We start from the raw sequence: 115343 nt of genomic DNA, 5'->3' as shown, positions 1-115343 counted from the left end.
CCGTTCTGAATGATATTCGGTAAATAGGTTTCCATATATTGTCCCGCAGCGTCAAACTGCTTCGCTTCCATAGCATGCCGAATCGCTTCCATATAAAAGCCTTGTTCACCAAACCAAACATAAGCACGACGATGCAGCTCATCCTGATGCTTCATACCCAACAGCTGACGCGACCGGTTTCGTAGCATCTCGGCGAACAGATGATGATAGCGATACCACGTCCTCGTGTCGTCTTGCGGGATAATAAAGAGATTCGCTCTCTCCACATAAGCAAGCAGTTGCGCCGATTCTTCTGAGGTCGTTACAGCTTCGCACAATGAAGTCGATAGTTGCTCTAGAATACTCGTTTCCAGCAAAAACGTTTGTACTTCCTGCGGCTGGCGAAGCATCACTTCATCGATAAGATAATCCAGAACATGTCGGTGATTACCCGAGAACGCTTGAATATAATGCGCCTGGTCATCCCGTCCTATAAGGGAATGGAAGGCCATAATCAACCCTACAGCCCAGCCTTCCGTTCTCTCCTCCAGCAAGACAGCCTCATCGTGGGATAGCTTGATGTTCGCAGTCTTAAGCTGTAGCTCTTGCGTTTCCTCCAAAGAAAACCGCAAATCTTGATTTCCTAGTTCTGTAATTTGACTTCTGGCTCTTAACCGAGATAACGGTAGCTGAGGAGCCGTTCGGCTGATTAAGATGAGATGTACAAACGTGGGCATATAATTGAGCAAATAAGCAACACTCTCGTGAATGTCGGAGCTCTCGATCAGATGATAATCGTCTAGCACAAGAGTAATCGGCCTCGGAATCCGGTTCAGTTCATTCAGAAAAAAGGATAATGACGATTCTATTGAAAGACTACCGAAGGAATGGAAAATCGGTAATGCCTCTTCGGCAAAGCCAGGGTGTGATTGCCCAATAGCAACTGTCACATAGGTCCAAAAGCGTACGAACGCGTTATCGCCACGCTCCAAGCTCACCCATGCAACATCGCGGGTGCTGTGATGGGTCCAGTCGCTAACTAGCGTCGTTTTACCGAATCCGGCTGAAGCAGACACAAGCGTTAGCTTCTGATGCGTCGATTGATCTAGCATCTGAATTAATCGTAAGCGCTTTACATAATTCGTAGTTAATGGAGGGATGTACAGCTTAGAGCTTAGGATCTGATTTTCCGCGAGAAAGCGATTTTTACGATATTTGGAAATGGAAGATAGTTTATCATTCATTGGATCAACCTTTTCCTCTAGGATACGACAAATTTCTTATTAATTGTAACTTTATTACAGTCGAAGTTCAATCAAAGTCTTCTATTATACTTATTTGGAGCTTCGAGATTTGAACACAAAAGGAGCAAGCACCAGCGATAACAGCAAGAGTACACCGCCAGCTATCGTAGCCACCCCGTAAGTCTGTATCCATAAAGGACCTGTCGATATTTCATCGTACAGCCATCCACCTGCAATCGGACCAATGAAGCCTGCAATCCCTGTAAGTGCAGAGAACACCGCTACATACATCGGTCTTTCCGATTTTGGAGAGTCTCCAATTAGAAAGTTGAACACAAGCAGGTTATAGCCAGCCACGCCGAAGCCTAGCAGAATATGAACAACAATTAGCACAAGCATGACAGGGACAATTGCAATCCCCGCCCACATCACGCAGGAAGCCGCTATCAGCGGGAATGTCCATAATAACAACGTACTCGTTGAATATCTGCTATTCAGCACACCCCAATAATAATAGCTAAGCATCATAATCAAATTTTGCAGCATAATGATTAAGGTTACTCTGCTGGCACTTAGATCAATGATCTCAAGCATAACGTAAGAGAAGAGCGGAATAACCGTATTCTGCACAAGGATAAACAGGGATATGAACAATGTCGCCGATAGGAACCGCCGATCCGCGAACGGTCGAATAAACATCCGCATGGACCTTCCACTCTCCGAAGGCTGGAACGGTGGATTCGGGTAGCGTGATAGTGCCCAACCATTCCAGAAAACGCAAGCAGCGCTTATCGAGAAAAGGATAGTAAACCCATGTACCCCTGGAAACCACTCCATGATCTGGCCGCCCACGAACAACGTGATACAGACGACTGCCCAGTGAATTGTATTACGTATCCCAAAGTATTTTCCTCTAACAGCAGGTGGTACAACATCGGCCATCAAGGAAGTCCAGATTACTCCACCTGCTTGCCCGGAGATCATACAGCTTAACCAGACCGCGATATATACGGGAATCCAAGCATCCTCCGTAAACGTTAGCGGAATGAGTCCTGTGCTTACCCATAGCGTTCGATGGACAATACCAAACAAGGCAACAAAAAACCGACGATTCTGCCACGTTTGCATGGCGAACGCAATAAAAATCTGCACGAGTAGGGCAAAGGGAGGAATAGCCAATACTAACCCGATGTGGAATGCTGTAAAACCCAAGTACGATAAATAGACGGTCTGCAAAGGACCGCCTATCAAATTCGCTAATATATTCGCGGGTATACCCTCTATTAACGAAATTCGTAAGCCTCTCCGATTATCCGACTCCATTTGTCGGGTTGTTAGCGTTTGCTTAACTCCTCGGATCAAGTTGCTCATATGATGTTCCCCCAAGTTGTATTGGTTCCCTTTATATCATTTATTACTTTTTGGTTACTTAACCCAGATTCTACTCTTTCAAGTCCACAAAAGGCAAATAAATCATAAATTCTGTTCCTTCATTTAATTGGCTCTCCACATGAATCGTCCCACCATGATTACAAATAATACGATAGCTTACGGACAGCCCTAAGCCTGTCCCTTCTATCTTCGTCGTAAAAAAGGGATCAAACAACCGATTTAACGTCGTCCGCTGCATCCCTTTGCCATTGTCCTTAATTGAGATTAACGCATATTTGCCCTCTTGTTTTGCAGAAATATCGATTCGACCTTTTCGTTCATCGTTTAATTCAAATATGGCATCCAATGCATTATTAATAATATTAAGTAGCACTTGTTTAATCTGCTTCACATCAACAGCAACGGTCAAAAAAGGATCAAAAATTTCATGCTGAATTTCGCACCCTTTCATATGTGCATCACTTTCCGATAGCAGAATCGTCTCCTTTAGCAAAAGTCCTACGAGAACCTTCTGTTTCATAGGAGCGGAGGGTTTGGAGGAATTCAGAAACTCATAAATAATATCGTTGGCTCGATCAATCTCGGAGAGGATAATCCGACCATATTCTTGCTTCCCAATCTCATTAAGATACGGGGCAATTAATTGAATAAAACCTCTAATTGAAGTGAGCGGATTCCGAATTTCATGTGCAATGGCTGCGGCAATTTTACCAAGCATAGCGAGCTTATCATTCTGGAATGCAGCTTGTTCGATTTGCTTGTACTCGGACACATCTTTAACGCTGATCAAGTAATCCCCATTCAGTTCCTCAATCTGCGATATCGTAACAAGCAGAAATCGACCATTCTCACTTTGAAATTCAGCATTATACCGACGATTTCGTACCATATCCTTGTATATCCGCACAAAGCTTTTTCGATAAGATCGATTGAGATTCCCGTGAAAAAACAACTGATATAGGGTACTCCCAATTAATGATCTACGGGGAGCTTGGAGCATTCTCGACATCTGAACGTTCAGGAATCGAAGGTTGCCCGCGCTATCGAATAAGGCCACGCCACTATCCAGATGCTGGAGAACGGTTTCAAATTTATTCGGATACTCCTCTTCCATCTGTGCCAAGTGAATCGCGCTCGTACTCAGACGTAGGTGATCGACTTCGGATTCTTCCCTTGCTGCAGCACCTTCAGGAAGACGTAATGAAATAAGCAGCTCAGTTATAAACATGAGAGAACGGTGCACTAATGATATCCGTTCTTCGGGTTCAGCACAGGAAAGAAGAAATTTCACACTCTCTTCATGATGCTCAAGAATGTCATCCGTAGGCAACTCCCTGAGTTCAAGCCATAACTCCTTAGCATCTAGACGAACAATATGTCCCTTGCTTCGAACAAATTCAGCAAGAATCGGAAAATATCGTGTTCTCCAGCTGTCCATTCGAGCACTCTCCCATCACTAGAACAGCAACGAAATCAAAGTTCAAATCAATCAAATCATAGCCATTAATTAGCAGCACTGTCAACGGGAGAAGTTGTCGAGCAATGACGAATTGTGGGACACCTCCTAGTCAGCAAAAAAAGGACCCCCTCTTGAGCAGAATTGATCTACTTAAGGGCAGTCCCCGATAGAATTCTATAGGATACCAGAAGGTGTTTACATGGCTCCCCCTGGAGTTCGTTTTAACTTTAACTTATGGCGCCTTTGACTTAAAGTAATGAGTCGTTTCTTCAATTGCTGCTCCCACTCACTATCGCCTATTTCCTTGGCAAACGTAAGCAGATCAAGTGACATGTCGATTTGATTTTGTACAATTTGTATCGGCTCTTCCTCTTCATTGTTTACACAATTCTCATGAAGTGCTTTATCCGATTCATCTACGTAATCGTGGAAGTCGACTTCTGATGCTCCGTCCCCATGGGCATACTCAGCTAATATTTCGTATTCATTTTCCACTAAGTAATGTACTTCAATACGATGACATACTGGACAAAATAAGATCGGCACGTTATGAATCCGAGTCCGAACATGCTTTAATGTTCCCTTTGTTCCAATCATGCTGGCTCCACAGCAAAAGCTCATCGCCTTCCCTCCTTCAAATCAGCATCACCCTTATTCTTCTCACTATATTCTCTATCCATCTACGCAATTCCTGCTGCATTTATTTCCATTTGGGCAAAAAGCTCCTCGGAACCATGTTCCGAGGAGCTTTCATATATAGGGTTAATTGTGATTACACAACTAGGTTTTTGTCGCCAGCTTTCCAGTTCATCGGGCACAATCCGCCGGATTGCAATGCTTGAAGTACGCGAAGTGTTTCTTCAACACTGCGGCCTACATCATTATGGTTAACAACTTGATATTTCAATTCGCCTTCTGGATCGATGATGAACAAACCGCGCAATGCAATTCCTTCTTCTTCGATAAGAACGCCATAGTCACGAGCAACTTGCTTCGTAATATCAGCAGCAAGTGGGAAGTTCAATTGGCCAAGACCGTTGTCGTTCTTAGGTGTATTGATCCAAGCGCGGTGGCTATGCTTGCTATCGATACTAACGCCAAGAACTTCAGTGTTCAAGCCAGAGAACACGCTAGTTGCTTCGGAAAGTGCTGTGATTTCTGTAGGACATACGAAAGTGAAGTCTAGAGGATAGAAGAAAAATACCAACCATTTGCCTCTGTAATCGGAAAGAGATACTGTACCAAAATCTTTACCATCGCCAGTCGCTGTATCCATTGTGAAATCTGGTGCCGGACGACCTACTAAACGCTCTGCCATCTTTAAATTACCTCCTGCAAGCCCAGCCTTATTGCTAGTGCTTTCTGTGTATTGCTCACTTTAAAATCCTAACATTCGAGGACAAGCTAGTCAAGATGATAACAATTCCTTTTTTAGAATTATTATAAACAATTTTCGAATTAGCGAGTCATTGCTGCTACGATTAAGTCACCCATAGCCGTTGTGCCAATTGCTTTGCTCTTATCTACCGCGATATCGCCTGTGCGATGTCCAGCATCTAGTACGTTCTTAACAGCCGTTTCAATCGCAGTAGCCGCTTCCTCGTAACCAAATGTCAGACGGAACATAAGGGCAACTGAAAGGATTGTAGCAATCGGATTCGAGATGCCTTGGCCGGCGATATCAGGTGCGGAACCGTGTACCGGCTCGTATAATCCAAAGCTACCCTCGCCCAAGGAAGCAGAGGACAGCATACCGATTGAACCTGTCAACATAGCTGCTTCATCACTTAGAATATCTCCGAACATATTTTCCGTAACGATTACGTCGAAGCTCGAAGGACGACGTAGCAATTGCATAGCGCAGTTATCCACGAGTACGTGCTCCACTTCAACATCCGCATATTCAGGAGCGATCCGGTTAACGGTTTCTCTCCACAGACGTGAAGTTTCAAGTACGTTCGCTTTATCAACGGACGCAAGACGTTTGCTGCGCTTCTGAGCAACCTCGAAAGCTTGGCGAACGATACGTTCGATTTCGGTTACGTTATATACACAAGTATCAACTGCTTCTTCTCCTTGCGGCCCTTCACGACGGAACTTCTCTCCGAAGTAGATACCGCCAGTAAGCTCACGAACAACAATAAGATCAGTGCCTTCAAGTACTTCAGGCTTCAATGTCGAAGCATCCTTAAGGCAATCAAATACGACTGCAGGACGAATGTTAGAGAATAGACCTAAAGCTTTACGAATTCCGAGCAAGCCAGTTTCCGGGCGAAGCTCCTTCGAATTGTTATCCCATTTCGGTCCACCTACAGCACCAAGAAGAACAGCATCTGCTTTACGACACATTTCAAGCGTATCTTCCGGCAAAGGCGTGCCTCTCTCGTCGATAGCAATACCGCCGAACAAGCCGTGCTCAAGCTCGAATTTATAGCCGAACAATTCCTCCGAACGTTTTAGTACCTTTTCAGCTTCTGCAACAACTTCAGGACCAATTCCGTCACCAGCGATAACGGCGATTTTTTTAACTTCTGACATAGTTATCATTCACTCCAATTTTGGGTATAAGTTTGTCCATTGAGACTATCTCTCAATTGTAGTACATTTGACCCCATTGGCAAAATAGATAAAAACTATCGTTTCTATAGATATCACCTATCGGTATTTACTCGCATAGAAAAAGCGCATACCTCTCGGTACGCGCTCATTCAGCTAAGCTTGTTCCTAACCTTTTACCAAGACGCTTTGCATCGCTTGATTCAACCGCTTCATTCCTTCTACGGTACCAGCAAAATCGTTATGCGTAAAATTAAGGCGCAGCGTATTTTTCTTCGCACTATCATCCGTGAAGAATGAAATTCCTGGGACGAATGCAACACCAAGATCAACAGCTGTCTTGAGTAGCTCCGCAGTATCTATCGACTCCGGAAGCTCCAACCAGAAGAACATACCGCCTTTGGGTTCATTCCATGTCACACCTGGCCACTGCTGCTCATGGAGTAATTCTGCCATCTGGCGCATACGTGCCTCGTATTCCTTGCGGACGAATTCGATATGACCATCAAGATCGAAGTGTTCCATCAATTGGTATAGTGTCTGCTGGTCAAGGGAGCTGGAATGTAAATCAGCCGCTTGCTTAGCGCGTGCCATGTTACGGATAATTTCTGAATCAGCCATGACCCAGCCCGTGCGCAACGCTGGTGCTACGGTCTTGGAGAAGGTGCTCGTGTATACGACACAAGATCCTCCAGGATGCTGATCTAAAGAAAACAGCGACGGATAAGTTACCGAAGCATCTCCAAATTTCAGCTCGCCATACGGATCATCTTCAAGGATAAGACTTTCGCTCTCCCTACAGAGCTTAAGCACTCCCTTACGACGCTCCATACTCCATGCCTTACCCGTTGGATTGGAGAACGTGGGAATCACATACACCATTTTCGGACGATATTTCTTCAGCTTGGCGGCTAAGTCATCCAGATTCATCCCATTCTCATCTGCATCTACAGAAACCAATGTAGCGCCATAGGAACGGAATACTTGTAAAGCCGACAAATATGTCGGTCTCTCTACGAGGATCACGTCACCTGCATCGATATAAATCCGAGTCAGCAGATCAATGGCTTGCTGCGAACCGGTAGTCAATAGCATATCGTCAGGCGTGACCGTTACACCTTTATTCACCATCCACTTACAGATGCTCTCACGTAAAGGTAAGTACCCTTCCGTCAAACCATATTGGAGTGCTTTATTACCCGCAGCCAGTACTCGTTCGAATGCTTCTCCAATTGCTGCAACTGGAAAATGCTCCTCAGCGGGTAGCCCCCCTGCGAACGAAATAATTGATTTTTTCTGAGTTAGCTTTAGAATTTCACGTACGGCTGAGGAGGAGAAAGTGTCCAGTCTCTTCGAAAAATGATAGTTCATCCGATGTTCCTCATTTCTGAGCTATTAGATCAACGTGACGTTGTCGCGACGATTGCGAGTTGGAGCATTGCGCTTGTCGATAAGGCGATTTAATGCGTCTACATAAGCTCGGGCACTAGCTTCTAGAATATCTGTACTGACCCCACGGCCTTGTGCAGATGAATCTCCTTGCTTAAGCACAACATGGACCTCACCTAGTGCATCAGTGCCATCCGTTACGGATTTGATCGTATAATCATCAAGCTCGACGACCTCACCGGTAAGCGCATCAATGGCCTGATAGATCGCATCTACCGATCCATTCCCTTCAGACTCATGCTTCACGATGCCTTTAACTGTTTTGAGCGTAACTACAGCAGTAGGAGTGGCATGGCTATCGAAGGCTACGACTAATTGCTCTAATGCGAATACTTCCGGTGTTTCCACAATTTTCTCTTCGAGGAGCGCCCTAATATCCTCATCACTTACGTTTTTCTTGCGATCTGCCAAGTCCTTGAACTTGCCAAATGCGGCGTTCACTTGCTCTTCTGTCAGCTTCTCGTAACCAAGATCAATTAGCTTCTCACGGAATGCATGACGTCCAGAGTGCTTGCCTAGAACTAGCTTGCTGTCCCGTAGGCCGATCGTATCTGGAGAAATGATCTCGTATGTCGTTTTTTCCTTCAGCATGCCATCTTGATGAATACCGGATTCATGAGCAAACGCATTCGCACCAACAATCGCTTTGTTTCCTGGTACAACCATCCCAGTTAGTTTGCTGACCAATCGACTTGTACGCGCAATTTCCTTCAGGTTCAACGTTGTTGTCGCTTGGAAATATTCAGCACGCGTTGCAAGCGTAAGTGCAACTTCCTCTAGGGAAGTATTACCCGCACGTTCACCGATTCCGTTAATTGTACCTTCAATCTGATCCGCGCCATTAAGGATCGCAGCCAATGCATTAGCTGTCGCCATGCCAAGGTCATCATGACAATGCGCAGACAATTGAATACGTTCAATGCCTGGTACGGTTTCCTTCAACACTTTAAAGATGTTACCGAACTCATGTGGCGTTAAATAGCCCACTGTGTCGGGAATATTAACAACTGTCGCTCCAGCATTAATCGCCATCTCAGTGACTTGGCAAAGAAAATCGATTTCAGTACGTCCAGCATCTTCTGGGGAAAATTCAACTTTATCAAAATATTGCTTAGCATAACGAATCGCTCGATCCGCCGCTTCAAGAACTTGCTCCTTCTCCATACGCAGCTTGTGCTTACGATGGATCGGTGAAGTCGCCAAGAACAGGTGAATACCTGGGTCCTGCGCACCTTTAAGAGCTTCCTTAACCGCATCGATATCTGGCTCGCGCGAGCGCGCCAAACCAATAATCGTAGCGTTCTTAACGGCTTTAGCAACTGCGTTAACCGCTGCCAAATCTCCAGGTGACGCTGCCGGAAAACCTGCCTCAATTCGATCTACGCCCAACTTTTCAAGCTGCAGGGCAATTTCTACCTTTTCCTGAGTGTTCAGGTTAACTCCAGGAGACTGCTCTCCGTCACGGAGTGTTGTATCGAAAATATAAATTTTACGCATAAAGGGACACCCCACCTCCTAAATCATTGTTGAATATTTCATATGATTATATCACAGTGCGCCTTTAACGCTCCAGCTGTTTTAAGTGTAATACGACGAGTCTCTGAGCAATAATGAACAAATTTTACAAAGAAACCTCGGCCCGAGGGTCGAGGTTTCTTCATACTCATGCTTTTGTATTATTTTTTGATCCAGTGCATCATACCACGTAGTTGAGCGCCGACAACTTCGATCGGGTGCTCAGCTTCGTTACGGCGAGTAGCTGTAAGGAATGCGCGTCCGGATTGGTTCTCAAGGATAAAGTCGCGAGCGAATTTACCTTGTTGGATATCTTCAAGCACGCGTTTCATTTCTTTCTTCGTCTCGTCAGTTACAACACGAGGTCCGGTAACATAGTCACCGTACTCAGCTGTATTGGAGATGGAGCTACGCATGGAGGACAAGCCACCTTCGTACATCATATCAACGATCAGCTTCAGCTCGTGCAAGCACTCGAAGTAAGCCATTTCTGGAGCATAGCCTGCTTCAACAAGCGTTTCGAAACCTGCTTTAACAAGTGCAGTAGCACCGCCACAAAGAACAGCTTGCTCACCGAACAAGTCCGTTTCAGTTTCTTCACGGAAGGAAGTTTCGATAACTCCCGCGCGAGTACAACCGATACCTTTAGCATAAGCCATACCGATTTCGAATGCTTTGCCTGTACCATTCTGGTGGATAGCGATAAGTCCCGGTACGCCGAAACCTTCAACATAAGTACGACGAACCATGTGACCTGGGGATTTAGGAGCCACTAGAAGAACGTCAGCATCCTCAGGAGCTACGATTTGACCAAAATGTACGTTAAAGCCGTGGGAGAACATAAGAGCTGCGCCTTTTTTCAGGTTCGGCTCGATTTCGTTCTTGTAAACGCTAGCTTGCGTCTCATCCGGCATAAGGATTTGAACAACGTCTGCTTTACGAGTAGCATCAGCAACGGAAAGTACCTCGAAGCCATCATTACGAGCGCTGTCCGCAGATTTACCATTGCGAAGACCGATAATAACATTCAAACCACTGTCGCGAAGGTTTTGCGCTTGCGCATGACCTTGGCTACCGTAACCGATTACCGCGATTGTTTTGCCTTTAAGAACGCCTAGATCAGCGTCTTTCTCATGAAATAAATTAACTGCCATTAGATTGTTCCTCCTTAAAATAATTAAATATGATATTTTGTCGACCCTCGAAGCGGGCGTTCCAAAGGAGAATGGAGGATGGATATTCTCCCCTCGAACACCCGCTCCGAGCGGGTAAGTGCAATGACTAACTCTTAACTATCTAACGCCTCTGTTCAGCGCTGTTATTCCTGTCCGCGAAAGCTCGCGAATACCATAAGGCTTCAATAGCTCTATCATAGCATCAATCTTCTCTGAATCGCCGACAACCTGAACAATCAAAGTTGAAGGACCAATGTCAACTACCGCAGCGCGGAACGTTTCTACGATACCCAGAATTTCTGGTCTCGAGGAAGGCTCTGCTCCGATTTTGATCAGGCCAAGCTCTCGGCCAACCATCGGATTTCCACTCACATCAATGACCTTTATCACGTCGATGAGCTTGTACAATTGCTTCTGAATTTGCTCCAGCGTATGATCATCGCCAGTCGTGACGATGACCATACGGGACAAACCTGGTTCTTCGGAGGAACCTACTGTAATGCTATCAATGTTGAAGCCACGGCGGCCGAACAGGCCTGAAACCCGTTGCAGCACGCCCGGCTGGTCGTTAACAAGTATCGCTATCGTATGTTTACGGTTCATTCGGAATCCCCCATAATCATCTGATCGATCGTGCTTCCTTGAGTAACCATAGGATACACGTTCTCGTATTTGCGAACAACGAATTCAACGACTGCTGGGCCAGGATGCGCCAACGCTTCATTCCAAACCCGGAGAGCATCCTCCTTGTTTGTCGCGCGATAGCCTTTAACGCCATAGGCTTCTGCAAGCTTCACGAAGTCAGGGCTTCCAGCAAGATCAATGTGGCTGTAGCGATTGTCGTAAATCAGCTCCTGCCATTGACGAACCATTCCGAGCACCTGATTGTTGATGATGACGACTTTAACCGGAATGTTGTTGATCGCGCAAATCGCAAGCTCCTGGGCACACATCTGCATGCCGCCATCCCCATTAATGGAAACAACCGTTCTTCCGGGATTACCCATTTGAGCCCCGATAGCCGATGGAAAACCAAAGCCCATCGTTCCTAGACCACCTGAAGTTACCCATGAACGTGGTTTATTAAACGGATAATATTGAGCAGCCCACATTTGATGTTGGCCTACATCAGTTGTAACGATAGCGTCGCCGTTTGTTGTTTCGTGAATCATCGAGATGACCCATTGCGGCTTTAACTCCGTATCCGAATCAATATATTTGAAAGGCTTCGCTGCCTTCCACTCCTGAATTTGCTTGCGCCATGCATCCGCTTTACTGGAATACTTCGCAATCGCATTCGCTTGCTCAAGAGCCGCTTTCACATCGCCCACAATTGGAATGTCCGTAGGCACGTTCTTCCCAATTTCCGCTGGATCGATATCAATATGGACAATCTTTGCATGCGGTGCAAAGCCAGCCAGCTTACCCGTTACACGATCATCAAACCGTGCACCAATGTTAATAAGCAGATCGGCTTGTTGGATAGACGTATTCGCTGTCCATGTTCCATGCATACCTGGCATACCCATATGCAATTCATGTCCGCTTGGGAAACCACCCAACCCTAGCAATGTAGTTGTTGTCGGAATGCCCGTCTTCGTAATGAATTCGAGTAGCTCCTCGTGAGCCCCTGAGTAAACAACTCCTCCACCAGCAAGAATAACCGGCTTCTCCGCTTGCTCGATCGCACGAATCATTTTTTCCACTTGATTCTTATTCGGATGAACAGTTGGGTTATACCCACGCAAGTTCACCTCATTAACCGGCTGGAATAATGTCTTCTCAGCAGATACATCTTTCGGTATATCGATAAGAACTGGACCCTTACGCCCACTATTAGCAATATGGAAAGCTTCGTGGATGATGCGAGGCAGATCCTCTGCCTTGCGCACGAGATAGCTATGTTTAGTAATTGGAAGCGTAATGCCTACGATATCTGCTTCTTGGAAAGCATCCGTACCGATCAAAGTTGTAGCTACGTTACCCGTAATGACAACTAGTGGCACCGAATCCATATAAGCAGTTGCGATTCCCGTGACAAGGTTCGTTGCCCCCGGTCCCGATGTCGCTATACAAACGCCTACCTTACCGGTAGAACGTGCATAACCGTCTGCTGCATGAATAGCTCCTTGCTCATGGCGTGTCAGAAGATGCTGGAAGTCTGAAAAGCCGTGCATCGCATCGTAGATAAACAATACTGCGCCACCTGGATAACCAAAGACGCACTCTGCTCCCTCCAGTAACAAACTGCGTAGCAGTATTTCAGATCCTGAGAGTACTTCCGGCTTACTCCACTTCTCAATCAATTCTTGTTTCGATTTCATTGTAACTCCTTGTGCACTCATCCTTTTTCCTCCTTTACACGTAATACGGCTGCGCCGACACTTAGTCGGCGGTACTTACATCATTTAATTGTACAAAAAAAGCCTTCCATCCCAACGCCAATAATGGCTGTCTTGGGACGAAAGGCTGTTGCTTCCGCGGTACCACCCGAGTTTGCCGAACACCTCACGGTGACGGCCTTATAAAGTATGCGCCTTCGATTAGAATGCTTCATACCTTAAGCGCAATAACGTGCGCCATTCCGATTCTCCCTAGTGTGCCTTATTGGCGGTTCAGGGGAATAGCTCCGAGGAGACTTCGCTAACAGGGATTAAGGTATCGGTTGCAGCTAATCCGACACTCTCTGAGCATAAGAGCCCTATTGCTTTTTCCTCATCATAGCAATTTATTGTTCAGTCGATTTAGCATTTATTATATTCTTCGCCAAGCCATTCGTCAATACACATCTTAGCCGTTACCGTTCAAATGACTTGTTCATACGTTGTAATATCAGAATTCTTCCAAGCACTAGGCCGTGCTTAATGACTTGAACCGGGGAGGCGCCCCACTTGATTCGATGGAGACAACCACGGGACGACAACGGTATTGTTGAGCTTATTCGCACACAATTGGTCCCAATTTCACCCTGGCAGCATCCTGGAGATAGTAAGCTACGTAATGAAATCACCCAACGTCTTCGCAGAGGGGCAACTTTGGTCGTCGCTGACTCTCGGAGAAGATCACCAATCGCCTTCTTGCATATGGAGTTTCACAATAAGACAGTACTCATTGATTTATTAGCAGTCCATTCTCGTTATCAGAATAAGCATTGGGGATCCGAGCTCATGCAGCGGGCAGAAAAATATGCTCGCAAGAAGGGCTATACGATGTCTCATGTATTTGTAGACGAGGATAATATCCGCGCACTCAAGTTTTATCTGCGTCTCGGTTATAATATCCTACAATCGATTCCTCCATTAAAAGTAATCGAGTTAACTAAATCTTTAGCGCCTTACTCCCCTTATGAAGGTGAAGCTTGAAAAAAGCGGACCGATCTACACAGATCGGTCCGCTTTTCACTTACCCGCAGATTCAATCGTTCAGATTACCACCAGCCTCCGAACCCACCACCAAAGCCATCAAAGCCGCCAAATCCACCGAAGCCGAATGGTTCGGTATCGACTGCAAGTAAGTCAAATAGGACAAGAGGTATAAATGCTTTTGTTTGTACCTTTTTGCCTTTAGGCTGCTCTACTACCAGTTGATTGCCTTGAATACGAACTAGCTTGCCAGATACAACAGATCCATCTTTACGAACCGCATAAATTTGTTTACCCACGAGTTTTCTCACTTGTGAGCTTGTCACACGCGACATATTTGACACTCCTTCCTCAACCACCATCAGATACGAACGGCGGAATAACAATCCATCACTTGTTCAGATTGTCATCTCCGTTGTCCTGTAGCTTATGTGCCAGGAGCGTGTCGTGCTTGTACCTCTGTCCGTTAGCGAGAAAATGGGACAGCTATTCTGCTTCGAACAACACAAGATCAAATGCCGCCTGTCCTTCCTGTTGAATCGACTGCAATATCTCTTCCAAGCTCTTCTGCCCGTCCAAGGCGGCCGCGACTTCGCGATTAATGATCGGGTTCAGAGTTTGCGAGAGAAAGAATGGCGGGATCAAGGAAGGGGTTTCCAGTGCAGCCATGGAGGGTGGCACAACCTTCGTTTCATAGAACGGCTGCAGGCTACGACCATACCTCTCTGTTCCAACATCCGTGTGGCTTGAGAGCTGAGGCACCGATTTGGACAAAAGCTTTAACGTAGGGGTTTCGTTCATGTAATGCACATATCTCCATGCCGCATCGGTGTTCCGAGCATCGCGATAAATGGCATAAATCGGACTTGGATAATAAGGCCAGCTTTTTCTGTGGTCGAGAGAAACCGTCTGTGATACAACGCCCCATTCGAATGGAGCATTATTCTGATCCAATTTCTCCATAAGCGCAGCTGGAGCAGAGAACATGGCAACCCGCCCTTCCAAGAAGGGTGTTTCCCCATTTGCTTCTGTATCTCCCATACGTACTTCTCCGTCATTCGCCGCAAAAGACATTGATTGGGTAGAGAAAGCTTGAATAAGTCTTTCCAGCAATGGACGCCACTCCGCCTTGTCTAACGTCAGCCGATTTCCCTCGAACAAGGAAAGTCCCTCAATGGAGGAAAAATAATCTAAATAATAGCCAGGGGTTGAAAATTCCCGATGATGATAGCCGTAGATTTGTCGACCATCGTCTGCTTTATTCGGAAACCGCGAAGCCAACTGCAGCATATCTCCCCAGGTCATCCCATCCTTCGGTAGTGGGATCCCATACTTGTCGAACATTGATTTGTTATAATACAACGCTGAAGGATCAAAGAAAGGTGATAAGCCATATAGTTCGTTTGGCTCCCCAGGATACTTCAGCAAGGACAAGACTGACGGTTGAATAGCGTTCAGATCAAGCTTCTCTTTTCGAGTCAATGAATTCATATCTAATAGCAACCCAGAGGACACCAACTTGTAATAATCGAACAGGCTACTTATTGCTATGACATCAGGCTTCTCCGAGTCGAGTAACTTAAGATAACCTTCCCAATCCGCGGGAGCAACAAGCTCGGAAGAATTCACGTAGGTAACTTCATCATCCGCGTGTGACTGCTCGTACAGCCCGCCCCCGTAAAACATGTCGAAGGAAGCTTTATCGAAGCTGCTAAGCAGCTTAAAATTGCCCGACTCAATTGTCTCGTCACCGCCTGAGCATCCGACAAGCAGAGTAGCGAGCAGAAGCATGACCGCAAATATCCTAAGCTTCTTCATTGCTCTGCTCCTCATTTCCAGTAGATATTAGAGGAAGGTATCGAGAGCTATCGACCTTATGTACATAAATAAAATTTTGGGTGACTAAGCGAGTGCGCAAAGCCTTATCACAGCCTGCTGCTAACGGTGGTTTCCGCACATTGGTCAATTCCTCGTAAGCACACATAATTTTCACCACCTTTCTCATGAAAACGTTTTACAACCTTTTTGATTATATCATTTTGTTGAGTATTTTTTTACATTTATTAGATAATTTACCTCTGATGGCTAATTAAAATAAAAGAACATCAACATAAAAAAACCACACCTTCAGCCACTCAATAAAGAGTGGAATGAAGATGTGGCTCTATCATTAACAATTAAGCGTTAATTTTAGCTTTTGCAGCGCCAGCTAGCGAGTTGAACGCATTGATATCGTTAACTGCTAAGTCAGCAAGGATTTTGCGGTTTACTTCAATGCCAGCCAATTTCAGGCCGTGCATCATTTTGCTGTAAGTCAAGCCATTTTGGCGAGCTGCAGCGTTAATACGCACGATCCACAATTTGCGGAAGTTCCGTTTCGTCTGACGACGGTCACGGTATGCGTACATAAGGGATTTCATTACTTGCTCTTTAGCTTTCTTAAACAGGCGATGTTTCGCGCCCCAGTAACCTTTTGCTAACTTCAACATTCTATTGCGACGACGGCGCGTTACGAATCCGCCCTTGACTCTTGCCATGATTCATTACCTCCCGGAAGTGTTCATATGACGATTTATTTCAAGTTTGCAAGCTGTTGCTGCATACGGCGAACATCGCCTTGAGCTACCAGCGGTTGAGTACCTAATACACGTTTTGCACGTCCCGATTTGTGGGAGAGCAAGTGGTTTTTGTAAGCTTTGAAGCGCTTGACTTTACCAGTTCCAGTAATTTTGAAACGATCTTTCAAGCTGCTATGTGTTTTCATTTTAGGCATGAATTGTATCCTCCTGTCAGTGGGCTTTCGGAGCCAAAATCATAATCATGCTGCGGCCTTCCAGCTTAGGCATGCGCTCTACTACACAAATTTCTGCTACTTCATTTGCCACTCGTTCCAAGATCTTCTGTCCGAGCTTGGCATGCGTAATTTCGCGACCGCGGAACCGCACGGAGCATTTCACTTTATCGCCGTCATTCAAAAATTTCACAACATTGCGAAACTTCGTTTGGTAGTCATTCTCTTCAATGTTTGCACGAAACCAAACTTCTTTGAGGTCGACAATTTTTTGATTCTTCCGAGCTTCCTTATCCTTCTTCTGCTGCTCATAACGGAATTTGCCATAGTCCATGATGCGACATACAGGCGGTTTAGCCTGCGGCGCTACGTTAACTAGATCAAGATTCGCGTCAATGGCCATCTGCATAGCTTCACGAAAAGGTTTGATGCCGATTTGTTCGCCTTCAGGGCCGACCAGTCGGACTTCCTTCGCCCGGATTTCCTCGTTGAGTTGATGATCCTTGCTAATAATGTTCCACCTCCGAAATAGAATGCCGAGTGTTTGTTGAAAACAAAAAAATACGAGTCGCATTGACCCGCATCCTAGTCCTAACGTTATCGGTCATATCTGGAAACCGAAGCTTCCTGTATCCCCGTATCGTCGGCTACGCATACCCATCAGCCAAAGCCGATCAGGTGAGAAGCGGGTGCTTCTGCTTGTGCGTGCTGAATAATTTTCATGAATCAGTCACGACGACCAATATATCATGTTCCTTCTATAATGTCAAATTCATTTTACAAAAAGATCTGAAAGATCTCCTAGGCATCGACACTTGTACACAAGCCGGACCGACCTCATGTCCTAAGACTTGAGTCCGGTCCGGCTTGTGAACTGCGAATAGGGACTTACATTTGTTTACCTTGTACTTCTTCTAACCGTATGACTCGTGTATGCTCAGTGTGACTCCAAGTTTTGTTGTTCTGTGTGAAGAAGGCATAGAACGCAATTGGCCACCAGGACAAGAAGAACACAGGGAATAACAGTAGCTTCAAGTACATTTTCCAATGTACTCTCTCCATAAGCATAGCAATTGGACATTGCAGATAACCGTAGAGCACGATCGACAGCGACAAGCCTAACGGCATCTTCGCATAGATCGATGTCAGATGGGGATCTCCCGGTAGCATCACATCAAACCAGAGCGCCATCGTTATCAGGAACCCTAGAAGATAAATAAACGCGTTAAAAATATACAGCGCTGCATCAATCTTCACCAGACTACGTTCCCTAATTCCTTGCCATAATAGAGGAAGCATGTAACGACGCGACACGTCGAAATGTCCCTGCATCCAACGAAGACGTTGACGAGCTGAAGCTCTGAAAGTAATTGGCTTCTCATCATATACTCGTGCATCATAATTAAATTTAGGGTAGATTCCTCTTTGAATACAACGAACTGTAAATTCCAAATCTTCAACTAAGCTCGTTGCACCCCAGCCCATATCCTTTAGCAGCTTTGTTTCGAAGCACATTCCTGTGCCTCCAAGAAAGTTAGATAGCTTCAGGTTATAGCGAGGTAATTGCCATAGACGATTACAGAACCAATAAGTAATCCCGTTCGCCGCACTGATCCAAGAATCGTGTGGATTTTTCGTATCCAGGTACCCCTGAATAACACGATGTCCGTTGCAAAGATCCTCATTCATATATTGAAGGAAGTTCGTTGCCACAAGATTGTCGGCATCGAACATAACGATTGAATCGTATTGTCTCGGATGCTTCCACAATTCCTTAAGCATCCATTCGATCGCAAACCCTTTGCCACGTTCGTTCGGGTTAGTTCTCTCGAAAGCATGTACACCCTCATACTTGCGCGTAATTGCTGCTGTGTTATCCGTGCAGTTATCACAAATAACGAAAATGTCGAACAGCTCGCGAGGATAATCCATTTTCAACAAATTTTCAATGAGCGCCCCAACGACGGCTTCCTCATTGTGAGCGGCCACGAGCAACGCAAATGACTTGGTCGGCTTGTGTGTTAACCGTTCTTTCCTGCGATACCAGCCGAAAAACGACAGAATGATTTGATACACTCCGATTGCGGCAGCAAGCCCTTGAACAACTAGAAGCAGATTGTTAAACATATTCAGTTGTACCCCCTAGATCCCTTTTTCTTTTTCTCTGTTTTTTCTCTCTGTTTTCTCTGTCTGTTTTTTCTCTCTGTTTTCTCTGTCTGTTTTTCTAATTCATTCTTCTTATTTTAGTAAGTCCCCCTCCGAAAATGACCTTCTTGATTCTCTTCTGTTTAAACCTATTTGTCAAAAGGGTATTGTACCCAAATTGGCCGCTTTACAGCCAAGAGGAGCGATCTTAGTAACAAGGCTACATATGTAGCAGGAATTACTACGTCTGAACGCTGATTTCCATCGATTTCCGCTCGTTTTCTATCTAGAGGCCTATACGCTGATCACAACAAGTTCATATTCGACACGGATATTCTTATGCTCGGCTCATATAGCCAATGCAAATATCTCCATAAAAGCTTGCCCAATCCTTGTAGTTTGTAACACAGTAATTCACACACACAATTAATACTGGCGTGACAATACTATTGTATTCTAGATCTAGGAAGAGAAAAATCAGTCCATGAGAGGCTGGTAGCCTACTCAAAAAAAAAGGGGTGGAAGTATGAGCCGAATATTCCGTATGCTACAGGAAGTCGAACGCCCATTATTCCTACATGTCAACATTCGTTGGAACCGCTCCGCCTTGAACTGGCTCTTTCACACCTTATCGCTTATAGCTGGAGCAACATTCAGTCTATGTATTTCTCTTGCTGCGGGTATACTCGCTCCAGAGCCTTGGAGTCACACAGGCTGGCTTGCTTTCACCGCAATCATAGTCAGTCATCTCCCTGTCGCCATCGCGAAAAAGAGTGCACCCCGGCTTCGGCCCTACCAGGTCTTCCCTAAGATCAACACGAATCGTCGCCCCCTTAAGGATCCTTCATTTCCTTCTGGTCATACAACTGCTGCCTTCGCGATGCTGACACCTTGGATGCTCGTTGAACCTATTCTCATCCCGGTTCTTCTGCCCATCGGAATCGGAGTTGCCTTATCGCGTATTTACTTCGGACTTCACTTCCCTAGCGATACCCTTGCAGGGGCTATGTTAGGAACATCTACGGTCCTTCTGCTCTCCATCTGGTTCTAATGCACTAGAAACATAAAAAACGGTCGTACCCGGCTCTCACTCGGGTACGACCGTTTGCTTTATTCGTCGTCAGAATCTAACTCAGAGTCCTCGCCAGATTCATAATCCTTAGTTGTCCCTCTACGGAACTGTTCCTCAAGGTCCTCTGCCACAAGACGTCTATGCTCCTGTTGGACCTTTTCTCCAATAACAGCTTCGAGCCTGTAAATGGGCATTCCCTTGCCAACAAACTTCGTCTCATATTCCGTCAGTACGAGATCCTCACGAATACCATGCCGATGTAAATCTAAGGAGATGTTACGCATTTGGTACTCAATATCGGAAAAGCTGTTCAGAGAAAATTCGAACAAGCTTAGGGAGTCCGTCTTGAAATGAATTTCACCGATATCACTTAACGCCTGCTTGTACTTCATTAAGAATCGAGGGTGCGTGAGTCTCCGTTTGCCATGCTTCGACTTCGGCCACGGGTCACTAAAGTTCAAATAAATGCGCTCCAGCTCACCAGGATCAAACATTTTATCCAGAAACTCTACATTGCCACGAACAAGTGCCAAATTGGGCACTTCATCTACACCTTTTTCACTTTTCCATAAAGTGCGCGCCTTTTCACAGCCTCTTCGCAACAATTCATCGTAAATATCCATCCCGATGTAATTCGTTTCTGGGTTATTGCCACTCATCCGACTAATGAATTGACCTTTGCCCATGCCGCATTCGATGTGGATCGGGTTATTGTTACCAAAAAACTCGTGCCAACGACCTTTCCATTGCTCGGGCTCCAGTACGACCAGGTCTGGCTGCTGCTCCAAGCTTTCTCGAATATTTTTTCTACCACGAAGTCTCATACTCATCCCTATATATCCTCCCGCAACACATCGTTGCCTATCATCAATAAATCCTATTTTGCCCCAATGTGTTGCAAGTTGTAAAGGGAGTCTTCCCGATTTTCACTGTTCCAGATAGATTTATGCAGTTTGGGGAACGATACCAGCCGGATCACTTTTCTTAGGAGCAGGGATCTTCGACGAAGGAATGAAATCACCCGCTTTAATTTCTGTATCCGATAACTGCCTAATTTCAGTTTGATAAAACTGTGGTGCTTTATCCCATTCCGCTTTGTCCATTATCAGAACGAACGAACCATCCTCCTTTGGCATAGAGATGCTATAAGGAACAGATGGATCAACAGATACGCCGATCGCTCGAGACCAATACAAAGCACCTTTAGCTGCACTACTTACCAATGTAGGTGGATGATCAATAATGATATTCCCTGTCGCGGGCAGAATAATATCTGTATTTACACTGGTTTCATCCGGAAAGCGATAAACTCTACCTTCTGGCAGTTGATAGCCGACTTCTCCAATATGAACCTGCAAGTACAAGTCTTCATCATCCTCAGGAGAATAATACAGCATATACTCCCCTTGATCATTCGTTGGCTCGGACTTGGACCAGCCTTCTCCATTGTCCCGAGTGAAGCTGACGATAGCCCCTTTTACTGGAGCCTCACTAGCATCTTTAACTGTTCCTTTGATCATATATTTATCAAGTGTGGTTTGAGGAAAGGAGTCCTCCACTTCCAATAATGCGCGCGCATGCACTTCCACCTGATTAGGATTATCTGCATCCGTTTTTACTTCTGTCACTTGAATCGGATAGAAGATGTCAACACGGCTAACGGAAGATTCCAAAGCATCATTGGATACTTTCCCTAAAGCTTTCCCTTCAATAGTTGCCTTCTCTACATTATTAATTTGAATCGGCAAGCTTTGTGGCAGGCTCCGATCCACCAGAATTTCAAATGCACCATTCTCATCTGTGGTCAATATCCGCTTACCTGTTATTCCGACTTCAGCCCCAACAACCGGCTTACCATCAAACAACACCTTCCCTTTGACAGGTACAACATGGGAATTGTCCATTTTCCATGTCACTACGGACAACGAGGATTGATCCATCTCTATAGCTAGCTTTGAAGCTGTAGCATCCGAAGCCGCGGTTGCGCTTTGCTCTATGTTGTTATTGTTGTTGCTCGAGCACCCAGCCACGATCATACTTGCTCCAAGCACACCTGTTAGCAACATTAGTGTCAGTCGTTTACGCATAACTTGATCCCCTTTTTGTTAAAACAAGACAGACCGCTGGCCTGTCTTGTTTTTGTTTATCATTACGTGCTCTTAGTTCGATCTTCTTGATTCAGCTCTACAGCTCTACACTTAATCGTGAGCTCCTTTTTCTACTTCATCAACCGGTGCTGTTCCTTGTGTTTTGTCTCCACCTAATGCAAAGACCATAACCTTCGGTTTGCTTCCGCCTGTTGTCAAAGCGATATACTCTTTACCATCTTGGGTAAAGATAGATGGAGCAGAACCAATGTTGTCTCCAATGGTTTGGAATTCCCAGATGATTTTACCTGCTTGGATATCGAGCGCACGGAATTTACCATTTAGCTCACCGTAGAAAGCAAGGCCTGTCGCTGTGCTTGTGAAGCCACCACGCATTTGTGCATCTGTATCGTATTGATAAGCAATTTTACCTGTATTCATGTCAATCGCTGTAACTGTACCATATGGTTTAATATCTGCAGGCGCTGCCGCAATTGTTGTACCGAACGGAGAAACCTTTTCTTGACCCTCTTTTTGAGCAACGGCAACGCTAGGAGCTTCAATGCCTGGAATCAAGACATAGTTGGACTGTGGATCATAAGTTTCTGGAGCATAGTTTTGTCCACCATAGATACCAGGGTAAACCAATACGCCTTCAGGAGTTGGATCTGGATGGGAAATCTTCTTAGCAAATTGAACGCCATCATAGATTCTTTCACCAGTAGCGGCATCAAGAGCCCACCATTGACCTGATTTACCGCCATGTACAACGACTTTACGTTCAGTTCCGTTGATTTTGGCTTTGATAAGCATAGGAGTCGATGCTGCATCATAATCCCACAGGTCATGGCTAATTTCTTGTTCAGCCCAAATCAATTTACCAGTTGCACCGTCAAGAGCAACAACGGAATCCGTGTAAGGGTTGGAGCCTGGACGATCTTCTCCATAGAAGTCAGGAGCTGGGTTCCCTGTACCGAAATAGATAATACCTGTCTCTTCATCTACCGTAATTGGACACCAGACAGCGCCACCGCCATTATAAATCGCATTTTTCAGCCAATCTTGACCTTTTGGTGGAACGACCCAGAACGGTTGGTCCCAAGCGGGAGTTAAATCACTTTTGTATGCCATAACGAATCCGCGTACGCCATTATCACCGCCGCTGCTTCCGATGTATAGATTGCCATTGTAATAAACAGGAGCAGTTGTCTCGTAATAGCCATTCTCAACAGTTACACCATCTACAGCATCAGAAATACTGACGATTTTGTTTGTTTTACCCGTTTTGGCATCAATGGAAATTAATCGGTTATCCAAAGTAAGCATGAATACTTGGCCCTCAGCTACTGCAACTCCGCGGTTTGCAACGATAACCAGGTTTTTAGAGTTTTCTTCTAGAATCGCATCTGGAGCCCAGTGCCACAATTCCTTACCACTTACAGCTTCAAAAGCGAATACGTGGTTTTTGGATGTTGATACATAGAGCACTCCATCAAGTACGACTGTAAAAGCTTGGTTACCATTGGCGATTTTCGGATCCAATTTCTTGAAGTCTGCCGACCAAATAACGCCAAGATCGTTAACATTTTCTTTCGTAATTTCCGTAAAAGGAACGTGACGCGTGCTCCCAAGGTCATAATGAACATTCGGAAAGTCTTCTGTATTTTTCACTTGTGGGGCATTGGAAGCGGATGGAGATGCCGAAGACGATGCTTCATTGTTATTGGAGTTGCTACATGCAGACAGAGCTAAGGTTGCCGCCAGCACTGCACTTGCAACTGCTAAAGGTTTTTTCACTAAAAATATTCCTCCCAAATGTAAACACTAGTTGTTGTACGATGAATCATTAAATATCCTTATCCGATTAATTTCCTTCTCTACTTGAGAATGAGAATGATACGAATAAGGGCATATTAGTTATGAAGAATTACCTACGCTGGACACGCATTAACTTACTACTAAGATAATTAACATTAAGGAATATACTCCTCAAATTTGATTAAGTCAATCTATTGTTAGCATTAACAACTTTGACAAAACAAACATTGAGGAGTAACATGTTTCATCGGACAGCTTAGCATCTTACTACTAAGACAAAGAGAAAACAGGAGGGTTTTACTTTTATGAAAAAAACAGGATTATATTTTGGTGTTGTTGCTCTGGCGGCCGTGCTTACTCTAAGCGCATGCGGAAATAACAATAACGGTAACAATAGTGCTTCTCCATCTGCTAGTGCTTCTCCATCTGCTAGCGCTCCAGCAAGCTCCCCATCAGCTAGCGCTCCTGCTGCAGGCGGCGGTGCAGTACAAGATGTAACAATCAATGCAAGCAACTGGAAATTTGATGTAACTGAAATCAAAGCTAAAGTGGGCGACACGATCAAGCTGACTTTGAAAAATACGGATGGCGTTCACGGAATTGCAGTCGAAGATCTAGGTGTTAAAGTTAAAAACGGAGAAACGGTAGAAATCAAATTAGATAAAGCCGGAACTTTCGAATATCACTGCTCCATCCAATGTGGTCAAGGCCATGACAATATGACTGGCTTGATCGTTGTCGAATAGATCAAACACAACACACAAAAAAGGATTGCAGGGTGTCTGTCTGGACACTCCCGCAATCCTTTTTGATGTGTAACCTCTATTCCACAGCTTCAACACCCTGACGAGTGTTAACTAATTTTCCGTAGATCTGATCTAAGTAAGCGATTTCTGCATCTGTAAGACAAGAAAACATAGAATCAAAAGCTTCATAACGGATCACATCCAGCTCAGTAAAAACAGCACGGCCTTCTTCACTGATTTCCAAGTAAACGGATCTACGATCCTTCTGCTCGTCGCGAGTTCTACGAATTAACCCTAGAGAAATTAGTTTATCGGCGATCGCTGTTATTCCACCGGAAGTAATAGAGAAATATTTAACTAAATCCTTAGATTGCTTCGGTCCCTCACGATACAAGCTGCTCAAAATCAAAAATTGTGGATATGATAAACCCGTTGTATTCCTATAATTCCATTCCGTTTCCCACATGCGCCGATGAATCGTGAATTTTTTAGAATAAGACACGAGAAGCTCGGTTCTATTCACTGTTCGGTATCACCTCTCGGAAAATCACTTCTATATGACCCCATTATATCGTGATATCCGGAGCATTCAAGCTATTTATTCGACAAAGTTCGCACTAGCCTCTGATAAATGCCTATGATAAGCCCCAACCATATCCCACTAGCCAAATATCCACCTAACACATCACTAGGATAATGGACGCCTAGGTAAATTCTACTTAATCCAATGCTAACAATGAATAATGATCCGGCTGCGATGAGAATAACACGCCCCCATTTGCTTCCCGTATGTCTCCACAGTAAATAAATGAGAACCACATAGAGTGCAAAAGCGACCATCGAATGTCCACTTGGGAAGCTATATCCCGTTTCCTCCGCTAATCTGTAAATATTTGGCCTATCCCTCTGGAAAATAGATTTAAGCACAGCGTTGAGCAGTGCTGCTCCTCCAATGGCGGTAATGAACAAAATTAATTCTTTACGATGACCTAGAACAAAAGTTAGGAATAAGAGGATCACAACGGCGAGCACGGTAACACCCATTGTTGAACCAAGCCAGCTAAAGGCTTCCATCACACGTGTAAAATTAGGATTCTCCCAGCCCTGAACTATAGAAATGACAGTTGCGTCCAAATCGGTAACACGCTCATACATGACGAGCAAGCTGACAACTAGGAATAAAATTAAAGCTAGTAATGAACAGATGTATGCTCCTCTTAGATGAAACTTCCCACTCACACGTTCAACCCCTTAACTTATTCAGACACATTAAGCTCAATTTTATCATATATAATCTCCAAATATATAGAAAGGCAATCCACAAGTTGAGTTTCAACTAGAGATTGCCATTGCCTTTGATTACACTGTAGCCCTACGAAGCAGCAAATACGATACACCTACATAGATCAGTGTACATATAAACAATCCACTTGAAAGCTCTATAACGGATATATCCCCAAACCAATCGAATATCGCATTCCATTTATGATAACTCGTAATCAAGTAAACACTAATGGTAAAAGCAATAGCCAATACAATAAAGAAGAAAAATAATCCATTACGTCCAAATCTACGATGAATACATGATATCGTAAAGCCTAAGAAGAACAAATGAATCATGAGCACAAACAATATCCACAACCGTTCCAACACGGGCCCATCCGTTAAATACTCGATATTAAAAAAGTGTAATTTCACTCCCCAATAATCCGTCTTCCTTTCGATATACCCTAACAAACATATCACTATAGCTGATAACGCACTGATGACCGTAATTGTCGTGGTTGTTCCGAGAAAATAATCCCTTCTCCTTACGCTGAAGCCGATGATAAAAGGAAACGTTTGAGCTACGCTTAATATTCCAATCACCATCATATAAATATAAATGGAAGCTAATCCCCCCGAGTAAATACTGTCTCCAATCAATTTGACGATAATCAAGTTAGTCACGAAACTAATAGAGAGGATCAACCACGGAAAGATGATCCATGACCACCTGTCAGCTAGATGCGTTCTTACTATGCCTAACACTCTATTCATCGTGTAGATCCTGCCTCTCTGTCGATTTTTCCGTTCGTTAGATGGACGACCATCTGTTGCAAGGATACAGGAGAAAGTTCCAATCCTAGTTTAGATGCTTGATCGCGATCTTTGACAGTAAGTTGACCCATGACAGTCGCAGAAACGAGTCCACCAAATTGTTCACGATGGATAACTTCCTTACCCGCGAGATATCCTTCCACCTTAGAAGACTCACCAGCAACGGTTGTTGCTCTACCACGTAAATCTTCTGCTTCTTCATTCAGAATCAACTTACCTTTATCGACAAGCAGGACATGCTCAAGTAATTGGCTCACTTCATCAATCAAATGCGTAGATAGGATAATCGTTCGCGGATGCTCTGCGTAATCCTCAAGTAATTTGTCATAGAATAAGCTTCTGGCAACAGCATCTAGACCCAAATATGGCTCATCAAAGATCGTTAATGGAGCTCGGCTTGCTATGCCTACAACAATTCCAACGGAAGAAAGCATCCCTCTGGATAGCTTCTTCACCCTGCGTTTCAGCGGGAGCTGGAATTGTGTGATGAGCGAATACGCCAGCTCCTGATCCCAATTCGGAAAGATCAATTGAGATACCTTCAAGACGTCCGAGACCCGAAAGTTATCTGGGTATCTCTGCCCCTCTTTAATGAAGCAAATCTGACTGAGCACCCGATTGTTCTCGTATGGCTCTTCCCCGAACACCTTAAGCTGGCCACTTGTTTTAAATAATTGCGCTGTGATCATATGCATAAGTGTCGTTTTACCCGCACCATTCCTACCTAATAAGCCATAGATCTTGCCTTCTTGTATCTTAAAGCTAACGTTATCCACGGCAGTTACTTTACCGTAAGTTTTTGTAAGTCCATTGATTTCAATGACGTTACTCATTAGGTTTTGTCCCCTCTCCGTATCATTTCAGATAGCTGATCCACTGTAATCCCCAGCTTCTCGGCTTCCCTAACCATTGTTACGATGTATTGCTCGTAAAAATGCTCCTTACGCTTCTCCATAATTTTCTCTCGAACACCAGAAGCTACGAACATGCCGATCCCTCGCTTTTTGTACAAAATTTCTTGATCTACGAGAAGATTCACACCCTTCATCACGGTTGCCGGATTAATCTGATAGAAGGCTGCGAATTGATTCGTTGAAGGGACTTGGGATTCCTCCGGTAAGCTTCCTTCAATAATGTCGTTCTCGATCCGTTCAGCGATTTGCACGAAAATAGGGCGGCTGTCGTCCATTGATATTGTCATGTTCTTACAACCCCCGGTTTTGTCAGTTAGTTGGTTAGTTAGTTGGTTAGTTACTCATGTAACTAACCATATAACCAAAGGTTAAATTTGTCAACACAAAATAGGACGTAATCCCAAAAATAGGGTTACGTCCTTACGTTATGAGTATTTATTACACTACTTAAGTTAGTTAACGGGTCTATTGTCCTCAATGTAATGGTCTGAAATGATGTTGTTAAGCTTCTTCCGAGCGGATACCTCGATGCTATGGTTATTAGGGAACTTTGCCCCTGCAAGTGCCATCGCTTCTTTAACCGTCAACTCCACTTTAACTGTATCGTCCCCTTGAGGAATTCGTACGCTTGTATTCAATGCAACTCACCTCTCCAATCGGATTAATTTAACTGTACTTCTAGACTACCCTAGATATGGATATGGTATGAACGAGGCTGCAGAAAAATGATATGATGTCATATATTTTTATTGATTTGGCGCTATTTTAATATAACACACCATGTTAGGTATAGCAAGGTTCAGCACACTAAAAACAACTCGAAATTCAATGTTAATTTTTCATCTAAAGGTGACTGATTCATCGTAATAATCGATGAGATTTACGATCCTCGCAATTTGCCCCGATTTTCGCTACAATATATAGCGACCTCTATAAAGGACGGATGCATCGATGGCAACAATTGAACCAAACACACACACACCCCTATTATGGGCAGACAAAAGATTTCATACATGGAATTATGAAATGCGTGAAACGTTCGGCACAAAAACCTTCAAGGTCATGCTGGATGCAGGCTTTACCTGTCCGAATCGTGACGGAAGTATCGCCGCGGGCGGCTGCACTTTCTGTAGCACAAGAGGCTCCGGGGATTTTGCCGGTAGCCGACGTAGCGACCTAGTATCGCAATTCAATGAAATCAGAGATCGTCAGCATCTGAAATGGCCAGAAGCCAAATATATTGGATACTTTCAGGCATACACGAACACGTATGCGCCGGTAGAAACTCTTCGTGAATACTACGAGGTCATTGTGGAACAACCAGGAGTTGTTGGATTATCTATTGCTACCCGGCCCGATTGCTTACCTGATGATGTTGTCGATTATTTAGCAGAGCTTAACGAACGAACTTATCTTTGGGTGGAAATGGGCTTACAAACGGTACATGAATCCACATCACAGCTCATTAATCGTGCCCACGACACCGATTGCTTTATCGATGCAGTTAATCGACTAAGAGCTAGAGGCATTCGTGTATGTGCCCATATTATTCACGGCTTACCTGGTGAAACGCGGGAGATGATGCTTGAAACTGTGCAAGCCGTTGCTCGAATGGATGTGCAGGGAATCAAGATTCACCTCCTTCATCTGATGCGCAAAACTCCGATGGTACGCCAATGGAAAGAAGGCTTGCTTCGTTTTCTTGATCAAGAGGAGTATGTTTCTCTTGTTGTCGACTCGCTTGAAATGCTTCCTCCAGATATGATCGTCCATCGATTAACGGGAGATGCACCAAGAGATTTGCTAATCGGACCGATGTGGAGCTTGCGTAAATGGGAAGTGCTCAATGCGATTGACGCTGAGCTGGTAAGGCGCAACAGCTGGCAAGGCAAAGTTTGGAAGGGCATATAAGATGGGCTTTCTCTCTGTATTGAGCCAAGCCCAGCGATGGGTTAAAGAGCGAGTTAAGCCTGGTGATATTGTCATTGACGCAACGGCAGGCAATGGCTCGGATACGCTTTTCCTAGCACGATCCGTTGGTCCAACGGGTTTCGTCTATGCATTCGATATTCAAGCCGAAGCTCTTGACAATACGCGAGGAAGACTACTCGCTGAAGCGGATTCCATTTCCCTCGCTTCCACCCAGTACATCCATGCTGGACACGAGACTATGGAGGATGCTGTCACCCCCGATGCGCACGGTAAGGTCGCAGCCATCATGTTTAATCTAGGCTACTTGCCTGGCGCATCTTCTTCCGTTATTACGCAGCCAACAACAACTTTGGTTGCCCTAGATTCGGCAGTACGATTGCTGCGCAAAGATGGCGTGCTTACCGTCGTTGTTTATCCCGGTCACGAGGGTGGCGAGACAGAAGCCGCAGCGGTAGAAGCCTGGTCAACAGGGCTTTCTCCTCAACTTGCGCAGTCCGTCATCTATAGATTTCCACAAAAGACAGCTTCACCTTATTTAATTGCCTTGAACAAAAGATAAGATCGACCAATCAATAATGAATTTAAAGACTGAATATACTTTAGGAGGATTTTACAAAATGAATTTACAACCCTATCCCTTGCATTTCAAGCCTGAATTTAAAGAAAGAGTATGGGGCGGCCGTGCGTTAGAGAAATTCGGATTTGACGTTCCCGCTGGTGTCATCGGAGAAGGCTGGATGATCGCAGATCATCCAAATGGCGTATCGCATGTAACGAATGGAACATTGGCTGGCAAAGGCCTTGATGAAATCCGTGAGCTAGTTGGAGAAAGCTGGTTCGGAACGAAAGGCTACAACTCAAGTAACGGACGTTTCCCGTTATTGATCAAGCTACTCGATTGCAATGATGACCTATCCATCCAAGTACATCCTAATGATCATTACGCAGGGCTTCCGAAAGGCGAAATCGGCAAAACAGAAATGTGGTACGTTCTCGACGCCAAACCAGATGCTAAAATTATTTACGGCCTAAAGCCGGGTGTAGATCGGACCGAAATGGCCAAAGCCATTGAAGAGGGTCGGATCATGGATAGCCTTCAAGAGGTATCCGTCAAAGCTGGCGATACGTTCTATATACCAGCGGGCACCGTGCATGCATTATGCGCTGGTGTTGTCGTTGCAGAAATCCAACAAAACTCAGATACAACTTACCGACTATACGATTACAATCGCCCAGGATTAGATGGTAAGCCTCGCGAATTGCATATCGAAGATTCCTTAAACGTTACTGCTTATGAGAATTCCGGAGCTGCCCGTATGGATACAGCTGGAGCGAAGCCTGGTGAGTGGCTTACTCTTGCTTCCTCCCCATACTTTAAGACAGACAAAGGTGTCGTTAACGGACAATGGACATTATCCACTTCTGCTGACAGCTTCATCATCGTCATCGTGTGCGATGGTTCTGGTAGCATTAGTTGGGAGAGCGGACTAGTGGATGCCAAAGCGGGTGACTGCTTCCTACTCCCTGCTAACTTAGGCAGCTATACGTTAGACGGCTCAATGACGGTACTTCGTAGCATGATTCCTTAAGAGGAATTCGACTGGAATTGTCGAATTAATGAGCATATAGTCAGATTAAAAGTTGTCGAAAGGACGGATTCATATGCGTAAAGGGCTAATTTTAGCAGGTTTAGGAGTCGGAGTATGGGCTGTGCCTACCCTCTTCTTTATTCTTTTCGGAGATTGGGTCGTACTCGAGGTTGGAGATGCTTATTTCGGTTCCTCTCTGTTTCTGCTTGAAATGCTTTCGTTCCTTCTGTTAATTGGTATTGCACTGGTTGTCAGACTTAGACTGCTGCCGGAGCGCGGATCGGCAACACATTTCGGATTCGTGGCTACTGCTATCGGGCTGTTCATCAATACGTTCTCGATTTGGTATCGGGATTCCGTTTTCCCTTCCTTTAGCGAAGGTCAACATCATGCTTACACGGTCTGGATGACATTGGCCTATGCTTTGACCTTGGTCGTACCCGCAGTCATCGACCGTCTAATTAGAGAACCCGTGAAAACTATTGTAGAAGATTCGGTACACCACACGAACGTGGATGATACCGATTCACCGGCTGTGGAAGAAAAGGGTTCTCCGCAATCTTCCGGACCTATCTCTTCATCTAATGAATAATAAAGATTATTAAACGCCCCATGTGGATCGCAAGCTCCTATGGGGCATTCTTTTATCAAATACAGACCTTCCCCATAGGAGGAAAAGATGGATGTCAGCATCAACCGAGCAGCATCGACGTGAGGCGCCGAAGAGCGTCTCATGCGCCATCATTACCGTGTCCGACACCCGTACTCCTGAGACGGATAAGAGCGGACAGCTCATTCGCCAACTGCTTGAGGAATGCAATCATTCGGTTGCGGAGTACGCGATTGTAGAAGATGATTACGAATGCATCGGCAAGCTGTTACGCGAAGCTGCGGAAAATCCGCGCGTCGAAGTCGTGCTGCTTAATGGTGGGACAGGCATCGCAGGCAGAGATACAACCTTCGAGGCGGTTCGCGATCAGTTGCACAAGGAAATGCCCGGCTTTGGTGAAATTTTCCGCTACTTAAGCTTCACCGAGGATATCGGCTCGGCCGCTATCTTGTCACGCGCAATCGCTGGCACGATTGGTACGACCGCCATCTTCTCTATGCCAGGCTCTACAGGAGCCGTTAAACTTGCAATGACCCGTTTAATCGTACCTGAGATTGGGCATGTGATGCGAGAGCTTTATAAGGATATCCCTCATGAGTGATCAGGAGTCAGTGACTGTATTTCCGCAAAGTCCGAAAATGAGAATACCCTTTCTCCATTTCCTTAGAAATTCGTACATGAACAAGGCTCCCCACATACGCTTTAGACATTCGTCCAAAGCGTATGCAGGGAGCCTTCTAATATTCGGAGTTACTTAAGAAGCTTCGACGTAATGAATTCCATCGCTTTACGGTTCTGATCGCCAGTGACCGCATGACCCGTGAACGGATACGGGACGATCGTCTTCTCCGACCGGACCCGATTATATGCCGCGTAGATCGTCTCCGGCATCGTCACAGGATCTTTAAGCCCCACCGTCACGAAGATCGGGATACGAATGCGGTGTGCCAGGTTCATAATATCGTAATAACTAAGCGTAGTGAGCACCGTTTCTAGATGCTCTGGAAATCTCTCGATGAACGATGCCGCTTCCGTTAACGAGCTGCTGGAGTTCAATATTCCGAAGTCCATGTAGCACATGTTCGGAATATGAGGGACCGCTATCGCCGGTTTATCGGACAAAGCCGCAGCGATCATCGCCAGCCCCCCACCCTGACTCCCACCCGAAGCGCAAATTCGGCTAGAGTCTATCTCAGGTTGCTCGCTGACCCAGTCCAATGCTTTGAGAGCGTCGATTGTAATCGCCTTATAATAACAAGTATCCCTATGTAAAATACCTTGAGTCACCCAGCCCCTCGTCGTTCCGAAATCTTGGTGAAGTAAATTCCCTGTTTCCCCCGCTTGACCCCGAATGTCGATTGCAAATACGGCCATTCCCATCAATAGATAAGAGGCGTAATCCTCTGGATACCCCTTGCTTCCCGTATAACCATGATACAGAACAACACAAGGAAGCTTCTCCTTCTTATCACGTGGGAAACTAGGGAGCAAGAACCACCCGTGTATCGGGGTCGCATCGAAGCCTTCATATACAACCTTATAAACTTCCATGTAAGTAAACGGTGTCTCTACGAAAATTCTCTTTGAATTCAATGGTTTAGTGGCGAATTGCGCTAGTGTACTATCCCAGTATTCGTCGATGTCTGTTTGAGCCGTTAAAGGTGGAGACAACTGCTCAAGCTCTTCAATCCTTCTAGAAATAGCATGGTTCATTTCATTAATCGACTCCTTGAATAATCAAATTTCGCAACCTATGTCTTCCTTTATTAGGATGCAAGCTTCCGGATACTCTCTACAATACCACGAGTCTTATGCATAGAGAGCCCTTAGGAAAAATATCCCTAAGGGCTCTTCTTTTGGCCTAGCTTATTTTAAAATAAGTTCAATACGCGCCAGTTCATCCGCTGAGAAATCCAAACGCTTCAGCATCTCAACGTTATCATCCAATTGGCTAACCTTACTTGCACCGACCAAGACGCTGGTTACACGTTCGCCGCGAAGCACCCAAGCGAGAGCCATTTGAGCAAGAGATTGCCCACGTTCCACTGCAATATCATTTAAGCTGCGTACTTTGTCCAGTCTTTCGGGAGTAATATTACCTTCACTCAAGAACACAGAGGCTCCTGCAGCACGTGAATCTTTCGGAATTCCACCCAAATACTTATTCGTAAGCAGACCTTGCTCCAAAGGTGAGAACACAATAGAACCGACTCCACCTTCTTCTAGTACATCCTGCAAGCCGTCCTCAATCCAACGATCAAACATACTATAACGAGGTTGGTGAATAAGGAGAGGCGTACCCAGCTGCTTCAGGATCTTAATCGCCTCTTTGGCCTCAGGAGCACGATAGTTGGAAATCCCAACATAAAGAGCTTTACCCGAACGAACAATTTGATCCAATGCCATCATTGTTTCTTCAAGAGGGGTTTCCGGATCTGGGCGATGGTGGTAGAAAATATCCACATAATCGAGTCCCATCCGTGTCAAACTCTGATCAAGGCTAGAAATCAAATATTTACGTGAACCAAAGTCACCATATGGACCATCCCACATGCCATAACCCGCTTTGGTTGAGATCACCATTTCATCACGATAAGGCTTCATATCCGTCGCAAGCAGCCTGCCGAACATTTCTTCAGCTGAGCCAGGAGGCGGTCCGTAGTTGTTCGCTAAATCGAAATGAGTAATTCCCAAATCAAAAGCATGACGGACTAGCGCACGGCCATTCTCGAAAGTATCAATACCTCCGAAATTATGCCACAACCCCAATGATACCGCAGGTATTTTTAATCCAGAACGCCCAACACGATTGTATTTCATCGTTGCATAACGATCAGAGCTAGCTTGATATACCATGGCTCGGTCACCTCTTGTCTCTTATTTAACTGCCACTCGCCCGTCAGGCTGCGGCAGTGCCACCAATTGCGGTCCAGCTTCTTCTCCTGAATAGAGGAACACAAGTACTGACGGATTCGAACGATCCACTCGCCCTTCCTCTACCCACACTCCGTAATCGAAAGGAAGGCGATCCAGCGTCCCCTTCTTCTGTAGCTCTCGATCATCCATACCTAGCTTCTCAGCTGCATATTTCAGACCCGCAGTCCAATCCTTCTTCTCCAGTCGATCTTCCCACCAGAGCTTACGCGGTTTGTATTTATGCTGCAAATAATAGTCGATCTTCAATAATCCGAAAGCCACGTCTTTATCCAGCTCCGGTCTGGCATCCTCTTCAAGAAACGCCCATAACCGAGAGAACAAATCTTCAAGCTGATGACCAATTCGGCTCCAGCCTCTCGCTTCCCAGAAGTCTCCAAAGGCTTGGAAAAAATCAAATGGGGACGGGTAAGCTTTCTCGATTAAATACTCCATGGTCCGATCCATCCGATGAGCGTTCCAGAACTTCTCCAGCACATCCTCGACTCTCTTAATGCGCACGATTTCGGCGAAAGGCATCAAATCGTTGCCGAGCATCTCGTATGGAGCACGTTCGGAATACACATATCCATATTTCTCAGCATCAATACGTAAACCCGTTCCCCGCAGCATTTTCAAGAAGCCAAGCTGCAATTCTTCTGGTCTCAGCGCGAACACATCGTTAAATGTTTTGCGGAACGTATCATAGTCTTCATGCGGTAAGCCGGCAATTAAATCGAGATGCTGGTCGATCTTACCGCTTTCCTTCACCTTCACGACCGTACGGCTTAGCTTCGTGAAATTTTGGCGGCGTTGCACAGCGAGATTCGTTGGATCATTCGTCGATTGTACGCCAATCTCAAACCGGAATACCCCTGGCGGCGCATTCTCCGCTAGGAAATCGAGCACCTCAGGTCTCATGATATCCGCAGTAATCTCGAATTGAAACACACAGCCCCGATGATTGTCGATCAAGAACTGGAACACTTCCATTGCGTAATCCCGTTTAATGTTAAAGGTTCGATCTACGAATTTGATCAGCTTAGCCCCGTTGTCAATCAAGTACGTAATTTCAGCTTTGACCCACTCTATATCAAAGTACCGTACTCCAACCTCAATACTAGATAAACAAAATTGACAGCTAAACGGACAGCCACGGCTTGTCTCGAAATAGACAACCCGGTTGCGCATCGAGGGGATGTCCAGATCGAATCGATAGGGTGAAGGAATTACATTCAAATCCAGCTTCGGACGTGGTGGAGTGATGACAACTTCTCCATCCTTGCGGTAGGCCATCCCGAACACAAAATGGTACTTCTGTTCGCCTGCAATTTGCCGTAGCAGATCTCGGAAGGTTTCCTCCCCTTCGCCCATGACGATGAAGTCAACGGATGACAAGCGCTTCATCCAATAATCAGTATCATAAGATACTTCTGGGCCTCCGAGCATAATCTTCACATTCGGTAGCACCTTACGGAGCATATCTACGATGACTATCGTTTCTTCAATGTTCCAAATGTAACAAGAGAAGCCAATGACGTCTGGCTTCTTAGAGAATAGGTCAGCAGCTATTCCCATCGCGGGATCTTTTATCGTATATTCGGCAATATCTACTTCAAACTCGTCCTGAGCGAATGACTTCAAATATCTCAGGGCGAGCGAGGTATGAATGAACTTGGCATTCAACGTCGCAAGAACGACTTTCATGGCGTATTCCTCTTTCGGTGTAAGGCATCTCCTTTATTGTAACGGAAAATGTCCTCGGAGGAAACCTCTAGTAAACACGCGTTTATTGAAGACAATGAAAAAACCGGAATACGAGTGCACTCCGGTCATTTCTCTTTATTTTACACTTCAAATCCGTCATTCTTGATCACGTCTTGTATGAAATAATAGCTGTCCTTCGGATGGCGTTCTAGCGTCTCATAATTCGTATAAACGATACCGAAGCGCTTGCGGTAGCCTTCTGCCCACTCGAAATTATCAAGCAACGACCACGCGAAGTAACCTTTAAGCGGCACTCCTGACTCAATAAGACGGTGACATTGGATAAAATGCTTCCGGAAATACTCTGTACGAAGAACATCCTGTACTCGGTTGTCCTCCGTCAATGAATCCTCGTAGCAAGCTCCATTTTCGGTAATGTAAATCGGTGTGTCGCCGTATTCTTCATGTGCCCACTTCAGTACCTTATACAACCCGTCTGCATAGACATTCCAGTCCATATAGGTCTTGTCAAAGCCAATTTGAACCTCTTCGCAGTCGAATAATCCCTCATCCTTCTTGTAACGTCCGAACCCACCGCTGTAGAAGTTAACACCAATGAAATCGATTTTCTGTGAAATTGACTCCATGTCTCCGGGCAGAATCGGAATCGTCGCTCCTTTGCTCTTAAACCAGTCCACCATAAATTGCGGGTAAGTCCCTTTGAAAGTGGGCTCCATAAACCATTCGTTATTGTATGCCCGATTCCGATGAGCTGCGGCTACATCTTCTGGGGAATTAGAATAGGGCTCAAACCAGTACAGATTGTGCGTCGTACCGATCTCTCCTTGGATACCTAGCTCACGGAATTTCTTAACCGCTTCGCCATGGGCAACCATGCAGTTGTGAGCTACGTTAATGGCCAATTGAAGATCTGTGTTTCCTGGTGCATGGGCACCAATGTAGTTGGACAGGAACGAGACACACCACGTTTCGTTGAAGGTGATCCATTGCTTGATTTTACCGTCAAAGGCTTTGAATATCACCTCGGAATACTTCACGAAAGCATCGATCGTATCGCGATCGTCCCAGCCGCCCTTATCCTGTAGCGCTTGCGGTAAATCCCAATGGTATAAAGTGACGCAAGGCTCTATGCCTGCTGCGATGAGCGCATCGACGACTTTACGGTAATAATCTAGGCCCTTCTCGTTGACTTCCCCCGTACCTTGTGGGAAAATGCGTGGCCATGCGATAGAGAAACGGTAAGCCTTTACGCCCAGCTTCTTCAACAGAGCTACATCTTCTTCATAACGATGGTAGCTATCACAAGCGACGTCGCCATTGTCATTATTGAACACTTTACCAGGGGTCTTGGAAAAGGTATCCCATATTGAAGGTCCACGTCCATCCTCTTCATAAGCTCCTTCAATCTGATACGAGGCCGTAGCCGTCCCCCAAACAAAATCCTTAGGAAAATCTATTCTAGCCAATGCTAATCCCTCCAAAAAGTGAAATGACAGAAAACGGTTTCTAAGCTTAAGAATTCGCTAGAAACCGTTTAACTCCTGCTATGCGATTTTGGCATTTCTATATCTATTTCTTACTGGAGGGAAGCTTTGAATGGGCGGATGACTTGAGTTGTTCGCGGAATTGTTTCATAGCTGGTATGTCCGTTTGTGTTCCCTTTACGTCTTTGATGAACACTGCGTCCTTGGAGTCCTTCAGCAGTCCAAGAAATTGCTCCGTCAATTGTCCCGTAATCGTCTTTGTATGGGATTCGACCATTTGCTCGTATTGTTTTTTGACATCTGGCAGAAGGGTGAAGGTTTCATAATCAAAGATTGGCGTATTGTCGAGCCCGATCAAATACATGCTCAAGTAGTTCATGAACTGATTCTCAACCTTAATTCTTTCTGGAGAATCAGGGAATGTGACCACATAGCTTTCTGCCGCGAGCGTTCGAGATGCCAACTCGTCCCATGTAATGACAAGCCCTCCATCGCTAGCCGTTGCTTGGTCTGATTCCGTTGCCATAAGATTAAGATAAGCTCCCATCTCCGTTGTTACTTTATCGCTATAGGATAGCATCTTATCGTAATCTACAATTGGGAAAATAAAGCCTTCCGCAGTAACCAGCTTGTATCCTCCTGCTAATGTTTGTTCGGCAAGCTCACGTATCGTCTCCTCTTTGATCTCTGAGATTTGCGCTGACGTAATCGGCCAATCTAATGCAGCCAGCTTCTCTTGTATATTAGAGGATTCGAACTTCTTCCCCATTTCGGGCAAGTTCTTCTCGTAATAGGATTCTAAAGTACGGACCAACTCATCTGCTTGAGCAGGCTGCACCGCTTCAATGTGCTGTTTAAAAGAAGCCATCAATTCATCCGCAGATGGACTAGCAAGTGCTTGAGCCTGGAATTGCTTCAATATCAATTCATTAGACTCCACGCCAGGTGTCGCTGACGAAGTTTCGGTCGGTTCAGGAGCAATCGTAGCGGATGGAGAAGATGAGGCAGAAGGATTCTCGGAGTCGGTAATTTTGGCACCACAGCCGCTTAAAACAATAGAAAAAACAAGAATAGAACCAATAAGAGTCATACGATAATTCATTACAAGTACCCTCCCAGTAGGCGACCGGCCTGTTTACAGGCTTATATGTAACGGTCGGATAATACATCCTATCTCTAACAACGACTTACAATCGCTTTAGGTTGCATAATAAATACCAAGCTTATCCATTGAAACAGCTCATAAATAGCTGCCTCTCGACAACATAGCAAAGAGACCCGAGAGAGGCCACTTTTGTCAAAGTGAACCTCTATCGAGTCGCATCTCACGTTATGAACAAATCCCATTCTATTGTGATTCTAAAATGTTGTGAAGCTTCAAGAGCACGATAGCCGCTTCTGCCCGGGTCATGACGTCGTTAGGACGAAGATGATTGTGATCTCCCTTCAGCAGTCCCGCTCCGACACTCTGCGATAAACTATCGATATACATGGGGGAAACATCGGATTTATCAACAAAATGATTCAATGAACCCTCACCAACAGGAACCGTTGCCGATAGTCGCTTCAACGCCCGCATGAGGATGACCGCTACTTCTGAGCGGGTAACCGCTGCTTGCGGTGCAAATGTGGTTGTTGTTTTGCCTGCAACGATACCTGCTTGTAGAGCCGATGCAACATCTGCCGAATACCAGCTCTTCTCACTCACATCTGTAAAGCTTTGTTTCGCGTCGGGGTTCTGCAAGCCGAATGCCCTAACGATCAAGGATGTTAATTCAGCGCGTGTCATGGATAAATCCTTACCAAATACCTGATCGGTTACTCCATTAACGATATGTTTGGCCGCCAGCTCGGTAATGGATGCATATGCCCAATGTGAAGCTGGCACATCTTGAAATGTTTTTTCGTATTCCAGTACGCCATATTTGCTGAAATGACTCACGCTTGCTTGTATAAAGCCAGCCTTGACCTTTCCTCCGACATACTCCAACCTTCTTCCGTTATTGTCTATGAAATAGACCCCAGATAAGGAGGAATTGACTTCTGTCCCAATCTTCAAAGAAATCAAGATAGGCGTTGCAAAAGTTTGAATGTCCAAGGAAGGGTGATCAGATTGTACGATTGTTAACTTTAACTCGTAAAGGTTACTTCCCTGTCGCAGCTTCGCCTTGACTTGTGGCGCGAGGTTTTGAATTAGATCTGTCGCAGCCTTTTCCTCTACCTTTATAAACGCAAGGGAGAGCGTCCAATTGTTCAATCCTGCGGTTGTTGCTTGCTCGAATAGTTCGGCCAGAATGTCAGGCGTAAGCGTAATAGAGATTTCTTGACCTACTAATTCGATCGTGTGGGACATCGCATCCTTCAGTATTCCTTGTGCTATCCGAATGGTGTTTATCCCTACGGGTATCGTGATTCGGATGGCTCCAGCTCCATCCGATTGAGATTGAAGAAGCTCCTTCTTCACCTCAAATACTCCTGGTACATCCGGTGCTGTTACACCAACACTGGATCCTCCATAACCTCCAGTTGACCCAGATGTCCCACTATCTGCTTTCGCAACCGTTACACTACTCGTCGCTTCTCCAAACGTTGAGTTTGCCCTCAAACGGTATTGTCCAGGAGTCCATGTGGATGGAATCCCTAGCAATGCGGCAAAGCTTCCTGTAGAGTCGGTCAATGCGACTACCGATCGACCAGCAACCAGAACGGTTACCTTCTCGTTAGGAACTGGTGTGCCATCCAACCCTTTCACAGTTCCATTGGCATTCAAGCTAGAGCCCGCCTTCACAACGTTGTTCGGAATATCCAACGAAATGATATGCCTACTGTCCACTTGCTCCGAAGTTCCGACTGTTAGAGATCCAGTCACACTATCACGGAGCACCTCCACAGATCCGCCATTCAGCAAAGCATATGTTGCGTACGATGTCTGCGGATAAAGAATTAGAGCGTCAATATCTGCCGGTACGAGCAGGTCCGGATTTTCTAGCTTTAAGCTTACAGTTCCTTGCGGCAATTCCACCGTATTAATTCGTTTGATTTGAACATCATCGATAACTGAACCTTTCAAGGAAACCGTCTGCGGTTCAAGATTATCAAATCCGATCTTTACCTTCGCATTCGGATTTGGGACGTAGCTTAGCATCACATCATACTTTCCAGCTTTCGGCACCTCGATGTCGAAGGATTTCTGTTGTCCCGCAGGCATCTGCACATAACTAGATCCGGAAAGATCCGTGTTAGAGTACCGAATTTCCGGTACGCTCATTTTGTAGAGCTTCGCTTCCGTCACCATGGCATACCCTTCTTGTGGGGGTACTTTTGTGGAAACAACATCAAATCCGATTTCCAGCTTCACTGCTCCCTCTGGGATCTTGGCGACTGGCGTCGTTTTCACCGAGCTTGCTCCCGCATACCAGGTTCGAGGGTGATAGTTCATATCATTGGCATCGGCAACCTTTACTTTATCCCCATTAGCTAACACTGCGTAAACCTCGGCTGTCAAGGACGTATCGAATTCAACTCTCGCCGAGAACTCTAGCTTCACCGCATCTCCGACATGGAAGCTCCCGTCTGCCTCGCCCACCGGAAGCTCAGTCTTGATAAATCCACCGTTAAACAGCCGAATATTGTTGTAGCCCGTCGCAGCCACAAATATCGATTTAGCCCCTGTCCAACCCGGATAAAGTTCCTGCACACCAGCTAACGCTAGAGCATCCTCATAAATTTTAGCTTCATCTGCACCTGAGTCAGCATCCTGCTTGACGAGAGCGAGATTTGGATCATTTAGATCACTGTTCGGGAATGACATTCTCTCATCAGGATCGGCAGCACTTTTGTATAGCTCCTCCAATTCCACCGTCTTAGCTTGCAGTGCCCCTGTCTTCCGAGCGTACAAGTAGGACTTGGCGATCGGATTATCCAGTACCCTTACAAGGGCGCGAATCGCTTCATCCAGAGATTCGGCACCGCTGTTGATATTCACCTCTGTATCTGACATTCCATCATAAGCATAACCTTCTGCTTCGTTGAACATCGGAACATTGCGTACATTGTTTCCCGTCCACCAGGATGCAGCAAGTCCAGCAAGCGCCGCATATTTCTCCTTGCCTGTCACCTCATACAGTGCAAGATAATTATCAACATAGCTAGCCGTTCCATAATTGATAAGCGGATACGACTTCTTATTCGGATGCATCGTCTCTGCGCGACCTGAGATCAGCAGGTCTCCTAAGAAGCTGTCCGACGCATGCTCCGCCATTTCGATCCAAGCAGGTTGATTGGCAATCTGTCCAGCGAATGCCATCGCTCGCACCTGGATGCTGTTCCATTCGTCCCAATTGTACATCCCGGGAACGCCTTCATAATGATGCATGAATCCCCCATATGGGAAGTCCCGGAAATCACCGAACTTGGCCAGCGCCAGTCCTTCTCCCAGCTTGCGGACAGATTCCTGAATGACGGCTCTGACTGACTCGTTCTCCGCTACTTTATTGTGTTCTGCCAGTGCATTAATCGCGGTAGAGGTGAGCCAAGTATCTCCGAGTAACAGCCACTTAGCCGTTCGTACACCGTCGACTTCGGTATATTGACCATAGGAAGGGTCCGTCATCTCCTTCAGTCGTTTCAGACAAAGAGCAAGACGCTCCTTCACCCGATGGGTCAAATCAGAGTCTTCCGTCTTCAGCTTCGGAAGTGCTGTCGCGAAAGCTTCATAGGAGCGAACTGCCCACCAGCTGAAGCTCTTCTGCGAGGATGCACTGTCCTTGTGCCTGATCGTACCATCGAGATCCTTCACAACGAAATTATCAAAATCCCCATCGCTGTACTGCATCCACATTAGGAATTCGAGACCACGCTTCACCTTATCGTAACTGAGTTCATCACCGTACTTTTCATAATGCTCTGCATAAGCAATAACCGCTCGCGACACGTCATCTACTGCCGCAAATCCTTCTTGCGGATCTCCCACCCATGCGTAGCCTTTGGACAAGTCATTCCGATCTATCGGTTCTGAATACAGATGGGTAACCATCATCGGAATGCCATCGATCGTAACGTTCTCGTTCATGAAGGTGAAGTGCTTCATATTAAGATAAAACTCATCGTTATGATGAAGAGCAAATTTGTTAAAGTACGACAGATCTTTCGCGGTCAGCTGCTCATCCTTATCGAAATCCGCAGCAGCGTCAAACAGACCGCTTGCAATCCGACCACCTAACCATGTCGCATCCGCTTCATCAACCGCACCGTCACCATTTAAGTCGTATATAGATGCCGCAGCTCTCTCCGCTGTTATCGTTAATCCTTTCAGCCGAACGGGAACATTCGTCTCATTATGCAGTTCGATCCATAGCTCTGTTGCTCCGTTTCTTATGACCCCTTCATTGTTGATTGCATGACCATTTGCAACGAACCATTTGCCACGTGCAGTACCGGCAATATCGTTCATATCCTGTAACGTGTATTGACCATCATTTAAGCGAACGAACACGCCATCCGTTCGGTTAACGGTAGAGGGAACGTAAAGGCCTGCGTTAACGTTAACCTTATCACCGGATTGAGGTGCGGTATGTGTATTGCCAATCGAGATGTTGCGCCAAGCCGCCGCACCTGGTTCGAGGTATGCCCCTGTTCCGAGACTCACCTTCCCGTTACTTTCCCAATCGCTGCCGAATGGTTTCGAGAAATCTCCGTTCGGTACCGAATAGGGCTTCGTATGATTGTCGGCGTCAACGCCCCAAACCTCTACCTTTGTTACCTCTATGATTCCAGCCGTATCATTATGTAGTTCAATCCAAAGCTGCTCCTGATTGGATGGAATCCTTCCATTCAAATTTTTGAACTGGGATGTCAACTCAACCGGCGTCTCACGCGAAATTCCGGTCAGATTGCCGATCTCAGCTAATTGATCACCAGCCACCAAACGAATAAGCACATTGTCATCTGTCGTGACATCACTGCTTAGCGTAGCGTACACTTTGGCATAGACGGCGTCATTCACGCTTGGCCCGCTAGCATCGTTAGTGATGGCAAGCGGCTGCCAGATAGCCGCACCCGGCTTCAATTCAATATAATGCTCCGAGCGAATTTTATCGGTTGTTCCGGTCGTGTTGTTGTTGTCCCAGCTTGCCAATCCTTGACTGAAATCACCATTGTCAATGGCATAAGTAACCTGAATCGTATCCCCCGATGCAGCACTAGCGGGAAGCGTAAACACTGGGATTAACAACAAAATAGATAATAGAAGAGCGACTAACCGTTTCACAATCATCCCCCCTTAATCCAACCATTCAAACCTAATCCATCTCAAAGGCTTTCATATTCCAAGAACGGATCTGCAATCTCAATCCGGTAAGCTTCCGCATCACTCGCCCCAACGTATAGCTCTGCTAGACCGCCAGGCTTGCGCAGAATGCCACCACTGAAGATGACATCCTGCAAATCTGGCCTTTTGGCTGCACCAGCCGGGAAGCTACTGCGTATTGCGATGATTTTCATAGGTGAAGCTTCTGAAGTCTCAGGATTAATAGCAAACGTCATGGCATGATACCTTCGATCGATTCCGTCAAACTCGGCAATATGACCTAGCACACCCACGTAACCATTAGCCAATAAGTGTAACTCGTTCCCCCCACCCCACTCTAGCGGAGAGAACTGGTTATCGAACCTTGGTGCATTCGTAATTATGTCCGCGGTTACCTCTTCGAGCGTTGAAACTTTAGTGAAGCCAATAACGCTACCCGGTCCTCCACCCAGCAAGCCACCTGGTCTGGACAACACGCCGATTTCACCACTCGCAAGCATAACCAGCCTGACATCCTTCATTCTAGCTGGACCCGTTAGGAAGGGCTTCAAGCTTAGAACATCCTGTCCTCGGTAGAAGCTAGTCACCCAAGAAATGATTTTCTCAGGATGGAGAGGATCTTTAATGACGGTTACGCCACCGAAAATAAGCTCTCCCTTAATCCGCGTTAAGAAAGGATCCTGAAGCTCATAAATCGGATAATCAGGATGTGGCGTCCAAACGTCCCCTTGCTGCCGGAAGAAAAGAACGTTCGACAATTCCGTCATCCGTCCTTCCACCCGGCCCGCAATGATCAAGCTCCCCCGGTCCATAAACGCTGCCGTGATATTGTATACGTCTTTACCCGCAACGCCGTCAAAGCATATTTGTTGTCCATCATTCATTATAGCTGAACGATTGAATTCCTCTACCAATTCCGCACAAGTTTGATAACCGATTTGTTGTTGTTGCATACCTAGTCCTCGTTCCTTATTGACCCTCATACGGATTTGTTTTCAGAAACTCGTTAAATTGCTTCTCTAGCTCTTCACGTACTTTCGCATACCCAGCTTTGTCGAAATCCTTCTGCACCTTAGACAACGTACCTTCAATGTCGTCGGATACCCCGTCACCAATCGATCTTAAGAGAGATTTCACGTCGTTCAGCTTCGCAGTTTCATTTTTCACGTTGTCCGTTACAAAGTTGAAGCCGGCCGTGAGCTTCTTGAAGAAGAAATTCGTATCTCCGAGATTGTTTAATGTCGTGACAACATCGTCTGGAGTAGAAGCATCGTAGCGTACCATTGTCGGGTTCCAAGAAAGTGTGAAGCCAGGGAAATTATAGTTACTAGCCGCATCTACACCAGCAGGAATCGAATATTTGGTCTCCCCTTCAGCTGTCCAGTGCTTGCCTTCGATGCCGAATTCGAACAAGTCATGATTTTTCTGATTCGTAAATAACCAGTCAAAGAACTGCATCGTACGTTCAATGTTCTTAGAATTGGATGGAAGAGCAGCAAAATTCCAAGCTTTGAAGTCACTACCTACCGCTTTAGCTGTTCCATTAAGATAGCCTGGGTTAATGATGAAGTAGCCCAATTTAGATCCAGGTATTGCTGTTTCGAGCTGTTGCTTCTCGGAAGCATAGATATCAAGGGTACGAACGACCGAAGCGGCTTTACCCGACATGAATTGACCATCCGGATCCTTCTGAGCCAAAATATCCTTTTCCAAATAACCTTTCTTGTACCAATCCCTAGCCATCTTATAACCTTGCAACGGATCTACCGATTTCAGAGCATCAGGAAGTAGTCCGATAAACTCTGGATCATTCCATGGATTAACCGTCTTAGCAACATAAACCGTACCATCCGGTTTAATGGCGATACTGCTGTTTGTACCCGCTACATTTGTTTCAAAATTATGCTTCTCGGTAAGCGGTTGGACCATGGTGAGTAAGGTATCGGAAATTAAATCCTGATTCCCGTTCCAAGATAGCGGGATCATCCCTTTATCGTTGGCCAATACTCCATCATAAAATTTCGTTAAATCTGCAACAGACTTAATCTCTGGAACTCCGTATTTCTCTGCAAGGTCTTTGCGGTAGTAAATCACTCCGCCACCATCGAATCCGTGTGTGAAGGGTATACCGTAAATATGTGACTCGCCTTTGGCGTCTATAAAGCTATTATTTTTAAGATATTCAGGTGTAAACGCTTTCTTAAGTCCGGGAAATTTATCATTATTAAAGTAAGAGTCCAAGTTAGCCAATTGATCTTTTGCAATCATCTGATTGATATTCGGTGCGGTCCATTGGGCCGTAAATGCACTGTCCACTTGCTCTCCGCCTGCAATTTTCAAGCTCACCTGTTGACCAATGTTATCGAAGGTCGTGAAGTTAAATTTGATTTTCGTGTTCAGGGTGTCTTTGGTTTCCGTATAAAATTGGTCAAGCACGGCTTGCAGATCATTCACGTCCGCTGTTCCCGATGGCATGAAAAATTCTAACGTAACTTCCTCTGGAGGTGCCTTAGCAGACTCACTAGGCTCACTTGATTCGGATGGAGCTGGAGATACCGAAGCTGACTCTGACGCTGGAGGCGACGATGCGCTTGGTGAATTGGAGCTCTCTTTCTCATTTTTAGAGCATGCCGCCAAGATGGATAGCAGCAGAATAAGCGAAATGGCCAACGCAGTGCTTTTGATCGTTTTTTTATACATCCTTAAACCTCCCGAATTTAATTTCAATTCTATGCTAACCGGCTAAGCCGGTAATAGCCTTAATTAGCCTTTCACGGCACCAATCGTTAAGCCTTTAATGAAATACTTCTGAAGAAACGGATATAACAGAATGATAGGACCGATCGATACCATCGCCGTCGCTACGCGGATCCCGATGGTCGGCACCATCTGGCCTCCTAGTGCAGCTCTAGCTGAGGCGCTTAGCGAGGAATTTAGGAATTCTGCCTGTTGCTGTAGCCTCATGATTAGAAACTGCAAAGTAAACAATTTCTGTTCGCTAATGAAGAGAAGCACGCGGAACCATTCATTCCAATACCCAATTGCCGCAAACAAACCAATCGTCGCCAGAATCGGCATCGATAGAGGCAGGATAATTTTAAAGTAAATGTACACCTCACTTGCCCCATCAATCTTTGCGGATTCTGCTAAAGCATCGGGAAGCGTAGCGAAGTAGTTCTTCATAAGGAAAACGTTAAATCCGTTAAGAGCTGCCGGTATGATGAGCACCCAGATGCTGTTCTGCATGTGTAGGAAACGGGTTGTCAATATATAAGTAGGCACCAGCCCACCATTGAACACCATCGTGACGTAACAGAAGAAAGTCAGCTTATTTCGATATTTCAACGATTTAACCGAAAGTGGGTAAGCAAATGAGCTAGTTAGGAATACCGTGAGAATAACGCCTGCTATTGTGGTCAGTACGGTAACCCCATAAGCACGATAGACGCTAGTCGTTCCTGTGAATATCAATTGATAGGCTGTAAGATCGAAGCTTCTAACCCACAGGCTGTATCCATTACGAATGAGCTCAAGCTCGTTCGTGAAGGATGCCATCAAGGCAATCCACATCGGAATTACACACATTGCAGCGAATAGACCAATCGCCAGATAGAACACGAATAGCATCGTTCGATCCCCGAAGGATTTGTAATTCATCTTAGTACCTCCTCTCTTCCTAATTAGAACAGTGCAGAATCCTTCGACATTTTACGAGTAATCGCATTAACGGAGACAACAAGTATGAATCCAACAAAGGCTTGGAACAAACCCACGGCAGAGGACATTCCAATGTCATTGTTCATTCGAAGCGCCCGGTATACATAGGTGTCGATTACATCTGTTGTTGGTCTAAGCAGTGGGTTATCCCCGATCAGAGCAAAGATCATTCCGAAGTCACCGTAAAATATGCCTCCAACCGAGAGGATCAGTAGCATAATCGTTGTTGTCTTGAGCATCGGAAGCGTCAAGTAAATAATAGATTGGAGCCTTGTAGCTCCATCGATTTTGGCGGCTTCGAACATCTCTTGGTCCATGCTTGAAATGGTTGCAAGATAGATAACTGTCCCAAACCCGACTCCTTTCCATAGCTTCAGCATCACTAGAATGAAAGGCCAAGTTGAAGCATCCTGATAGAAGTTAATCGATTCCAGTCCCATAGCGTTCAATATCCCGTTAATAACACCTGTATCCGTAGAAAATATTGCAATGGAGAAGATAGATACAACAGTCCATGACAGGAAGTTAGGTAAAAACATAAACGATTGTGCTAGTTTCTTAAATTTGTTCCCAGCAATCTCGTTTAAGCCAACAGCCATGAAGATTTGAACAGCAAGGCCCGTTATAATGAACAAGCTATTTAAGTAAAGGGTGTTGAATGTAATCCCTAACCAATCTCCGGAGCTGAAGAAGAACTCGAAATTATCCAGTCCCACGAATTCGCTCTTCATCCCATAAAGACCTTTCATCGGATTATAGTCGACGAAAGCCATATACAATCCAACCATCGGTAAATAATTAAACACGATAAGGAACACAATTCCCGGCAAAGTCAGAAGATATAGGTACCGGTTCTTCAGGATTTCTTGTAAAAATGTTTCTTTATTTTTAGGTGGTGCCGATGTTTGCTTCTGAGCTGATGTTTGCATTTGAGCCCTTTGCATTTGAGCCCCTCCTTAGCGCATCGTAGGACGACTTATCGATTGTAGATGCAGATTAGCTTTAATGTGATCAAGCGAAGTTTCTGCATAACCGACACAGGTATCGCTAGCACCATAATAGATTTTCACGATATTGTCCTCGACTAAGACTCCGCATGGAAAAATCACATTCCCGAAAAATCCCTCTACTTCAAAATCATCCTCTGGCTGCATAAACGGAATCTCGCTTCTTGCGATCACTTTCCATGGCTCGTTCTTATCCAATAAAAGCGCCCCTAGACAATAGCGGTTATTCTTATTTGCTCCATGATAAATTTCGAGCCAACCTTCTTCAATCTCGAAGGGGATCGCGCTAGCTCCGATCCGTCCGTCATCCCAGAATCCTTCGCGCACACTTGCAAGGTGCCGATGATTCCCCCACTGTCGCAAATCGCTTGACTCCGCAATCCACATCTCCGGCTTGCCGTAATGAGAACAAGAGGGGCGATGAAGCGCATAGTATTTACCGCCAATTGGCTTCGGAAATATGACGACGTCTTTGTTATCCGGATGGAAGACGTTACCTTCGCGATGGAAGCTTACAAAATCCTTCGTTGTCATCAATCCGGTGCAAATGCCATACTCTGAGATGGCTGAGTAAGTGATGTAATAAGTATCTTCAATTTGCGTTATACGAGGATCCTCGATGCCATAGCTTTCGTAGATTGATCCTGGTAGAACAGTTGGCTTGTCATCGATCTTGAAATGAATACCGTCGTTGCTGCGTGCTACCCGTAGATGCGAGATCGATGTTAAGTAACTTTTGTCCGGCGTCTTGATCACCCTAACGTCTGAGAAATCACAATCGGAGGTTTTGGCAATTGTTTGTATGATCATTCGATCGGATGTGGAATCATATAGCGGAGTCATATAGACAGCTGAGTTATCGTTTATCGGTCTCTCCGCAACACGAAGCATCAATATCACTTCATCCTTGTACTTAGCTACTCCGGCATTAAATACGCCGATGACTTCCCAACCTTTATTGGAAGCGCTAACATCCCGTGGCGCAATGATCGGGTTTTTATTCGATCGGATGACTGTCATGTCGTTTCTCCCCATTCCTGCATATTCCGGACGTCCTGCGTTAATGGCATTAACTTTTTACCTTAATTTACCTTATGTTAGCGATTATAGGTTAAAGTAATTTAGTTTGTCAACGTAAATTAGTAAAGTAATTTTTAATTAACTATTTTATATGATTAAGCATTATTAACTCGCATAATAATCCCAATTTTTTGACTCTGATAAATCAGAATAACCCCTCCCCCTATATAAAATGATGCTTTAACCTACTATCACACCTATTTTCATTCGCCTGTTTTTGTAAAGTTACTTTTATTTATTTCATACTTACAATTGACTTGTAAAGTTACTTTAGTTTATATTCTATGAAGAGAGAACATTTTTATTCTTAGGAGACTGCTACCATGCAATCGGGGAAGGTAACATTAGATACCATTGCAAACAAACTAGGCATAACGAAGGTTAGTGTCTCTAAAGCACTTAACAATCAACCAGGCGTAAGTGAGGGCCTACGGAAAAGGATTGTTCAAACGTCTAATGAGCTCGGATACTTGCACAAAAATGCAGCCAAGCTTGTCAAATCTGCCTCCAAGCTGGGGATTATTGTTCCCAAACGCTTTTTTCTTGATACAGATAACTTTTATACGAAAATTTACTACTACATGAACCAAGAATGCTCGCAAAGAGACATTAGCCTATCCATTTACTTGCTTGATCCCGAGCAAGAACAGAACTGCACTGTTCCGCTTTCCCTTGCTCAGGACCTAGACGATCTTAATGGATTGTTCATTGCCGGAGAAGTAAATGAAGCTTATGTCAGAATGCTAGCCGATTATCCATTTCCAGTCATCGCAATAGACTTCTACAAATCGGACCTTGCGTTGGACTGCATCATTCCCGACAATTTCCAATCCGGTTACTCTGTTACCAAATACCTGATAGACAGGGGACACGTTAATATCGGGTTCGTCGGTAATCCGCGCTACACTTCTAGTGTTATGGATCGCTATTGCGGATATCTGAAAGCGCTCAACTATTATCATCTGGAATTAAACAAAGAGTGGCTGCTCGTCAATAATGATGATAACGGATCTTATATGATTGATTTTGCACTACCGAGCAAGCTTCCCACCGCATTCGTTTGCCATTGCGACATGGCTGCATACAAGCTATTGCTCAAGCTACAAACAGCAGGTATCTCCGTACCCGACGAGGTGTCCCTCATCAGCTTCGACAATACGGATTTAAGCCAGACACTCGTGCCTCCCCTCACTTCTGTGAACATTAGCAAGCACGAATTTGCTACCGAAGCCGTAGCTCGAATGTTATGGAGTATTAAACACCCTGAGGCACAGCCCAAAAATATTTATTTGCCAAGTAAAATCATTGAACGGGACTCTGTTAGGAAGTTGTAAATATTCGGCACGCACGATTGGGCTTGGGCGACACGTAAAAGAGAGATAGTCGATTGTCTCGACTATCTCTCTTTCTAATGGGTACCTCTTATTCATCCTAGAGCAACCCGCTGGCGGCTACGAGCAGACTCCAAGCAAGCATCAATCAATTTCATACTCCCTACCGCATCTTGTGAGGCGTAGAGTGGCGCTTCCTCGCCCCATACCACACGTGCGAATTGATCGGATTGAGCAACGTAAGCATCTACACCATATGGGCCTTCTCGGCGAACCTTATCCCCGACTTGAATCGTAATATCGTCGGATTCTTTGGAGGGCAAGAATGATGGCTTAAGAACAATCGTCCCCTCCGTCCCCACGATCTCAAGCTCATTACGAAATGATGCCCACATCCCACAGTCAAACGTTAAGGCTACGTTGCCAGGAAATTCAACCAATCCAGAAGCCATCATATCTACATCATCATGCTCTGGAGAAAATAAAGCATGTACGGTAACCGCTTCAGGCTCAACACCCATGATGAGACGGGCTGCGCTCAATGGATAAACGCCAACGTCATACAGAGCTCCACCGCCCCATTCCTTGACCTGCCGAATATCCCCTTTGCTTGAAGCCGCATTATAGGTAAACACGCCGCGAATGCCTCTCAGTTCTCCGATTTCACCACTAGCAATAATTTCCTTCACCTTCGCAATTCGCGGATGATGCCGGTACATGAACGCTTCTGCGAGATGAACTCCCGCTTCCTTACAGTAATCGACCATCTCCTGCGCTTCTACCGCATTTAACGCGAGAGGCTTTTCACACAAAATATGCTTACCAGCCTTAGCCGCTGCTATCGTCCATTGTTTATGTAAGTGATTCGGCAACGGAATATAGACTGCGTCAATATCCGGATCAGCTAATAACGCCTCATAGCTTCCATATGATCTTGGAATACCGAACTGCTCTGCCTTATCCCTAGCCTTCTTCTCATCTCTGCTAGCTATTCCCAACAATTCTCCTGTCTCCGACGCTTGAATAGCTGGAATTACGGCACGATCTGCAATCGCCGCACAGCCAAGTATGCCCCAACGTAATCGTTTCATCGTTCGATCAGCTCCTCCCTGGAATTCCCCACTATTATAGCATGAGCTTACGCCTTTTCGACAAAGTCAATTTGGGTTACAATGGAACGACAATCTTTTTATCACTTACATTTTGCTATAGACAGAGAGGGAGAAACCAATGACTTACCGCCTTATCGCAGTAGATCTTGATGATACATTATTACAAGATGACTTAACCGTGTCTGATGCAACCCGTGAAGCCATGACCGAAGCCATCGCGCAAGGCGCACATATTACGATCGCAACAGGTAGAATGTTCGATTCCGCACAGAAAATCGCCCGCCAGGTTGGACTGAATGTACCCATCATTACTTATCAAGGCTCTCTTATTAAAAACCTGTTGGACGAAGAAGTATTATACGAACGTTCAGTTCCTACGGATGTAGCCAAGCAGTTATTCGAGTATTGTCAGGCTCATAACATGCATTTACAAAGCTATATCGCGGATAAGCTCTACGTTTCCGAGGATAATGATAAAATTAAGGGCTACGCTAAACAATCCAACATCCCTTATACCATCGAACCCGATTTCAGCAAAATCGTTAATAACGATAAACAAACGAAGTTGCTAATCATCGACGAACCTGCTGTGTTAGACGCGTTACTTCCTGAACTGCAGGCGTTATTCGGCTCCCAAGCTCATATCACAAAGTCAAAGCCCAACTACCTAGAGTTCATGCATCCTGAAGGTACCAAAGGTCACGCACTTCGTTTCCTCGCTGCTCATTACGGCATTCCGATGGAAGAAACGATTGCCATGGGAGATGCGATGAACGATCATCAGATGGTTGAGGCAGCTGGCCTTGGTGTTGCGATGGAAAATGCCGTTCCAGCATTGAAGGAAATCGCAGACTTCATTACACTTAGCAACAACAACGATGGTGTGAAACACGTCCTAGAAAAGTTTGTGTTAAACGCTCAGTAAAGACAATGCCGCCCATGTTGGCGCACGCAAAAAGAAGCGCTCCTCACTGTTTGGTGAGAAGCGCTTCTTTATCATTTTATTGATCGGTACAAGCATCACAAGATCCGAGTTCACTGTTCGCAACAAAAAACATATCCGTATAATAATAATGCGGCCCTGGCTTAGAGGTCACGTTAGTGGCTACTGGAAGAACATAAACCTGAAGCTTCTCGAACCTTTTATAAGCTGTAATCTCTAAATCATGACGTCCCATCGGCAACACGAATTCGGAGAATTGCCCTTCGTGTGTTCGATGATAAGCCGGCATGAATTCATCTCCGTCTTTGCTATCTATAATAACCTCTCCATTTAAGGCTACCTTGATAGGTACATTAGAGGCAACATTAAATCTTACCTTCCGTTCAGCCGAATTATAGAGATAAGTATGCGCACGATATGTGCCTTCCTTCCCTACACTGGAACCCGTTCCCCATTCAATAAGATTCCCTCGCGAATTCACCACTGTTCCTGACTCGCTGTTCGGCTCCCGAATCATCCACTGGTTCATAGGAACCAAGTATATGGATTCTTTCAACTGTGCCCAGGTGGAGTTGTCATGCATTCGTTCAATAACCGCAATCATCTCGTAGCTCGCTTCTAATTTCTCTGCGGATTGAATCATGAATGTAAAATCAACGGATTGTGACGGTGCAAGCGTAAAGGCTTGTCCCGACGTCCCTTCCCAGCTCACCGGTAATTGCAGCGATAATACCCCATCCCATTGCTCTTGTGAATGGTTATAAAGTGTAAGAGCAATTTTCTTGGTCTGCTTGTGCCCAATCGAAGGACCCTTATCCCCATAATCAATAATCAACTCAAGTGCACTCTGTTCTGTGGTATTCCTCGGAAGTAACCGTCGATCAAGAGTAACATCCTGATCCCATAGTGTGCGTATCGCTCCGTCAGATTGAAGATCCTCATGACTCAGCTGAGTTTCCAACTCAGGATGCACTATAATATTCGTATCCCAAGCAGCTAGCACCTGTTTCCCCATACGAATCGTTCTTCGTGTCAGCTCATCTAGGTTACGAGGAGCAGGGAAGCCTTTAATCGGAGGGCTGACCACCACTGTATCCCCTACTGGCTTCACCCATTTCTCTGGCAAACCCTCGGGTCCGTCAATCATCCCTAGTATGGCGCCTAGCGTCGCTGCTGTGCAGTCCGTATCATAACCACAGTTAACTGCTTTCAACAAAGCATCCTCGAAATCAGTGCCGTATAACCAACCCAGTATCGTAAATGCAATATTCTGAGGAGTATCCGTGAAATTATCGCTACCATGATGCTGCAAGATCAAGCTACGTGCCTCAAGCCAATCTTTGCCCTCCTTATGCCATACCAACAAATCTCTTAATGCCTTTGCGGTTCGACAACCTTCAGGGATATAGGTCATTCCAATTTGTATGAGCTTATCTCTATCCTTCTCCACGAATATAGCACTCTGGATAGCGGCAAAGAACATCTCTCCATAGACTCCTTCGCCTCCCGCATGATCAACGATCGCATCCTCATATGCATACCGGGCTGCAATGTGTGGGGCTCCCGGGGCGACCATCGCCCAAATCTCCGAACGAATCGGTGCTCCCATGCAATCCGTGAACGGATTGTTGAACGCTCCAGCCACAGGTGCGATGAGACCTTTCCTTAAGTTCGTTAAAGCGTACCCGTACTCGTCGAAGGGAAAGAAGATGTGCTCTACCCACTCTTGTCCAAGCTCCCGGCTTGTCAGCTTAGGTCCGTATTGCTCTAGAGCATGCAGCCACACCAATTGCAAATCCAAGTCATCATTTTCCAGCGGACCATCCGGTAATAACGGATAGAACTCTAATTGCAGCCGTTCCTTTCTCCCCTCTACCGGAGCCCCAAGCGTTCCCCCGATATTTTTGCCTAACCATCCTCCATAGATGATTCGATAGTAATCCTGCTCGTTGATAATAGAGATGCTCATGCGATGACTCCTTTTCCATTATGAATTTATGAGTATTAACAAGAAGGAGGCATGACCTTCGCCAGCCTCCCCGATTAACATGATCTACTTATTTGGTTTTAGCCCATTCGTCCAGTTGCTTTTGCTTCTCCGCAATTACCTTATCTAAGCCAGCAGCCTTAAGGGCTTCTCTGTACTTCGGAATGTACACTTCAGGATCAACTGAGCCTGAGATAATCGCATCTTCGAATTGCTTCGATACGTTAATTAACGCTGCCACTTCGTTCTTCACCGGCTCTGAATCCCATGCAAAGCCTAGTGCAATCGACTTTTCAGCTTCTTCGTTGAATTGTTTGAACGCATTCCATTTGTTAGGATCCTCATTCGGGAACAGGTAGGTGTTCATCTGGTTTCCGAACATCCAAGCCTCGTTGCGATATCCGACGGATTTCGCATCGATGCCTTCAGGATAATCAATCATCGTATCGGACTTTTTGACGAAATGCTTATTCTCGATTCCGAAATCCAGCATATTAATTAATGTTTTATCGCTGTACAACAGGTTCAAGAACATCATCGCTCTTTCCGGATTCTGAGATGTCTTGGATAGAGCCAGCATGATTCCCCCAACGGTTACCGTTGTCGTATAAGGAATGTCCAATTGCTTCTGAACGACCGGGAAGCCCCATGCCATCGACATCTCTGCATCCTTGCCCGGCTTAAGCTCCTGCTGCACTGCGAAGGCTTTACCCGCTTGCATCAAGCCCCAATCCTTAACGGATGCCGCATCTTTATTGACGAGGCCATCTTTATACCATTTGTGCGCAATCTTGGCCACTTCCATATATTCCGGTACTTCTGTTTTATCAATAACGGTTAGTGAATCGCTATTCCTATTCAGCACTCCGTATCCGTCTCCCAACCCGTCGTATTGACCATTCAAGACGAGAGAGCCTACAAAACGTAGGTTTCCTTCGAACAGTGGAGTGATTCCAGGTTCCTTTTCCTTGATCATACGTAGAACGGGGTCAAGATCTTCCAATTTGTTGATTTGGTTAAGATCAATGTTGTATTTATCGACCAATGCCTTGTTAAAGAGGAATCCGTTAGCTCCGGCAAATTCCTTGTTCGTAGGCGTTCCGTAGATTTGGCCTTTCACTTTAAGACCGGAAAGAATTTCGTCACCTAACACGCCAGTAATGTCTTTGCCATGCTGGGAAAGTAAGTCATCCAGTGGGAGATAGGCACCTTTGGCGACATTGCTGTAATAACCAAGCGTCGATGCGGTTATTACGACATCGAATTTTTCCTGAGAAGCGAACATTAGATTGGTCTTCTCCATCCAAGATCCCCAATCGATCGGCTTCAGCTCGATTGTAGCATTGATTTTCTCCGTTAAATACTCACTCATCGCAGTCTGTACTTCCAGCAGATCCTTAGGCGCATCCCCCGGATACACAAGTGTGATTTTGTAAGGATCAAGCTTCGAAGGCTCGTCCTTACCGGCGCTCTCCACGGTTGTGGCTGGCTGGCTTGCCTTAGCGCTACTCTCTGCTGTTGATGCCGCGTTGTTATTTCCACACCCTGCAACTACGATGCTAGTACTCAAAGCAAAAGCCATAATACTAACGATTCTCTTTTTTGCTGCTGACATGTTGACCCCTCCAAATAAGTGTTTTGATTTTAGCCCTTCACTGCCCCGACAGTCAATCCTTTAACCAAATATTTCTGAAAAAACGGGTAAGCCATAACGATAGGACCTATGCCTATAATCGCCATTGCCATACGAACCGTTTCTGTCGGCATCTCCGAAAGAAGCTTCCCTGTGTTCGAATTCTGCGTATTGCTCTGCAGAAACTGAATGCTAAGCAACGTCTTGGTCATTAAATATTGCAAGGAAATTAATCGATTGTCATAGATGAACACCAGGCTATTGAACCAATCATTCCAGTAGCCCAAGGTTGTAAAGAGACCGATAGTCGCTAGAACTGGGAGCGATAAAGGCAACACTAGCCGGAAAAATGTTCTCCACTCGCCTGCTCCGTCGATTTGTGCGGATTCGATGATAGAGCCTGGAATCGAGTTCGAGAAGAAGGTTCTCATAATGAGAATGTAAAAGCCGCTCATGAGCAGATTTGGGACTAATAACGCCAATATCGTATCTTTGATATGGAACAGATTCGTATATACCAGATACCAGGGAACCAAGCCTCCATTAAAGAGGATGGTGAAAAAGACGAAGAACGCGAGTAGATTTCGTTGCGGAAAATCTTTACGTGAAAGCGGGTAGGCAAGCAATGAAGTGATCAGGAGGCTCGTCAAGGTACCGACCACGGTTACAAGAATACTGATTCCGTAGGCATGAATTAGCCTCTGAGAATCGCCCAACAAATACCGGTAAGCATCCAAGCTGAACTTATCAGGGAAAAAGGAATAACCATTTGCCAGGATGGATTGTTCATCCGAAAAAGATACGATAGCGACTAGGATTAGCGGGATAAGGCATGCCGCGCAGGCTAGCACGAAGAAGCAATGGATCAGAATTTGCGCAACCAATGAATTTTCTCGGATACGTGTATGACTCGCTGGTGGCAATGGCGTCACCGCATTTAATTTTGCATTCATTGGACTCTCTCCTTACAGAATTTCTAGAATAAGGCGTTCTCTTTATCGAACTTCCGAACCAGCTGGTTTACGGACAATACGAGAATAAAACCTACGACCGATTGGAATAATCCCGCGGCAGACGACATCCCTACATCTCCCGTTTGAATCAATGCTCTATACACGTATGTGTCAATGACATTCGTAGTCGGAAGAAGAATACCCGTGTTCATTGTCACTTGGTAGAACAAACCGAAGTCTGCGTAGAAGATCCGACCGACTAGTAGAAGCGTCATGACGATGATAACCGGTCTGATTAACGGTAATGTAATCTTGGTCATCTGTTTCAAGCGATTGGCACCGTCGATCCGCGCTGCCTCATAGTATTCATTATTAATTCCGGCAATGGCCGCCAAATAGATGATGCTGGAGTACCCAATGTACTTCCACGCGTTCACTAACACGAGAATATACGGCCAGTACTTCGCTTCCATATACCAAGAGATGGGTGGTAGCCCCAACTTTTGTAGAACGACCGTATTAATAAAGCCATATTCCATGCTCAGAAAGCTATAAACCAGATAACCTACAATGCTGAAAGAGATTAAGTAGGGCAGTAAAATAATGCTTTGATAGATGCTTTGCAGGTACCTTTTTCTGATTTCGTTAAGCAATAAAGCGACCATAAGGGCAAGTACAAGGTTAAACACAATGAATACCACATTATAAAGCAGTGTGTTTCTCGTAATGACATAAGCATCCCGAGTCTCAAATAGAAACTCAAAGTTCTTAAAGCCTACCCAAGAGCTTTGCCACAGCCCTTTGGAATAGTTGAAATCTTTGAAAGCAATAATCGTTCCAAACATCGGCAGGTAGTTATTGACTAGTAGATATAACAGTCCCGGTAAAACCATAATCCATAGGGACCTGTGTTTGACGAACGTTCTGGGCATCCAAGGCTCACACTCCCGTTTTCTCTGTGAACCCATCATAATTCAGAGGAGGTAGAACAATTGTCACCTCCGCTACCACTTTTGTTACAACATCAAAAAGAGGCCCCGATAAGGGAGCCTCTCCTAATAAATCGCTATTCGATTTGAAGCGGAAGACGCAATATGACTTTCGCTCCCCCCTCGAGAGCATTTGCGAACCTCAGACTTGCCCGCTCTCCATAATTCAGCCGCAAGCGCTCATAAACATTGCCGATGCCCAAATGCTCATGATCATGAGCTTGACGGGAATGACCGAGTTTGAGCAATAAGCTCAACTGCTCTTCACTGAAGCCTGTCCCGTTATCCGATATTGTAATGAGAATACTGCGCGAAGGATCATCCGGATCTTTCTCCACGGCTATTCGGATAAGAAACGTTTGATTTCGAATAAGGAATCCATGAATGATCGCATTTTCGACGAAAGGCTGAAACAATACTGGCGGTAGCAGCACCGATTTAAGAGCATCCTCCACTTCCACTTGGTATTCCAGAAACTTCGGAAATCTCATCTTCTGGATTTGCAAATAGGTGACGATATGCTCGATCTCTTCCTCCATTCTGACAAGAGGAACCGCCGTTCGGGTCACGAACCGGAAATAATTCATAATGTATCTGACCATTTGCTGAGCTAGCTTAATTTCGCGGGATTCCATAAGGTTAAATACGACATTCAGCGAATTAAGCAGAAAGTGAGGGTGAATTTGTAACTGCAGCTGTTTGATCTCCGATTTGTTCAATCTGAGCTGTTCCTCGTACACGTTAATTTTCAAATCGCTGATCTCGGAAGCCATTTCATTAAAATTGTTCGTAATATGCTCGAATTCCTGAGAAGTGAAGTGTTCAAGGCGATACGTCAAATCCCCATCTTTAATCCGTTTCATCCCTCTAATCAACTGGTGAATCGGCTTCAAAATAATTCCCCTCAGAAAAAACAGGAAAATCAGCAATAAAAGTATCGCAGCGAACGGCGTCATATTGATGATCCGCTGATAGTAAACCAGACGCTGAAGCAACTGCTTCTCCGAGATCATAACAATCAGATTGGTGTCAGACTGCTGTGAAGCATTCGTGACGACGAGCATCTTATTCTGATCAATCGTTAATGTCTCATATTGCTTATCCGTATTGCCCATGAGGCGAATACGTTCTGCAATGGAGTGAGGGAAACTTGCGCCCTGGCTCAACAGTTCTCCCGAATTGGACATTAACAACGCTTGTCCGGCTCCCGCTAAGTTTACGTTCTGAATCGGATCCATTAATGTTTTCACACTGATCAGAGCCCCGGTGTACACATTAAAGTCGTTTTTTTCTAGCCTTAGCAGCCAAGCCTCCCCGTTAATCCGCACTGTGCTCCATTCTTTAAGTACCGCAGCATTAGGCTTGATCGATGTCATCCTTACTGCGAGCTCATCTTTGATTTGTTTAGATAAGGCTCGATTATGCTCGGAAGACATTAAATCCCCATTCCGAGATGAATAAACAAACAGCATACTTACCCATTTATAGTTAACCAGGTCCGCGTTTAGCTGATTCAACACTTGGATCCTCGTCATGGTGTATTCGTCACTCTCGGGATCATTGAGCGTCAACGAAGTAATGCCGGCATGCTGAAAAGCCGAGCTAAGCAAGTAGTTATCTACTTGGGTGAGAATGCCATCCATTTCATTCGTATACATTTTCAGGAGGCTTTGCTGGGATTCGGCGACTTGGGTACGGACGACATTCATTGCATACCAGTTGCTATACACGAGAAATAGGATCAGCGGAACGGTCACGGAGACGAAGCCTATAATCAGCTTAAATCTGAGCGAACGATACTTGCTCATAGCCCAGACCTCTCTGTTTCATTCCCATTTCTGCGGTAATCCTGTGGACTCAACTGATAAATCCTCTTAAACATTTTACCGAAATAAGAAAGGCTGTTATACCCTAACGACCGAGCCACCTTGCTGATCGGCTCATCTGAATAGGCCAACGCACTCTTAGCTAATACCATCCGTTCCCGCAAAATGTAATCCGACAACGACTCCCCTGTTTCTTTCTTGAAAAGCCTTGATAGGTATCCCGGATTTAGAAAAACATGATCGGCAATCTGCTCCCTACTCACATCTTCCCTCAGATGCTCGCTTATATATTGTTTGGCTTTATCTATTAAGGAATAATCTTCTTGCCCGGAATGGAGCGCCTCTGCAAATTGTTCCAAAGCTTGTTCTGCCCATGCTTGTAGCCCTCTAACCGAGCGCGTGGCCATTTCCTTCTCTAACAACATCTCTCCTTGCTGCAGAGGGGCGAACATTCCTTTCTTGTGTAAGAGATAGTGCATCATTTGCAGCATCCCGTGGAAAAAAGCATGCAAGGTAGCCATTCTTAGGCTCTTCTCATCTTCCATACGTGCAAAGGATTCGACCATAACGACACGTAACTGTTCCACTCTTCCTTGCTCAAGTAACTCTGCCCACATAAAGAAATCAGGAAGTAAGTGAGTAGGACCCGATTGATCTGCAGTGTCATCCAGATAACATATAACCTTGGGCGTTCGTCGGACATTATTTTGTTCCGTGAATTGCAATGCTCGGTGCATCGTTTGCAAGTTACGTATCTCGATCTCTTTTCCCAAATAACAAGTGACCGTGCTAAAAAAATATCGCGTGCAAGAATCTACGTACAATTCGCACCTTCTTATTCTCTCTTGAATCGGTAGAATGCTGCCTTCATAGAACACAATCACGATCATTCCGTCCCGATCTTGAAAAACGACCCCAGGATTTTGTCCAAGAATGATTTCTTCGGCAGCGTTTCGCAATGCGTATTCCATAACTTCTTCATCTTTAGTGCTTATCTCTTTAAGCCATTTTTCTATACTAATCAGAATCGGGAATACCCGGGAATCACTTGATAACTCCTTTTCGTATTGCGCAAGCTCGCGATTAATCCAGCTTTCCGTGAAGGAATTTCTTTGATCTAGCAGCTCCTGCCAGAACCGTTCTACCAAGAGAGGCTTCTGAATCTCCCACAGCTGCAGATATTTATGATACTCCTTCTGTGTGTAGTTCACTTCATTTTCCCTTGCAATATTATTAAGCGCTTTCAGGACAATGCCTTCTAACTGTATGAATTCAACAGGCTTGATCAGATAGTTTAAGCTTCCTAACTGTAACGCTCTCTGCACATATGAAAAATTAGAGTGGCAAGTCAGAAAAACCGTTTCAATAGAAAAGCCTTGCTCATTGATCCATTCCAGCAAGTCCAATCCACTGCTGCCAGGCATCTCGATATCGCAAATCATCACATCTATCGGAGTGGAGCTTATGATGTCTTGAGCCATTGCCCTATCATACGCCTCGTATACTGAAGTAAAACCCATGATGGACCAATCTAATCCCGATTTAATTCCGTTAACCGCATAAATCTCATCATCTACGATTAGAAGACTATACAAGTTGCTCACTTCCCCTGCTGATGGTAGCACATCTGTGAATCCATAAAATGTAACCCGATTCTACTATACTCATCCCGAGGAAGTAAACCTCCTGATCTTGCGTCCCCCTCGGATTTCACCGCATCCTAATCAATTATCTTTGATCTCTTTATAATTTACTATTGATTTACCACGTATCGTCAAGGCACAATGGTAGAAGTAGTTATTCTCTTAATTTACCAAAGTGAGGATGAATGTTATGAAAGACAAGGTGAAAGGCTTAGTCGTAGGCATATTGCTAGGTTCCATGATTACTGGCTCAATGGCTTACGCCGCAAACAGTAAAACGATTAACGTATTATTTCAAGATTTGAAGTTCAAGCTCGACGGCACTAATAAACCTAGCGCGAATGCAACCGGCATCGTTTACAAAGACACGGTATACGTGCCCGTTAAATCCGTCGCCGGAGCGATCGGAAAACCTGTGTCATTCGATAGCAAGTCCGGAACTGTGTCCATTGGGACATCTGGGATAGCCGTTTACAAAGGGGGGACGATCACGCTGGACGAGCTAAACGTCTTCGTGGCGGCGAGCTCCTTCTACTTCGGACAAACCGCATCTACGGATAAACAAGCGGTGGTTAAACAATTGATCGCCATCAAGCTGCTTGCAGCGAAGAAAGAAGTAGCCTTAGCGAAGGAAGCAGATAAAGAAGTGGCGAGCGCTCTGCTACAAATGACGTCCTATTTTGGCTCCGCTGATGAGTTAGCAAGCCAGCTGAAGAAAGCCTCTCTTTCCGATAATCAGCTCAAACAGTTCATTAAGCAGCAGTTTCTGGCGAGCAAAGCATTAGAAAGCATGATTGACAGCAAAACGCTGCAAGCGGAGTATGATAATCAGCGTAAAGCGGACTCTGCTGCTTTTGTAACCGCGAGTGTTCGTCATATCTTGATCGCCACGACGGATAATGGGACAGGTAAGTCTATTCGCACGGAGCAAGAAGCTCTAGCAAGAGCTAAAGAGGTTCAAGCCAAGCTTAAGGCAGGTGGGGACTTCGCCGTGCTAGCCAAAGAGTATTCTGATGATCCCGGCTCCAAGGATGCCGGAGGCTTGTATGCGGATGCTCAATTGACACAATTCGTAGAGCCGTTCAAGAAAGCCGGAGTTGAGCTTCCATTAAACCAGATTAGTGACCCAGTCCAAACTAGCTATGGCTACCATGTCATGAAGGTTGAATCGCGAGTTATTCCTACCCTTGAACAAGTCAAGAGTGAGCTTCTTCCCACCCTCATTAACCAGGCTTATCAGAACTATTTGACTAAAGAGCTTCCTTCGTTAATCCAATCGATTAAGCTTCCGGCTAATCCTTAATAAAGCCTTGGTCGTTTACGTTATTTGGCCAAGTGCACAATAGGCTGTATCCAAAGTGATTCATTCCCTTCGGATACAGCCTATTTTAATTAGACAACGCATTACGTGTAGCCAGAATATACTTAGAGGTATCTAGCGGATTCACTCCGCGTCTTGTCCTCTCTGCGTTCACATCTGGTGGGCATAGTTCATAACCGTCGAAGAAGGTGGTTAGTGTGCCTCGCCCTTTCGTCATGGAACCCAGCCGTGCCGGAAATTCAAGAGAGGTGGCAACAGGTAGTCTCCCCTCGATCTCCATCCGTCCAAGGTGTACATGAGGGGTATCAAATTCTCCTCGCATCACCACAAGCTCGCTCATCAGCTTACCGCCAAATTCCTCGGGTGTAGATAAGCGAAACTTGAGCATCGGTTCGAGTAGCTTTGTTCCCATTTTAGCTAATCCGTCCATGATTCCCATTGGCGTTGCGACGACAAAGTCCAATGGATGGGTATGCCAGACATGATGCTCCCCTTCAATTAACGTCACCTTCAAGTCTGTTACTGGCCAACCACGCAGCCCTTGTTCCAGGGCTTCCGGCACTCGTCTTGCTACTTCTTTCTGATAGCGATCGAGCAGGCTTTCAGTCCTAACGATTGATTGGTAAACTAACCCGCTTCCCCGCACTCCCGGCTCAATAAGGAACCTTAATATCGCCCAGCATGGCTTCGGCATCGTATAGGCGACGAATCCTTCCCCACTCTGTTCTGGTGTCTCCTTATAGATGACGGAAGGAGCACCAAAATTAACCGTCAGACCATATCTGCTCATCAACATATAAGCAAGCACTTCTATCTGAATCGGCCCCATCACCCTGAGATGTAGCTCCCTGTCCTCTTGTAGCCATTGCACGTCTAAGTGCGGATCTTCATCCGCCAACTCATGAAATGCCGCAACGACCACTGGATATTCTGCTTCATTGCGCCAATGCACCTGGACCGTCAACAATGGCTCGGCAAGTCGTTTTTCACTTGGAACTCCCTCGCTGTCACCGACAATATCACCAATCCTTACCCGACTCCATCCACATACAACAGCAATATCTCCAGCTTTCAGAATTCCGATGTCTTCGCTCCGTTGCCCATCCACCTTACGGATTTGTGTGACCTTCTCGTCGATATCAAGCTTATGATTATGTACCGTGTCCCGATTGCGCAGCGTTCCTTCATACAGCCGAACGTATGCCAATCGCCCCATGATCGGATCTTTATCCAACTTAAATACAACACCCGACAAAGGTGCGTTCTCATTTCCACTAGGCGATGGCAGTAAGGATACGATGGCATTCATTAACTGATCTATACCTATTCCTCGATTTGATGCTCCGAATAACACTGGAAACAATTTAGAGTCCCGAATACTCGTCGTAAAAATAGGGAGCAATTCCGCATCCGTTAGATGTGGTCCTTGCTCAAAGTAGCGTTCAAGAAGAGCATCATCCTGCTCGGCGATTTTCTCCACAAGGTTCTTCCGAGCGCCCGAAGACGATACCGACAAATCCGCTACCTTTTCAACGTCAATTATGTTTAATAGATCTTCGGTTCCTACAAACTCCCCTTCGATTCCGTCAACGGCTTGAATGGGGATAGCGGCAATAGACAGCAATCTATGAATCTCACCGATAACTCTCGTAGGATCGGCACCGATTCGATCCAGCTTGTTCATATAAATAAGTGTTGGTATACACAACTCTCTTAATGCTTGCCAGATCACCTCTGTCTGGGCTTGTACACCTTCAACAGCAGAAATAATTAACACCGCGCCGTCCATCACCCTAAGCGACCTTTCGACCTCAGAGAGAAAATCGACGTGGCCAGGCGTATCAACTACATTCACTTGAACGCCCTTCCAATGAAATCGCGTAACCGCTGATCGAACAGAAATGCCTCGAGAACGTTCAACCTCCAACCAATCTGTCTGCGCTGTCCCATCGTCCACACTGCCAAGAGAACGTATTCGCCCGCTGCGGAATAAAATCTGTTCCGTTGTCGTTGTTTTACCCGCATCCACATGAGCAAATATGCCAACGTTTCGTAGGTTCATATGAGTTCACTTTTAGTTACTAACGGTTCGACAGATCTATCCTCACCGTATAATTCATTTAAATGCTTAACATGTGACATTCCCCAATCATTCATGGCCTGTAATAAAGGAGTCATACGCATACCGTATTCTGTAATGGAATACTCAACTTTGGGAGGGATTTGTAAATAGATTTCACGATGAACGATATCATTGTACTCCAACTCCCGTAATTGAGCGGTAAGCATTTTTTTGGTGATGACCGGCAGTGCTTTTTGAAGTTCACTGAATCTCATAGTACCCTTCGAGAAAAGCTGGAACAAAATGACGGGCTTCCACTTGCCGACTAAAATTTCTAAAGCTGTCTCAACTTTGCATTCATCGGGCATTTGATCGTTCTCCTTCTTTACTTTTTCTATGGTATCTTTTTGTATACTATGTTTAATTAAAGTTCCTACTTCTAATATGAAACCCTAGAACTTATTATACATCTATGACTTAAACTACCTCAAGGAGGAAATAAAACGTGAATATCGCTCTCTGGATCGTCCAAATTATTTTAGGATTGGCTTTTATGATGTTTGGCGCAATGAAAACATTTCAATATGAGAAAGCCAAAGCAGGAATGCCTTGGGTAAAGGAATATTCGAAAGGTTTGGTTTTATTTATAGGAGCATCGGAGCTTCTCGGAGGAATTGGCCTTATTGTGCCTTACGCTACGGAAATCGTACCCGAACTGACACCGATAGCAGCTGTAGGACTAGCCGTGATCATGTTTTTTGCAGCTGTGTTCCATGCTAGAAGAAAAGAGTATCAAGCGATTGGCATGAATATCCTATTAATCGCTTTAACGGTATTTGTTGCAGTTGGCCGTTTTTAAGTCGGTTTAACTGAAGTCCGAATAATATGATAAATACAAATTAAAAGCCGGCTCACCCGATCATAAGATCAGGTAAGCCGGCTCTAATCATTATATTTTGCTAAACAAAAAGCAATCTATACCCCAAGCTTCTTCTCCATCGTAAGCGTCTTAATCGTTCCCGCAGGACGAACGATGAGCTCCTGGTCAACAACCTCGTAGCCCATATCCTGATACAAGACCAGATTGTTCTGAACGGATTGTCTTACTCTACATACGCTACTGTTAAGGGCTTTGGAAATCCCTTGCTTCTCAATCCATTTCACTAATCGTTTCGCATACCCTCTGCGACGTTTGCTAGGAACAACGGACAAGCGGTAGAAATAAATCGATTCGCCTACGTACTTAAACCGAACCATCGCAACTGCAGTATCATCCTCATACAAAATAGCTGCAGATTCGCTTTGTTCTTGAAGTGCCGTCAATATCGATTCTTCAGATTCCTCTAAGGCACTGGATGGCGGAATCGCTGATCTGTATTCCTCGAAAGCGATCATCATCAAAGTGTAAATCGTATCGGCATCATCAGGTGTCGCTTCACGTATAGTCACTTCAGAGTCCTTCTTCAGCCTCAACGTCGACTTCGCAGGTGCTTCCTCGGAACCATCCTCAACTTTTGCTTGTACTTCTTCGCCTTCAATGTCCACGACTTCCGATTGTCTACCGCTAACTCGAGCTGGCTGAGTATTCTCACCACGGAAATAACTACGCGTTGATTTTAAGAAGAACATTAAGATTAAAACAAACGATAACACGACTTGCAATTGGTTAAATATCAAAGATAAAAACAAAACAAGAAAAGCAATAAGTATGGATAAGACTAGCTTCCTTTTATTAATCAGAATAACCAATAGAATCATCGATAAGAAGGATAGGGCTAAAAATAAGATCATACTCGTTAAGTTATTACTCGAAACATCACTTAGATCCGCATTAAATAAGGATACTGCTCCCATTACAAACATAATAATTTTGAAATAAAGAATAAATTGCATAACTCGAACGCTCGTTGGTTTTAACAATGTCAGTCCTCCCTATTGGCTGTCCTATAAGTATAACAAAAAAAACAGCTCCGCGGTGTATAGCATTCCCGCAACAGCTGTTTTTTACCAATCAAAATCATGACTTTCTATCGATCTGCCAGCACTTGATACCAGATTCCCCGCTTAGAGTATAGCGATTCGCGAACCTCATCCCAACCCCCAAGATAATCGATGGTGAACAGATCGGCTGGTTGCGGAAAACTATCTTGCATCTGAGCTGCAAGTTCATCCTGAACGGGACGGAAGCCATGCTTGGCAAAGAGCTTCTGAGCAGTATCAGAGTATAAGTATTGTACGAAAGCATCCGCTACTTCACGAACGCCATGACGGTCCGCATTCCGATCAACGACCGCAGTAGGATTCTCAATCAATATGGTGCTCGTAGGTACGACAATATCATATTGAACACCCTTCGCAATCCTTGCTAGTAGCTCATTCTCGTAGGTAACGATGACGTCACCAACCCCATATTCAAAGGCTGCCATAGAAGCACGTCCGCTCTTATCCATCGATTCGATATTGTGGTGAACATCCTCCAGAAACCTCTTAGCGGCCGCTGGATCCTTCACTCCTGTTACGAGCTCTGACTTTCTCAAGCCGGCTCCATATATCGCATTGATGTCCCATTGCGCTCCGCCAGAGGTTTTCGGATTCGGATAGAGCACCTTAACGCCTGGCTTCGTTAAATCTTCAAAATCCTTAATGCCGAGAGGATTGCCCGCCCTCGTGCCAAGCACAACAATCGAGCGCGTCACCATGCCCTTATAAGAGCTCTTATTCCAATCCGGAGAAACGAGATTCGCTTTTACAAGCTTCTCAATATCACCTTCTAGTGCGAGTACCGTTACATCCGCTTCAAAGCCTCCAATGATTGACCGCGCTTGTGTACCCGAAGCCTCATAGGATTCCTGGAAAGTAACGTCCTGACCTGATTTTGCTTTCCATTCTGCTTGAAAGGCGGGCAAAATTTCCTGCAGTGCATCTTTTGCAACGGAATACGCGCCTAAGACGAGCGTGATATCTCCTGTTGTCGTTGTATTCGAGCCACTAAGCGGCTGATTCGCACGACTACAGCCCGTCATCAGGATCGTTAGCAATAAGACGATCAATAATCCGGATATTCCGATTTTTCTGAATCCACCTATTAATATACGGTTTCCCGTCTTCATTGCTTTCCTCCCACGGTGCCCACGAAGGCTCCCGACCTGTCATTACGTTAAATATGAACGGGCATCGGATCTTCCTTCAGCTTGTTTTCCATGATCCAGCTATCGTTATTATTAAACAAATAGGCGCGATGGATAAGCACTTGAACCTCGTCACCTGGATGAACAATTTCCTTCTCTAGCGATCGATAAGTCACGAGGCGAGTTGATCCCACTTCGACCTCGACCAGCCACTCGCTTCCGCGAAAATGGACATGACGAACGCGACCAGATTCTGTAGCTGACAGCAGCTTGAAATCAGACGGTTTGCCCACTTCCACGTATTCCGGCCGTATTAGGGCTTTCGTTCCCGGCCAATCAGAAGCATTGCCGAATCCCCGCAAGGATGAAGCATCTTCTACAATTGTAGATTCCCCGATAAACTCCGCAACGAAAGGAGATTGCGGGTTTTTATAAATTTCCCACGGTGTGCCTTTTTGCTCTAGGCGCCCTTTGTTAATGATCATGATTTGATCGGCTACCTCGATCGCTTCGTCCTGATCGTGCGTAACGAAGATAGATGTGATCCCCAAGCGGTCGATCATATCACGCAACCAAGACCGCAGCTCATGGCGAATCTTCGCATCAATCGCAGCGAACGGCTCATCGAGCAACAGCAGCTGTGGCTCTGGAGCTAAGGCACGAGCGAAAGCCACACGTTGACGTTGCCCACCCGATAACTGATGCGGATAACGCTTCTCGAAGCCGGATAAGCCCGTCAATTCGACTAACTCAGCTACACGGTCTTTAATCTTTGCTTTCGACCACTTCTTAACTTCCAGTCCGAACGCAATATTGCCCTCGACTGTCATGTGCTTGAACAAAGCATAGTTCTGGAATACGAAGCCAATGCCTCTCTCCTGTGGAGGAAGATCATTGACACGCTTGCCATGAAATACAATATCTCCCTTGTCAACGGATTCCAGGCCTGCAAGCATGCGAAGAATCGATGTTTTACCACCACCACTTGGACCAAGCAAGCCGATCAATTGGCCTTTCTCAATCTCGAAGTTAACGTCCGTGACTGCTTGAAAATCTCCGAATTTCTTATATAATCCGCTGACCTCGATATGCATCTCAGTGCACTTCCCTTCTCGATTTAGCCCATTCCATGAACAGCAGTAATGTTACCGATCCTGCTGCGAGAACTAAGGCAATAGAATTAGCGGCGGTCAGATTAAAGTTCTCGACATCTTGATAGACGAGAGTCGTCGCCGTCTGTGTTTTGAATAAAATATTACCGGATACAACAAGTACGGCGCCGAATTCACCAAGAGACCGAGCAACCGTAAGTACGACTCCGTAAACGACACTCCATTGGATGGAAGGCCATGTCACTCGCCAGAAAGTCGTCCAAGCACTTGCACCTAGTGTGGATGCCGCTTCTTCCTGCGCATTTCCGATTTCTTGAAGCACGGGCATGACCTCGCGGACAATTAAAGGAAAAGTTACGAATAAAGTCGCGATAATCATACCTGGTATAGCATATACGATATCAACTCCTGCACTGTTGAACAAAGCGCCAAGCGCTGTTTCTGGTCCAAGCAGCAGTACAATCATTAATCCGCCAATAACGGGTGATACCGCGAAGGGCAAATCCACGATGCTGTTGAGTAATTGTTTAATGCGTTTCCCGAGCCAAGTTGCCCTTACTAAATAGAGAGACATCATGACTCCGAATACTGTATTCACAACGGTAACGATCACGACAATCATACTTGTCACGAATAAGGCATGAAGGGTTTCAGGTCTTGACAATCCATCCGAAAATCCACGCCAGCCCTCATTAAAAGCCCCCATAATAATTCGTACTACTGGCACGATGAGCAATAAACCGAATAATACAACGGTTAAACCAATCCATAAGCGTCTCATCCGTTCTTCCTCCTCATCTGCACGTAATTAACCGTCCATAAGATTAGGAAGGAGATCGTCAGCAGCATAACACTGACTGCGGTGGCACCTAAGGTATTGTCACTCTCGATTTCACCGAAAATATAAACAGATGCAATCAAGGTTTTACCCGGGATATTACCCGCTACAAGCACGACTGCTCCAAATTCGGCTAGAGCCCTGGAGAAGGCTAGCATCGCTCCGCTCAATATACCCGGAAGCATATTCGGCAGAATCACTCGCCAGAAGGTTGTCGCTCTAGATGCGCCTAATGTATAGGCTGCTTCCTCATCTGAAGTTTCCATTTCCTCCAATAGAGGTTGAACCGCACGGATAACAAACGGAAACGTCACGAACACCATTGCAATAATAATTGCAGGCTGATGAAACAAAATGGTGAAACCGAGCTTCTCAGCCCATTCCCCCACTAAGCTGTGAGGACCCAAGAGCAACAAAATCATGAGACCGACTACTGCTGTCGGGAGAGCAAACGGCAAATCTACTAAGCTGTTCAACAGACGTCGTCCTGGAAATCGATAACGGATTAACACCCAAGCCGACATCGTTCCAACCAGTGCATTAATAATCGTTGTAATAAGAGCTAACTTGATCGTCAATAGTACAGCTTTCCAGGCTAATGGCTCCGTAATATTATCTGCGAAAGCAGACCAACCCGAGGATAAGGATTGCCCATAAATACCGAAAATAGGAAATATAATTAATACAACAAAATAAAGCATGACGGCGCTGCGAAATCCCCAACTCCACCAGCGACCCTGTAGCATGGAACTCACGTTGACGTGTACCTCCCGAAGCTTGAGAGCTATATAATATAATTCCTATTAACTTAGTTGGTATTATCACTTTAACAGAAAAAGGCATCCCCCGTCAATGAAAAAGCTACGGTACAATCGCCTTTTTATTACAAAATCTAATGTAACCTATTCGAAAAGCTTATGGATGGTGAAGTGTCCCTATTGCAGATTATTAAACTATTCTCCTTCAATAAAATATTGCTCGGAGCCAAGCGAAAGGATTGCCTGTCCTTGCGTAACATCCGTAATCCAAGCTTGGAACCGCTCCGCCTCTCCGGCTTCTGGAAGACATCTCACCAGCACCCGATCCGTGAACGAAACCTCACCGACCCTGAATCCTCTTCCCCGTAGCTCATTTTCTAGTTTGCCGTACCATGTATAGTCTACATCCACGATAACTTCCCGATGCAACACCTTCACAATCGGTTCAGCAGCATCGAGACCAGCCACAGCTCCATCCGTATAGGCACGTACTAACCCGCCTGCACCTAACATAATTCCGCCGAAATAACGGGTCACGACGACAACGACATTTTTCAAACCACGGTTCTTGATCACTTCCAGGATCGGTTTACCCGCAGTACCGCTCGGTTCTCCATCATCCAGTGCTTTCTGGAATTGATCCCGTTCTCCGACCATGTAGGCAGAACAGTTGTGTGTGGCATCCCAATACTTCTTCTTTAATTCCTCTATGAAAGCAACCGCTTCTTCATCGGACTCCACAGGCTTCGCGTGCCCGATAAAGCGTGATTTTTTAATGACAATTTCTTGTGAGCCATATTGTCTTACTGTTGCATAACGTGCAAGCATGCTAATTCCCTGCCTTCATTCCATAATTCGGTATTACAGCCGATGCCATCATCGTAACATATTGTCCCTTACCGATGGAATTTGAAAACAAAGATAAACATCCTCCATCGTCGTAATTTCAACATTAGCAAGAAACGGGACACTTCCACTAGTCTTTCCGGCGTGCAAATAGACCCGAAAGATTACCTCTTCTGGACCATGCTTTAACGACAATATGGAACACACTCGGCTCATTTTCTCCAACTGCTCACGCCAGCGGGTAGTAGGGATCCTGCAGGTGACAATCCGATTGTCCAATGAAGCTTTCAATTGTTCGGAATCATAAGGACCTTTTAACTGTCCTTCGGATATAAAAAGAATTCGGCAAGAGATATCCATTTGCCGGCTTATAGGATGGTCTGAGGCAATGATAATGCGCTCACCTTCCTCGCTAGCAAGCAACCGGCTAAGCATATTGTATTCATGCAAATCCGTATGGGCGAGCGGTTCATCCAGCAGCAGCAAATCTGGATCTGCAAGCAATGCTTGCAGTAATAGTATTCGTTTTTTCTGGCCAATGGATAAGCTGTCTATCTTCTGTCTCGCCATGCTCTTTAACTGAAAAGTATCCAACAGCTCATCGATTCTGGAGGGGATAAGTTGATTGGGAATAAAGCGCATCTTTGCAATATACTTCAAATATGCATACACCGTTAAACTCTCTAATAAAGCATATTCCTGTGGACAATAACCCATATGCCATTTATATTGTGCTACGTCTAAGGCTTGATTTCCTCTGTGCAATTTAACAATGCCTTTCGCTGGAGTAAGTAAGCCTGCCAAACCCTTTAGTAACATAGTCTTTCCGCTTCCATTGGCTCCATATAGATAGTAAAGTCCAGGTGTAAGTGTTAAGTCTGCGATCCGGACAGTGCGAGCCCCTTCATGTGGATACTTATAAGTAACGTCATCTAGCTTGAGATGAATCATATTCGCCAACTCTCTGTCTGGGTCGCCGATACGGCTATTCCTTGATCCCGGCGCAAACGAAAGATCACATACGCGGCCACAACCACACTTACGATTGCCCCCACCACTTTGCTGGATAACCACTGCTCGAAACTAGTGTCTCCTAGGAAATAGAAAGCGCCCATTCCCTCGCCAAAGATAAATTGCATTAGCCAGAAACCAACCATAGTAAAGGTCGCTGTCAGCGTCCCGAATCGAAGCATCAAAGCGAGCGTTAATAAGCTATAGAGGCACAACGGGATAAGCCAACTGATTGTAAACGGAATGATCGCGATGCCCTCATTCCAAGCGAGAACCCCACTAGCCAGCGCAAACAAAATCAAGTAGCAACATAGGATCATCGCTATTTTCCCCGTTAACCATTGTGAAGGAGTGAGTGGAAATGACATCTCCAATTCAAACATCGGCGTTCCATAAGACCTACAGGAATAAGAAATGCCGAGCAATGACAATAACGGAGCCATCAGCACGATGGGATTCGTGGAGCCTGCGAAGCCGAATGGTTGTTGCGGACTCAACATCAGCATAAGGCTAATTCCCACGGCAAGCAGGGAGCCTACCCAGAACCAAGGGGATAGAATTAGTAGTTGGGGCATCATCAATCGAAATAATCGACTAACCGTTGTGCCGGAGTGTCCTCTTCCTTCGCGATCCATGACTTCGGCAAATCGAGGTGTCCGAGCGTTAACTCCCTGCTCCACATCGACATGCTTATTATCCAGCAAAGGGAGGAGCTTATCGATAAGAGCAGTCGTGTGTAGCGAAGTCGGTTCAGGCGCTGTAAAACGAGGCATCAACTCACCCAGGCGGATGAACGATTGTGATGTGGTTGATCCCTCATCGTCGCTCCCTTCGCGATCTTCGTCTGCTAATTCATTTAGGATCTTCCTTAGCTTCTCATCCACTGCGGGCTACCTCCTTCTCTTCAAGTATTCGCGCCATCTTCCTCAACGCTTGATAGAGCTTAGATTTGACTGTACTTAAGGGCATATCAACAATTTCCGAAATTTCTTGTAGCTTCAAATCCTGATAATATCGCAGCACCACAATTTGTCGGCTATCCTCACTTAACTGAGCAAGGGCCGAGATCACTTCCTCCCGTTCCCATTGACGAATCAAGATGGAAGACACCGTATCGCGATCTGGCTTAGTCGATAACTCTTGCTCATCCGTAGGAACTTCATTGCGATGAGAAGCTTTCTTCCACAAATCTTTGCACAAATTCGTGGCAATCCGATAGATCCATGGGCGAATTGAGACGGGCAAACGCCCGTCTCTTACAGCGAGACAAATCCGCGTGAAGCACTCTTGGGTAAGGTCCTCCGCGATATGCGGATTCCGCACTAGCCTCGAGATATAAGCGTATATCGGGGCATGATAGCGATAGATTAACGTCTCCAGCGCTGCCGGATTAACGTCCTTCAATTGAATCAACAATTGTTCATCCGTCAATACGACAGCTCCCCTCTAGAGTAGATTGCTAATCATCCTTCTTTTGCCAACGGTAAACAAGATGATGCTACCTGCCAGCCACCCCATAGATCCAAACAATAAGAACAAACCATTGTTGTCCAAGGTTACCGCCTGCGTGGGCCAAATCCCTTGGAAGAGATGTAAGGCGCGAGTCCATTTCCCCATTGTCATCAACTCCAACAACCAGTAACTGATTCCCGCACCCAGTCCAATCAGAACGTTCCTGCCTATCAGACTTAACAACAGAGATAGACCAGACAAGTACGCATTAACAGGTACAACTCGCTTAGTTATCTCCCACAGATTCTCATAACTCAAGTGCAGCAATGTGAAGTGAGCCGTTAATAGACTCAAACCAAATGCAATCGTAGCGATGATCAAGGCAAACACGATTCTTTCTAACAACAAATAGTGAGCTCTATGTGGATAAGTAAAAACGAGGTCGAGAGCCCGCTCCTCCATATCTTCCGCGAACAGATTCGTAAATAGAAGGATATTAAAGAGCGGCAACCCAATCATGAGTATCGTAATAATAGAAGCTACGTTTGCTTGGGCGATTTCCCATGACTCCATATTCACGAGTATAAAAAGTAATCCAAACAGTAAAATGAATGCACCGTATAAATATCCAGACAACATTAGTTTACCGGAATAAAACATCCTCCGCATGAAGACGTTCACCTTGATTCACCCGCTCTTGCTTTAAGAAACTCCTCCTCTTGTCTAATCAGATCGACATCGTCAGATTCAATCTTACTGATGAAGTTGTAATAGTCTTTAATGAATTGCTTAAATTCTTGCTCGGAGGATTGCTCGTATATTCGATTCAAATGCTCGAAGTCGGAATTGTTTGGACCATTGTAGCGATCTATCATCAAGGGCTGGCCATTCTTTTCAGTTAATGATTGACCGAGATAGGATGAGAGAAGCTCATAAAAACGAAACCTTGCGTAATTTGTATCATCAACATGGCTCTCGAACAACATTGTTACCCACCAATTCTGATCACCTTCATCGTATCGAGGCAGATTAAAATCAAACGGCAAAGTAGCAATTCCATCCGCATTCGTTACTAAATCCCTGAAATTTAGGTTCAGATCTGACTGAAAATACTCTTTCTTCATCATCGTTACGGAATGTGTAAGAGATTGATGATGTGCGGTATTCTCCGGCCATAACTCCTTAAATAACTGTAATGTTCTATCTGTAAGCCTGACAAGGGACGCCTTTGAATTTTGCTCATTATCCACTGTTGCGTACTGGTCCATAGCTATAGTGAATTCATACCCGCCACTCCGGGAAGTAATCAACTTCATCGGACCTGACAGGATCGTAAAGCCAGGTGACTTCTCAGCGTATAGCTCTGTCCGATATAAGCCATCACGACTAGAAGTCTGATTCATCGACCCGACAACGGGTAGCATTTTGAGCGGTTTATCGCTAATGATATTAACGTTATATTCTGCAGGAGGAAGCGCAAAGTTCTCATCTATTAAATGGGAATACCCCTTTCGTCCTCCATTGCTTGAAGCGAAATAGATCTTATCATAACGAGTCAACTGTTGCATTCCGGGAAAAGGAAACCAACCTGCCCGTCCAGGCAAGTACAGTTGCTCATCGTCCACGAACGCCTGCCTCCAATAGACTCCAACATCATAATTCGGCTCATAACGCCATTCATCAACTTTCCCACGATATATTATTTCTATTGACGCCCTCTCACCTGCGGACAACACCGTAGCTGGCGTGACCCAAATATAATCACGATTAAGCTCCCATTCATAACGAGCAGTCTCTCCGTTTACCCGAACTGACTCCACATTGAAGTAATGCTTCAAAGTCATAGGAAATCTCTTGAGGGATTGCTTCGTTCCATTAGATAGCTCGACAAGAGCCTCAACCTTCAAGTGATGACCATTCTCTGGATAGAGGGATAAAGTATAACGGTCAGCGATAAGCCCTGCATACTCCTCTGCGTTATCCAACTCAAGTTGATCCTTCTCTGACACTAATCGTTTTCCCTGATTATCATAAGTGCTTTCCTCGTAAGTGGCGTAATAGAAGCTCTTTTCCGCATTTATAAATGCCATTCGATCCAAAGAAATCTGCATATATAACGTAATCGATACGATAGATATCGTTAACATCAATGCTGCTAAACCATATATTTTTCTTCTGCCCTGGTTTTCCTTGCGACGGCGCATTCCGATTAGCAAATAAGCTAAGTAAGCTACAATTACACTACTCGCATAAATTAGCCTATGGAGCCAAAAGGTAATGTCATGCGTAAAACCCCATTGCACAGAATACAACTCGGAGCGGAAAGTATCCATCTGAGCGAAGTCAAATAGCCGCATCCAGATGTGTGGAAAAGCTTTGAACACGAACAGTTGAAATAGGTAGGCTGATGCCAGAAATCCAACAATGCCGACCACATATATCCAACGTTTGCGAGATAGTGTAGCGATTATAAATCCAATAATGACGGAAAAGCAGACCGGAATAATTGCGGATACTAATACAGCAATGCCCTTAGCAGCAATGTATAAGGGAATACCGTTCTGGAAGACATGTACCGTGAAAATAGCAGCTGGCAAAAGCGTGATGATGGAGAGTGGGATCGCTAACCCAGCTATCTTCGCCGTCTGAAGCTGCCAATAACGGGTGGGTAGAGCATCAAGCAATAGATCGTTCTTCGTCATAAAGTCCCTTCTGGCAATGTGTATAGCAATTAAAGGACCCATTAGAAATATAATCACTAGAAATAAACTCTGCTGCATCGCAAATTTGCCGATATTGGAATGGTAATCATATTCCGATGAGAACAAAAGAAACATTCCACCGCTCAAGGCACATACGATCCAGAACATAGGCCCGCGGAATAACAGCTTCCATTCAATGATGAGATAATGCCAGAGATTACGCATCCACAGCACCACCCATAACCATCATGTAGGCATCCTCTAAGCCAGGTGCGACAGCTATCGCTTCTGAGAAAGGACGTTCGGGGGACAAGAGGCGGACTTCTTGTCCTGCCTGTGTCTTTCTTGCAGATACAACTATGTGGGAATTACGTAGCAACACTAACTCTGCTTCAGGGATGGTTCCTGTCCAAACAGCTTGGCTTGCCTGAGCTAATAGCTCATCCTGCGATCCCTGAAACAAGATATTACCTTTACGCATAATCGCAAGTTGAGAGCAGCTGCTCTCGATATCACCAACAATATGGGTGGAGAGCAGGACGATTTTGCGCTCGCTCAGCTCGCCCAACAGATTGCGGAAACGAATTCTTTCTTCCGGATCCAATCCCGCGGTCGGTTCATCCACGATAATGACTTGTGGATCCCCTAGCAAGGCTTGAGCAATGCCTACGCGCTGCTTCATCCCTCCGGAAAATCCCCCGATCTTCTTATTCCTAACAGATATTAGATTAACACGTTCAAGCATCTCCTCAATCTGAAGCTTTCGACTAACCTTATTGGATATGCCTTTCATAAGTGCAACGTAGTCAAGATATTCATAAGCCGTTAATTTCTTGTACACTCCGAATTCCTGTGGCAAATAACCGAGTAATCTGCGAATTTCGTAGTCGTCACGACCCAATTTCAAGTTCCCTATCCTGACTTCGCCGGATGTTGCTGGCTGCAGCGTCGCTAATATTTGCATTAACGTGGATTTCCCCGCCCCGTTCGGACCAAGCAAGCCAAACATCCCTTGCCCAATCGTAAGAGAGATGGATTGCAGAGCTTTCGTTCCTTTGCCATAGCTTTTGGTAAGAGCATCTATTGTAATTTTCATCGTTATACTCCTTCATATAAGAGATAAGATGGCCGTGCGCACGGACATTGTCAATGAGTATGACGAGCAAGTTGGCTAAAAGTTGAGTTGAAAATAAAAAAAGAGTGCTCGGAAGCACTCTTTTGTATATTTTCTATTATAGACGAGCTTCCAAAGCTTTCTTCTCTTCCTCAAAGCCTGGTTTGCCCAGCAATGCGAACATGTTTTTCTTGTATGCTTCAACGCCGGGTTGATCGAACGGGTTAACGCCGAGCAAGTATCCACTCACGCCACAAGCGATTTCGAAGAAGTAAACCATATAGCCGAATGTGTAGGGGCTCATGTCCGGCAAATTAACGATCAGGTTAGGCACATTACCATCTGTATGGGCAAGTAATGTTCCTAGGAACGCTTTTTTATTCACAAAATCAAGCGTTTCTCCAGCTAGGAAGTTCAAGCCGTCCAAATCATCTTTGTTGCTCTTGATCGTGATTTGCTCGGGTACAGTTCCAACCTGTAGAACCGTTTCGAAAATAATCCGGCTACCTTCTTGTACAAACTGACCCATGGAGTGCAAATCTGTGGAGAAGTCTACAGACGACGGATAAATTCCCTTGTAGTCTTTTCCTTCACTCTCGCCAAACAGCTGTTTCCACCATTCGGATACAAAGTGTAGACCTGGCTCGTAATTAACGAGAATTTCTATGCCTTTACCTTTACGGTACAACGCATTACGAACTGCCGCGTATTGGTAAGCTTGGTTTTCTTTCAAATTAGGATTGTTGTAGGTTGTGGCTGCATCCTGTGCACCCTTCATCATCGCCTCGATATCGATGCCCGCAGCAGCAATCGGCAATAAACCAACAGCTGTCAATACGGAGTAACGACCTCCAACATCATCCGGGATAACGAAGGTTTCATAGCCCTCTTCTGTCGCAAGCACCTTCAACGCTCCACGAGCTTTGTCAGTCGTAGCATAGATGCGTTTGCGAGCTTCTTCCTGGCCGTATTTGCTCTCTAGCGCTTCGCGGAAAATACGGAACGCGATTGCCGGCTCAGTTGTTGTACCTGATTTCGAGATGACGTTGATCGACCAGTTTTTGCCTTCAAGCGCTTGTAGAAGGTGAGTCACATAAGTCGAACTGATATTGTTACCTGCGTAGAAAATTTGTGGTGTTTTACGTTGGTCTTTCGACAACGTGTTATAGAAAGAATGCTGCAGCATCTCGATAGCGGCGCGAGCGCCAAGGTAAGATCCACCGATTCCAATTACGATAAGCGCGTCAGAATCCGACTGGATTTTCTTAGCTGAGCTTTGGATGCGAGCGAATTCTTGCTTGTCGTAATCAAATGGAAGGTTGATCCATCCTAGATAATCAGATCCTGCACCCGTTCCATTATGTAATTGCTCATGCGCCAGCTTCACTGCTGGTGCCAAGTTATCGATCTCATGCTGACCGACGAATTGTAATGCTTTGGAATAATCGAATTGAATATTTTGACTCATTTCCATCTCCCTTTCACGACCCATTACGGTCTTTACACATTAGATATAGAATACTGAATAAACCCGTTGGACACAAGCGAGGTTCCATGAAGGTTTGATGAAGATTAGTTGAGCCCTATTAAATTCAGCATTTACCGTACACATCGAGCGATAAGCGAACAACCATTTTATTGTTATCAAGTGCTATAATAAGGAATGAATAACTCTATTGAATCGGGAGGATTTGAACTATGAAATCAATCGGATTTATCGGGCTCGGCACTATGGGTGAACCTATGGCTGCCAATCTATTGCGTAAAGGATATTCTGTCATTGTGTACAACCGTTCACCGGGTAAAGCTGGGCAATTGATAGAGTTAGGCGCTGACGAAGCTGCTTCTCCTCTAGAAGTAGCTAAGAGGGTGGATGTGGTCATTACGATGATCAGCAATGATCAAGCGATCGAAGAGGTTTATTTCGGAAGTGCGGGTATTCTGAAGGAGCTAAAGCCCGGAACCCTCATTATCGATTGCAGCACAATTTCTCCAACACTCGCCAAACGAATTGGAACAGAAGTATCCGAGCGATTCAGTGATTTCATTGATGCCCCTGTTACGGGTAGTAAACCGGCGGCCATAGACGGTACACTCATGTTCATGGCAGGCGGCAACGAACAGCTCATCAAGGACCATCAAGATATTTTTCTTACCATGGGTAAAGAAGTGATCCACATGGGTGCAAGCGGAAGTGGAGCAAATGCTAAGATCGCTCACAACACAATTGTTGGAATTAATGCAGCTGGCTTGATCGAAGGAATGGCGATAGCCGCCAAAAGTGGTATTGATGCATCAGCCTTCCTCCGTGTCGTCAAATCTGGCGGGGCAGCGAGCAAACAAGCTGATCTTAAGGGCCAGAAGATCATCGAGCACGATTTCAGTGTTCAGTTCTCCCTAGCACTGATGTTGAAGGATCTCAAGCTCTCCTCCGCCTTAACAGATTCGTTGGGTGTGTCAACACCGATGCTCGAAAGTGCGAAGAGTTTATTCCAACTTGGACAAGCAGCTGGTCACGGCGAATCAGATCTTGCTGCGCTTGCACTTATCTATGAGAATTGGATCGGAACGAAAATTGGCGAACCAGTTGTCCCGGAACTAACAGAAAAGCAGAGCGATGATCGTAGGAAAAAAATCCGGTTGCCTCTAAATATTTCGATCATGATGTCCATCTATCAATGGGAAGGCGATGGCGGCTTCAGTGGTCAGTCTGTTCAAGGTTATTTACGTAACCTTTCGGAGGACGGCATACAGATCGAATCCGAATTCCCGCTTGAAAAGGATATGTTCGTCGTCATTCATTTCCTACAGGAATCTCAGCTTCCTCCAATGACAGGTCGTATTATTCGAATTGAACGCAATAACGGCTCGTTCAAATATGGCTGTATGCTCACTGGTTTACCTCTTTATCAACGCATTCAGTTGCAAGAATATATCATAAGCCAATCTTGATGCTATCATAGAAAAGGGGATGTCCCTTAAGGTCGTTGAAGACCTTAGCGGACATCCCCTTTTCGTTTGAAAATAAGTTATTGCATATCGTCGCTAAGCTTTTTGGTCCATGTCTCGCTTCCGTCTTCGTTACGAACGGATTCATGTGAGACCGTCGCTTCCTGTACCTCTCCGAAGCCCCAGTGGCTTGTTGGCATATCTGGGAACAGCTGAGTATATCCTTGTAGCGGTCCGCGGTACAGCATACGATTAATCATCGTTACAGCTTCGACACGGATAATCTTATTGTTTGGTTTGAATGAGCCATCCGTATATCCCGACAAGAACTTGCCGTTATACAAGGCTTCGATAATGTTACCTGCCCAATGCCCCGTTGTATCAGAGAAATGCACAGTCGTAGACTTGCCAACTTCAAGCTTCAAGAAACGAGCCATAACCGCTGCCAGCTCTCCTCTAGTAATCGGTTCATCCGGACGGAATAATCCATCTTTACTAACACTGAAGTAACCATGCTTTGTTGCGATCTTGATGTAATTCGTTGCCCAGTGTCCTGCACGAATATCCTTGTACGGCAATGAATACTCAACATCCACATTTTCTGTTAATCTCGCCACAATTGCTGCAAGCTCTGCACGAGTCATGGAACCATTCGGCTTGAATTGTTTATCCGGGTATCCAAGAATATAACGATAATGCTTAAGGTCTCCGAATCGATCAGAGTACACATTGACTTTCACCGATGACTTTGTAATCACACTGGCACCTGCTGCTTTGAATTCGCCTGGAATGTCGAATACTTTATCCGATGCATCTGTTAGCGGCCACTTGACAGTGATCTTATAGTTGCCAGATTGTCCACCGGATAGATTCGTTACTTTCCATACGATTGTATTTCCCGTAACGATACCACCAGCCGCATCCACAATGACTGCACCTTCTGGAATCGTCACTTTGATCTCCCCAGAGGCTAACGTGCTCGTTGATTCATTCTTGTAATTAACCGTAACTTGTGACTGTTCCCCTTCCTTTACCTTGTTCTTATCCACGGAAAGGTCCAGGGAAATATTCGGTGTGCCCACCGTCCCGAGTCCATAAGAACCGGAATTTGTACTGATTGGATCCAGTTCCAAATCGTGTTTTACGATATCCCACTCTACTGAAAGGATTGGACTTGTGTAGCTCCTATAGCCGGGTTTCGTAACTTCAAGATAATAATCGGTTTCAGGATAGACATTGTACGCGTAGAAACCGCTCGGGTCTGTAAGTTGATCCGGACTTGCGTTGTTATTTGGCGGGAATACCATAATCGGCAATGTGACAGTAGCACCAGGAGTCAAGCCTTTGCCAATATTCCGCGGCGTATTCGCATAGTGTAGAACTACTTTAGCGCCTTCGATCGGCAATTTCGTCACCGCATCGGTAACGTAACCATTTGGATCAACGAGTTCTTCTGTAATATTCATTTCGCCATTAGCCTTTACGGATACATGGCTACTGCTAATGAGGACTGGCTTGAACGGACTATCTTCGTACATAACCTCGAGCGCATAATCGCCTGCATCCAATCCGTTAGCGTTAAACACGCCCTGACTATCCAGCGGGAATGCTTTCGGCGTTCCGTTCTCTAATACGTAGCTGCCATCCGACTTTTTCAAATAAACGGATGTTTTAGCTAAAACGTCAGAGCTTAGCATTGAAGACTGTCCATTCGGTTGCTTGAACAAGACAAGACCGGTCAGCGTCTTCTCGGAATCGAAATTCTCATCCGGACCTCCCGATACAGCATCTACTCTAGCCTTCTGATGATAGGTTACTGGAGTTAAAACTCCCCCAATGTTTACCGATGTCTCTACTTCAAGATCGTATTCGACATTGCCTTTCGGAACGATGAATTGATAGGCTCCGTTTGCATCCGTCGTTATTTCATCATGAAATATCTCAATTCCGCTGCCATCGTATAACGATACCCTCACAGTTGCATTGGGTACCGGAGTATTATGAATACCTGATGTAATAATTCCGTTGATCGTGGCAGGCATGAACGTGATATCGACAGTATCATTCGCTCGCAAGCCTAGAACTGAGTCGTCTACCGTCGCTTTCAGAGAAATCGTCTGCTCGCTAACACCAACAATCTCAGCCGATTTGTATGTCGCAGTTGCCTTGCCGTCCGAATCCGTTACACCATAATTCGGTCCCACGAAGCTCCCCGTTGCCGGAGGTGCGGTAAATACCACTTCGACGCCCGGTATAGGTTTACCATCATCATCCACAAGCAATGCAGTCAACACCGTCGTCGATTTTCCATCACCCAGTATTTTATCTGGATTAGCGATTAGAGTCAGGTTCGCTCCAACGACCCGGAAATCGTTGTCGGCTAGTTTGGATGCTTGCTCGGTCTGCAACACTGCACCCGCCCCATCCAAGGCAGTGAACACTACGGTTGTTAAGCCTGTCGTAACCGTTGTTGGCAGTATATAGGAGGTATTTACCCATTGTTTGTAACCATCGGTTTCCCACGTGAGCGGATTAGCTAGACTCAAGACGACATCGACTCCGTCAACTTTCGCCGTTACACCTTGGGCGTAAGCGGAACTCTCCGCTGATAGCTTAAGAGGTTGTCCAGGAGTCTCTTTCAAAACTCTCGTATCACCTTTCAGTTTATTACCAACCCATCCGTCAAGTGACTTGTGAATGCGGATCGAGACGTTCGCCGGAGCGCTCAACTGACCTTCATCGTTTTTTACGGTATACGTAAAGCCATCTGTCCCGTATTTGAAGTCGACATTGGGAGCATAAGTCCAAGTCAAACCATTAGGATCGGATGGATCTTGTGTTAGCAAGCCTTTCAAAGGATCCGTATGATTTCCATAAGTCACACCCGTTACGGAATCTAAATAAGATCCTTTCAGGATAATAACGGTGGAAGGCTGACCTTCCTCCATGTCGATGAATAAGGAACCCGCTATCGGTATGTCGTCATAAGCAATGACTACGTTAGCCGGAGTGTTAGAGAAATGCTTCCCGTCCGAGCCATACCAAGGAAAAGTTACAACTCTTCCTTTCTCCAAGCTCGGAGACGGCTCGAATTGTAAGCTTTCCAGTTCTGTTACCGATAACACCACCGAACTGCTTGGAGTGATATAAACGGTGCCGGCGACTGATGTGTATGACAGCTTTCCGCTACTCGCGAAACCAGCCGGCAGATCAATCTTCACTTGCGCTAGATTATCCGCATCAACGTCTTGATAGGCCGGAGCCAGCGCGAAGTTTCCAGATGTGAAGTCGATTACTTCATGCATTTTCCCAGTTTTTCTGATATCCGATACGACTGGTGGTGTATTGATATCGATCGTTACGGTAGCATCATTAAGCGCGTACTGCAACCCGTCCGAACCGTTCCAATCGAATGTCACGTCACCCGACACGCCTGGTTCCGGAATAAATTTCAGACGGTTCAGGTCCGCAACGTTAATCACTTGATTTGGCGTAACATCCGCATCTACACCTAAACCATTATCTAACACAAGTTTACCTTTTGTCGGATCTGGCAGAGTGACTATCTTCACGTTAACCAATGCTTCTTCGCCCGGATCGATATAATTGGGAACAAAATCATACGTTCCCGAGAAAGTCAGTGAAGGATCTCCCTTCTTCATGACCAGATGAATATCAAGTACTTCCGGAGAACTGTTTATCGTTACCGTTGCATCTTCCGGCGCATATTTCGTTCCATTGTATCCGTTCCACAGGAAATCGACCGTGCCATCAAATCCACCTTCTACGGGCACGAAAGCCAGCAAATGTAGATTAGCGACCGGAATCGTATCCCCAGCCGTTACATCAACGCCGTTAAGCACGAGCTTACCTTTTGCCGCATTCGGTAGCGTTACGATCTTTACAGTTTGAAGCTGATCCCCATTTGGCGCGTTGCCGTTGATTTTTAAGTACTTGTCCTTAAAATCATCGGCGGTAAAGTTCGTCGGATCAGCTCTTAGCGCGGACTTGGAAATGTCCGTAGCGATCGGATCGAGCGTGGAGATCGTAACGACATGCTCCGCAAAGCCTGGATTCGTGAATTTTTCTTTTTCTTCAAATGCTTTTTTGTCTGTTGGCGTCATCCCAGCCGAATCTGCAGGGCCGTTTCCACGGTCGTCGAACAGGATAATATTGACTACGTATTCTTTTGAAGGATCGATACCACTGTCTTTAATGACAACCGTTTTTCCTTCTTTCTCTTCATCCGCGGTTGGTTTCCCAAAAAATTCTTTGTCCAAACCAAGATTTCTTTCGACAACTTGTCCGTTGACAAGGGTTCTCTCGATCACGTTAATTTCCATCGAGTAGTTCTGATTCGGAACTTTAGGAAGAAAGCTTGAGTCGATCGTAACTTGCCCGTTCTCTACTTTTAAACCGGCCTGAGTAATTTCACCGGTGTTCCGAACGCCTCCGTCGATAACAAGTTGACCCCAGTCTACTATCATCTGCCAGCCGGTGTATCCCGCATACTCATACCCAGATCGAGTGTCCTGATAGTAATGATGGATCGTAACTCCCACGTAATTATCGCCTAAGTTGATACGATTGAATTCCTCGGGCTTAAACGATAAAACCGTAGTATTCCAATTGCTGTCTTGTCCAGATAAAGCCCCCAGGTAAACAGAGTTACTAATCTCCTTCTTATAATCCGATGCAAAGTTCTTATTGTGGAGATTAGTATCCCACTTCCCTCCAGTCGGCCAAGGTGTATAAGACGATCCGAGCTTGATATCAGCAGGATTAGAAGAAAAATAGACGCGATCCCATTCCCCGTTTGCCGGGTCTGTCGTTTTCACGTTATACTCGTCCACATCGTTGGCTCGAATTAGTAATTGCGCACTTGTGGTCGGTAACTGCGTGACACCTACGATCTTAAACTCAACTGGATATTTTGCGTTATCCGCGAGGAGCTTATCATTTTTAATCCCTATGTTCATATCGCCATCCGCCGTGGTTGACGCGCTTCCTCCTCCCCAGTTATCGTCATCTTGGAAATATGTAGCCCCAGTTGGTGCCCCTGCCGCTTGAGCTTCAGACGGACTTACCATCCACTGACCGAATGCGAGCAAGAAAGCCAACAGCATCATTGTCACTTTTCTGCTCCAGCCCATGTTTCTTTTGCCTAATACACCAATCGTACTCTGAGTTTCCATCCATTATTCTCCCTTTTTTATTATTTACACTTCCACAACATATAATCTATCAGCATAAACTGATCTATTTCTGAACAATCCGACAAGAATTTAGCAATAATGCAACATTTTTATAAAATAAAATAAAAAATCAGTCCGAGAACACAAATGTCAAAAAATAGACAAAAAAAAGATGATTCCTGATAAATACAGGAACCATCTTTTTAACAGCATAATCTAGACTCTTTGTCCGATTAATCGATATACGAGCAAATATAATCGGTAACGGTGTTAACTTTCAACTTAAAGCTGGAGTTAGCAGGCACTTCGAATTTCGTTGGCTCAGTAATTTCTAACCATTCATCATTGCCGGGAAGCAATACGGAAAGCTCGCCCGCTTGAATGTCCATGATTTCCTTCTGGGCTGTTCCGAATTCATATTCCCCTGGAAGCATGATGCCTAGCGTCACTTTAGTTCCGTCTGCAAAAATGACCGCACGGCTTGTTACTTTGCCTTCGAAATATACATTTGCTTTCTTCACTATGGATACATTGTTATATTGCGACATCGTCTCTCTCCAGCTCCCCTGTATGAGTTACACTAATTTTTTGTATTGTGCGACAACATTGTCTACTGTGAAGCCATATTCTTGAATGACGCGGTCGCCCGGCGCGGAAGCTCCAAAAGTAGAAATTCCGATAATAGCTCCGCTGTCTCCAACATAACGCTCCCAACCGAATGGACTAGCCATTTCGATAGCAAGACGAGCTTTAATCGCTTTAGGCAGAACACTTTCCTTGTAGCTTGCATCCTGTTTCTCGAACAGATCGAAGCTTGGCAAGCTAACAACACGAACGTGTATGCCTTGCTCTGCCAACGCTTTCTGAGAAGCAACAGCAAGCTGCACTTCAGAGCCTGTTGCAATGAGGATACCTTGCGGATTTCCATTAGCCGCTTCAGAAACAACATAACCGCCTTTGGAAATGGAATCGCGTGCGTTCGCAGTTCCTTCGAGGATCGGCAAGTTTTGGCGAGTCAGCACCAATGCAACCGGGTTGTCTTTGTTTTGTAGCGCATATGCCCAAGCCGCAGAAGTTTCATTGCCATCAGCAGGACGGATAACCGTCAGGTTCGGAATGATACGGATGGAAGCCAATTGCTCGATCGGCTCATGCGTAGGGCCATCTTCACCAACTGCGATGCTATCATGTGTCAATACGTAAACGACAGGCAGACCCATAAGTGCTGCCAAACGTACCGCTGGACGAAGGTAATCGGTGAATACAAAGAACGTACCGCCGTATACTTTCAAGCCACCATGCAGCATAATTCCATTCATTGCGGCAGCCATACCGAATTCGCGGATACCGAAGTAGATGTTACGCCCGTCATAGTTACCTGGTTTAAATACAGGAAGACCCTTCAAGTGAGTCATCGTGGAGCTTTCCAAGTCAGCGGATCCGCCCACAAGCTGAGGCACGTTTTTCGCTAACCCGTTCAAAGCGTTACCTGAAGCAACACGAGTGGAAAGGGGCTTGTCTTCCGTCGTGTACACAGGAAGATCAGCATCCCAGCCGCTTGGCAAATTGCCAGCAAACGCGTCTTCGAATTGAGCAGCAAGCTCAGGGTATTCAGCTTTATATTTAGCGAATTGCGCGTCCCAAGCCGCATTCGCTTGTTCGCCCGATTTTTTAACTTCTGCAAAATGTGCACGAACCTCTTCAGGAACATGGAACTCTTCATGCGGCCATTCATAGAAGCCCTTCGTCAATTTCGCTTCGTCCGCTCCAAGTGGGGAACCGTGCGGACCTGCATGTCCACCTTTTCCACCTTTGTTCGGGGAACCGTAGCCGATCACTGTTTTAACCTCGATGAGGGTCGGTTTGGAAGGTTCTGCTTGTGCTTCCTCGATTGCTTTAGCTAGCGCGTCAAGATCGTTGCCGTCCTCTACGCGAAGGTACTGCCAGCCGTATGCCTCGAATCGTTGTCCCACGTTCTCGGAGAACGAAAGGCTCAACTCACCATCAAGGGAAATATCGTTGGAATCGTATAGAAGGACCAACTTACCGAGCTTCATATGACCAGCCATCGAAGCAGCTTCGGAGGAGATTCCTTCCGACAAATCTCCATCTCCACAGATCGAGTATGTAAAGTGGTTAATGACGTCATAACCGTCACGATTGTAAGTGGCTGACAATTGAGCTTCAGCTAAAGCCATACCCACAGCCATAGCAAGTCCTTGACCTAGTGGCCCCGTTGTTGCATCTACACCTGCAGTATGTCCGAATTCCGGATGTCCTGGCGTTAAAGAACCCCATTGACGGAAGTTTTTCAGCTCTTCAAGCGGCAGATCATAGCCACTTAGATGAAGTAAAGAGTATAGCAGCATGGAACCATGTCCAGCCGATAGAACGAAACGGTCGCGATCGATCCATTGTGGCTTGGATGGATTATGCTTCATTGTTTTAGCGAAAAGTTGGTAGCCCATTGGTGCAGCACCCATTGGCATTCCCGGGTGACCGGATTTTGCCTTTTCGATAGCATCAATAGAAAGCGTACGAACTGTGGTAACAGATAATTGGTCAATTACGTTAGTACTAACAGTCATTGGATTAATTCCTCCTAATTAAAAGCCTGCTAAAAGTGTCATTCGCACGTCAAATAAAACGTTTTTCACATACATACTGTGAAATATTGTACCATTATGCTTCGCCTATTTCCATCTTTTATGCCTAACCTTAAGACTCAAAAATATCGATGATCTTGTTACTCTCACTCCATCGTTCCAAACGTTTCAAGTAACTATCTGTAAAAATAATAAAAGGAACCCGATCTCCCAGGTTCCTTTTATTCGTTTACCACTTGGTATTCGTTTACACAAACGCAACGGTTTTATTTTGATAGACGAGCAATCTATCTTCCACATGCCATTTAACAGCACGAGCAAGAACAATTCTCTCGATATGACGCCCCATACGCTTCAGCTCGTTCACATTATCGCGATGGCTAACCCGCTGTACGTCTTGTTCAATGATTGGTCCACCATCCAGCTCTTCCGTTACATAATGCGCCGTTGCTCCGATGAGCTTAACACCGCGGTTATAAGCTTGCTGATAAGGCTTGCCTCCGACGAATGCCGGTAAAAAGGAATGATGGATGTTAATAATCCGATTATGGTACTGCTCAATAAATTTGGGAGTAACGATCTGCATGTATCTAGCTAGTACGATTAAATCGATTTTGCCTGCAGTGAGCTCCCTTTGCTTCTGTTCGGCTTCCACTTTCGTATCCGCCGTGACCGGAACATGGTGGTAAGGAATTCCGAAGGATTCGACGAGCCCTCTCATATCATCATGGTTACTAATAACCATGCTAATCTCGGCATCGAGATCCCCAGCTTGCCACTGCCACAAAAGCTCTACTAAGCAATGATCTTCCTTCGAGACGAAGATCGCGATTCTCTTCTGCCGAGCTGCGCGAAAAATGCTCCATCTCATTGTAAAGCGATCCGCTACTCGATTGAAATCCTCTTGTAGGGAAGGTAGACGTTGTTCTAATTCAAGCAGATCGAATTCGATCCGCATGAAGAACATCCCACCCTCTGGATCCATTGTATATTGATCGGATTGTACGATATTTGCACCTTGTTCGTACAGAAATTGTGATACCGCAGCAACAATTCCCGCTTTATCCGGACAAGAAATTAACATCCGTGCTCTAATGCTCTTATCCTCAAGCCGCTTGTTCACCTGAGGTTGATTAATGTGACTCATCGTTCTTTCTCTTCCCCTCTGAATCTATTGATTAGATAGCCATTCCTGACCAGCAAGAAAACCGAGCAAACGCTGATTGACTGCCTCTTCACTGTATTCGTCTGACAGAACACGATGCTCCATCAGCATATCGTAAAGCCTTTCCATCGGTTCCCGAGGATCAGCCTTTCTGGCCTTAGCGTCGGATTTGATCAACTCCCACGTATTCAGAACGTATAAACGGGAATCAATACCTACTTTATCGTAGAAGTGATGTAGACGCTCCACGTCTTCAAGGAACTCCCCACCGAAACGATCCTCCGTTGTTCCTCGCAGCATTGCAATTTCCGCTTCGTACATCGGACGTTCCGTTTTTTCATTTTTACCAATCCACGGAGTTTCCAGAACGAAAGGCTTGTCCTTTAAAAGCTCGTGACCTACCACGCCAGCTATTCCATCGTAGCCGATCCAACCTGAACCAATCGGAGCATGTCGGTCTTTCGAAGCCCCTACAGGATTTTTACTATCATTCACGTGGACGACTGCAATCCGATCAAGTCCAACAATTTGATCAAACTTACGAAGAACCCCATCGATATCTCCAACGATATCATAACCCGCATCGTGGATATGGCAGGTGTCCATACATACCGTTAGGCGATTATTAAGCTGTACCCGTTCTATAATTTGCGCAAGCTCCTCGAAGCTACGACCGATTTCAGTTCCTTTGCCAGCCATCGTCTCGAGTGCAATATTAACGTCTGTTTCCTTCGTGGCTTCTAGCACTTCATTTAAACCCTCTGCGATACGCGCAATACCGTATTCTGCATCCTTGTCCGTATAAGCGCCTGGATGAAGGACAATATTTTTCACACCGATCTTATGTGTACGGCGAATTTCCTCTTGAAGAAAATCAACGGCAAGTCGGAATGTATCTTCCTTATAGGAGCCAAGATTAATAATGTAGGGAGCATGAACGACAATCTCTTCGATACCGTTAACTGCCATTAACTCTTTACCTTCGGGGATATATAAATCCTCGATTGGCTTTCTGCGTGTATTTTGAGGTGCTCCGGTGTAAATCATGAAAGTACCCGAGCCGTAAGATGCCGCCTCCTTGGTAGCACTCAACAATCCCTTGTCGGAAAACGACACATGAGATCCAATCTTCAACATGATATTGCTCCTCTCGCCTTCCGATCCTTATCCAGCACGCTTAGTCGGGACCTGCGTCGGGACCTGATCTCTTAATTATTCCCTATTGTATCGCGAACATCGAAATAAATCTAGAAATGAGCTATAATTTCAAAATGAGGTGATCAATATGAAATCAACGCCCGACTGGTTTATTTATTTTATTGGTTTTTGGACAATCCTTCTTGTCGCGTTTATGTGTATTGGCGGGTTCTTTATGTTCCGCAAATTCTTGAAAGTATTACCCCAGAAGGATGGAAAGTCAAAGTTAGATTGGCAAAATTATTGGGTTGAGCGAAGCCGTGAGCTATGGACGGATGAATCAAAGGACATGCTACATAAGCTTGTATCTCCTGTTCCAGGTCCATTCAGGGACATAGCTAGTCATTCCATCGCAGCGAAGATTGGCCAACTCGCAGTGGAGAGTGGCTCTTCCGAAGTTACAACAGAGCACTGTATTGAAGGCTACATTCGGGCAACTCCGCCTCGCGATCACCGTAGTCTTAAAGATTTTCTAGAGAAAAATAAGATCGACTATTCCGCCTATAACCATCTCCTAGAATAGATGAGGCTACTGTGCTCCAAACCGAAAAACGAAACCTTTGTTCTTTTTTTTCGTTTAACCTCTATAGGAGGTGTAAGTCATTCATGAAAAAACACAACAAACCGGCTATGGCCATGAGCGTTGCCGTACTTACCTTAGTTTTGATGGGAACGGCATGCAGCAGCAACAATAATAACTCGGTGCCATCTTCCAGTCCTTCACTTTCAGCTAGTCCAAGCCCTAGTTCAAGTGCTAGCGTGGCTCCTGAAACAGAAAGCGCCAGCCCTTCGGCTTCAGCAGAAACGCATTCTGGTTCTGGTAAATACGTTGGTTTACAAGATAGTCATGCGATTGAGATCACAACCGACAAAGGTCCAGCGGGATTCCAGGTTAGCCCTGAAATCGCTGAGAAGGTGGATTCTTGGGAAGAGGGAACTCCTGTCAAATTCCAATACACTTCAGAAAAACTAGAAGTAAACGGCGAGAAAATCAACCAAAATACAATTGTTTCAATCGATAAGCAGTAATGGATAAGAGGAGGGGTGAAATGCGGATATTGCTGTGTGGTGGTTCAGGTTTCATAGGAAAAGCCCTGACGCATGCACTATTGTCCCGAGGGGATGAGGTGTGGATTATTACAAGGAACAAACCTTTGAAATCCCCATTCGACACAGCCCTTCCTCATCCCAAATATGTAACTTGGTCAGAGTGGAGTGCTGATCCTGATCGTCTAAGCGGATTTGATGGAATTGTGAACTTAGCCGGAGAATCCATTAATCAAAGGTGGACGAAGAAGGCTAAAGACACAATTGTGTCTTCAAGAATAGATGCTGCCGCCCAAATTGCACATCATATCAAGCGAATGAGCTATCCACCTAGTGTTGTCATCAATGCATCTGGAATTTCACTTTACGGGCATTCTGGTGAGATGGTTTTCGATGAGAGTTCTCCCGTTGTACCTGCTGACTTCCTAGGTAATACCGTAGTCAAATGGGAAGAGGCTGCTGATCAGATTTCTGTTAAGCGTTTGGTGAAGCTCCGAATTGGTCTCGTTTGTGCTCGTGAAGGTGGTGCATTCCCGCTCATTCGTCTCCCTTATCGTTTGTTCGGTGGGGGGCGCATTGGCAATGGGCAGCAAGGCTTGCCTTGGATTCATCTTCAAGACATGGTTTCTCTCATTCTTTTCTGCTTGGATGACACTACATTATCAGGACCAGTTAATGCCGTTGCACCTGATCCCGTTTCTAATGATGAATTTGGTCGCTTGCTTGGTCGGGTAACGAAACGCCCCCATTGGTTTCCTGTCCCAGGGATTTTGCTGAAATCTGTTCTAGGAGAAATGAGCACATTAGTACTGACAGGACAAAAGGCAATGCCCCGTAAGCTGTTAGACCATGGATTTGAGTTTACTTTTCCAAAGCTAGAAGGTGCCCTGCGGGATATAACCCGCTAGGGCTTTTTTGTTCCTTCGATCAAGCTCCAACTCTACTCACTCCACTTGCTGGAAGCAGTATTGTGAATTAGCAATGGTTAGACAATCCCCAGTATTCAGAGTATATAGTTCATATGGTGCCATCGGTTTATCATTAAGCCTGCTTCCGTTTCTTGAACCAAGATCTTTAATCTTCCATTGTTCGGATACCCGTACGAATTCTACATGCGCTCTTGATATCCCCATCGTCTCATCCACGTGTTGTGCTGCCTCAGCTGATCTCCCGATGACCAGTGAATTCCCTCGTAAAGGGATTCGGTAGCCTGCATCCTTCGTCTTCCATACCAAACAATAAGCTTCAGCTTTAGGGGCTTGCTTATGATCTAGATATGCTGTTTGATCATTCGAGGTTGAAATCCATGTCGTTTCCGTCGCGACTTGGGGGCTTCCAAGTTCTCCAGGCATACCATAGCTTATTAATTTGTCTTCCATTGCATATTGACTCGGAGTACTAGGAGGCGATTCTGTTGGAAGGGAAGGAAATCTTGGGACAGCCCACTGTCCAGGCGCCGTTCCATTATCATTTCTATCCATTTGAAAGGATTTATCGATTTCACTGCTTGTCGGTTGGATAGATGGCAATCGTCTTCTCTTCATCCAATTAGGCATGCCATTCCATAAAATCAATACCCCCGAGCCTAATATCAGAGTTACACATAAGCACAATAATAGCTTTTGTTTGCTAAGTTCAGCTAAATAGAGCACTTTCCATACAACTGCCACGAGGAATACAGTCACACAAAGTATGATGATGCGCCACCGGTTAACGTCAAAAGAAGCTCCCACTTCATTAGCTTGCTCTTCATGGATCCCCTTAGCATAACTCTTGTCCCCGCGTAGCTCTGGCAGGTCACCCCACATTTCAGAAACGGGGTGTAGATCACCGGATACAGGATGGAGAAAATCCCATGATCGGGATGACTTCGCGACTGTGGGTTTAACTTCATCTGCTATCCTTATGGGGATTGAAGGTGCCACGATATTGCGTGATGCCACTCTTACATCATTGTATGTACCTGCTAAGTATTGCCTTGCATATCGACTTAAACTAATAGGCATAAAATCAGCAGCTGAAACAAGCTTCAAGACATTTTGCAAAATTTGTCCTTCTGGCTCCTTCACCTTCATCATCCACCTAATAATAAGTCTCTCCAAATCATCTGCTCTATGAAGTGTAGGCATATCGATAGGGAGATAGATAAATTTAAGATCATGCCACTCATCGCCAACAAAGATAAATTCATCCTGCAGGCGTATGCGATCCGCATCTAACAAATATAGTCTGCATTCTTCTAGCACCTCAGCAAGCCTGCATAAAGCCCCCATCATATCGGTCATCGACCAAGTAGACGTTCGCATAACTTCAGATAACATACGAGTACCTGATAAGGCATACCGAAGGGAAACCTGACCATCGTATTCCTCAGTTTCGAGTGCTAGCAAACCCGGAATTTCACATTGCTTTATCATGTGGAACTGAGTCTCATTTAACTCTTCATGGGAGAGCGGAGGGTTTCGTTCCAATATCAAATAGTGGCCCCTTTTCTGCTCAAACCGAACGACCAAAGACTCCATATCATCTCTATCCTTTCCCCAATAAGATCATAAAGCCGGGGGCAACCGCCAGCATAAAAGGAAACTGCACTCCTTTACCACCTGTGATCGGATGTTTCCCCCACGGCCACTTCATTCTTCTTCCTAATGTCCGTAGTCCCGGAAGACGAAGCATGAGCAGGACACTTGCAATTCCTCCAGCGAAGAGTATGGAAAATAGGAGCAACTGGAATGTTAATGCGGGTCCTACCCAAGCCCCGAACGCCCCGAACCACTTCACATCCCCCCCGCCAATTCCTCCAAAGCGATGCATGATATAAAGAGGAATGAACCCGGATAATACACCAACCAAGGCCCACCCAAACCCATTAATTCCATGAAACAATAAGTGATACATCACTCCACTTCCTGCAAACAGTAGCGTCAATGTATTGGGAATCTGCATGTGTCGTAAATCCGTCCAACATGCACATACAAGCAGAACACTTACGATAACCATAATCCATATGCTCACTCTCCACCCTCCTTAAATCCATTGGCTCCTTTACCAGCAACTTCAAACTCCTGCTTCCAAACCCCTCCGGTAGAGTTTGTAACCTGCCAATTCCATAGCCCAGGTGTTGTCCGACCAGAAACGTGCCAGGTCCAGGAAACCAATCCCGTATCGTCCGCAGTTGCGCTACCGAGATGCTTAGCCTGACTTGATCCACTTTTATAAATAATAGACAGATCGACAACAGCTCCCGGTGTCGTTCGTATCGTTAGCGTCGCTTTACGTCCTGGCTTAACTGGGTTCGGCTCCAAGGAAACAAATGTAACGTTAAACCCATTATCCTTTCCATCCTCCACGATCCGTGAAGATGAAGGACTTCCCCCTATCCATACCCGCTCCCTTGCTGATTCCCGAATGACTAACCTTCGACCAATAAAAGGAACTTGAACAGGTAGAGAGTACTCAGCTTCTAAGGTTAAATAGGCTGCACTCCTATCCTCTACGTCCGGCAAGCTAACCGAGGTCATTGTAATTCTGGATCCATCCAGCACATTCTCATCTATGAACTGCTTCATGAGTTGGCTGAAGGCAAGCTTAGCTGCGTTCTGCTCCAATGAGAACGTATGGTTAGTCGCTTGTTCAGCCCACTCCTTCATAGGTGATGGCAACCACTTCCCGTATTGCTTCACGGTGTCTCCAACTTCAAGCCACTTCTCATTCCAATGCTCGATTTGTTCATTTAGCTCAGAGCTTCTTGCTTGATCTGTAGCTAGAGAAATGGGGTACCAAGTGGATGCGGCCTGTCTTGTTGTTTGCGATAGTGCACCATGCAGTGCCATAGAAATAACCGCTGTTTGGACCATGAACACCAGAAATAAAACGAACATCAGGAACAGGGGCATAACTAAAGCAGATTCCAAGGATACTCCGCCACTTGAAGTGTCTAGGATGGCCTTCCTCTTATTGATAAGAGCTATCGGCGATAGATGTCGCTTCATAACGGTTCCCCTTTACCGTTCCTCCGAGATTTCCGAAACGATTCATCACCTTAAGTAAGCCTGGGAAAAACCATAACCTAATTGATGCACTTCCTTCACCGCTCGCGTAAGTGTATGCCCCACGAAAGTCTAGCCCAGAAGCATGCTCTATTACAGCAATCGTTCTTGCAGAATGACTTCTTGATCCCCCATGTAAGAGCATGAATAATCTTAGATAGTCTGTATAGACAGTATCCACTTTAATATATTTGGAAAGCTGGATCTTACCCATCTCCACTAAGCTATTCATATCAAGAAGAGCATTCCGTATTCCGTACACAAGTGCTGCTACTAGAACAAGTAACGGATGCCCCATCGCACGACATTCGATTAATCCTTCCATTGTCCGGATAGCTAATCGAAATGCGAATACTTCCCCGTATGCTGCGGCTATATTTCCTGCCGGATTGTTCAGACCGTACAAAATATACTCCGCTTCCTGCAAGTGAATATCTAACGGAGTGTCTCCTCCGCGCAGCATCTCTTTAACTAGTGAGGGGTCATAATGGGATAATCTTGTTATCGTATATTCGGAGTAATAAAGCTGGTCTCTCGCACCAAGCAGTGAGCCTTCCAGCACATCCATTAAATCGTTAGACGAAGACATCGCCTCATCTCTACCCTCGGAAGGATCCTCGTTTCTCTCTGCTTTAGCTTTAGCTTGATCTTCCTCTGCCTGATTAAATTCCTTATTTGTAGCGTAGAGCCCATTCGTTTGTTCAAAGCCCGCCTTGTCCTTCTCCGACCCAGATGCTCCAGTTAATGCTCCTAGAAAATTAGCAGCACCCGACCATGCGGACTTCGCTTTCTTCTCTTCCTGTTTGCGCTCGTTATCATAGGAACGATGGGCTTCCAGCTTAGCGATTCGTGCGGAAATCACAGAGCCACTTGAACCATATTCGCTAGCGTATTTAGTAAAAGCGCTTTGGAATCTTGCTTCTCCACTTTGCAATGAAGATCCCATCCCTGTTGATCCTGGAACTGAACCTATAAGTGATCCCATCGATGATGCCTCACTCGCAAGAGCTAAACTTTGTGAATACTGCTGGTTAATCTCTGTTTCGTATTCCTCGAAAAAAGCTTGCTCCAGCACCAAATCTTCCGTTGACTTACGGAGCTGCTCCATCGTCTGCATGTTCTCTGCATGGCTAGCTGCTTCCTCTTCCCCTGTCCCTACTCCAGATGAAACAGGTGGAGTAGACTTTGACTGCTCAACGATTCCCCTCATCTCATCATTAGCTTCCTTAGCTTTCAGAACGGCTTCATTAGCTTTTAGTAGGAAGCTATCTGCTTCTGATTTCACGGATGCAGCTTGTTTGATTAAAGCTGTCGATAACGATTTAGCGGATGACTCAAATGCAGCAACCTCTGCCTCATAGCGCGGCCCTTCCGGTTTATGCTCTTGATCCTCATCTATATCCTCACCATTTCTCTCTCGTTCCTCTCTTCGTTCCTCCCATTTTCGGACTAATACTCGCCTGTCTTCATCTTCTAGTCGCTTGATTACATAATCTTCATATTTGCCAGTGATACTCCCCACTGAACCGATTTGCGATTCCAACGATTGTTTAACATTTTCCCCCAGCTTGATTTGTTCATCTAGAGCATCATCAAATGCCTCTTCACGGCGGTCATAGGCTTTCCGCATTTTCTCCAAAATGTTCACAGTAGCCGTCGCTTCCTTCATTACCCCCGAGACACCTCGGAAACGATTAGCAACTTCAAGTGATAAATCGATGGGAGCCTTGTATTTCATCTCCTCGAGAACTTGTCTACGAAATACATCATGGTTAGCTAGGGGTCTACTCTCCGTAATATCCGTCTCTTCCCACTGGGTATCCAAGAACGGAAATATGCCATCACCTTGAGAAGCTGCATTTCCTTCCAGCGTCTCATGAAATAGCTCACTAGCCGACTCTCCCCCTCTAATAAACAATCCATATCGCGCATAGATCGTCGGATCAAAGGAGGATAACGTAGAACGTACACCCGATTTAACGGCCAGCTCGGCTTGTTTACGAAAGGCTGCTACCCTAGCAAAGTCGATAAGCAATGCTGTCAGTAGCAAAAACGCAGCGGTCGCAGCGATAAAATAAATAGATACGGAGCCCGATGTGCCATTCGTATCACCTTTTCGGTCATGGGAAGGGAGCTCCCCATCATCTTTAGAAAACTCCATTCCCATTGTCTCCTTCTATTAACATTCATCGAATTAAAAATTATTTCATCCTAGATTCATTGTTTACGCTTCTGCAAAACACCACCCGCTTTGTCGCGATAGGCTGTGGCGCCTTCCGGAGAGTTCTTCATTTTTGCTGCATAATAACGAATGAGGTCAAAGGTACGAAGGAATTCTTGCGGCTCAACAACCAACGCGGATACATCAGCTTCTGCAGCGCCTCCTCCTCGTAGCCAAAGCAATGGCTCTGCAAGCCAGATGCTAGTTAAATGCACACCAATCTCACGCTTAATTCCAATATTAAGATAGTTGATATCACCAGTTCCGATAGGTTGAGAAGAAGAGAGCTCGAAGCTGCTTCTCTTTAGCTTGTCCACAGCTGATGAACCTTCGATCCTTGTCATTGACGAGTTGATCTCAACGCTAATCCCTGTTCCTGAATCACTAGATGCCAGACCAAACAAACCCTGCACTAGGCTATCATCAATTAACCGCCAATATAACCCATCATATTGCCCCTGCGGATAGGCACCTGTATGTGCATCTTTAGCTGAATTAGACCAGCTGAATGCAGTTCTTTCAGCCAAAACAGACGTACTGTAATAAAGAAGCGCCCCCTGCGAGATAAATAAAGAGAAGAAGAGTAGAAGGAAAGTCATCATGACTACCCAAGGAAACACCATGGAAGCTTCTAATGTAATCGACCCCGAATCATTACTTGAAGACTTCATCCGCTTTACCTTCGACTGAATCCATTAAATTGCCCATAAACTCCAAAATCCAATCTTTGAATAGAATGGCTACGATAATGAGGACAGCTGCAATGAGTACTAGCTCAAGCGTACCCAAACCCTCCTCATCCTCCCATATTGAGCCGATTGCTTTAATTCCAAATTGAAACAAATTCTCTATCATATTTAACATCCTTCCGTATTGTAATAGGTATTACATCATTAACATCGTCGGTGCTCCAACAAGTACCATAATCAACAAAAAAACAAGTGTAAGCGGAAATGCCAATCGAGAAGAAGCTTGTTCACCGAGCGTTCGAGCGATAGCCTTTCTCTTGTCCCACATCTGTCTAGTGATTTCACGCAAAGCTGGAACGAAGGCATCCCCTCCTCTTCGAGCGTTGATGAGTAATGTAGTTGCGAACAATTTCACCTCTGGCACCGCGCACCTTCTCCCCATTTCCTCCAGTGCAACAGACAAGCTTTCCCCACGCTTCATCCCCGCGATTGCAGCCTTTAATTCAACATATAAGGGATGCTCTGTGTCTTGCTTTTGTTCCACTACTCTGTCTAGTGCCCTCATCACGTTCTCACCCGCATTCACCATCAGCAACAATTTACTAAGCAATTCAGGAAGCTCCATAACAATAGACTGACGACGCTTATTCACTTTATTAAACAGCTCTTTCGTTCGTAAGACTGGAAGGCAGCCTGCGATCATAATGCCTACGTATAGGAGAGTTGGGTTTTCTGACAGTACGGCTAACATTGCCGTGACCAACAGTGACACATAAGCAATTCCTACGCTCTCACCTGCCCAGCCCATTAACAGCTCGCTCGAGCATGTCCCCCCATTTAACAAAGACAAGGATAGCTTTGGCCTGTTCAGTAATGGGTGTACCCGCTTATATATTGGACGGAAACGTAAGAGTACGATGAAAGGGTCCACATGGACTTGAAAACGCGCGCTTCTCCGGACTCTTAAAGACTGAATGAGCAATACTGAATACAAGCCAAGTAAACTTACACAGCAAATTCCCATCAGCCAACCGCTCATAGCTTAATATCCATAATCCGATTCATCCACCAGCTGCAAGCTAATAATAAGAGCAAGCATACCGTCAACAGTACGATCCCCATCCCTTCATGAAGCGGTTGCATATAATCTGCGGCCATAAACCCCAGAATTCCTACAAAAGCGAATGGCATGCCCATCATAATTCGAGATTCGAACCTTTTCTGAGCAATGAGTACAGACACCTCAAGCTCAACCTCAAGCTTCTCACCTATAAGCTGTGAGGTTCTTCTCACAACCTCGACCAGATCTCCTCCCGCTCTCTTGCAGATCGTAATCACATCAGCGAAGTTCCCCACCTCCTCCAAATCTGAGCGTCTCGCGAAATCCTGTAAGCTAACCTCTAATTGTTCCCCACTGTTCAATCGGTTGACTATCACTCTAAGCTCCCTAATCAAATCAGACTGGGTATCGCCAATAAGCAGAATCAAATCATTTTCCAAAGATATAAAAGCATTCTCAACCGACCTACCGGCAGATAGTAATGAAGATAGTGCCTGCAATGCATCCTTAAATTGTTGTCTCAGCTTGTCCCGACGTTTCCTGCACATCGCCCTTGCATAGTAACGCGGATATAATAAACCAAGGGGTGTAACAACGATTGCCATAATCGTTAGCCGGTATGTCACCCAAATGGCCATAAAACAGAATATACAACCTATGCTTAGCGCCCATAGCCTCTCCAAGGTGCTCAGACGATAAGTTCGATATTCGGTCATCCCCCCGCCTCCCCTATGAACCCGGCATGTCGCAGCTTTCGTATATTTCTTAGTGGCTCCATACGCAGCAGCCGTCCTACAACTCTTCCATCGCGTTCCCCTTCCTCATCGAAGCGGAATAATGTACTAAGCTCAACCTCACCATCTCGTATTCCTATGACCTCACATATTTCCGTCACACGCCGTGAAGAATCGCGAAAGCGACTCAAATGAATAATAATATCCAGTGCAGACGCCATTTGTTGACGAACTACCATAACTGGCAAATCAGCGCCGCTTAGTACCATCGTCTCTAAACGGGAAATCATATCCTTAGCTCCATTGGAATGTCCCGTGGATAAGCTTCCTTCATGTCCCGTATTCATCGCCTGTAGCATATCTAAGGCCTCTGCTCCCCGAACCTCGCCAACAATAATTCGATTAGGTCGCATACGCAATGATGCACGGATAAGCTCACGAATACCGATTTGCCCTTTGCCTTCACTGTTCGAGTTACGAGTCTCAAGTGAGACTAGATTGGGAACTCCACGAATTTGTAGCTCTGCCGCATCCTCAATCGTAATTACACGTTCATTCGTTGGTATCCATTGAGATAACGCATTGAGGAACGTTGTTTTACCAGAGCCTGTTCCACCACTTATGAACAAATTGTATTTGGCTTCAACCATCTGACGAAGAAAATCAGCTGCCTCTTGAGATAGTGCCTCTTTTTGAATTAAGTCCTGCATCCGAAGCGGATTCTGCGGGAACCTTCGAATCGTAACGGTCGGTCCCTTCAAGGCAATCGGAGGTAGAACGACATGTACCCGTGACCCATCCGCCAGCCTCGCATCAACAATGGGGGAAGCCTCGTTTACAATCCGATTCACCCGTCCAACCAAGCTTTGAATCAGATCCTCTAATCTTTCAGCGCTCTCAAAGCCTAAATTGACCGACTGCAGTTCTCCTCGCCTCTCAATATAGATCTCATCATGGGAGTTGATCATGATTTCTGTTATTTCTTGATCTTCCAATAAAGGCTGCAAAGCATCCAACCCACGAAAAGAATGAAATAACCTTGTCACCGCTGCTTTCCGCTCACCCGCAGTCATACGACGGGTTCGCTCTCTCTGGAAGAGCTCATTCTCGATTAACTGCCGGAGCTCATCATCCGATACGGAGCTATCCCACGATAATCGAGATCGCACAGCATCCCTTAACTCAGCCAGCTCCCCTAATGTGAGACCGCTGAATTCCATGCGCTTCCTCCTTTCGGTGTCTTGAACTAGGCGATCTTTCAGCGATCTCCATCCTATTAAGCAATAGGTCTACCGCTCCGGAGTAAATGGGGGACGAAATCAGTCTCCCTGGTTGGTCAATCGTTTTCCATTGTGGAATGTAAGGTAAGACGGCTAACGGAGCAACACCAGTCAAATTCCAATGATTGACTAACCCTCCACCATTCCCTTTGTTTAGCACAAATGAAATCTTGCCCCTCTCTACGCCTATGTGCTCTTGCCAATGACGTAGCAAGATCTCAGTCTTCAGTAAAGTCTGCGCATCATCAAGCGCCAGCCATACGATCCGATCACTCATTTGCAGCAGCTTACGGTGCCAATCACCCGCTCCCGAATCTGGATCAATAATGATCAGATCGTATTTACCCGAGCTACGGAATTTCTCTACCAAACTCATCATGAGCTCAGAGGTCATAGCCACTCTTTCCCCAGGATGCTCAGGAGCATCGAGGTAATCGGTACGCAGCTGGGATTGATGCCGACATAACTGTTGCACCAAGGAGTCCCATTGCTCTGGATGAGCCTGAAGGGCATACAATAATCTTGATAAGCTATCTGGCTCACCTTTACCAAACAATAGCGAAGTCGCATTTAAGACTTCCATATTCAAATAAAAGGTACGTAATCCCCGCTCACCAGCTTGCCGAATAAAGTTTAAGGCAACCGTCGTTTTCCCTGCTCCTCCCGATGCGGAGAACACGGTTATGACCTGACAGCCTTGCGCCGAAGAGACATCAGCCACACCCAGCCCTCCCCGAATGCCTGACAAAATCACCGGCAATGACTGATACTGTACAATTTCCTGCCAATCAGTCTCTGCTCTTCCTTTTTCCCTTACTAGCGCAATGATCTTTCCAACCTTATGAATTAATCCTGTCACCTCACGAAGTAAATCTGGTTGTCCAATTAATAAGTCAATTGGGCGACTTTCTTGAAGCTCTCGCCGCAATGCACTATCATGCGTATATGCAGCAATTTCCCAGCTCGGCTCCTCTTCCCTCAAGTATTCTGCAAGCTTAGCCACATATTCACGCTGCGATATTGCCAATACAACTCTCTTAACCATCCCAGTTCCCTCCGATCCAGAAAATACAAAAAACCGCAAACCCTGACGATTATTCGTCAGAATTTGCGGTGCTTCCGCTTAACTAATATTAATGTAAAGTTAAGATACCATGTGTTTCCAATTTCGTCAACTCATTAATTCCTGTTCCTCCTCAGAAATGACATAGTCAATCATAGATGTCACTTCAAGCTGACCAGGAGTAGCTAGAGTAAACGCCGCTCCATCACCATTTCTCTTCAAGAATTGGACAGTCTTCGGGATTCCCGGTACTAGATCGAAGAAGTTATCTGAGAATATCCCTTCAACTTCAGACTGCAACCACACTTGTTTTGCTAGGCTAAGTGAGGTCACGATGAAAGTTGAACCCTTAGTCCCTTCTACTTCGGTAACCTTAATAGATGGCTTAGCGGATAGCTTAAGATGCTTCGAGTAACTAAAATAATGCTCCTTGCTATCCAGTACATTCCCCTCTTGAACGAGCCGCCCAATCAACACTGTCTCGTGAGGATCATATGGACTTAACCGATCACTAATGGACAATTCGAGTAACTTCACCGCTGAATTGGCTGGAACTTCAAAGGGATCAGATCCCTCCGCCAGCAGCGAACCTTGGAAATCGTACAAGCCCCATTCCAATACTCCCATTATAGGTTTAACAATATCTGATACGACATGAAACTCTACCTTATCCTCATTCTGATCGATCGACAGCATCACATCACGGAAGCTTCTCCGTGCATAATACTGAATCGCTTTCCATCTCCCCAAGTAATCCATACTTGACCAAGAAGCGACCGGCCAACAATCATTCATTTGCCAATATAGTGTGCCCATACAGTAATCTTTATTTCTTCGATGGGCTTCGATCGCCATCTTCATGCCTTCCGCCTGTAGCACTTGACTCATGTAGAGGAAGGAAACAAAATCCCTAGGATCTTTAAGATACTTATCGGAATATTCCCTAATTAAGAAGTTCCCACGACCGTTTTTCTGATGATGTAACATGACCTCCGAATCTAAAGCCATCTGCTCATCATTCGCATAAGTACGAACTGTCTTATATTCCGGGAACGACTGGAAGCCATACTCACTCATAAACCGCCCCACATTAAGCTTATAATTCTCAAAGGGTTCGGATGCATGCCATACCGCCCAGAAGTGAATATCCCCGTGGGAAGAATTGTTCGTCGCATGCTGATCCTCATTATTCTTAATCTCCTGCATCGGTGAGGAGGGCCAATAATCAATTCCTGGAGCAAGATCAGCTACAACCTTAGGAAGCATCTTATGGAAAATCGCCTCATAATCCGCCCACATCTTCTCCCGAAGCTCCGCGGAATAGAGTTGCTTCCAGCCCCAGCCTGCATTTTCTTTATAATGCGACCATGCCCCGTCTATCTCATTATTTCCGCACCATAATGCGATGCTCGGATGATTTCGCAATCTGCGTATGTTGTCCTCTGCTTCAGCACGAACATTGTCTAGAAAAGCTTGATCACCTGGGTACATACTGCAAGCAAACATAAAATCCTGCCATACTAGAATTCCGTATTCATCGCACAGCTCATAGAAAATATTGTGCTCATAAATACCACCGCCCCATACACGGAGCATATTAAAATTAGATTCCACAGCACTAGCAATTTCATGCCGATACCGTTCGAACGTTACATCGGTAAAGAAGCTATCGTTAGGAATATGATTAGCCCCCTTGGCAAAGATAGGAACTCCATTTAGCTCAAAATAAAAAGATGTCCCCTTCGCATCTGGCTTGCGGATAAGCTTCACAGATCGTAATCCCGTTCGCACAGTCTGTTGAGAAGGTTCAAACCCTTCAACTGCAACTGTTGCTTCGAAAATATACAGATTAGCCTCACCCAACCCTCTGATCCACCAAAGCTTAGGATCATTGATTTCTATGGTCATCTCCACCGTCTGATTCCCGCCAGTGAGTTGCACCTGCTGGTCCCAACGATGTCCATCATCCGTATTTACTGTAAGATTTCCAGTACCCTCTATGTCTGATTGTATTTCCACAACTGCTATTACGCGTGCTGAACTGGCGGTTACTTCCTCTTGCTGAATAAAGAGATCCTTTATTCTGAAGCCTGACCAGCCTTGAATGGAAATATTGCTGCATATTCCACTCGTCACAAACCGTGGTCCCCAATCCCAACCGAAATGATAAGGTGCTTTTCTAGTAAATACGCTTAGCTTCTTATCTTCCAGACCACCGGTAATGGAATCATCATTCGACGCAGGATAGCCAAATCCATTCGCTCCCAGCTTCACAAGCCCTTCGATAATCGGTGAACGGAATACGATTCGTAATCTATTCCCCTTCTCATGAAGTAGGGATTTCACATCTATCCTCCAAGTACGGAACATATTATCGGCGGACAAGATGTGAGTATCGTTCAGATACACTTCTGCATAAGTATCCAATCCCTCAAACACCATCTCCGAATGGGAATGTGCAATTAGCTCCTGAGGGAGATCAAATTCAGTAGCATACTCCCAATCTTTACGATCAATCCATTGTAGCTGCTTCTCGTTGGTTCCTTCGAATGGATTTGGAATCAAACCGTTTTTCAACAAATCCGTATGAACACATCCTGGCACTTGGGCAGGCAACCACTCGCTATCATCAATCGCTTTAAATTTCCAATCTAATACTGGCCATGTGAATTCAGACATGCTCAACCTCCGTTAGTTATATTTTAATTTTTGTTATCATAAAACCATGTTATAAGACTAACAAAATTAATTTGAATACACAACAAAAAAACCGCATTCCCACACAGTTAGATGAGGGTCAACGGTTTTCACTATAAATCACACCTTGATTAGTATCTAAAAATTAGTCTTTGTCTACTAAATCCCGCTGTAAATAAGTTTCAAGTGTATTTGTAATTTCATAGGTGGTTTGCGCCAAGTCGTAATTTTCAAAAGCATGCTCGCAGGAACTCCGGTAACCCATCTCGCTATCGTAATGGCTCAGATGCTTTACGACAACTTCCTCTGGTAGGCCAAGCTTCGTTTGCCGTTCCTCTACCGTTCTACGATCCGCGAAGATGAATAGCCGAATGACCTTGTCACCATATATCTTCTTCAAAATGTTTGCGCCTTCATGATTTAGGATGAGATAAGCCGAGTCATGTAAGTTAAGTTTGTTCTCGATATCAATACTGCGAATTCCATAGCCATTGCCATCAATCTCGACACTTTCGAGAAATTCACCATGCTTATCCATTTCCCTGTAAGCTTCATGAGTAATGAAATGATAATCTTGTCCATTCACTTCCCCAGGCCTTGGTGAGCGGGTAACAAAGGATACGATCTTCTCCATACCGAAGGTTTGGCCAACTGCTTCCGCTACCGATTTTCTCCCTGATCCATCAGGTCCTGTAAAGACAACAATCTTATTGCGTTCTCCCAGTTCGTACATCCGCACCATCTCCCTCTGAATGAAAAAAGATGAATTTTCTACAATATGCAGAATAATCCGATAATTATTAATTATAGAGGATATATGATCATACCGTCAATTAAGAGCCGCGATTATTACGTTTATCGGTAAATAGCTCCCGAATTCGACTGTTTTCAATTTATTTAAATAGACTCAAAAAATAATGTGCATATATTCCCATAATTAAGATGCCCTCAATTTTTAAAATTCGGGACAAGCCACATGCTATACTTCCACTTGTCACCTAGAACACCCAGAGGAGGATTCATATGACTAACAAAATACAAATAAAGAAATTTATAATCGGCGCAGCTTGCTTTATGATAATGGCAACAGGAATTGGTGCTGCTGGTCAGCAATCGGCTAGCGCAGCCACTCCTGCTTCAAATACAATCGCACAACCGAGCGTAGTTGCTGTCAGCTCAAATTCTGCACAAAAGAAAGACAAAATTATCGCGTTCTCCAAAACCCTTATTGGTAAAGTAAAATACAAATTTGGAGTGAACAATCCAAGCAAGCTCTGGTTCGACTGTTCCTCCTTCACGAAATATGTATTCGCTAAGCAAGGAATTAGCCTGAAGTGGGGATCCAAAGCCCAAAGCCAGCAAGGCGTATATGTCGCTAAGAAAAACTTGATCAAGGGTGATTTAGTATTTTTCAGTGTTGGAACACCTGGAAAAGTAAATCATGTCGGTATCTATATCGGTAACGGTAAATTTATTCAAAATACAATCGGCGGTTCTGTAAACGGCGTTATTATAAGCGACTTGAGCAAATATTCTAGTCGTTACATCACAGCTCGTAGAGTTGGATAGTTAACTAAGATGAACCCCGCCATATTAGTCGGCGGGGCTTTTCACATTATGATGCTATTCCGCTTTCTTAGCCTTGAATACTTCTCCTATCGCTCCAATGCTGCCCAAAGTATCTACAGCACTTACAGGCAAGAATACCTTATTTGCTGGTCCCTTCGCTATCTCACTTAACGCCTCGAACGAACGATACGCAAGAACGTTCTCATCCAAACCAGCTGCCCGCAGCAACTCGATTCTTATTTTCTCAGCTTCAGCAATAGCTTGAATTGCCTTTGCTTCTCCAATAGCCTCTAGCTCTTTGGCTTGCCGCAAGCCTTCGGCCTGACGAATACGAGCTTCCTTCTCACCCTCCGCCTTAAGGATCTTGCTCTGCTTGTCACCCTCAGACCGTAATATTAAATCTTGTTTAGCCGCTTCCGCTTCCAACACGATAGCCCTTTTGCTTCGCTCCGCCTTCATCTGCTTATCCATCGCCTCTTGAATGTCCGTCGGAGGTTTGATATCGAGCACTTCAACACGCTCAATACGCACGCCCCACTTTTCCGTAGCTTCATCTAGAGCAAGACGAATATTGGATGATATTTTTTCTCTTCCAGACAATGTCTCATCTAACTCCATATTCCCGATGATCTGGCGTAGCGTTGCTGTGGTAATATTGCGAACCCCATATACATAATCAGAAATTCCGTATGTAGCCTGATCTGGGGCGACAATTTGGTAAAAAATGATCGTATCGATCTGCACCTGAACATTGTCCTTCGTGATCACTGTCTGTGGAGGTACATTTGCTTGCTGTATACGTAAATCGTGGTATACCCTTACATTGTCGATGAACGGAACGAGAATGTTAACTCCCGGCGTTAAGAGTCGATTAAATTTTCCTAGTCGCTCCACTACGCCTACTCTTTGTTGTGGGACAATCTTGATCGATAAGACCACAAATAACACGATGACAACCAAAATGAGAAAAACGACATAAATCATTCCAATGAGCCTCCCCATTTTTGAACTTCTAAAACCGTAGTACCCCTGCTGATCACTCTTACACAATCATCCTTATGCAAGGTCTCCAGTGATGTCGCACTCCATGACTCATTGCCGACCTTCACAATGCCTGGGCAGCCGGGAGAGATAGCCACTACAACGGCCCCTTGCTTGCCCACCAGCTCGTTAATAGCATCGCGATAACCTCGAGATTCACGGAATCTGCGCATCAGCGGTTTAGTGAATACAGTCAGCACTAATGCAGATACTCCTCCCGATAAAGCCTGGACGGTAACCCACTCCGGAAAAATCAGGGCGACAACCGCCGCAATTGCGGCTCCAACACCTAACCAGAGCAAATAGAATGTTAGAGTCAACATCTCTGCTATGAGCAATACTCCTGCCACGATTAGCCATATCGCCCACCACTCCATTGCTATTCCTCCTTCGCTGTCCCTTCTTACATATGTACGATCCGATCTCTTCATTATGACAACAGAAAAAAAGCTCTCCCCGGATGTCCTTCCGGCAAAGAGCTTCTCAGTCCATAACGAGCTTACTTTTTTTCCGCTTTCATCTTCAGAAGCTCTTCTTGACCTTTCTTTTGCATGTCTTGGATCGCCTCATCCAACGTTTTCTTGTCCTCTATTACGGCATCTAGTTCCTTTCCCACAACATCCATCATCATCCAATATTCATTTGAATCTGTATTCGGTTTTCCCTTCGGCTCGAGTTTGTAGAACGCATCAATGTTCCGTCCATCCTGTGCCCGAATGAATTCAGTGCGACTAAAGAGAGGATCACGGTTCGTTTTGGATTTCAACTGTGCATGTTTATCGGAATTTAAATACTTAATGAATTCCCAAGCGGCTCGGGGCTGACTTGACTTCATACTAATAGCAAACTTGGCACCTAAGGAATATGAATTGCTTTGGGTTCGATTGTTCGGATCAACAGGAGCAGTAACAACCCCCCAATTAACAGGAGTAATATCATTTAATTGCGTTTTGGCATTGAGAATGTCCGATATTTCTGCTTCGGACTTAATAGTCATCGCAGATTTCCCTGTGATAAAATGATTGTCCTTCAACGTCCTCATAGACTTCGTTTGTTCCTCTAGTGTAGGATGATAGTAGGCACCCGACTTGATCGCACTTATTAAGGACTCAAATACCTTTCTCCAAGAATCGCTGTTGATTTGAACCTCTGTTTCATCTGCATTTAGCACACTCAGATCCTGAACCGATCCGATTTTCAAATAATGATAAGCTGGAGGCATGAACCCATCGATGGATAGTCCATATATTCGACTTTCCTTATCACCATCCGTCGGAAACTGCTTGGCTAGCTCGAACACTTCATCCCAGCTCATCGCATCTCGTGGAAGCTCTACATTGTATTTCTTGAAGAGGTCAATATTATAAAATAACGCCTCACTTGAAAATTGATGACTTAAGCCATAGAGCTTGCCATCCCCCTCGTTACGTAGCATAGATAAAACCGCCGGATGATAACCATCCAATTCGAACGAATCCTGCTTGATAACGGTATCAAGCTCTCTGAGCTTACCTTCACGTACATATCTATCATAGTTGCTGTCTAAGAAAAACAATACGTCTGGTTGATTTTGCTCGATGAACTGATCGAAAGCTTGCTCTCTAGGGATCGATGGATCATTATATATCCCTTGATTACTGATCACCTCGACGTTGATGTTCGGAAACTCAGTTGCGAACAAGCTTCCGTAATCCGCTTGAAATTGTTGATCGCTCCAGTACAAAACCTTAATCGTAACTTCCTCATCTTTATTTAGTGGGGCCCATTCTCCACCTTCATTTTTCGTTGCTCTACAACCGCCTACGGCAAGGAGTAACGTAATCATTGTTATTAGAATTAGTATTGTTGTTTTCTTCATTGAAATCAGCTTCCCCCTATTCGTCGCGAACCTTATCCAACTCCTCATTCAATCCTCTGAAGAACTATCTTTTCATACATAAAGCCTATTCTCTTCGATAAACTTGATCTTCCCCTCTCTTATCTCAACACCTCATAAATACATACTAACTTTTAAAACGTCATACTTTAACACTTTTTCCCAACCCCATTGTTTATTGTCATATTTCATTAATTAATATAATAAGACGTTCTCCAAATAGAGATGAACGGTTTGAAGCGACACTAAAACAGCGTGCACCGATTGAATATCGGCACACGCTGTCCTGATCTGGATCTTATTGAACTTATTGTGGTGAAGGAGAAATTGAAGGACTAGCTGAAGCTGCTGCTTCAGCTTTCTTAGAATTGACTAATTCCTCCTGCCCCTTTTCTTGGATCGTTTGTAATGCCTCGTCTACTGACTTCTTATCCGCCATTACTGCTTCTACCCTGTTTTAATTACGTTAGCTAACAAGCCAAAAAAGTTAGCTGGAGCTTTAGTGTACTCGTCGTTGGTGTTTGCCTTCGGCTCAAGCTTATAGAATGGCTCCATTTTGCGACCGTCCTGATCTGCATTGTATGCCGTCCAACTCCGGAGATACCCATTGCTGGATTTAGACTTTAGCTTGGCAAACGCCTCACTGTTTATGTATTTAACAAATTCCCATGAAGCACGTAGATTCGGTGAGCTTGCATTCACACTAAAAGTGTTACTCAAGTTAAAATAACTGCTTTGGTTTCGATTATTTGGATCTACCGGTGCCGTTACAATGTCCCAGTTTACAGGTGTAACACTCTTAAGCTGCTCTTTAGCCTGGATGATACTATTAACTTCGTAGTTGTAGGAGAAGGTCATCGCGGATCGTCCCATAATGAAGAGATCCTCTTTATACATATCCTCCATCGTTGTCATTTGCATATTACGATCTTCTTCCTTCGGAACATAATATGCACCTGATTTTGCAGCGTCGATCGTCATCTGGAATACCTTTCTCCAAGAATCGGTGTTGACGTTTAATTGTGTCGAGTCTGCACTCAAAGCTTTAAGATCTTGTCCCGAACCTATCATCTGAATGAAATTTTCCAAAGTCATATAACTGTCCGTGGTGAGACCATAGATTCTTTTGTCCTTTTCTCCATCCGTTGGGAACCTCTTGGCGAGCTCGAATACTTCTTCCCAGCTCATTGAATCCCGCGGCAAATCTACACCAATCTTCTTGAATAGATCCACGTTATAATAGAGAGTAGCGCTAGAGAACTCTGAACTAAGTCCAGTCCATATAGCTTACCATTCCCTTGTTCCCTTAGTAGCTTAATAATTGCTGGATGAATCCCATCCATATTAAACTCGTCTTGCTCGATAACGGAATCCAAAGCGAATAGTTTACCCTCTTGCGCATATTTCTCGTATTGATCGCCTTGTAGCATCAGTACATCCGGCTTGTTCTCCTCAATAAACTTTGCCATCGCTTTATCCGGGGTAGTTGTCGAATCATTATAGATGGATTGCATATTTGCGACTTCTATCTCTACGTTAGAGAACTGAGTTGCGAATAGATTACCATATTCCGAGAAAAAGTAATTACTATCCCAGAACATCACTTTAATTTTCACTGGCTCATCTTTTCCTAATGCGTCCAATTGCCCCTCACGCTTGCTTCCACCACCACAACCGCTTCGAAGTGCAAGAACGACTGCTAACACTAGTATTAATGATATTTTTTCCTCACCACGAATTCCCTCCTATTTTCGTCTCAATCATTCCAAATATAACCAATTTTATCTCCAGATACCTTACAACTCATTTAATTTTTATCTATTTTAATATTAAGAATCTAAATTTTTATTTAAAATAAAATAAGCCTATCCTTAAGGATAGACCTACTTTTGAAATTTGTATTGGATCTAATGGATACTCTTCTTCTCAATATTGCCACCAAGTACGTCTGCAACATTAGAAATAGATATAAATGCCCTAGGATCGATCTCTTGGACGACGGCCTTGAGCTTCGCCACTTCTAACCTTGTGACTACACAGTAGATCATCTGAGTATCCTCCTTGGTATATCCACCCTTCGCATAGATAAACGTCGTATTTCGTCCCAACCTTGCCATGATCGCTTCTGAAATCTCCTCGTATTCTCCAGAGATAATGGTAGCAGACTTCGATTCATCAAGACCTTCCACTACGATGTCCATAACCTTAGCTGCGATATAGAAGGCAAATATGGAGTACATAGCCGAATCCGCACCGAACACAAAACCCGCAACGACGAAAATGAACACGTTAATGAACATAATGATTTGACCAACTGGAAGCCTTAACTTCTTTGATAGTAAGATTGCTACGATCTCTGAACCATCAAGTGCGCCACCGAACCTAATAACTAAGCCTACTCCTAAGCCTAGAATAAGTCCCCCAAACAATACCGCCAATATTTTCTCGTTCGTAAAAGGTTCAACATGATGTAGGAATGCAGTTGTCGTTGACATTACGGCAACCCCATACAGAGTGGATACCGCAAAAGTCTTACCTATTTGTTTGTACCCTATATATAAAAAGGGAAGGTTAATAACAAAAATGAAAATCCCGAGCGCAACTGATGTCACTTCTGATAGAACAATCGATATCCCGGTAATCCCACCGTCAATAATTTGATTGGGTACTAGAAATATTTCAAGGGCAACTGCCATCAATACCGCACCAATAGTAATAAAAATAAACTTCTTTAAGTAATCAACGAATGTAAGTTTCTTTCGGACTTTGTCTTTAGCCATAATAAACTCCTTCTATAAAACATTTTATTATTATATGCTTGCCGGTCTCTTTTTTCATACCGATAGTGTCTGCCAAAGATTCATTGTTATTCATAGCTTCCCCTCTTTTCTTCAGATTCATCTTTGAATAGATCACATCTGCCTTCTCCCGCTATAATGCCGGATGCCAACACAATTAAATCGATATGTACACAATAGAAATTTAACTTATTGAGAACCTCACATATGCAAAGCACATAGCTTCTATTAAATGGTACCATATCATTGTGATTAAAATCACAACAAATACTGGAATAGAAGCTTGAAATTCAACACTTTTGTGAAATTATTAGGTTATACGTTGTGTACTCTATCGCTAAAACAAACATAACAAGCTATCGTGGTGTTTAATGGGCTAAGGCTCGTAACATTCTACTATCCGTAAATCTTCGATTTCATGCTTAGTATATGCTTGAATTTCATTCATTTTCATACTCATTCTCGCTAAGTACACACGCTCAGTGTGAATAGAAACTCGCTTAAGTGGTGTTAGAGTTGGGTGGGACCGAACTGCGTGATTGAAAACGCTCCTCCGTGCCTCTGCAGTTTAGTGTGACCGAAGTGCAAGTACGAAATCTGCCATTACTACCTTTGTAGTTTGATGAGACCGAACTGCTTGTACGAACTCAGCCCTTAGTGCCTGTGTAGTTTGGTGTCATCTAACTGTGTGACTGAAATCGCTGCTTAGTGGCTCTACAGTTAGGCCATACCTATCTGCCTACACGAAAACTCACCCAAGCGTCGTCACAATCATGTATGACTAGAAATCATATACCTTTTGCATACGAAAAAAGCACCCGCAAGGGTGCTTTCTTCATTGTTGGCCTGGCAACGTCCTACTCTCCCAGGACCCTGCGGTCCAAGTACCATTGGCGCTGGAGGGCTTAACGGTCGTGTTCGAGATGGGTACGCGTGGAACCCCTCCGCCATTATTACCAGACCAGACTTACTAAACAAGGCTTGCGCCTTGAAAACTGGATGCGAAGTAAAGCTTTATAGAAGAAGTGGTGTGTCATATGTCTTGCAGTGTCAATTCGCTTAGGATAAGCCCTCGACCTATTAGTACTCGTCAGCTCCACACATTGCTGCGCTTCCACCCCGAGCCTATCAACCTCGTGTTCTTCAAGGGGTCTTACGAATTGGGAAATCTCATC

At 45.1% G+C, this 115343-nt stretch carries 100 protein-coding genes and 2 rRNA genes (1 of these 102 running past the window's edge); 17 read left to right on the top strand and 85 right to left on the bottom strand.

The window, feature by feature from the left end:
• The 11 genes from M1K58_RS20675 to ilvB form a co-directional block, all read right to left on the bottom strand.
• Nucleotides 1-1223, bottom strand: partial view of a winged helix-turn-helix domain-containing protein gene (locus M1K58_RS20675; protein WP_256760783.1) — the beginning only. The gene continues 1408 nt to the left of window position 1, outside the view; 1223 of the gene's 2631 nt are visible here — the first part of the coding sequence; it begins with the start codon at nucleotides 1221-1223; its stop codon lies off the left edge, out of view.
• A gap of 90 nt (nucleotides 1224-1313) precedes the next feature.
• Nucleotides 1314-2594, bottom strand: a complete 1281-nt coding sequence (locus tag M1K58_RS20670; RefSeq protein ID WP_256760782.1) for an MFS transporter — start codon at nucleotides 2592-2594, stop codon at nucleotides 1314-1316.
• Between the two features lie 70 nt (nucleotides 2595-2664).
• Complete coding sequence (locus M1K58_RS20665; protein WP_256760781.1) at nucleotides 2665-4053, bottom strand: ATP-binding protein; 1389 nt, start codon at nucleotides 4051-4053, stop codon at nucleotides 2665-2667.
• Nucleotides 4054-4269: 216 nt separating this feature from the next.
• Nucleotides 4270-4695 (bottom strand): hypothetical protein, encoded by a 426-nt coding sequence (locus tag M1K58_RS20660; RefSeq protein ID WP_256760780.1) that lies wholly within the window; start codon nucleotides 4693-4695, stop codon nucleotides 4270-4272.
• A 151-nt stretch (nucleotides 4696-4846) separates the two neighbouring features.
• Nucleotides 4847-5392, bottom strand: coding sequence for a peroxiredoxin (locus M1K58_RS20655; protein ID WP_256760779.1), 546 nt, complete (start codon nucleotides 5390-5392; stop codon nucleotides 4847-4849).
• 140 nt (nucleotides 5393-5532) lie between these two features.
• Complete coding sequence (leuB, locus tag M1K58_RS20650; RefSeq protein WP_256760778.1) at nucleotides 5533-6612, bottom strand: 3-isopropylmalate dehydrogenase; 1080 nt, start codon at nucleotides 6610-6612, stop codon at nucleotides 5533-5535.
• 186 nt (nucleotides 6613-6798) lie between these two features.
• Nucleotides 6799-8001 (bottom strand): aminotransferase-like domain-containing protein, encoded by a 1203-nt coding sequence (locus M1K58_RS20645; RefSeq protein ID WP_256760777.1) that lies wholly within the window; start codon nucleotides 7999-8001, stop codon nucleotides 6799-6801.
• A gap of 24 nt (nucleotides 8002-8025) precedes the next feature.
• Nucleotides 8026-9576 (bottom strand): 2-isopropylmalate synthase, encoded by a 1551-nt coding sequence (locus M1K58_RS20640; RefSeq protein WP_256760776.1) that lies wholly within the window; start codon nucleotides 9574-9576, stop codon nucleotides 8026-8028.
• A 179-nt stretch (nucleotides 9577-9755) separates the two neighbouring features.
• A complete protein-coding gene (ilvC, locus tag M1K58_RS20635; RefSeq protein WP_256760775.1) occupies nucleotides 9756-10748 on the bottom strand; it encodes a ketol-acid reductoisomerase in 993 nt (330 codons plus the stop codon).
• Between the two features lie 138 nt (nucleotides 10749-10886).
• Nucleotides 10887-11372 (bottom strand): acetolactate synthase small subunit, encoded by a 486-nt coding sequence (gene ilvN, locus M1K58_RS20630; RefSeq protein WP_256760774.1) that lies wholly within the window; start codon nucleotides 11370-11372, stop codon nucleotides 10887-10889.
• On the bottom strand, nucleotides 11369-13114 hold the full coding sequence (gene ilvB / locus M1K58_RS20625) for a biosynthetic-type acetolactate synthase large subunit (RefSeq protein WP_256760773.1): 1746 nt from the start codon (nucleotides 13112-13114) through the stop codon (nucleotides 11369-11371). Before ilvB ends, ilvN begins: the two co-directional genes overlap by 4 nt.
• Before the next feature lie 546 nt (nucleotides 13115-13660).
• On the opposite strand from ilvB, the gene M1K58_RS20620 reads away from it, so the two are divergent.
• Nucleotides 13661-14131: a GNAT family N-acetyltransferase gene (locus tag M1K58_RS20620; RefSeq protein ID WP_256760772.1), complete on the top strand. Its 471-nt coding sequence runs from the start codon at nucleotides 13661-13663 to the stop codon at nucleotides 14129-14131.
• A gap of 65 nt (nucleotides 14132-14196) precedes the next feature.
• Here M1K58_RS20620 and M1K58_RS20615 read toward each other — a convergent pair whose 3' ends face one another.
• The 6 genes from M1K58_RS20615 to M1K58_RS20590 form a co-directional block, all read right to left on the bottom strand.
• Nucleotides 14197-14466 (bottom strand): hypothetical protein, encoded by a 270-nt coding sequence (locus M1K58_RS20615; RefSeq protein ID WP_256760771.1) that lies wholly within the window; start codon nucleotides 14464-14466, stop codon nucleotides 14197-14199.
• 151 nt (nucleotides 14467-14617) lie between these two features.
• Entirely contained in the window at nucleotides 14618-15949 is a 1332-nt protein-coding gene (locus M1K58_RS20610) for an ABC transporter substrate-binding protein (RefSeq protein ID WP_256760770.1), read from the bottom strand.
• 359 nt (nucleotides 15950-16308) lie between these two features.
• On the bottom strand, nucleotides 16309-16668 hold the full coding sequence (gene rplT, locus M1K58_RS20605; RefSeq protein WP_256760769.1) for a 50S ribosomal protein L20: 360 nt from the start codon (nucleotides 16666-16668) through the stop codon (nucleotides 16309-16311).
• Nucleotides 16669-16703: 35 nt separating this feature from the next.
• Nucleotides 16704-16904: a 50S ribosomal protein L35 gene (gene rpmI, locus M1K58_RS20600; protein WP_144704106.1), complete on the bottom strand. Its 201-nt coding sequence runs from the start codon at nucleotides 16902-16904 to the stop codon at nucleotides 16704-16706.
• Between the two features lie 16 nt (nucleotides 16905-16920).
• Nucleotides 16921-17496 (bottom strand): translation initiation factor IF-3, encoded by a 576-nt coding sequence (gene infC / locus M1K58_RS20595; protein WP_256760768.1) that lies wholly within the window; start codon nucleotides 17494-17496, stop codon nucleotides 16921-16923.
• A gap of 314 nt (nucleotides 17497-17810) precedes the next feature.
• The gene (locus M1K58_RS20590; RefSeq protein ID WP_256760767.1) at nucleotides 17811-19049 is read right to left on the bottom strand and encodes a glycosyltransferase family 2 protein; all 1239 of its coding nucleotides are present in this window, start codon (nucleotides 19047-19049) and stop codon (nucleotides 17811-17813) included.
• A 544-nt stretch (nucleotides 19050-19593) separates the two neighbouring features.
• Between M1K58_RS20590 and M1K58_RS20585 the strand changes: the two genes are divergently transcribed.
• A complete protein-coding gene (locus tag M1K58_RS20585) occupies nucleotides 19594-20118 on the top strand; it encodes a phosphatase PAP2 family protein (RefSeq protein WP_256760766.1) in 525 nt (174 codons plus the stop codon).
• Between the two features lie 59 nt (nucleotides 20119-20177).
• Here the strand turns inward: M1K58_RS20585 and trmB are convergent, their stop codons facing one another.
• From trmB to M1K58_RS20570, 3 genes are all read right to left on the bottom strand, one after another.
• A complete protein-coding gene (trmB, locus tag M1K58_RS20580) occupies nucleotides 20178-20963 on the bottom strand; it encodes a tRNA (guanosine(46)-N7)-methyltransferase TrmB (RefSeq protein ID WP_256760992.1) in 786 nt (261 codons plus the stop codon).
• Between the two features lie 120 nt (nucleotides 20964-21083).
• Nucleotides 21084-22226: a hypothetical protein gene (locus tag M1K58_RS20575; RefSeq protein ID WP_256760765.1), complete on the bottom strand. Its 1143-nt coding sequence runs from the start codon at nucleotides 22224-22226 to the stop codon at nucleotides 21084-21086.
• A 111-nt stretch (nucleotides 22227-22337) separates the two neighbouring features.
• Nucleotides 22338-24023: a pyrroloquinoline quinone-dependent dehydrogenase gene (locus M1K58_RS20570; RefSeq protein WP_256760764.1), complete on the bottom strand. Its 1686-nt coding sequence runs from the start codon at nucleotides 24021-24023 to the stop codon at nucleotides 22338-22340.
• Nucleotides 24024-24349: 326 nt separating this feature from the next.
• Between M1K58_RS20570 and M1K58_RS20565 the strand changes: the two genes are divergently transcribed.
• Complete coding sequence (locus tag M1K58_RS20565) at nucleotides 24350-24790, top strand: cupredoxin domain-containing protein (RefSeq protein ID WP_256760763.1); 441 nt, start codon at nucleotides 24350-24352, stop codon at nucleotides 24788-24790.
• A 76-nt stretch (nucleotides 24791-24866) separates the two neighbouring features.
• Here M1K58_RS20565 and M1K58_RS20560 read toward each other — a convergent pair whose 3' ends face one another.
• The 6 genes from M1K58_RS20560 to M1K58_RS20535 all read right to left on the bottom strand — a co-directional run bounded on the left by M1K58_RS20560 (nucleotide 24867) and on the right by M1K58_RS20535 (nucleotide 28442).
• Nucleotides 24867-25313, bottom strand: coding sequence for a MarR family transcriptional regulator (locus M1K58_RS20560; protein ID WP_256760762.1), 447 nt, complete (start codon nucleotides 25311-25313; stop codon nucleotides 24867-24869).
• Between the two features lie 71 nt (nucleotides 25314-25384).
• Entirely contained in the window at nucleotides 25385-26029 is a 645-nt protein-coding gene (locus tag M1K58_RS20555) for a phosphatase PAP2 family protein (protein ID WP_256760761.1), read from the bottom strand.
• 120 nt (nucleotides 26030-26149) lie between these two features.
• Entirely contained in the window at nucleotides 26150-26830 is a 681-nt protein-coding gene (locus tag M1K58_RS20550; protein WP_256760760.1) for a hypothetical protein, read from the bottom strand.
• Nucleotides 26827-27723, bottom strand: coding sequence for an ABC transporter ATP-binding protein (locus tag M1K58_RS20545; RefSeq protein ID WP_256760759.1), 897 nt, complete (start codon nucleotides 27721-27723; stop codon nucleotides 26827-26829). Before M1K58_RS20545 ends, M1K58_RS20550 begins: the two co-directional genes overlap by 4 nt.
• Nucleotides 27723-28091: a GntR family transcriptional regulator gene (locus M1K58_RS20540; RefSeq protein ID WP_256760758.1), complete on the bottom strand. Its 369-nt coding sequence runs from the start codon at nucleotides 28089-28091 to the stop codon at nucleotides 27723-27725. Before M1K58_RS20540 ends, M1K58_RS20545 begins: the two co-directional genes overlap by 1 nt.
• Before the next feature lie 165 nt (nucleotides 28092-28256).
• A complete protein-coding gene (locus tag M1K58_RS20535; RefSeq protein ID WP_256760757.1) occupies nucleotides 28257-28442 on the bottom strand; it encodes a hypothetical protein in 186 nt (61 codons plus the stop codon).
• Nucleotides 28443-28755: 313 nt separating this feature from the next.
• Here M1K58_RS20535 and mnmL point away from each other — a divergent pair, with 313 nt between their 5' ends.
• The 5 genes from mnmL to M1K58_RS20510 all read left to right on the top strand — a co-directional run bounded on the left by mnmL (nucleotide 28756) and on the right by M1K58_RS20510 (nucleotide 32536).
• Nucleotides 28756-29715, top strand: coding sequence for a tRNA modification radical SAM protein MnmL/YtqA (mnmL, locus tag M1K58_RS20530; protein ID WP_256760756.1), 960 nt, complete (start codon nucleotides 28756-28758; stop codon nucleotides 29713-29715).
• Nucleotide 29716: 1 nt separating this feature from the next.
• Nucleotides 29717-30295, top strand: coding sequence for a tRNA 5-(aminomethyl)-2-thiouridylate-methyltransferase MnmM (gene mnmM / locus M1K58_RS20525; protein WP_256760755.1), 579 nt, complete (start codon nucleotides 29717-29719; stop codon nucleotides 30293-30295).
• A 58-nt stretch (nucleotides 30296-30353) separates the two neighbouring features.
• On the top strand, nucleotides 30354-31325 hold the full coding sequence (locus tag M1K58_RS20520) for a type I phosphomannose isomerase catalytic subunit (RefSeq protein ID WP_256760754.1): 972 nt from the start codon (nucleotides 30354-30356) through the stop codon (nucleotides 31323-31325).
• 73 nt (nucleotides 31326-31398) lie between these two features.
• Nucleotides 31399-31917 (top strand): hypothetical protein, encoded by a 519-nt coding sequence (locus M1K58_RS20515; protein WP_256760753.1) that lies wholly within the window; start codon nucleotides 31399-31401, stop codon nucleotides 31915-31917.
• Nucleotides 31918-32008: 91 nt separating this feature from the next.
• Nucleotides 32009-32536: a MogA/MoaB family molybdenum cofactor biosynthesis protein gene (locus M1K58_RS20510; protein WP_256760752.1), complete on the top strand. Its 528-nt coding sequence runs from the start codon at nucleotides 32009-32011 to the stop codon at nucleotides 32534-32536.
• A 149-nt stretch (nucleotides 32537-32685) separates the two neighbouring features.
• Here M1K58_RS20510 and M1K58_RS20505 read toward each other — a convergent pair whose 3' ends face one another.
• From M1K58_RS20505 to M1K58_RS20455, 11 genes are all read right to left on the bottom strand, one after another.
• Nucleotides 32686-33648, bottom strand: a complete 963-nt coding sequence (locus M1K58_RS20505; RefSeq protein ID WP_256760751.1) for an acetylxylan esterase — start codon at nucleotides 33646-33648, stop codon at nucleotides 32686-32688.
• Nucleotides 33649-33801: 153 nt separating this feature from the next.
• Complete coding sequence (mgrA, locus tag M1K58_RS20500; RefSeq protein WP_256760750.1) at nucleotides 33802-34791, bottom strand: L-glyceraldehyde 3-phosphate reductase; 990 nt, start codon at nucleotides 34789-34791, stop codon at nucleotides 33802-33804.
• A gap of 21 nt (nucleotides 34792-34812) precedes the next feature.
• Nucleotides 34813-36555, bottom strand: coding sequence for a B12-binding domain-containing radical SAM protein (locus M1K58_RS20495; protein ID WP_256760749.1), 1743 nt, complete (start codon nucleotides 36553-36555; stop codon nucleotides 34813-34815).
• Nucleotides 36556-36695: 140 nt separating this feature from the next.
• On the bottom strand, nucleotides 36696-38042 hold the full coding sequence (locus M1K58_RS20490; RefSeq protein ID WP_256760748.1) for a GH1 family beta-glucosidase: 1347 nt from the start codon (nucleotides 38040-38042) through the stop codon (nucleotides 36696-36698).
• Between the two features lie 103 nt (nucleotides 38043-38145).
• Nucleotides 38146-39162, bottom strand: a complete 1017-nt coding sequence (locus M1K58_RS20485; RefSeq protein WP_256760747.1) for a hypothetical protein — start codon at nucleotides 39160-39162, stop codon at nucleotides 38146-38148.
• Between the two features lie 246 nt (nucleotides 39163-39408).
• Entirely contained in the window at nucleotides 39409-44328 is a 4920-nt protein-coding gene (locus M1K58_RS29730; protein WP_256760746.1) for an S-layer homology domain-containing protein, read from the bottom strand.
• A 41-nt stretch (nucleotides 44329-44369) separates the two neighbouring features.
• The gene (locus M1K58_RS20475; RefSeq protein WP_256760745.1) at nucleotides 44370-45320 is read right to left on the bottom strand and encodes a DUF1861 family protein; all 951 of its coding nucleotides are present in this window, start codon (nucleotides 45318-45320) and stop codon (nucleotides 44370-44372) included.
• A gap of 16 nt (nucleotides 45321-45336) precedes the next feature.
• Entirely contained in the window at nucleotides 45337-47067 is a 1731-nt protein-coding gene (locus M1K58_RS20470; protein ID WP_256760744.1) for a DUF3502 domain-containing protein, read from the bottom strand.
• 63 nt (nucleotides 47068-47130) lie between these two features.
• A complete protein-coding gene (locus M1K58_RS20465; protein ID WP_256760743.1) occupies nucleotides 47131-48024 on the bottom strand; it encodes a carbohydrate ABC transporter permease in 894 nt (297 codons plus the stop codon).
• Between the two features lie 23 nt (nucleotides 48025-48047).
• On the bottom strand, nucleotides 48048-49028 hold the full coding sequence (locus tag M1K58_RS20460; RefSeq protein WP_256760742.1) for an ABC transporter permease: 981 nt from the start codon (nucleotides 49026-49028) through the stop codon (nucleotides 48048-48050).
• Between the two features lie 12 nt (nucleotides 49029-49040).
• Nucleotides 49041-50111 carry a glycoside hydrolase family 130 protein gene (locus M1K58_RS20455; RefSeq protein WP_256760741.1) on the bottom strand — a complete coding sequence of 357 codons (1071 nt, stop codon included), beginning with the start codon at nucleotides 50109-50111 and terminating at the stop codon, nucleotides 49041-49043.
• A gap of 383 nt (nucleotides 50112-50494) precedes the next feature.
• Between M1K58_RS20455 and M1K58_RS20450 the strand changes: the two genes are divergently transcribed.
• Nucleotides 50495-51505, top strand: coding sequence for a LacI family DNA-binding transcriptional regulator (locus M1K58_RS20450; protein ID WP_256760740.1), 1011 nt, complete (start codon nucleotides 50495-50497; stop codon nucleotides 51503-51505).
• A 92-nt stretch (nucleotides 51506-51597) separates the two neighbouring features.
• On the opposite strand, the gene M1K58_RS20445 is transcribed toward M1K58_RS20450, so the two are convergent.
• Complete coding sequence (locus tag M1K58_RS20445) at nucleotides 51598-52593, bottom strand: Gfo/Idh/MocA family protein (RefSeq protein ID WP_256760739.1); 996 nt, start codon at nucleotides 52591-52593, stop codon at nucleotides 51598-51600.
• Nucleotides 52594-52732: 139 nt separating this feature from the next.
• Between M1K58_RS20445 and M1K58_RS20440 the strand changes: the two genes are divergently transcribed.
• Nucleotides 52733-53539, top strand: coding sequence for a Cof-type HAD-IIB family hydrolase (locus M1K58_RS20440; RefSeq protein WP_256760738.1), 807 nt, complete (start codon nucleotides 52733-52735; stop codon nucleotides 53537-53539).
• Between the two features lie 76 nt (nucleotides 53540-53615).
• Here M1K58_RS20440 and M1K58_RS20435 read toward each other — a convergent pair whose 3' ends face one another.
• From M1K58_RS20435 to M1K58_RS20410, 6 genes are all read right to left on the bottom strand, one after another.
• The gene (locus M1K58_RS20435) at nucleotides 53616-55526 is read right to left on the bottom strand and encodes an ADP-ribosylglycohydrolase family protein (protein ID WP_256760737.1); all 1911 of its coding nucleotides are present in this window, start codon (nucleotides 55524-55526) and stop codon (nucleotides 53616-53618) included.
• 88 nt (nucleotides 55527-55614) lie between these two features.
• Nucleotides 55615-57159 (bottom strand): ABC transporter substrate-binding protein, encoded by a 1545-nt coding sequence (locus M1K58_RS20430; RefSeq protein ID WP_256760736.1) that lies wholly within the window; start codon nucleotides 57157-57159, stop codon nucleotides 55615-55617.
• 29 nt (nucleotides 57160-57188) lie between these two features.
• Entirely contained in the window at nucleotides 57189-58130 is a 942-nt protein-coding gene (locus M1K58_RS20425) for a carbohydrate ABC transporter permease (RefSeq protein WP_256760735.1), read from the bottom strand.
• Nucleotides 58131-58153: 23 nt separating this feature from the next.
• A complete protein-coding gene (locus M1K58_RS20420; RefSeq protein ID WP_256760734.1) occupies nucleotides 58154-59062 on the bottom strand; it encodes an ABC transporter permease in 909 nt (302 codons plus the stop codon).
• A 134-nt stretch (nucleotides 59063-59196) separates the two neighbouring features.
• On the bottom strand, nucleotides 59197-60927 hold the full coding sequence (locus M1K58_RS20415; protein WP_256760733.1) for a sensor histidine kinase: 1731 nt from the start codon (nucleotides 60925-60927) through the stop codon (nucleotides 59197-59199).
• Entirely contained in the window at nucleotides 60924-62540 is a 1617-nt protein-coding gene (locus M1K58_RS20410; RefSeq protein WP_256760732.1) for a helix-turn-helix domain-containing protein, read from the bottom strand. The genes M1K58_RS20415 and M1K58_RS20410 overlap by 4 nt, the downstream gene beginning before the upstream one ends.
• Nucleotides 62541-62778: 238 nt before the next feature.
• Between M1K58_RS20410 and M1K58_RS20405 the strand changes: the two genes are divergently transcribed.
• On the top strand, nucleotides 62779-63891 hold the full coding sequence (locus M1K58_RS20405) for a peptidylprolyl isomerase (protein WP_256760731.1): 1113 nt from the start codon (nucleotides 62779-62781) through the stop codon (nucleotides 63889-63891).
• An 85-nt stretch (nucleotides 63892-63976) separates the two neighbouring features.
• On the opposite strand, the gene M1K58_RS20400 is transcribed toward M1K58_RS20405, so the two are convergent.
• Both M1K58_RS20400 and M1K58_RS20395 read right to left on the bottom strand, forming a co-directional pair.
• Complete coding sequence (locus M1K58_RS20400) at nucleotides 63977-65971, bottom strand: GTP-binding protein (RefSeq protein ID WP_256760730.1); 1995 nt, start codon at nucleotides 65969-65971, stop codon at nucleotides 63977-63979.
• Complete coding sequence (locus M1K58_RS20395; RefSeq protein ID WP_256760729.1) at nucleotides 65968-66339, bottom strand: winged helix-turn-helix transcriptional regulator; 372 nt, start codon at nucleotides 66337-66339, stop codon at nucleotides 65968-65970. The genes M1K58_RS20400 and M1K58_RS20395 overlap by 4 nt, the downstream gene beginning before the upstream one ends.
• A gap of 137 nt (nucleotides 66340-66476) precedes the next feature.
• Here M1K58_RS20395 and M1K58_RS20390 point away from each other — a divergent pair, with 137 nt between their 5' ends.
• Nucleotides 66477-66830: a DoxX family protein gene (locus tag M1K58_RS20390; RefSeq protein WP_256760728.1), complete on the top strand. Its 354-nt coding sequence runs from the start codon at nucleotides 66477-66479 to the stop codon at nucleotides 66828-66830.
• A 116-nt stretch (nucleotides 66831-66946) separates the two neighbouring features.
• Here the strand turns inward: M1K58_RS20390 and M1K58_RS20385 are convergent, their stop codons facing one another.
• From M1K58_RS20385 to M1K58_RS20325, 13 genes are all read right to left on the bottom strand, one after another.
• A complete protein-coding gene (locus M1K58_RS20385) occupies nucleotides 66947-67891 on the bottom strand; it encodes a GNAT family N-acetyltransferase (RefSeq protein ID WP_256760727.1) in 945 nt (314 codons plus the stop codon).
• Between the two features lie 107 nt (nucleotides 67892-67998).
• On the bottom strand, nucleotides 67999-69081 hold the full coding sequence (locus M1K58_RS20380) for a sulfate ABC transporter substrate-binding protein (protein WP_256760726.1): 1083 nt from the start codon (nucleotides 69079-69081) through the stop codon (nucleotides 67999-68001).
• 47 nt (nucleotides 69082-69128) lie between these two features.
• The gene (locus M1K58_RS20375; protein ID WP_256760725.1) at nucleotides 69129-70193 is read right to left on the bottom strand and encodes a sulfate/molybdate ABC transporter ATP-binding protein; all 1065 of its coding nucleotides are present in this window, start codon (nucleotides 70191-70193) and stop codon (nucleotides 69129-69131) included.
• A 1-nt stretch (nucleotide 70194) separates the two neighbouring features.
• Complete coding sequence (locus tag M1K58_RS20370) at nucleotides 70195-70992, bottom strand: sulfate ABC transporter permease subunit (protein WP_256760724.1); 798 nt, start codon at nucleotides 70990-70992, stop codon at nucleotides 70195-70197.
• Nucleotides 70989-71795, bottom strand: a complete 807-nt coding sequence (gene cysT, locus M1K58_RS20365; protein WP_306220616.1) for a sulfate ABC transporter permease subunit CysT — start codon at nucleotides 71793-71795, stop codon at nucleotides 70989-70991. Before cysT ends, M1K58_RS20370 begins: the two co-directional genes overlap by 4 nt.
• Nucleotides 71796-72002: 207 nt before the next feature.
• Entirely contained in the window at nucleotides 72003-72635 is a 633-nt protein-coding gene (locus M1K58_RS20360; protein WP_256760722.1) for a YigZ family protein, read from the bottom strand.
• 48 nt (nucleotides 72636-72683) lie between these two features.
• Nucleotides 72684-73604 carry an ATP-binding cassette domain-containing protein gene (locus M1K58_RS20355; RefSeq protein ID WP_256760721.1) on the bottom strand — a complete coding sequence of 307 codons (921 nt, stop codon included), beginning with the start codon at nucleotides 73602-73604 and terminating at the stop codon, nucleotides 72684-72686.
• Nucleotides 73601-74548: a hypothetical protein gene (locus M1K58_RS20350; RefSeq protein ID WP_256760720.1), complete on the bottom strand. Its 948-nt coding sequence runs from the start codon at nucleotides 74546-74548 to the stop codon at nucleotides 73601-73603. Before M1K58_RS20350 ends, M1K58_RS20355 begins: the two co-directional genes overlap by 4 nt.
• Complete coding sequence (locus M1K58_RS20345) at nucleotides 74541-75095, bottom strand: RNA polymerase sigma factor (RefSeq protein ID WP_256760719.1); 555 nt, start codon at nucleotides 75093-75095, stop codon at nucleotides 74541-74543. The genes M1K58_RS20350 and M1K58_RS20345 overlap by 8 nt, the downstream gene beginning before the upstream one ends.
• 15 nt (nucleotides 75096-75110) lie before the next feature.
• Nucleotides 75111-75785: a hypothetical protein gene (locus M1K58_RS20340; RefSeq protein WP_256760718.1), complete on the bottom strand. Its 675-nt coding sequence runs from the start codon at nucleotides 75783-75785 to the stop codon at nucleotides 75111-75113.
• 8 nt (nucleotides 75786-75793) lie between these two features.
• Nucleotides 75794-78043, bottom strand: a complete 2250-nt coding sequence (locus tag M1K58_RS20335) for a hypothetical protein (RefSeq protein ID WP_256760717.1) — start codon at nucleotides 78041-78043, stop codon at nucleotides 75794-75796.
• Nucleotides 78036-78914 (bottom strand): ABC transporter ATP-binding protein, encoded by an 879-nt coding sequence (locus M1K58_RS20330; protein ID WP_256760716.1) that lies wholly within the window; start codon nucleotides 78912-78914, stop codon nucleotides 78036-78038. Before M1K58_RS20330 ends, M1K58_RS20335 begins: the two co-directional genes overlap by 8 nt.
• Nucleotides 78915-79050: 136 nt before the next feature.
• Nucleotides 79051-80400, bottom strand: a complete 1350-nt coding sequence (locus M1K58_RS20325) for a glucose-6-phosphate isomerase (RefSeq protein WP_256760715.1) — start codon at nucleotides 80398-80400, stop codon at nucleotides 79051-79053.
• 230 nt (nucleotides 80401-80630) lie between these two features.
• Here M1K58_RS20325 and M1K58_RS20320 point away from each other — a divergent pair, with 230 nt between their 5' ends.
• A complete protein-coding gene (locus M1K58_RS20320; RefSeq protein ID WP_256760714.1) occupies nucleotides 80631-81884 on the top strand; it encodes an NAD(P)-binding domain-containing protein in 1254 nt (417 codons plus the stop codon).
• Nucleotides 81885-81961: 77 nt separating this feature from the next.
• Here M1K58_RS20320 and M1K58_RS20315 read toward each other — a convergent pair whose 3' ends face one another.
• The 5 genes from M1K58_RS20315 to M1K58_RS20295 all read right to left on the bottom strand — a co-directional run bounded on the left by M1K58_RS20315 (nucleotide 81962) and on the right by M1K58_RS20295 (nucleotide 91984).
• Nucleotides 81962-87076, bottom strand: a complete 5115-nt coding sequence (locus M1K58_RS20315; RefSeq protein WP_256760713.1) for an S-layer homology domain-containing protein — start codon at nucleotides 87074-87076, stop codon at nucleotides 81962-81964.
• A 233-nt stretch (nucleotides 87077-87309) separates the two neighbouring features.
• Nucleotides 87310-87624, bottom strand: coding sequence for a pyrimidine/purine nucleoside phosphorylase (ppnP, locus tag M1K58_RS20310; protein WP_256760712.1), 315 nt, complete (start codon nucleotides 87622-87624; stop codon nucleotides 87310-87312).
• Nucleotides 87625-87651: 27 nt separating this feature from the next.
• Nucleotides 87652-89664: a transketolase gene (tkt, locus tag M1K58_RS20305; protein ID WP_256760711.1), complete on the bottom strand. Its 2013-nt coding sequence runs from the start codon at nucleotides 89662-89664 to the stop codon at nucleotides 87652-87654.
• Nucleotides 89665-89929: 265 nt separating this feature from the next.
• Nucleotides 89930-90829 carry a formyltetrahydrofolate deformylase gene (gene purU, locus M1K58_RS20300; protein WP_256760710.1) on the bottom strand — a complete coding sequence of 300 codons (900 nt, stop codon included), beginning with the start codon at nucleotides 90827-90829 and terminating at the stop codon, nucleotides 89930-89932.
• A 24-nt stretch (nucleotides 90830-90853) separates the two neighbouring features.
• Complete coding sequence (locus M1K58_RS20295) at nucleotides 90854-91984, bottom strand: deoxyribonuclease IV (RefSeq protein WP_256760709.1); 1131 nt, start codon at nucleotides 91982-91984, stop codon at nucleotides 90854-90856.
• 148 nt (nucleotides 91985-92132) lie between these two features.
• Between M1K58_RS20295 and M1K58_RS20290 the strand changes: the two genes are divergently transcribed.
• The 3 genes from M1K58_RS20290 to M1K58_RS20280 all read left to right on the top strand — a co-directional run bounded on the left by M1K58_RS20290 (nucleotide 92133) and on the right by M1K58_RS20280 (nucleotide 93999).
• Nucleotides 92133-92567 (top strand): DUF2621 family protein, encoded by a 435-nt coding sequence (locus tag M1K58_RS20290; RefSeq protein WP_256760708.1) that lies wholly within the window; start codon nucleotides 92133-92135, stop codon nucleotides 92565-92567.
• A gap of 83 nt (nucleotides 92568-92650) precedes the next feature.
• Complete coding sequence (locus tag M1K58_RS20285) at nucleotides 92651-93073, top strand: hypothetical protein (protein WP_256760707.1); 423 nt, start codon at nucleotides 92651-92653, stop codon at nucleotides 93071-93073.
• Nucleotides 93074-93093: 20 nt separating this feature from the next.
• Nucleotides 93094-93999 (top strand): TIGR01777 family oxidoreductase, encoded by a 906-nt coding sequence (locus M1K58_RS20280; RefSeq protein ID WP_256760706.1) that lies wholly within the window; start codon nucleotides 93094-93096, stop codon nucleotides 93997-93999.
• A gap of 36 nt (nucleotides 94000-94035) precedes the next feature.
• Here the strand turns inward: M1K58_RS20280 and M1K58_RS20275 are convergent, their stop codons facing one another.
• The 12 genes from M1K58_RS20275 to M1K58_RS20220 form a co-directional block, all read right to left on the bottom strand.
• Nucleotides 94036-95613 (bottom strand): DUF6382 and FHA domain-containing protein, encoded by a 1578-nt coding sequence (locus M1K58_RS20275; RefSeq protein WP_256760705.1) that lies wholly within the window; start codon nucleotides 95611-95613, stop codon nucleotides 94036-94038.
• 7 nt (nucleotides 95614-95620) lie between these two features.
• The gene (locus M1K58_RS20270) at nucleotides 95621-96106 is read right to left on the bottom strand and encodes an A24 family peptidase (protein ID WP_256760704.1); all 486 of its coding nucleotides are present in this window, start codon (nucleotides 96104-96106) and stop codon (nucleotides 95621-95623) included.
• Nucleotides 96103-97083, bottom strand: a complete 981-nt coding sequence (locus M1K58_RS20265; protein ID WP_256760703.1) for a TadE family protein — start codon at nucleotides 97081-97083, stop codon at nucleotides 96103-96105. Before M1K58_RS20265 ends, M1K58_RS20270 begins: the two co-directional genes overlap by 4 nt.
• Nucleotides 97046-99301, bottom strand: coding sequence for a hypothetical protein (locus M1K58_RS20260; protein ID WP_256760702.1), 2256 nt, complete (start codon nucleotides 99299-99301; stop codon nucleotides 97046-97048). Before M1K58_RS20260 ends, M1K58_RS20265 begins: the two co-directional genes overlap by 38 nt.
• A gap of 56 nt (nucleotides 99302-99357) precedes the next feature.
• Entirely contained in the window at nucleotides 99358-100032 is a 675-nt protein-coding gene (locus M1K58_RS20255; protein WP_256760701.1) for a hypothetical protein, read from the bottom strand.
• Nucleotides 100016-100216 carry a Flp1 family type IVb pilin gene (locus M1K58_RS20250; protein ID WP_256760700.1) on the bottom strand — a complete coding sequence of 67 codons (201 nt, stop codon included), beginning with the start codon at nucleotides 100214-100216 and terminating at the stop codon, nucleotides 100016-100018. The genes M1K58_RS20255 and M1K58_RS20250 overlap by 17 nt, the downstream gene beginning before the upstream one ends.
• A gap of 30 nt (nucleotides 100217-100246) precedes the next feature.
• A complete protein-coding gene (locus tag M1K58_RS20245; RefSeq protein ID WP_256760699.1) occupies nucleotides 100247-101089 on the bottom strand; it encodes a type II secretion system F family protein in 843 nt (280 codons plus the stop codon).
• Nucleotides 101086-101826 carry a type II secretion system F family protein gene (locus M1K58_RS20240; protein ID WP_256760698.1) on the bottom strand — a complete coding sequence of 247 codons (741 nt, stop codon included), beginning with the start codon at nucleotides 101824-101826 and terminating at the stop codon, nucleotides 101086-101088. Before M1K58_RS20240 ends, M1K58_RS20245 begins: the two co-directional genes overlap by 4 nt.
• Nucleotides 101823-103064: a TadA family conjugal transfer-associated ATPase gene (locus M1K58_RS20235; protein WP_256760697.1), complete on the bottom strand. Its 1242-nt coding sequence runs from the start codon at nucleotides 103062-103064 to the stop codon at nucleotides 101823-101825. Before M1K58_RS20235 ends, M1K58_RS20240 begins: the two co-directional genes overlap by 4 nt.
• Nucleotides 103027-104169: a P-loop NTPase family protein gene (locus M1K58_RS20230; protein WP_256760696.1), complete on the bottom strand. Its 1143-nt coding sequence runs from the start codon at nucleotides 104167-104169 to the stop codon at nucleotides 103027-103029. Before M1K58_RS20230 ends, M1K58_RS20235 begins: the two co-directional genes overlap by 38 nt.
• A gap of 126 nt (nucleotides 104170-104295) precedes the next feature.
• Nucleotides 104296-106866, bottom strand: coding sequence for a beta-mannosidase (locus tag M1K58_RS20225; RefSeq protein ID WP_256760695.1), 2571 nt, complete (start codon nucleotides 106864-106866; stop codon nucleotides 104296-104298).
• 163 nt (nucleotides 106867-107029) lie between these two features.
• Nucleotides 107030-107617: a guanylate kinase gene (locus M1K58_RS20220; RefSeq protein ID WP_256760694.1), complete on the bottom strand. Its 588-nt coding sequence runs from the start codon at nucleotides 107615-107617 to the stop codon at nucleotides 107030-107032.
• 290 nt (nucleotides 107618-107907) lie between these two features.
• On the opposite strand from M1K58_RS20220, the gene M1K58_RS20215 reads away from it, so the two are divergent.
• On the top strand, nucleotides 107908-108453 hold the full coding sequence (locus M1K58_RS20215) for a C40 family peptidase (protein ID WP_256760693.1): 546 nt from the start codon (nucleotides 107908-107910) through the stop codon (nucleotides 108451-108453).
• A 54-nt stretch (nucleotides 108454-108507) separates the two neighbouring features.
• On the opposite strand, the gene M1K58_RS20210 is transcribed toward M1K58_RS20215, so the two are convergent.
• The 9 genes from M1K58_RS20210 to M1K58_RS20170 form a co-directional block, all read right to left on the bottom strand.
• A complete protein-coding gene (locus M1K58_RS20210) occupies nucleotides 108508-109437 on the bottom strand; it encodes an SPFH domain-containing protein (protein WP_256760692.1) in 930 nt (309 codons plus the stop codon).
• On the bottom strand, nucleotides 109434-109871 hold the full coding sequence (locus M1K58_RS20205; RefSeq protein ID WP_256760691.1) for an NfeD family protein: 438 nt from the start codon (nucleotides 109869-109871) through the stop codon (nucleotides 109434-109436). The genes M1K58_RS20210 and M1K58_RS20205 overlap by 4 nt, the downstream gene beginning before the upstream one ends.
• A 122-nt stretch (nucleotides 109872-109993) precedes the next feature.
• Nucleotides 109994-111352, bottom strand: coding sequence for an ABC transporter substrate-binding protein (locus M1K58_RS20200; RefSeq protein WP_256760690.1), 1359 nt, complete (start codon nucleotides 111350-111352; stop codon nucleotides 109994-109996).
• A gap of 325 nt (nucleotides 111353-111677) precedes the next feature.
• Nucleotides 111678-111809, bottom strand: coding sequence for a hypothetical protein (locus tag M1K58_RS20195; RefSeq protein WP_256760689.1), 132 nt, complete (start codon nucleotides 111807-111809; stop codon nucleotides 111678-111680).
• 8 nt (nucleotides 111810-111817) lie between these two features.
• Nucleotides 111818-112558: an extracellular solute-binding protein gene (locus tag M1K58_RS20190; RefSeq protein WP_256760688.1), complete on the bottom strand. Its 741-nt coding sequence runs from the start codon at nucleotides 112556-112558 to the stop codon at nucleotides 111818-111820.
• Between the two features lie 17 nt (nucleotides 112559-112575).
• On the bottom strand, nucleotides 112576-113013 hold the full coding sequence (locus M1K58_RS20185) for a type 2 periplasmic-binding domain-containing protein (protein WP_256760687.1): 438 nt from the start codon (nucleotides 113011-113013) through the stop codon (nucleotides 112576-112578).
• Between the two features lie 264 nt (nucleotides 113014-113277).
• A complete protein-coding gene (locus M1K58_RS20180; RefSeq protein ID WP_256760686.1) occupies nucleotides 113278-114150 on the bottom strand; it encodes a YitT family protein in 873 nt (290 codons plus the stop codon).
• 862 nt (nucleotides 114151-115012) lie between these two features.
• Nucleotides 115013-115129, bottom strand: a 5S ribosomal RNA gene (rrf, locus tag M1K58_RS20175).
• A gap of 99 nt (nucleotides 115130-115228) precedes the next feature.
• Nucleotides 115229-115343, bottom strand: a 23S ribosomal RNA gene (locus tag M1K58_RS20170); the annotation flags it as partial.

The organism is Cohnella sp. WQ 127256, from assembly GCF_024519285.1.
Classification (GTDB): Bacteria; Bacillota; Bacilli; order Paenibacillales; family Paenibacillaceae; genus Cohnella.
The sequence above is the reverse complement of the archived record's forward strand: the minus strand, read 5'-3'. Positions and strand labels throughout refer to the sequence as shown.

Excerpts from the sequence above, each read along its gene's own strand:
- M1K58_RS20670 (WP_256760782.1), bottom strand. The coding sequence starts at position 2,594 with ATGAGCAACTTGATCCGAGGAGTTAAGCAAACGCTAACAACCCGACAA.
- M1K58_RS20665 (WP_256760781.1), bottom strand. The coding sequence starts at position 4,053 with ATGGACAGCTGGAGAACACGATATTTTCCGATTCTTGCTGAATTTGTT.
- M1K58_RS20660 (WP_256760780.1), bottom strand. The coding sequence starts at position 4,695 with ATGAGCTTTTGCTGTGGAGCCAGCATGATTGGAACAAAGGGAACATTA.
- M1K58_RS20655 (WP_256760779.1), bottom strand. The coding sequence starts at position 5,392 with ATGGCAGAGCGTTTAGTAGGTCGTCCGGCACCAGATTTCACAATGGAT.
- leuB (WP_256760778.1), bottom strand. The coding sequence starts at position 6,612 with ATGTCAGAAGTTAAAAAAATCGCCGTTATCGCTGGTGACGGAATTGGT.
- M1K58_RS20645 (WP_256760777.1), bottom strand. The coding sequence starts at position 8,001 with ATGAACTATCATTTTTCGAAGAGACTGGACACTTTCTCCTCCTCAGCC.
- M1K58_RS20640 (WP_256760776.1), bottom strand. The coding sequence starts at position 9,576 with ATGCGTAAAATTTATATTTTCGATACAACACTCCGTGACGGAGAGCAG.
- ilvC (WP_256760775.1), bottom strand. The coding sequence starts at position 10,748 with ATGGCAGTTAATTTATTTCATGAGAAAGACGCTGATCTAGGCGTTCTT.
- ilvN (WP_256760774.1), bottom strand. The coding sequence starts at position 11,372 with ATGAACCGTAAACATACGATAGCGATACTTGTTAACGACCAGCCGGGC.
- ilvB (WP_256760773.1), bottom strand. The coding sequence starts at position 13,114 with ATGAGTGCACAAGGAGTTACAATGAAATCGAAACAAGAATTGATTGAG.
- M1K58_RS20615 (WP_256760771.1), bottom strand. The coding sequence starts at position 14,466 with ATGTCGCGTGTGACAAGCTCACAAGTGAGAAAACTCGTGGGTAAACAA.
- M1K58_RS20610 (WP_256760770.1), bottom strand. The coding sequence starts at position 15,949 with ATGAAGAAGCTTAGGATATTTGCGGTCATGCTTCTGCTCGCTACTCTG.
- rplT (WP_256760769.1), bottom strand. The coding sequence starts at position 16,668 with ATGGCAAGAGTCAAGGGCGGATTCGTAACGCGCCGTCGTCGCAATAGA.
- rpmI (WP_144704106.1), bottom strand. The coding sequence starts at position 16,904 with ATGCCTAAAATGAAAACACATAGCAGCTTGAAAGATCGTTTCAAAATT.
- infC (WP_256760768.1), bottom strand. The coding sequence starts at position 17,496 with ATGCGACTCGTATTTTTTTGTTTTCAACAAACACTCGGCATTCTATTT.
- M1K58_RS20590 (WP_256760767.1), bottom strand. The coding sequence starts at position 19,049 with ATGTTTAACAATCTGCTTCTAGTTGTTCAAGGGCTTGCTGCCGCAATC.
- M1K58_RS20585 (WP_256760766.1), top strand. The coding sequence starts at position 19,594 with ATGAGCCGAATATTCCGTATGCTACAGGAAGTCGAACGCCCATTATTC.
- trmB (WP_256760992.1), bottom strand. The coding sequence starts at position 20,963 with ATGAGACTTCGTGGTAGAAAAAATATTCGAGAAAGCTTGGAGCAGCAG.
- M1K58_RS20575 (WP_256760765.1), bottom strand. The coding sequence starts at position 22,226 with ATGCGTAAACGACTGACACTAATGTTGCTAACAGGTGTGCTTGGAGCA.
- M1K58_RS20565 (WP_256760763.1), top strand. The coding sequence starts at position 24,350 with ATGAAAAAAACAGGATTATATTTTGGTGTTGTTGCTCTGGCGGCCGTG.
- M1K58_RS20550 (WP_256760760.1), bottom strand. The coding sequence starts at position 26,830 with ATGAATAGAGTGTTAGGCATAGTAAGAACGCATCTAGCTGACAGGTGG.
- M1K58_RS20545 (WP_256760759.1), bottom strand. The coding sequence starts at position 27,723 with ATGAGTAACGTCATTGAAATCAATGGACTTACAAAAACTTACGGTAAA.
- M1K58_RS20540 (WP_256760758.1), bottom strand. The coding sequence starts at position 28,091 with ATGACAATATCAATGGACGACAGCCGCCCTATTTTCGTGCAAATCGCT.
- mnmL (WP_256760756.1), top strand. The coding sequence starts at position 28,756 with ATGGCAACAATTGAACCAAACACACACACACCCCTATTATGGGCAGAC.
- mnmM (WP_256760755.1), top strand. The coding sequence starts at position 29,717 with ATGGGCTTTCTCTCTGTATTGAGCCAAGCCCAGCGATGGGTTAAAGAG.
- M1K58_RS20520 (WP_256760754.1), top strand. The coding sequence starts at position 30,354 with ATGAATTTACAACCCTATCCCTTGCATTTCAAGCCTGAATTTAAAGAA.
- M1K58_RS20515 (WP_256760753.1), top strand. The coding sequence starts at position 31,399 with ATGCGTAAAGGGCTAATTTTAGCAGGTTTAGGAGTCGGAGTATGGGCT.
- M1K58_RS20510 (WP_256760752.1), top strand. The coding sequence starts at position 32,009 with ATGTCAGCATCAACCGAGCAGCATCGACGTGAGGCGCCGAAGAGCGTC.
- M1K58_RS20505 (WP_256760751.1), bottom strand. The coding sequence starts at position 33,648 with ATGAACCATGCTATTTCTAGAAGGATTGAAGAGCTTGAGCAGTTGTCT.
- mgrA (WP_256760750.1), bottom strand. The coding sequence starts at position 34,791 with ATGGTATATCAAGCTAGCTCTGATCGTTATGCAACGATGAAATACAAT.
- M1K58_RS20495 (WP_256760749.1), bottom strand. The coding sequence starts at position 36,555 with ATGAAAGTCGTTCTTGCGACGTTGAATGCCAAGTTCATTCATACCTCG.
- M1K58_RS20485 (WP_256760747.1), bottom strand. The coding sequence starts at position 39,162 with ATGAATTATCGTATGACTCTTATTGGTTCTATTCTTGTTTTTTCTATT.
- M1K58_RS20475 (WP_256760745.1), bottom strand. The coding sequence starts at position 45,320 with ATGCAACAACAACAAATCGGTTATCAAACTTGTGCGGAATTGGTAGAG.
- M1K58_RS20470 (WP_256760744.1), bottom strand. The coding sequence starts at position 47,067 with ATGTATAAAAAAACGATCAAAAGCACTGCGTTGGCCATTTCGCTTATT.
- M1K58_RS20465 (WP_256760743.1), bottom strand. The coding sequence starts at position 48,024 with ATGAATTACAAATCCTTCGGGGATCGAACGATGCTATTCGTGTTCTAT.
- M1K58_RS20460 (WP_256760742.1), bottom strand. The coding sequence starts at position 49,028 with ATGCAAAGGGCTCAAATGCAAACATCAGCTCAGAAGCAAACATCGGCA.
- M1K58_RS20455 (WP_256760741.1), bottom strand. The coding sequence starts at position 50,111 with ATGACAGTCATCCGATCGAATAAAAACCCGATCATTGCGCCACGGGAT.
- M1K58_RS20450 (WP_256760740.1), top strand. The coding sequence starts at position 50,495 with ATGCAATCGGGGAAGGTAACATTAGATACCATTGCAAACAAACTAGGC.
- M1K58_RS20445 (WP_256760739.1), bottom strand. The coding sequence starts at position 52,593 with ATGAAACGATTACGTTGGGGCATACTTGGCTGTGCGGCGATTGCAGAT.
- M1K58_RS20440 (WP_256760738.1), top strand. The coding sequence starts at position 52,733 with ATGACTTACCGCCTTATCGCAGTAGATCTTGATGATACATTATTACAA.
- M1K58_RS20435 (WP_256760737.1), bottom strand. The coding sequence starts at position 55,526 with ATGAGCATCTCTATTATCAACGAGCAGGATTACTATCGAATCATCTAT.
- M1K58_RS20430 (WP_256760736.1), bottom strand. The coding sequence starts at position 57,159 with ATGTCAGCAGCAAAAAAGAGAATCGTTAGTATTATGGCTTTTGCTTTG.
- M1K58_RS20425 (WP_256760735.1), bottom strand. The coding sequence starts at position 58,130 with ATGAATGCAAAATTAAATGCGGTGACGCCATTGCCACCAGCGAGTCAT.
- M1K58_RS20420 (WP_256760734.1), bottom strand. The coding sequence starts at position 59,062 with ATGCCCAGAACGTTCGTCAAACACAGGTCCCTATGGATTATGGTTTTA.
- M1K58_RS20415 (WP_256760733.1), bottom strand. The coding sequence starts at position 60,927 with ATGAGCAAGTATCGTTCGCTCAGATTTAAGCTGATTATAGGCTTCGTC.
- M1K58_RS20405 (WP_256760731.1), top strand. The coding sequence starts at position 62,779 with ATGAAAGACAAGGTGAAAGGCTTAGTCGTAGGCATATTGCTAGGTTCC.
- M1K58_RS20400 (WP_256760730.1), bottom strand. The coding sequence starts at position 65,971 with ATGAACCTACGAAACGTTGGCATATTTGCTCATGTGGATGCGGGTAAA.
- M1K58_RS20395 (WP_256760729.1), bottom strand. The coding sequence starts at position 66,339 with ATGCCCGATGAATGCAAAGTTGAGACAGCTTTAGAAATTTTAGTCGGC.
- M1K58_RS20380 (WP_256760726.1), bottom strand. The coding sequence starts at position 69,081 with ATGAAGACGGGAAACCGTATATTAATAGGTGGATTCAGAAAAATCGGA.
- M1K58_RS20375 (WP_256760725.1), bottom strand. The coding sequence starts at position 70,193 with ATGCATATCGAGGTCAGCGGATTATATAAGAAATTCGGAGATTTTCAA.
- M1K58_RS20370 (WP_256760724.1), bottom strand. The coding sequence starts at position 70,992 with ATGAGACGCTTATGGATTGGTTTAACCGTTGTATTATTCGGTTTATTG.
- cysT (WP_306220616.1), bottom strand. The coding sequence starts at position 71,795 with ATGCTACAGGGTCGCTGGTGGAGTTGGGGATTTCGCAGCGCCGTCATG.
- M1K58_RS20360 (WP_256760722.1), bottom strand. The coding sequence starts at position 72,635 with ATGCTTGCACGTTATGCAACAGTAAGACAATATGGCTCACAAGAAATT.
- M1K58_RS20355 (WP_256760721.1), bottom strand. The coding sequence starts at position 73,604 with ATGATTCATCTCAAGCTAGATGACGTTACTTATAAGTATCCACATGAA.
- M1K58_RS20340 (WP_256760718.1), bottom strand. The coding sequence starts at position 75,785 with ATGCGGAGGATGTTTTATTCCGGTAAACTAATGTTGTCTGGATATTTA.
- M1K58_RS20335 (WP_256760717.1), bottom strand. The coding sequence starts at position 78,043 with ATGCGTAATCTCTGGCATTATCTCATCATTGAATGGAAGCTGTTATTC.
- M1K58_RS20330 (WP_256760716.1), bottom strand. The coding sequence starts at position 78,914 with ATGAAAATTACAATAGATGCTCTTACCAAAAGCTATGGCAAAGGAACG.
- M1K58_RS20325 (WP_256760715.1), bottom strand. The coding sequence starts at position 80,400 with ATGAGTCAAAATATTCAATTCGATTATTCCAAAGCATTACAATTCGTC.
- M1K58_RS20320 (WP_256760714.1), top strand. The coding sequence starts at position 80,631 with ATGAAATCAATCGGATTTATCGGGCTCGGCACTATGGGTGAACCTATG.
- M1K58_RS20315 (WP_256760713.1), bottom strand. The coding sequence starts at position 87,076 with ATGGAAACTCAGAGTACGATTGGTGTATTAGGCAAAAGAAACATGGGC.
- ppnP (WP_256760712.1), bottom strand. The coding sequence starts at position 87,624 with ATGTCGCAATATAACAATGTATCCATAGTGAAGAAAGCAAATGTATAT.
- tkt (WP_256760711.1), bottom strand. The coding sequence starts at position 89,664 with ATGACTGTTAGTACTAACGTAATTGACCAATTATCTGTTACCACAGTT.
- purU (WP_256760710.1), bottom strand. The coding sequence starts at position 90,829 with ATGAGTCACATTAATCAACCTCAGGTGAACAAGCGGCTTGAGGATAAG.
- M1K58_RS20295 (WP_256760709.1), bottom strand. The coding sequence starts at position 91,984 with ATGTTGAAGATTGGATCTCATGTGTCGTTTTCCGACAAGGGATTGTTG.
- M1K58_RS20290 (WP_256760708.1), top strand. The coding sequence starts at position 92,133 with ATGAAATCAACGCCCGACTGGTTTATTTATTTTATTGGTTTTTGGACA.
- M1K58_RS20285 (WP_256760707.1), top strand. The coding sequence starts at position 92,651 with ATGAAAAAACACAACAAACCGGCTATGGCCATGAGCGTTGCCGTACTT.
- M1K58_RS20280 (WP_256760706.1), top strand. The coding sequence starts at position 93,094 with ATGCGGATATTGCTGTGTGGTGGTTCAGGTTTCATAGGAAAAGCCCTG.
- M1K58_RS20275 (WP_256760705.1), bottom strand. The coding sequence starts at position 95,613 with ATGGAGTCTTTGGTCGTTCGGTTTGAGCAGAAAAGGGGCCACTATTTG.
- M1K58_RS20265 (WP_256760703.1), bottom strand. The coding sequence starts at position 97,083 with ATGAAGCGACATCTATCGCCGATAGCTCTTATCAATAAGAGGAAGGCC.
- M1K58_RS20260 (WP_256760702.1), bottom strand. The coding sequence starts at position 99,301 with ATGGAGTTTTCTAAAGATGATGGGGAGCTCCCTTCCCATGACCGAAAA.
- M1K58_RS20255 (WP_256760701.1), bottom strand. The coding sequence starts at position 100,032 with ATGAAGTCTTCAAGTAATGATTCGGGGTCGATTACATTAGAAGCTTCC.
- M1K58_RS20250 (WP_256760700.1), bottom strand. The coding sequence starts at position 100,216 with ATGATAGAGAATTTGTTTCAATTTGGAATTAAAGCAATCGGCTCAATA.
- M1K58_RS20245 (WP_256760699.1), bottom strand. The coding sequence starts at position 101,089 with ATGAGCGGTTGGCTGATGGGAATTTGCTGTGTAAGTTTACTTGGCTTG.
- M1K58_RS20240 (WP_256760698.1), bottom strand. The coding sequence starts at position 101,826 with ATGACCGAATATCGAACTTATCGTCTGAGCACCTTGGAGAGGCTATGG.
- M1K58_RS20235 (WP_256760697.1), bottom strand. The coding sequence starts at position 103,064 with ATGGAATTCAGCGGTCTCACATTAGGGGAGCTGGCTGAGTTAAGGGAT.
- M1K58_RS20230 (WP_256760696.1), bottom strand. The coding sequence starts at position 104,169 with ATGGTTAAGAGAGTTGTATTGGCAATATCGCAGCGTGAATATGTGGCT.
- M1K58_RS20225 (WP_256760695.1), bottom strand. The coding sequence starts at position 106,866 with ATGTCTGAATTCACATGGCCAGTATTAGATTGGAAATTTAAAGCGATT.
- M1K58_RS20220 (WP_256760694.1), bottom strand. The coding sequence starts at position 107,617 with ATGTACGAACTGGGAGAACGCAATAAGATTGTTGTCTTTACAGGACCT.
- M1K58_RS20215 (WP_256760693.1), top strand. The coding sequence starts at position 107,908 with ATGACTAACAAAATACAAATAAAGAAATTTATAATCGGCGCAGCTTGC.
- M1K58_RS20210 (WP_256760692.1), bottom strand. The coding sequence starts at position 109,437 with ATGATTTATGTCGTTTTTCTCATTTTGGTTGTCATCGTGTTATTTGTG.
- M1K58_RS20205 (WP_256760691.1), bottom strand. The coding sequence starts at position 109,871 with ATGGAGTGGTGGGCGATATGGCTAATCGTGGCAGGAGTATTGCTCATA.
- M1K58_RS20200 (WP_256760690.1), bottom strand. The coding sequence starts at position 111,352 with ATGAAGAAAACAACAATACTAATTCTAATAACAATGATTACGTTACTC.
- M1K58_RS20195 (WP_256760689.1), bottom strand. The coding sequence starts at position 111,809 with ATGGCGGATAAGAAGTCAGTAGACGAGGCATTACAAACGATCCAAGAA.
- M1K58_RS20190 (WP_256760688.1), bottom strand. The coding sequence starts at position 112,558 with ATGAGCTGGGAAGAAGTATTCGAGCTCGCCAAGAGGTTCCCAACGGAT.
- M1K58_RS20180 (WP_256760686.1), bottom strand. The coding sequence starts at position 114,150 with ATGGCTAAAGACAAAGTCCGAAAGAAACTTACATTCGTTGATTACTTA.